Raw genomic sequence first — 111,586 nt, 5'->3', positions numbered from 1 at the left:
TGCCGCTGACCACCTGTTCGCCATGGGTCAGCGCCACGCGTGCGGCGTCCAGCGCCTGCTCGGCGCGCTCGGCCTGTTCGGCCAGGGCCTGGGCGGTGCCGGTGGGGATGTAGCCCTTGCGGCTTTTAACGAACAACGCGGTACCGAGCGCGGCCTCCATCCGCCGGATCGAGCGGAACACCGTGGAAACGTCGACCTTGAGCAGTTCTGCCGCCTTGGCCAGGGAGCGTCCGCGGACCAGGGCGAGAACCAGGGAGAGGTCGGCATGGCTGATCTGATATTGCATCGATGCACTCTTTGCTTGCCAAAATGCCAATGTCTGTTGCGTGGGGGCCATTCTATAGTGCGACGGTGGCCGTCTAGCAAGGCGTGATGCCGCAGAACCTGGAACGCTCGTCCGATAGATGACGCGCCAGCCGTTCCCCACGATGGAAATCCCGAGAATAAAAGCCAGCCATCGCCGCCCCGAATACGCGCATTACCCCCCTACATCGCTGCCCCAATAAAAACTCTAAAGGATGCCTAGCCATGACGTCGGTCTCTCCGTGCGCCATCCCCGTTGACGAAATGGCCGAATTTCTAAAGGCCCACCCTGAGGTGCAGTACGTCGATCTGCTGATCGCCGATATGAACGGAGTGGTGCGCGGCAAGCGCGTCGAGAGGGCGAGCCTGGTCAAAGTCTACGAAAAGGGCATCAACCTGCCCGCGTCGCTGTTCGCCCTGGACATCAATGGCTCAACGGTGGAAAGCACCGGCCTGGGCCTGGATATCGGCGACGCCGACCGCATCTGCTACCCGATCCCCGGCACCCTGAGCTTCGAGCCCTGGCAGAAGCGTCCTACCGCGCAGTTGCTGATGACCATGCACGAGATGGACGGCAAGCCGTTCTTCGCCGACCCGCGCGAAGTGCTGCGTGGCGTTATCGAGAAGTTCGACGCCCTGGGCCTGACCATCTGCGCCGCGTTCGAGCTGGAGTTCTACCTGATCGACCAGGACAACCTGAACGGTCGCCCGCAACCGCCGCGTTCGCCGATTTCCGGCAAGCGTCCGCAATCGACCCAGGTCTACCTGATCGACGACCTCGACGAATACGTCGATTGCCTGCAGGACATTCTCGAAGCCGCCAAGGAACAGGACATCCCGGCCGACGCGATCGTCAAGGAAAGCGCCCCGGCGCAGTTCGAAGTGAACCTGCACCACGTCGCCGATCCGCTGAAAGCTTGTGACTACGCGCTGCTGCTCAAGCGGGTGATCAAGAACGTCGCCTACGACCATGAAATGGACTCCACGTTCATGGCCAAGCCTTACCCGGGCCAGGCCGGTAATGGCCTGCACGTGCACATTTCGCTGCTGGACAAGGCCACCGGCAAGAACATCTTCACCAGCGAAGACCCCGAGCAGAACGACGCCCTGCGCCACGCCATCGGCGGCGTGCTGGAAACCATGCCGGCGTCGATGGCCTTCCTCTGCCCGAACATCAACTCCTACCGCCGTTTCGGCGCGCAGTTCTATGTGCCCAACGCGCCGAGCTGGGGCCTGGACAACCGCACCGTGGCCGTCCGTGTACCGACCGGCAGCGCCGACGCCGTACGCATCGAGCACCGCGTGGCCGGCGCCGACGCCAACCCTTACCTGATGATGTCGGCGATCCTCGCCGGTATTCACCACGGGCTGACCAACAAGATCGAACCGGGCGCGCCCATCGAAGGCAATTCCTACGAGCAACTGGAACAGAGCCTGCCGAACAACCTGCGCGATGCCCTGCGCGAACTGGACGATAGCGAAGTCCTGAACCAGTACATCAGCCCCGACTACATCGATATTTTCGTCGCCTGCAAGGAAAGCGAACTGGCGGAGTTCGAGGTGTCGATTTCCGACCTCGAATACAACTGGTACCTGCATACCGTGTGATGCCCGGAGAACAGAACAATGACAATTCCGACCCGCGAACAATGGGAAACCCTCTTCCAGCAACTGCGCATCGAGGGGCGCGCCTTCATCGACGGTGAATACCTCGAAAGCGCCTCTGGCGAGACCTTCGACTGCATCAGCCCGGTGGACGGTCGTGCCCTGGCTGCCATCGCCAGTTGCGATGCCGCCGACGCCGAGCTGGCAGTCGCTGCCGCGCGCCGCAGTTTCGACAGCGGCGTCTGGGCGCAGCAGGCGCCGGCCCAGCGCAAGCGCGTGCTGATCGCCTTCGCCGACCTGCTGCTGGCCAACGCCCGCGAGCTGGCGTTGCTGGAAACCCTGGACATGGGCAAGCCGATCGCCGACTCGCTGAGCATCGACATTCCCGCGGCGGCCAACGCCATCCGCTGGAACGCCGAGGCGATCGACAAGGTCTACGACGAAGTCGCGCCGACCGCGCCTGACCAGCTTGGCCTGGTGACCCGCGAGGCGGTGGGTGTGGTTGCCGCCATCGTGCCCTGGAACTTCCCGCTGATGATGGCCTGCTGGAAACTCGGCCCGGCCCTGGCCACCGGCAACTCGGTGATCCTCAAACCGTCGGAAAAATCTCCGCTGACCGCCATCCGCATCGCCCAACTGGCGGTGGAAGCCGGCCTTCCGGCCGGTGTGCTCAATGTGCTGCCAGGTTTTGGCCACACCGTCGGCAAGGCCCTGGCCTTGCACATGGACGTCGACACTCTCGTGTTCACCGGTTCGACCCGCATCGCCAAGCAACTGATGGTGTATGCCGGCGAATCGAACATGAAACGCGTCTGGCTGGAGGCCGGCGGCAAGAGCCCGAACATCGTCTTCGCCGACGCGCCGGACCTGCAGGCCGCGGCTGAAGCCGCCGCCAGCGCTATCGCGTTCAACCAGGGCGAGGTCTGCATCGCCGGTTCGCGCCTGCTGGTGGAGCGCTCGATCAAGGAGCAGTTCCTGCCGATGGTGGTGGAGGCGCTCAAGGCCTGGAAACCAGGCCATGCGCTGGAGCCGGAAACCCGCGTCGGTGCGCTGGTCGACACCACTCAACTGGACACCGTGCTTGGCTACGTCGAGGCCGGCAAGGCCGATGGCGCGACCCTGGTCACCGGTGGCCGCCGTGTGCTTGAAGACACCTGCGGCGTCTACGTCGAGCCGGCGATCTTCGATGGCGTGAACAACGCCATGCGCATCGCCCGCGAGGAAATCTTCGGCCCGGTGCTGTCGGTCATCACCTTCGACAGCGCCGAAGAAGCGATCGCCATCGCCAACGACTCGCCGTTCGGACTGGCCGCGGCGGTGTGGACCTCGGACCTTTCCAAGGCCCATCGCAGCGCTCGCGCCCTGCGCGCCGGCAGCGTCTGGATCAACCAGTACGACGGCGGCGACATGACCGCGCCGTTCGGTGGTTTCAAGCAGTCGGGCAACGGCCGCGACAAGTCGCTGCACGCGTTCGACAAATACACCGAACTCAAGGCGACCTGGATCAAGCTCTAAGGGAGGCTGGATCGATGAAGCAGGATTTGCGCAAGACGCCTTTGATCGGCGTCACTGCATGCCGTCAGATGCTGGGCAACACTGCCTCCCACACCGTGGGCGACAAATACGTCGAGGCCGCCGCGTTTGCCGGCGTGCCGCTGATCCTGCCGGCGCTCACCGAGGCGCTGGACCCGCAGCGCCTGCTGGAACGCCTCGACGGCATTCTTTTTACCGGCTCGCCTTCAAATGTCGAGCCGCATCATTACAATGGCGCCCCCAGCGTCGAAGGCACCCGGCACGACGTGTTTCGTGACCGGCTGACCCTGCCGTTGCTGCAGGCGGCGATTGCCGCCGGCGTGCCGGTGTTCTGCATTTGCCGTGGTTTCCAGGAGCTCAATGTGGCCCTGGGCGGAAGCTTGCACCAGCGTGTCCAGGAGCTGCCCGGCTATCTGGACCACCGCGAGCCGCAGGACGCCCCGCTCGAAGAACAGTACAGCCCGCGTCACCTGGTGACGGTCGAACCCGATGGGAAATTCGAGCGACTGGGGTTACCGCAGCAGTTCATGGTCAACTCGCTCCACAGCCAGGGCATCGACCGCCTGGCTGAGGGCTTGCGTGTCGAGGCATTGGCCCCGGACGGGTTGATCGAAGCAGTTTCCATGGAGGATGCGCCCGGCTTTGTGGTCGGAGTGCAGTGGCATCCGGAATGGCGTTATGCCGAAAACCCGGTTTCGTTGCGTCTTTTTCAGGCGTTCCGTGCAGCCTGTAATGCCTACGCCGGTGGTCAGCGCTACCGCGAGGCGAGCCTGTAACGCCTCGGGAGCGACGTTTGCGCCCAGGCCGATCCGGCAGATTCATTGAGTGCGGGCATCAATTGATGCCCTGAAAAACAATACCAATAGCGACGGCAACTACTCATGAGCGATTTCCAGGCAAGCCTGACCCCGAGTACGGCGGGGCAGGCTCGCGCAAGCGCCGGCACATCCGGAGCATCCAAGGGGCTGGCCAAGGGCCGGCTCGGACTGCTCGCCAGTATCGTGCTCGGCATTTCCACCATCGCCCCGGTGTACACCCTCACCGGCGCGCTGGGTCCAACGGTCCGCGAAGTCGGCGCGCACTTGCCGGCGGTGTTCATCGTCGGCTTCCTGCCGATGCTGCTGGTAGCCCTCGGCTATCGCGAGCTGAACGCGGCCGAACCGGACAGCGGCACCTCCTTTACCTGGTCGGCTCGCGCCTTTGGCCCGATGATCGGCTGGATCGGCGGCTGGGGCCTGGTTACGGCCACCACCATCGTCCTGTCCAACCTGGCCGGTGTGGCGGTGGACTTCTTCTATCTCTTCCTCGGGCAACTCACTGGCAGCCACGAGGTGGCTGCGCTCAGCGACAACCTGCTGATCAACGTCATCACCTGTTGCGTGTTCATCGCCATGGCGGTGTGGATCTGCTGTCGCGGCATCGGCACGACCATGGCGGTGCAGTACGGCCTGGTGGCGCTGCAACTGTTGGTGCTGATAGGTTTCGCCATCGCGGCGTTCGGCGGCTCGACCCCCGAGCAACCGCCGATGAACTTCCAGATGGACTGGTTCAACCCGTTCGGCGTCGAGTCCTTCTCGGCCTTTACCGCCGGCCTGTCGCTGTCGATCTTCATCTTCTGGGGTTGGGACGTGTGCCTGACCATGAGCGAAGAGTCGGTGGGCAGCGATGAAGTGCCTGGCCGCGCCGCGACCCTGACCGTACTGCTGATCCTCGGCCTGTACCTGGTCACCGCTATCGCCACGCTGCAATTCGCCGGTATCAGCGAAGTAGGGCTGGGCCTGGGCAATCCACGGATCCAGGAAAACGTCTTCGCTCACCTCGCAGGTCCAGTCATGGGCCCGCTGGCAATCCTGATGTCCATCGCCGTGCTGGCGAGTACCGCCGCGTCGCTGCAATCGACCTTCGTCTCCCCGGCCCGCACTCTGCTCGCCATGGGCTACTACGGCGCCGTGCCAGAGCGCTTCGCGCGCATCTGCCCGCGCTCGCAGACTCCGCGTTATGCCACCATCTGCGCCGGCATCGCCGCCGGTGTGTTCTACGTGACCATGCGCACCTTGAGCGAAAACGTGCTGGCGGACACCATCACAGCCTTGGGCATGATGATCTGCTTCTACTATTCGCTGACGGCGTTCGCCTGTGTCTGGTACTTCCGCCACAGCCTGATGGACAGCGCGCGGCACTTCATGATGAGAGGCGTGTGCCCGTTGCTGGGCGGCGGGATTCTTTCGGTGATCTTCGTTCAGACCGCAATCGACAGCGCCTCGCCTTCGTTCGGCAGCGGTTCGCATGTGGGCGGGTTGGGGCTGGTGTTCGTGATCGCGATGATCATCCTGCTGCTGGGCATCGTCCTGATGCTGCTCTCGCGTCTGCGCGCGCCGGCGTTCTTCCTTGGCATGACGCTGCGCCGTCACGCAACCATCCCGAGCCGCCGCTGAGGCGGCCGGGACGGCGAGGGCTCAAGCCAGCAGTTGCTTGAGCAGCTCGCCGTGGCGTTGTTGCTGGCTTTCGCGCTGCAGGCGATTGGCGCGGAACACCGCTTTCAAATCTTCCAGCGCCGTGGCGAAGTCGTCATTGATGATGACGTACTCGTATTCGTCGTAGTGCTTCATCTCGCTGACCGCTTCGCGCATCCGGCCTTCGATGATCTCGTCACTGTCCTGGCCACGGTTGGTCAGGCGCTGGCGCAAGGCCTGCTGGCTCGGCGGCAGGATGAAGATCGAGCGCGTGCCCGGCATCTGATCACGCACCTGCTGCGCGCCTTGCCAGTCGATTTCCAGGATCAGGTCATGGCCTTCATCGAGGGTCTGCTGCAGCGCGCTGCGCGAGGTGCCGTAGCAGTTGCCGAAGACTTCGGCCTGCTCGAGGAAGTCGCCCTGAGCGTTCAGGCGGTCGAACTCGGCGCGGTCGACGAAGTGGTAGTTCACCCCGTTGTGCTCGCCCGGACGCATGGCCCGCGTGGTGTGGGAAACCGACACGCGAATGTGGTTCAGGTCGTCGGTCAGGGCCTTGACCAGGCTGGTCTTGCCGGCGCCGGACGGGGCCGAAATGATGTACAGGGTGCCGCTGCTGTGTTTCATGATGGGGGTGGCCTTACTCGATGTTCTGTACTTGTTCACGCATCTGCTCGATCAGAACCTTGAGGTTGACCGCCGATTGGGTGCTGCGTGGGTCGAAGGCTTTGGAGCCCAAGGTGTTGGCTTCGCGATTGAGCTCCTGCATCAGGAAGTCCAGGCGCCGGCCCGCTGCACCGCCGGACTTGAGCACCCGACGCACTTCGGTGACGTGTGTGCTGAGACGGTCGAGCTCCTCGGCGACATCGCTCTTCTGCGCCAGCAGGACCATTTCCTGTTCCAGGCGTTGCGGATCGAGTTCGGCCTGCATGTCGCTGAAGCGGTCGAGGATCTTCTGCCGCTGGGCGGCGAGCATCTGCGGCACCAGCGCGCGCAGGGTGGTGACTTCCTGGCTCATGCTGTCCAGGCGCTCGTTGATCAGCCGCGCCAGCTCCGCGCCTTCGCGGTTGCGGCCATTTTTCAGCTCCTGGAGCGCCGCGTCGAACAGCTCGATGGCTTCGACGTTCAAGGCTTGCGGGTCGTTGGCATCGACGACCAGCACGCCGGGCCAGGCCAGCACTTCCAGGGGATTGAGCGGTGCCGGCTGCTTGATCAGGCTGGCCACGGTCTCGGCGGCGGCCACCAGTTGTGCGGCGCGCTCACGGTCCACCTGCAACGGCTTGCCGGCGTTTTCTTCGTTGAAGCGCAGGGTGCACTCGACCTTGCCGCGGGAAATCCCCTGGCGCAGCGACTCGCGTACGGCGCCTTCAAGATCGCGGAAGGCGTCCGGCAGACGCAGGTGCGGCTCAAGGTAGCGATGGTTGACCGAGCGCAGTTCCCATATCAGGGTGCCTTGGGTCCCGGCTCGTTCGACACGAGCAAAGGCGGTCATGCTGTGCACCATGGGAAGTACCTCGCAGATAGATGAAGGGAAAGCCGACAGGCTGCAAAGGCGCAGGATTGTAACGCAGTGCGCTGCCGGCTCCCATAAACGGATGTGACAAACACTGCGCTGAACGCCGACAAAAACCTGTCGAAGCCCGATGTGCGCGGGGTTTGAGCCGTGCGACGGGCGGCGGGCGGGCCTTTCGCGCTCAGGCATGTCCAGTCGCGGCCTGGCGCTCTATAATGCTCGGCAGATTCGAACCCAGTACAGGTATCCCCTATGAAACGTCCAAGTGGTCGCGCTGCCGATCAGCTCCGCTCGATCCGCATCACCCGCAACTACACCAAGCACGCCGAAGGGTCGGTACTGGTTGAGTTTGGCGACACCAAAGTCGTCTGCACGGTCAGCGTCGAAAATGGTGTTCCACGCTTCCTGAAAGGCCAGGGCCAAGGCTGGCTGACCGCCGAGTACGGCATGCTGCCGCGCTCCACCGGTGAGCGTAACCAGCGCGAAGCCAGCCGTGGCAAACAGGGTGGCCGCACCCTGGAAATCCAGCGCCTGATCGGCCGCTCGCTGCGCGCCGCGCTGGACATGAGCAAGCTGGGCGACATCACCCTGTACGTCGACTGCGACGTGATCCAGGCCGACGGCGGTACCCGCACCGCGTCCATCACCGGCGCCATGGTTGCCCTGGTCGATGCGCTGCGTGTGGTCAAGAAGCGTGGCGGCCTGAAAGGCGGCGACCCGCTCAAGCACATGATCGCTGCCGTTTCGGTGGGCATGTACCAGGGCGAGCCGGTCCTGGACCTGGATTACCTCGAAGACTCCGCTGCCGAAACCGACCTGAACGTGGTCATGACCAGCGCTGGCGGCTTCATCGAAGTCCAGGGCACTGCTGAAGGCGCGCCGTTCCAGCCGCAGGAACTCAACGCGATGCTGGAGCTGGCGCAGAAAGGCATGGCCGATCTGTTCGAGCTGCAAAAGGTGTCGCTGGCTGACTGAGCCATCGCCCAATAAAAAAGCCGACCCAAGGGTCGGCTTTTTTGTGGCTGACGATCAGATCGTCAGCGTCCAGTCGTAGTCCACGATCAGCGGCGCGTGTTGCGAGAAGCGCGGCTGGCGCGGCAGGCGTGCGCTTCGTACGAAGCGGCGCAGGCCGGGGGTCAGCAACTGGTAGTCGAAGCGATAGCCCAGGTTGAGCATCTCGGCTTGTTCGTTATCTGGCCACCAGCTGTACTGGTCGCCTTCGCGGCTGACTTCGCGCAGGGCATCGACATAGCCCATGTTGCCGACGATCTCGTCCATCCACGCGCGTTCCGGGGCGAGGAAGCCTGGCGACTGCTGGCTGTCGCGCCAGTTCTTGATGTCGAGCTTCTGCTGCGCCACGTACAGCGAGCCGCAATAGATGTATTCGCGGCGTTTACGACGTTGCTTGTCCAGGTACTTGGCGAAGTCGTCCATCAACTTGAACTTCTGGTTCAGGTCTTCATCGCCGTTCTGCCCGGAAGGCAGCAACAGGGTTGCAATACTGACTTTGTCGAAATCGGCCTGCAGGTAACGTCCGTAGCGGTCGGCTGTCTCGAAGCCCAGGCCGCTGATGACTGCCTTGGGCTGCAACCGCGAATAAAGTGCCACGCCGCCTTGGGCGGGTACTTCTGCGTCGCAGGCATAAAGGAAGTAGCCATCTAGCTGAAAAGCCGGGTCGTCGAGTTCAAAGGCCGAGGCGCGGGTATCCTGAAGGCAGATGACGTCGGCATTCTGAGCTTGCAGCCAGCTGAGCAAACCACGCTCGACCGCAGCCTGAATGCCATTAACGTTCACACTGATGATCCGCATAAATGGCCCCAAAAATCACGTGCGTGTATGATACCCGAGCTCTACTCAATTAGCTAAATCCGTGGTAATCCGGGACTCTTCATGCAGCCGTATCAGCGCGACTTCATTCGTTTTGCCATCGATCGCGGGGTTCTGCGCTTCGGTGAGTTCACTCTCAAGTCGGGTCGTACCAGCCCGTATTTCTTCAATGCCGGCTTGTTCAACAGTGGCTCGGCCCTGGCCCAGCTTGGACGTTTCTATGCGGCGGCGATCGTCGACAGCAAGATTCCGTTCGATGTCCTGTTCGGCCCGGCCTACAAGGGTATTCCCCTTGCCGCGGCGACCGCGGTGGCCCTGGCCGAGCAGCATCAGCTTGACGTGCCATGGTGCTTCAACCGCAAGGAAGCCAAGGACCACGGCGAAGGCGGCAGCCTGGTGGGCGCGGCGCTGACCGGCGAAGTGCTGATCATCGACGACGTGATCACCGCCGGCACCGCGATCCGCGAAGTCATGCAGATCATCCAGGGCCAGCAGGCCAAGGCCGCTGGCGTGCTGATCGCGTTGAACCGCCAGGAGCGCGGCAACGGCGAGCTGTCGGCGATCCAGGAAGTGGAGCGCGACTTCGGCATTCCGGTGGTCAGCATCGTTTCCCTGACCCAGGTCCTTGAGTTCCTCGCCGACGATCCGGCGCTCAAGCAGCACCTGCCGGCGGTGGAAGCCTACCGCGCCCAATTCGGCGTCTGAAATGAAAACGGGCCGCTTCAAGCGGCCCGTTTTCATTTGGCTCAGTCTTTTCCGTAGTGCGGCGAGCGGGGTCCGTAGAGGATGCCGCCGTTCTTGTACGGCGTCAGCAGACGGGCACCGGTGATCCCGGCAATCGGGTAGCCGGCATCGTCCTGCACGCTGCTGATGATCTGATTGACCGCAGCGGTGATCAGCAGGCCGATAATCCCGCCTCCGCTGTTGTTCTGATTCTCCTGGCTGGACGCCGTGGCCGCACCGGTCCACAGGGTCTTGCCGCTGCGCAGGTCGACCAGGCTGGCCTTGGCCGTCACAATGGTTGCGCTGCTGATGACCATGTAACGCGTGCCATAGTCACTCACGGTGACATACAGCGCCGCGTCCGCACCGAAGATGTCGTGCAGCTTGTTGGTGGGCAACTGGTGGATGTCGCTCGGCGTGGTCATGCCGTTCTGACGGAAGGTCTCATCAACCAGCGCCACCGGCAGCACGTAATACCCGGCTTCGGCCAGCGGATAGGTCACGTTCGACAGCATGCTGTAGGTCGCCTTCACATCCGGCGACTCGTTCAGCGGCGGCAGGATGAGAATCGAGCGCGGGTTGGCCTGCTTGTATTCCGAGTAATCGACGCTCTTTTGCTGGTGAGCGCAGCCGGCGAACAGCGCGAGGATGCAGGCGCTCGCCGCCAGTTTGAACAGACGCTGGATCATTGTTTGGCCACTCCCTGGCGTGCGTTTTTCAGCAGAAAGTCCATGTAGGCCGCCGATTCAGGGAACAGCGCTTTCTCGGTCTGGAACTGCTGGACCATCTGATCATCCTTGCCGAGGCTCGAATACAGCAGGCCAAGCTGGGCGTGGTAGCCCGGAGGAACGGCGCCGTTCTTGGCGCGAATTTTCTGCAGATCACCTTCCAGTGCTTCGACCTGCGCTTCTTTCGACTCGCCCTTGAAGTACTGATAGACCTGCGGTTGGTAGCCTTCCCACTGATACAGGGTTTTCGGCCCGGTGCAGCCGGACAGCAGGATGCTGCCCAGCAGAACGCCGGCGACTGCGCGCCAGCTCAGGGTTGCCGTACTCATTACGGTTCGTCCTTGTGCGTAGAGTCTTTAAGGGGTGACAGGTTTCCAGGCGCCGCTTTCCACGGCGTCGACCAGCTTGTTCACGGCTTCGCGCATGGCCAAGTCGAGCACCTTGCCATTGAGGGTCGAGTCGTAGCTGGCGGTGCCGCCGAAACCGATGATTTCGCGGTTGGACAGGGCGTACTCGCCCGCGCCCTGGCTGGAATAAACCACTTCGGAGGTGCTGATGTTGACGATGTTCAGCGCAACCTTGGCGTAGGCGATCTGGGTCTTGCCGCGACCGAGGATGCCGAAGAGCTGATGGTCGCCGACTTCCTTGCGACCGAATTCGGTCACATCACCGGTCACCACGTAATCCGCACCTTTCAGACGCTGGGCCTGGCCCTTGATGGCCGCTTCTTGCTGGATTTCGCCCATGTTGTCGCGGTCCAGCACGTTGAAGCGATTGGTCTGCTGCAGGTGGGTGATGAGGATGGTCTTCGCCTGACCGCCGAGACGGTCGATGCCGTCGGAGAAGATGCCGCGCATGTAGCTGGAGCGGTTGTCGAACTTGCCGACCGCGATAGGCGCACGCACACCGCTATAGGGGCGGCTGACGCTTTCGACCTGCTGCACGGCGACCGCTCTGGATGTTTCTGTTGCACAACCTGCCAACGACCCGAAAGCGATGGCGGCTGCCAGCACGAGTCCATGTGAAGCATATTTCACGCTGTTTCTCCCAAATAAACACAGAAAACGGTTCAAGCGATCATGAAAAAGCCCGCCTGGTAGCGGGCTTCTCATTGAAAGGTATTACTGACGCGGCTTGCGGTTGGTGATCAGGGTGCCCACGCCGCTGTCGGTGAAGATTTCCAGCAGAACGGCGTTCGGTACGCGGCCGTCAATGATGTGCGAGCTGTGCACGCCGCCCTGGACCGCTTCCAGTGCGCAACGGATCTTCGGCAGCATGCCGCCGTAGATGGTGCCGTCGGCGATCAGGCTATCGACCTGCTCGGTGCTCAGGCCGGTCAACACGGTGCCTTGCTTGTCCATCAGGCCGGCGATGTTGGTCAGCAACATCAGCTTCTCGGCTTTCAGGGCCTCGGCGACCTTGCCGGCAACCAGGTCGGCGTTGATGTTGTAGGACTCGCCGTTCGGGCCTACGCCGATCGGCGCGATGACCGGAATGAAGTCACCCTTGACCAGCATGTTCAGCAGGTCGGTGTTAACGCCAACGACTTCGCCGACGTGGCCGATGTCGATGATTTCCGGCGTGGTCATTTCCGGGGTCTGACGGGTGACGGTGAGCTTTTTCGCACGGATCAGCTCAGCGTCCTTGCCGGTCAGGCCGATGGCGCTGCCGCCGTGACGGTTGATCAGGTTGACGATGTCCTTGTTCACCTGGCCGCCGAGAACCATCTCCACCACGTCCATGGTCTGGGCGTCGGTGACGCGCATGCCATCGACGAAACGGCTTTCGATCGACAGGCGCTTGAGCAGGTCACCGATCTGCGGGCCACCACCGTGGACGACCACCGGGTTGATGCCGACGGCCTTCATCAGGACCACGTCGCGTGCGAAGCCGGTTTTCAGCTCCTCGCTTTCCATCGCGTTGCCGCCGTACTTGATCACCAGGGTCTTGCCGACAAAGCGTCGGATGTAAGGCAGCGCTTCGGACAGTACCTGGGCGACATGGGTAGCGGCATCGCGATCGAGGGTCATGCAGGGCTCCAGTTGGAACAAGTGGTTCGGTCAGAACGGTAGTTGCAGGTCAGGGGCAACGCGCTTGAGTTGCGCGTGGAAAACAGCCTTGATTCGCTGCAGTTCGGCTTCGTTGTCGGCCTCGAAACGCAGCACCAGTACCGGTGTGGTATTGGACGCGCGGACCAGGCCCCAGCCGTGGGGATAATCGACTCGCACACCGTCGATGGTGGTCAGGTCGGCTTTGCCCCAGTCGGCGTCGCGTTGCAGTGCATCAATGATGGCGAATTTACTCTCGTCGGTCACATCAATGTTGATTTCCGGTGTGGAAATATCATTCGGGAAGCCGGCGAACAGGGTTTCGGCGTCCAGCGCGGTCTTGCTGAGGATCTCCAGCAAACGCGCGGCACTGTAGATGCCGTCGTCGAAACCGAACCAGCGTTCCTTGATGAAGATGTGTCCGCTCATCTCACCGGCGAGCAGTGCGCCGGTTTCCTTCATTTTCTTCTTGATCAGCGAGTGGCCGGTCTTCCACATCCGCGAGCGGCCGCCGTATTCGGCGATCAGCGGGGTCAGGCGGCGGGTGCATTTGACGTCGAAGATGATTTCGGCGCCGGGGTTGCGGGCCAGCACGTCCTGGGCGAAGAGCATCAGCAGGCGGTCCGGATAGACGATGCTGCCGGTGTTGGTCACCACGCCGACGCGGTCCCCGTCGCCGTCGAAGGCCAGGCCGAGGTCGGCGCCGGTTTCCTTGACCTTGGCAATCAGGTCCACCAGGTTTTCCGGCTTGCCCGGGTCCGGGTGATGGTTGGGGAAGTTGCCGTCGACCTCGCAGAACAGCGGGATGACGTCGCAGCCAAGTGCTTCGATCAGTTGCGGGGCGTTGACGCCCGCGGCGCCGTTACCGCAGTCCACCACCACTTTCAGGCGCTTGGCGAGCTTGATGTCACCGACGATCTGCTGGTGGTAGCGAGGAAGGATGTCGACTTTTTCGAGTTTGCCTTCGCCGCGGCTCAGGTCGTTGGTTTTCAGCCGGGTCAGCAGCGCCTGGATCTGTTCGTTGGCCAGGGTGTCACCGGCGATGACGATCTTGAAACCGTTGTAGCTCGGCGGGTTGTGGCTGCCGGTGAGCATCACGCCGGATTTTCCGGCGAGCACGTTGGCGGCGTAGTACAGCGCAGGAGTCGGCACCAGGCCGACATCGCTGACCTGGCAACCGGCGTCGACCAGCCCCTGGATCAGCCGTTCCACCAGCATCGGTCCGGACAGGCGGCCGTCGCGGCCAACCGACACGTTCGGTTCCCCCTGGGCCAGGCTCTGTGCACCGATGGCGCGTCCAATCCAATAAGCCGTTTCGGCGTGCAGGGTATCTCCCACGACACCACGGATATCGTAGGCGCGGAAAATGCTGTCAGGCAGTGCGGGGATCAGTTGGGCCATATCGTTCATCACGGAACTCCAGTCTCGATGGCTTTCGGGCGTGTGGAACGCTTGGACGGCCATTTTGCCGGAGAGTTCGCCCCCGGCATGGATCCGGGGGCGATCAGGGGATCATTGGCTACCGGAGTGACCGAAGCCGCCAGCACCGCGTTGGCTCTCGTCGAAGGCCTCGACGATGTCGAAATGAGCCTGTACCACCGGCACCAGGACCAGTTGCGCAATGCGCTCGCCGACGGTGATGGTGAAGGCGTTCTGGCCGCGGTTCCAGCAGGAAACCATCAGCTCGCCCTGGTAGTCGGAATCGATCAGCCCGACCAGGTTACCCAGCACGATGCCGTGTTTGTGGCCGAGGCCCGAGCGCGGCAGGATCAGCGCCGCCAGGCCTGGGTCGCCGATGTAAATCGACAGGCCGGTGGGGATCAGCAGGGTCTGGCCCGGCTCCAGGACGGTGTCTTCCTTGAGCATGGCGCGCAGGTCGAGACCCGCCGAACCTGGGGTGGCGTACTGCGGCAGCGGGAATTCGCCGCCGATGCGTGGATCGAGAATCTTGGCTTGCAGAGCGTGCATTTGGGTCAAACCTGGTTGAGGCGTTCGGCGATGAAGGCGACCAGCTGGCGGGCGATCTTGCCCTTGCTGGTCTGCGCGAACAGGGTTTCATGGAGCTGCCGGTCGATCACGCTGCAGGCGTTTTCCTCGCTGTTGAAGCCAATGCTGGGGTTGGCCACGTCATTGGCGACGATCAGGTCGAGGTTCTTGTCCTTGAGCTTGCGTGCGGCGTAATCGAGCAGGTGTTCGGTCTCGGCGGCGAAGCCAACGCTGAACGGACGGTCCGGACGGGTGGCGATAGTGGCCAGGATGTCCGGGTTGCGCACCATCTGCAGCAGCAGGCCGTCACCGGTCGTAGGGTCTTTCTTGAGTTTTTGCGGGGCGACGACTTCCGGGCGGTAGTCGGCGACCGCCGCCGAAGCGATGAACAGGTCGCAGGGAATCGCCGCTTCGCACGCCGCGAGCATGTCGCGGGCGCTGACCACGTCGATCCGGGTGACCCGGTCAGGCGTCGGCAGGTGCACCGGGCCGGTGACCAGGGTCACCCGTGCGCCGGCTTCGGCCGCGGCTTCGGCGAGGGCGAAGCCCATCTTGCCGGAGCTGTGGTTGGTGATGTAGCGCACCGGGTCGATGTTTTCCTGGGTCGGGCCGGCGGTGATCAGCACATGCTTGCCGGTCAGCGACTGGCGCTGGAAGCACTCGGCGGCGGACCACGCCAGATCGCTGGCCTCAAGCATGCGGCCCAGGCCGACGTCGCCGCAGGCCTGGCTGCCCGAGGCCGGGCCGAAGACCTGGATCGAGCGGCTTTGCAGGGTTTCGAGGTTGGCCTGGGTGGCCGGGTCGCGCCACATGGCCTGGTTCATGGCCGGGGCCACGGCGACCGTGGCGTCGGTGGCCAGCACCAGGGTGGTCAGCAGATCGTCGGCCACGCCTTGGGCCAGGCGAGCGATGAGATCGGCGGTGGCGGGTGCAATCAGCACCAGATCGGCCCACTTGGCCAGTTCGATGTGGCCCATCGCCGCTTCGGCAGCGGGATCCAATAGGTCCATGTGCACGGGGTGCCCGGAGAGGGCTTGCATGGTCAGGGGGGTGATGAATTCAGCACCGCCACGGGTCATGACCACGCGCACCTGGGCGCCGTGTTCCAGAAGTCGGCGAACCAGCTCGGCGCTCTTGTAGGCGGCGATGCCGCCGCCGACGCCGAGAACGATGCGTTTCCGATACAGCCGCTGCATAGGCCTGCCTTTTTCCGATGAGGGTTTGCGCGCAACGCCAACGCCTCCCCAGGCCGGATCGCTGCGCAAAAAGTGGCCGCTAAGATAGCACAGGGCTGCTCCCTGCAAGAGCGCCGGGAGCAGTAACGGACAGACAGAGGGAAATTGTCATGAGTATCAGGGACTGGCCCGTGTTGGAACGACCACGGGAAAAGCTGTTGGGACAAGGCGCGGCTAGCCTCTCCGATGCGGAGTTGCTGGCTATTTTTCTGCGGACGGGAGTGCGGGGACGCAGTGCGGTGGACCTGGCCCGGGACCTGTTGAACCGCTTCGGCGGGCTGCGGGGTTTGCTGGAGGCGGACCAACCGTGCTTCAACAAGCAACTGGGGCTGGGGCCGGCCAAGTACGCTCAGTTACAGGCGGTGATGGAAATGGCGCGGCGCCATCTGGGCGAGCACCTCAGTCGCAGCTCGGCACTGGAAAACCCAGCGGGGGTTCGGGCCTATCTCCAGGCGCAATTGAGGCACGAGCAGCATGAGGTGTTCGGCTGCCTTTTTCTCGATACCAAGCACCGTCCGCTGGGGTTCGAGGCACTGTTTCAAGGCTCGATCGACAGCGCCAACGTCTATCCGCGGCAGGTGCTCAAGCGGGCTCTGGCACGCAACGCGGCGGCGTTGATCCTCCGCGGTTATGGTGTCAATGCAAGTGTTACAAGGTCGGCTAAAGGCTGAGGCAGAGCCTCAAACCGGGGTTTTGCCTCATTTTGATGTTTCATCATCATTGTTGCACGTGGGCTCTGCTCACATGACCGGGAGAATGTGTTGAAATGCGGTTGTCATAGCTGTCAGTCAGCGACCGATCTTCATTCCATCCCCACTTGGGATGCTTCCTCACGTTCTGTGATTTCATGACTTACTGCTGGCAACCGCTACGGGCTGGCAAAGACCACGGCTCTATAGCGCAACTGAGATGGTCATAAAATGGCCGCCATTCTGTGCCTCTGCGGAATGCGGTTTCACAAGGAGGATGTTGTATTGTCGGCCCCCTATCTAGAGTCCAAGTTCTCCTATTTCTCCTCGGATTCGCTCCAACAGTTCGTCAGCGCTCGCACTATCTGCTAAGGAGAGGTACCCAGCAAGAATGACGCTCGCGGGGTGCACTCCGATTGCATTGGACATCTGCTCGATCTTGTCGATCGACGGGCTCCATCTGCCCTGCTCAAGGTTGCTGATGTAGGCCTGGCTCGGCCCTAAGCTTTCCTGAGAGAGATTTCGTTTAAGCCGATACGACTTGAGCACTTTACCAAGCGCATGCTTGAGTTCCGATCGCATTGAAGCAACTCGCAAAGGGAACGATGAAGCCGCTTCGATGCGTTCTGCACTATACTGTGGATAGTATATTTAGAGATGCACTGATGTTTCTGACCTACCAACACGCAAAAATCGATCAATTTAGTCTTTTTGGCGAGGATCCCTCCTCATGGAGCTATGTGGAACACAATATCCATAGGCCCTGGTTTTACGTCGTCACCCATGAGCAGGAGGGAGATTTTGTGCAGCATCCCATGCTGATGTTGAGTAACGACCAGCTCCTCCAATCTCTCGTGAGCGACCAGGAAAGCGGGTTAAGAGTGGAAAGTGTGCAGCTCATTACTCCGGACCATGTCAATCACGCTGGTCGGTGGATGATGGAACCCTTGGAGTCGATTTTGCGTTTCAAATCTGAGGAAGGCATTGCGTACGTATACAGGGTTCTAGGTGACAAAACCTATATTTACGGGGACGCTGAGTTCCCATCCCTGGAAGGGGCAAGCTACGAGACAATCTTCAGCAGCTCGATGCTCTTTGATACCGCACAAGAGCCCGTAGCCATGGCGGATCGCGAGTGAGGCTCAGTAGCAGCAATGCGGTCGCTCTAGCCCTAAACCGGTGATCAGGGCCTTTCCGAGCTAGTGGAAAAAATGGAGAAGAATACTTCAGCCGGCCAGCCGTCCAGCTGGCTCGAAATCCGCGCCGTTTGAAAGAGCCGCGTTCAGAAAGCGACTGCGATTCAAGGTTCGCTTTGCTAGTACAGCTCTTGCTTCAGCTCGCAATCGCTCATCTTCGACAGCCTGCGTTTCCTGCTTTGTTTTTCTCACCTTGGATTCTCCGATTGCCACGAACTGCGGGAGCGAATGATGTTCCGCCTGTACCGAGCGCCTAACACCAACATCAATCCCGGGTCACGTTTGGAGATTCAGGATACCTCACATCGCCGAATCGACTGCCATATGTGCACAGATTACTTACACGACGGCCAATGCAACCAGCCCTATCCTAAAATTTCTCGCTCGTGTCCAAAGCAAATATGGGTCAGGTCCGCAGGAGGCTTTAGGAGTGCGGAAAATTCCATATCTGCGCTTTTTTGAGCGTGATTTCACATGTGAAAAACCAAGGAGAGATCCAAGGATGAACTCCATCGGTAATCCACTGATCGCTGCTGCAATGACATTCCTTGGTGGTTGCGCCATTTACGACAATGCCAGCAAGGCGTAAATCGAAGGTGTCGGGACGGCGCAGTCAGCGGCGATTCACTGGTCGGCAGTAAGGCGAGACACTGTTGTCTGAGCGTGTGCCGGCCTACAGCAGGACGGGTAAGAGAGCCACCGAGGGACAACGTGGAAAGGTGGCCAAATCAAACCGAAAGTGGGATGAGCCAGCTATGTGCAGCCGGTTGATCGGGGTGTAGGCTTTCGAAATAGATGCGAAATTTTCGATTTAAATGCGACTGGTCTTCGAGGCGAGTAATGACCTATTTTCCCCCGGTTTCATCTGCTCAATCTGAACCTCGCCCGTCGCTGCGCTTTCTCCCAAAGACAAGCACAACGCTGGGTCTGGAGGCGGCAATGAACAAACCATCCCAAGAGAAAATGCGTGGAGGACAAGCCACTTCCCATGGCGAGGAAGAGCGCGACAACGACGCACATCGCCCCAACGGATCTACCGGTACCGGACACGACTCCACCGCACAGAAAGCCGCTCGTGGCCAAGCCCGGAAGAAGTCCTGATTCAGACCGGGGCCGTTGAGGGCCCCGGCTCCCTCATCCTCAGAGAATCGGCTTGCCGCCCGTAACGGCGTACCGTGACCCCGAGATATAGCTGCTTTCATCGGCCCCCAGCAGCACGTAGATCGGCGCCACCTCGACCGGCTGGCCCGGACGACCGAGAGGCGTCTTCGACCCAAAGTTCCTCACCGCCTCGTCGGGCATGGTGGATGGGATCAGCGGCGTCCAGATCGGGCCGGGCGCCACGCTGTTGACCCTAATACCTTTCTTCCCAAGCAATTGGGCCAGGCCCGCTGTGAAGTTGGCGATAGCACCCTTGGTCGTGGCGTAGGCCAACAGTGTGGGCGATGGATCATCTGAGTTCACCGAACTGGTGTTGATGATCGAGCTTCCCTTGGGCATCGACGGCAGCGCCGCCTGGCAGATGCGGAAGATGGCGGTGATGTTGACGTCGAATGTCTTCACCCACTCGTCGTCCTCGATCTCTTCCAGTGTCTCGTGAGTCGCCTGGAACGCTGCATTATTGACCAGGATGTCGATCCGGCCGAACTGCTCGACCGTCTTGCTGACGATGTCTCGGCAGTGCTGCTTTTGTGCAAGGTCACCTGGCAGCAGCAGGCACTGGCGACCCGCAGCTGTGACCCAACGCTGTGTTTCCTGGGCATCTTCATGCTCACTCAGGTAGGCGATGGCGACATCTGCGCTTTCTCGCGCGTAAGCGATCGCAACGGCTCGGCCGATGCCGCTGTCGGCGCCGGTGATCAGCGCGATTTTGCCGGCCAGTCGGCCATTGCCGGTGTAGGACTCCTCGCCACAGTCAGGGTAAGGATCCATCTTGCGCTGTGAACCGGGCACGGTTTGGGGTTGCGAGGCGAAGGGTGGCGTCGGGTATTCGCGCATGGCGGCTGCTCCTAAGGTTTCAGAAGGGTGATACCTGTTCGAGACGGTCCAGAACCCAGTGTTAGGGCGAATGCCCGCTCGTGGCGACGGGCGGTCCAGAGCGCCTCCCGCAGTGACGCTATTCGCCATCCGTCCGGGTTTCTCGTTGGCCGCCTGAACACACGCTGCAGCGCCTGGCCCTTAGGTTACGGGCAGCAAAAATCGTTTGGCTCAGGCCTCGGTACTGCAAGCCCCGAATCCATGCCAAAAATGGAGAGTCCTGATGAACAACCGACCAGAAAACTCACCTTCAGTGGTACCGCTACGCTTCGAGCCATCCTTTGAGCAGATCCCGGACGATGAGGCCGAGACGAGTAAGGAATTGGCCCAAGCCCTCCACGACATCATGGAGACGACGTTCAACAACAATGGCCATGCCAACCGTAGTGTTCACGCCAAGGCACATGGTCTGTTGCGCGGCAGGGTGACGGTTCCAGATTTGCCGCCCAACCTGGCGCAAGGGGCGTTCGCGCAGCCAGGTGTGTTTTCCGCTTATCTGCGTTTTTCCACCAACCCTGGCGACATTCTGGATGACAAGGTCTCCACGCCACGAGGGCTTGCCTTGAAGATCGTCGGTATTGAGGGACCACGTCTGCCTGGCAGTGAGGGCGAGGTGACCCAGGACTTCGTGATGCAAAACGCCAAGGCGTTCACCGCCGCCACCCCCAAGGCCTTCCTGAAAACCCTGAAGCTGTTGGCCAAGACCACTGATAAAGCACCTGGAATGAAGAAGGTATTGTCGGCAGTGCTGCGTGGTGTCGAGTCCACGGTGGAGGCCTTGGGAGGTGAGAGTGGCACGCTGAAGAGCCTGGGCGGCCATCCGCAGACCCACATTCTGGGTGAGTCCTTCACCACCGTGGTTCCCGTTCTCTACGGCCCCTTTTACGCCAAAGTGGCCGTGGTGCCGGTGTCGCCGTCGCTGTGTGTCCTGACCGACCGTCCAATCGACCTGAGTGACGATCCTGACGGGCTGCGCACGGCGGTGGCGGAGTACCTTCGTGAGGAAGGTGGGAGCTGGGAGATTCGCATTCAGCTGGCGACAGACATCGAGAGGATGCCGATCGAGGATGCTTCGGTGCAGTGGCCAGAAGAGCTTAGTCCCTATGTCACGGTCGCTCGCCTTGACGTCGCGCCACAAGCGTCTTGGGATGAGGCAAAGGTGGATGAGATCGATGACGGCATGGCCTTCAGCCCGTGGCATGGTCTCGCTGCGCACAGGCCACTGGGAGGCGTGATGCGGGTACGCAAACCCTCCTACGAGATGTCAGCGGACTTTCGTGCCAGCCACAACGGTTGCCCTATCCACGAGCCTCGGTAAGGCAGCGGCGGCGAGGCGCGGGGGCACCCGTGCTTCGTTGCTGCCAGCGGTCCACCTTAACAGACTGCGCGCTCACCGCAGGTGATTACGAATCTACTCCTCCAGCCTGTCTGTAAATTCCATATTTCCTCCATCTTCCAAGTACAACGCGGACGTTCCTACGCGATGTCAGTAGACCTCGGGCTGATCAAAAATGCCTGTTCTACACACAGACCAGGGAAAGGTGGCTGATGCGAAGTACTGGCTCGTTTCTGCTTCTCTGGTGCCGATGGCTCATTTCGATAGAATTTTGCACAGCGCCAACCGAACCCGTTCCGCCGAGTAAGGCTTATGGACGAACTCAAACTGAATGTTCGCCGTTCCCCTAAGCTCCTCGCTATAGCCAGACGTCAGTAAGATGGGCAGTTCCACGCGGCGCCGACGCAACTCGTTGGCCAAGGCGATGCCGCTGTCCCCAGGCATCAAGACGTCCGAAAAAACCACATCGAAATTCCCAGCATCCTCTCCGACCAGTATCAACGCCTCGGCGGCATTTCTAGCGCGACGAACGGTTGAAAAGCCCATGGCCTCGAGCATCTTTACTGCGATTACGCCAATTTCATCGTTGTCCTCTACAACCAGGATGCGGTAGGAGGACAGTGACACGGGGAGCGTTGCGGCGGGTGTCTCGCGCAGTGATTCATCCTGAGGTTTATCCACCTTCGGCAAATACAAAGTGAACGTCGAGCCACGCCCTTCTTCGGTCTGGACATCGATGTCGCCACCTGATTGCTTGGCGAAGCCAAACACTTGCGACAGGCCCAGCCCAGTGCCCTTTCCGACGTCCTTGGTGGTGAAGAACGGTTCGAAGATCTTCTCCAGGATCCCCGCCGGGATACCTTTGCCGCTATCGGCCAGTGAGACCGCCACAAACTTCTGGTCAGTGCCGGCATGACCACGGATAGGCGGTAATCTATCGCAACTCCCAATGGTCAGACGCAGAGTACCTTCCCCGTCCATAGCGTCCCGGGCATTCAACGCCATGTTGACAATGGCGATCTCGAACTGGCTCATGTCAACCTGCACAAAGCACTCTTCGTCAAGCAGGGAGGTCTCAATATTGACCAAGGCACCGGTAGCGGTGCGCAGCATGTCGCCCAGAAGCTCCACGCAAGCGCCGGCGTCGAAAACTGTCGGGTTAAGCGCCTGCTGTCTTGAAAAAGCCAGTAGTTGGCTGGTCAGCTTCGAGGCCCGGTCCACCGTATCGGATATCGCCTGTACATAGCGGTTTCTGCGCTCTTCCGGCATGTGGGGCTGTTGTAGAAAGTCCACCGACGAGCGAATGACAGTGAGCAAGTTGTTGAAGTCATGGGCCACGCCTCCAGTCAGTTGACCGATGGCTTCTAACTTTTGCGACTGCCGCAATGCCGCTTCCGCCTGCGCCAGTTGAATTGTCCGGTCCTCAACTCTTTTTTCCAGAGTGGCGTTTAGGGTCGCCAGCGCCGCGATACCCTGACGTACCGAGGCATCGGAGCGTGCCCGCTCGATATGGGCCCAGCAGCGGTCGGCGATCTCCAGCAGTAGATTCACCTCATGGGAGGACCACTTGCGCGGCACGCAGTCATGAATGGCCATGAGCGCTGTCAGTTGACCATTCTTGATGAGGGGCACGCATACCGTTGCGGCGATACCGATAGCCTGGAACGTCGCGGATTCCTCTGCCGGCAAATCTCGCCGATTGTCTTCGAGTACGAGGGGGCGCCCAGCATTTAAGTCTTGCACAGCCTGGACACCAAAGTCCGCGAGCCGATAGTGGCCGCGGATTCGCGGCGCTGCCTTGGCGGCCCAGTCGCCCCTGATAGTGAAACCGTCTCCGTCCGGGTCCATGTCAGCATAAGCACAATTGGATAGGCTCATGTGCTCGACCATGCGCCGGCAGGTCAAGTCCATGATGGCAATGGGATCATCCACCCCAGCCACTGCCGTGCTGATGGCGTCTAGTAAATTGAGCTTCTGATTGGCAATGACCGTTGCGGTGGTTTCAACGACGGTATCCAGTAGACCAACCACTACACCAGCGCTGTCGCGAATGGGGCTATAGCAGAAGGTGAAATAGGCCTGCTCCATCTGATCGGAACGCTGGACCATCAGAGGGAAATCTTCGATGAAGGTTGGCTCTCCACGGAAAGCGGCTTCGGCATAAGGCTTGATGTGCTCCCAAGCCTCCTCCCAGACTTCGTCGAAAGGGCGTCCCAGGGCAGTGGGCTTGTTACCGAGGATAGGTGTGAAAGCGTCGTTGTGGAGGGTGATCAACTCAGGCCCCCAGACAATTGCCTGAGGGAATTCGGAGGAGAATGCCAAGGTAGTTGTAGTACGCAGTACATCCGGCCAGCCGTCCAACGGCCCGAGCGGCGTATTATCCCAGTTGAAACGGCGCAGACGGTCGAAGGCGACATTTTCGTCGGGTAGCCAATCAGACATTGGAATCACTTCCTATTCGAGTCGGGGCAAAGGATACGCAATGCGTTGGTGAGGACTCAGACCCGAACAGAATACTCGTGTTCCTCGATGCCGGTCAGGGGCGACAAGCACGTAAGCCAAGCCTCCCTTGATCATCCGACCCGCTCTATCACCGCTGGTGGTTGCGGATCTCGTTCTCTAGCTTCTCCGCAAGCTCAGCCGCTACTACAGGATTCACCTGAGGGCAGTTTTCAGCCAGCGCCCGGTACTCCTTGCGCAGCTCACGCAGCTTGGCGCTGTCCATGTCCTCCAGATCGAGGACCGATCGCTCGGCATGCTTGGTCGCCCGGATCAACTCGTCGAGCTTCACATGAATGATGTCGTTGTCGCGGTTCTGCGTGTTCTGAATCAGGAAGACCATCAGGAAAGTGATGATCGTAGTCGAGGTGTTGATGATGAGCTGCCAAGTGTCATTGTAGTGAAACCAAGGCCCCGTCACGGCCCAGAGCAAGATCAGAAGCATGGCCACCAGAAACGTCCGAGGGCTGCCTGCCCGGTTCGAAAGCCACTGGCAAAACATCGCGAATTTCATGATTTCCTTCCTTTTTTGTCCCTATATCCATGGGACCGCAGCAAGCGTCTGAAATCTTTTTTTACATTTGCTCGCGTAGTGATGCGAGCCGCTGCCGTGGTGGTCTTCGCCGCTGATTAAATCCGACTGAATTTCGTCATCTCTCCTCCGCTCCATAGGCTTGGTTAACAAGTGGAGAGAACCCCCATGGCAGGATCACAGCTATACGTTATCGAATACGAGCTGCACGGCAGCTATCGAACTTTCATTATCCGCCTGGAGAGGATGGACAACGCCGAAGCCTGGCATTGGGCGAGTTGCGACGCGGGTGTGGGACTGATTCCGAGGTTCGGCCAGCACTCGCTCAAGAAAGTGAGCAGGCCAATGGCCGAGCGTCATGGGATCACAAACGTCAAATGGCGGGTATCAGGCCAAGGGCCAGCTTTCGTGCCCCAGCCGGTGGATGTTGGAAAGTTTTCTACGACGTGAGAAAGGAGTACCAGGGCGTGAGCCGCCCTGGTACAGCACTGCTCGGATCAGCGACTGTTGCCGCTTGGACGACCGCCGCCATGGCTCTGCTGGCCACCGGTACGTCCGGCCTCGGAGGCTCGTTCGTGGTCATTGGCGAAATTGCCACCAGATGACTTCCCGCCCTTGCGTCCGGCTTCCGCCGCTTTCTCCCGATCGTTTGCGAAGTTGCCCGGATTGCTGTTTGCGCTACCGCCCTGATGGCCGCGATTGCTCTGGTTGTTTGCCATGATCTTTCACCTCATGTTCTGGTTTCACACAGGAAAGTCTGTGTTCCTCTAGGACGCCTGAAATGGCTTCGATCATTCACTCGAATCGCCCCGTGTCGGACGAGGTGCGTTAAAGGATGAGAGGGTTAGCCTGTCGCGCACGAACGCCTTGTTTCCCGGCGGTTTCCTGCATGGGTATTTGGGTCATCAATGTTTGAACGCTTCTGAACAGCCCCCGAGGCAGACGGTCTATCGCCCTGGGTGTACCGGAACGGAGCGATCATGAATCTCGAATGCCTGCTTGAAGAACTGCTGATCGCTAGGGGGCCTGGCGGCCAGGAGGATGAGGTTCGCACGGTTTGCCTGCGAGAGCTGGGGCGCTGGTGCGACACCGTGGAGACCGACAGGGCGGGCAATGTGCTCGGGTTGGTCCGGGCGCCGGGGAACGTCGACCCGCAGTCGGCGATCCGGGTCATGGCTCACCTCGATGAAATCGCGATGATCGTGAAGAGGGTCCGCGCCGACGGCCACCTTGAGGTGGTGGCGCTGGGTGGCGCCCAGCCCGTTTCCTTCGGCGTTTGTCCGGTCGATATCCTGGGGGATCAGGAGGTCCTCCCCGGCGTTCTGTCGTATGGCTCTATGCATAACAGTGGTAGCACGCCCAGTGGCCGGGATGTGCTTTCCGGTGACGTGCAATGGAAAGATGTCTACGTCGTTACCCGGAAGTCGAAGCAGGAACTGGAGCGGGTCGGTGTCCGTCCCGGTAGCCGGGTGGTGCTCAGCCAGCACTGGCGCAGGCCGTTCAGGGTGCAAGATTGCATCGCCGCCCATTTTCTGGACGATCGGGCTCCGCTGGTCGCGGTGATAGAGGCGGCAAGGCTGCTGCAGCAAAACCGCGAGCGACTGAAGCAGGACGTCTGGTTCGTTTGTACCACCCTGGAGGAAGAGTCCAATGCCGGCGCCCTGTACGCCGCATCCAGACTCCCTGGCGATACCACTATCGCCGTGGAGGTCGGGCCGGTTCTGGAGGAGTACGACACTTCGCTTTCTGCCCATCCGATCATCAATACCGGCGACCAGAAAGGCTATTACAGCCGTTCGGTCGTTCTGGCCTTGATGGCCGCTACCATTCGCGCAGGTTACGAGCCACAGTCAGCACTGCTGGTGGATTTCGCCTCTGACGCCAGCGCCGTGCTGAGTACGGGTGTTGACGCCCTGGCGGGGTGTATTGCCATCCCAACAGAAAACACTCATGGCTTTGAAATGGTTCTGTTAGAAGGTATTTCGGCCTGTGCTGCTACGCTGGTCGAATATTTGATACATCCATCGACCGATAAAGTCTGCACAACGGATCAGGAAGGAAAGCCGCGTGAACGTTGAGCGCTCAGGTATGGAATTAACCGGTTGCCGCATCGTCGTGATTGAGGACGATCTGGTCTTGCGGGATCTCCTCGTCAGCATCATTGATGGACGCGGCGCCGTCTCTGTGGGCTTCAACAATGCCGAAGACGCGCTTGTCTACTTGCTGGAGCAGCAAGGCCAATGCGATCTGGTTATCGCCGACCATGGCGTACCAGGCACCATAAAGGGCCTGGAGCTAGCGGAAATGATCAAGCAGAAGTGGGCGACCCTGCCTGTGCTACTGACGTCGGGCTACCCCCTGGATACGGAGCATTTGCCCGCGCCGATGAGTTTTCTCTTCAAGCCTTGGTCGATCGAGGAGCTTGATGTTGCCCTTGTGCAACTACTGCCTGAATGGGCTGGACGCGGCCAATCAAGCTCGGGCCTGACTCCATAGAAAACGGTCATTCCTCGGGAATGATCGATATTTTCCCGTTGCGCTCCACGATCGCGAATTTGATCTGCTCTACCTTCTCCACGCCTTGGCTGTTACGGGCCGACTCCAGAATATCGTTCTCGGTAAGCCTTGCCCGCCGCATCCGCTCATGAAGAAAACGCCCCCGTTCCACCACGAGGGTGGCGTGGCCATCGAGAAAGCGGGCAAGAGGCCGGGAGCTCAGCTTCGCCAGAGACAGGCCTACGTCCAGGACGATCAGCGTGGCGATCACCAGCATGGCGTTGGTAAAGGAGAAGTCCTCCCCCAGCAGGGCCTGTTGGGTCGCCTCGCCAATGATCAGTAGCAACACAAAGTCGAACGTGGTCAGGTCCGCCAATGAGCGTCTGCCGGCGATCCGGAACAGGATCATCAGGGCGATATACATGCCCGCGGCTCGGAGGATCGAGTCCATGAAACGCTCCTAGGGAAACAGGAAGGTTGAAAAACTGACGGAGGTGCCGGGACCCGCCTCTACCAGCCCCTGCAGCGTGCCGACGTACTCCGAACGAACGGTGAGGTACAGGGTGGCGACGCCGTCTTCACTCGTGCCCAACTGGAGAAGCAGAGCCTGGCCTCGCGACATCGAGGTTTGAGGTTCGGGTTGCATCGTCTCGATGCTGGCCTCACGCAGCAGTGTGCCGTCCAGCACCAATGTCACAGGTTTTCCCGCTGTGCCTCGCACCGTGATCCGCAGATCGTCCACCGTGCCGCTGCGGCTCAAACGCTGGTACTGCACGCGAAGGCTGCCGTCGGCGCTGACCGCTTCGGCATTGCTCAGCGGCCCGTTGCCGAATACGCCGGCGAGCGCCAGGAGCACGATAAGGACCAAGGCGTACCAGCCGATGCGTTCGAAGGTCCAGACACGGTGCTGCATCCGCATGTCTTCGCGGACCGGAAACCGCCGCGAGTGCAGCTCATCTTCCTTCATCATCAATGCCCTCAGGCCCGTTCACCCCGCAGCCAGCGCCGGTGGTAATGAGGAAGCTGAGTCAGGCCATAGAGCGCCGCTTCCCGCATCACCTCGCTGCGCTCCCCAAAAAAGCGCTGACAGCGGGTAAAGACCGCTGGAGGTTCCCCGGCAAAGGCCCAGGCAAAGCACAGTGTGCCTGGAGCAATGCCATCTTCAGGTTCAGGGCCAGCCACGCCAGTAGTGGCAATGGCAATATCTGCCTTGCTGTCCTTTAGCGCGCCAATTGCCATTTCCCAGGCAACGGCCTCACTGGTCAGACCGTATCGTTCGATCGTCTCGGGAGTGACACCAAGCAGTCGTTGTTTGGCTTGGGGGGAATAAACCACGTACCCGCTTTCCACCACCTCACCAGTGCCAGGCACCGTGGCCAGCAGCGAGATCATGTAGCCCGCCGTGCAGGACTCGGCGGTGGTCAGCAGCAGGTCATGTTGTTTGCAGTACGCCAGTACGTCCGCAACCGGATCCTCACGCATCGCTCTAGCCCGCTTCGTTGTTTCTGGGTTGACGGTTTTCCGAAACGATTGGTTCAGCGCAGGATTGAGGAACGTACCAGCCGCAATCACTTACTCTGGCCTGTCTCATGTCAAATTGGTTTATCGACAAGCTGGACAGTGGGATCAGTTACGCTACTTTGACGAAACGGCAGATCAAACTGGCATAGGGCTGGCTGAATGAAACAGCGGGGAAAGACATTCTGGGAGTGGGTAGATCCCGATCTACATCACCGTACTCATGACGAAAAACTGGATAACGGACGTACGATCGATGTGCAGGTACGCTTGGCGCGGACGGGAGAAACTCAACTCTTCGTAGGGGTCTACGATGAGCTCGGTAAGCCGCTCTCTGAAGAGGCTTTCGACAAGCGTCCCGGTGAGACAATGACCCGAGCACTACATTGGGGTGTTGCGCATGCCCGACAGCTTGGTCAGGCCGCCTCTGTATCCGTAGCGAAGCAACGCGGCATGTGAGGTGTGCCCCATCCCGCCGGGCGGTGGCGGGATGAAGGCGTGTGACCCTCAGCCCGCCATCTACTTGCCGAGCTTCTTCTGGACGGCGTCGGCGCCGGAGCCCACCGCCTTGACCGCGTCGCGAAGCTGCTGCTCGGTGACGCCGAACTTCTTGGTCCAGTACTGGACCTCCCACGATTCCGAAAGGTTGATGCGAGACCGGTCTTGCGGCCCCCGGTTGGTAAGATCGTCAGCCATATTCCCTTATCCTCGTTGACGCCTGACCCGCTCAGGCTCCAAAGAATATAGACCACCGATTCGTTGCCGCCGGGCCCTCGCATGCCGGTGGAACGGCCGAAACGCTGCCGCGTCTGACATTGAAGACCCGCAGCAATAGAGGCCGCCACTTCCATGAGTTTCATCATCTGGGTCGCCACCTTGGGAATGGTGCTGCTGGTATTGGCCCTGACGTCTTCCTATCTGCGCTGGACACCGGTCACCACAGCCGTCGTATGCCTGGGGCTGGGAATCGGCCTAGGCCCTGCCGGGCTCGGTCTGTTGCAGTTGCCGATTTCGTCGTCCAGGGGCTGGATGGAACACCTGACCGAAGCGGCAGTGCTGTTCTCGTTGTTCGTCAGCGGCCTCAAGCTGCGCCTGCCGCTCCACCACCAGCGCTGGAAGATTGCGTTCCTCCTGGCTGGCCCGGTGATGCTTCTGTGCATCGGCGGCGTGACCCTGCTCTTGCACTACGGTATGAATCTGGGCTGGGGTGTTTCCGTGCTGATCGGTGCAATCCTGGCTCCCACCGACCCGGTGCTCGCCACCTTGGTCCAGGTCAGCGATGCACAGGACTACGATGGCGTGCGTTTCGGCTTATCCGGCGAGGCCGGCCTTAACGATGGCGTGGCGTTTCCGTTCGTGCTGCTCGGCCTGCTGCTGATGCAGCACACCACAGGCATCGGCCAGAGTCTTGGCGGCTGGCTGACGGGCAGCGTGCTATGGGCGGTCCCGGCGGGCCTGCTCAGTGGTTACTGGATGGGCCGAGGCCTTGGCCAACTGACGCTGTACCTGCGCATCCGCAACGAAGACAGCACGATCTCGCCGAATGACTACTTGACCCTGGCTTTGATCGCGCTGGCGTATTTTTTTGCCGACCTCATCCATGCCTATGGCTTCCTCGCCGTTTTCGCGGCGGGCCTCGGCCTGCGCCAGGCGGAGGCTCACACCAGCACCGACCTGGCCGAGCCCGCCGAGCACTTGGTGCAGCCGGTAGTCGGTCACCAGCACCTGGCGCCTGAGCACGCAGTGAAAGGTGATGTGGAGTCGCTGGAGGAAGCACAGGTGGCCGCAGGCATCATGCTCGGCGACATGCTGGCCTTTGGCAGTCTCGTGGAGCGGGCCATGGAGGTGTTTCTGGTGACCTTGCTAGGGGTGGTCCTGATCGAGCACTGGGACTGGCGGGCGCTGATTGTGGCCGGCGCGTTGTTTCTGTTGATCCGCCCCTTGAGCGTCTTCCTGATGCCTTGGGGCAATCTGCTGGACTGTCAGCAGCGAGTGCTGATCGGCTGGTTCGGCATTCGCGGCATCGGCAGCCTGTACTACCTGTTCTATTGCCTCGGTCATGACCTATCGCTAGGTGCTGGTGAGCTGATCATCAATCTCACCGTCTCGGTGGTGGCGTTGAGCATCCTGCTGCACGGCGTGACGACACAGCCCATTCTGGCTCGCTACCGACGATAGACCGTTGGCGGACAAGATTATGTGCCGTCATTGGTTAGCACCTTTGGTCCTTCCTCTTCATGACGCGGGGGAACGCCGCTGCTTTTCCCGGTACCTGATCTGAACAGGGTGTGATTCGTTCGCCCTTTCAATCGGGAGTCCAAGATGAAAGCAATCGTGTACAACGGTCCGCGTGACGTCGCAGTGAAAGACGTACCAGACGCCAGAATCGAGAAGCCCACCGATGTCCTGGTCCGCATTACCACCACCAACATCTGTGGTTCGGACCTCCACATGTATGAAGGTCGTACCTCATTCGAGGCCGGTCGGGTCTTCGGGCACGAGAACCTGGGCGAGGTCATCGAGGTTGGGCTTGGAGTCGATCGGGTGAAGGTGGGCGATCGGGTCTGCCTGCCATTCAACATCGGCTGCGGCTTCTGCGAGAACTGCGAAAAAGGCCTGACGGGCTTCTGCCTGACCGCCAATCCCGGCTCGGCTGGTGCCGCATATGGGTTCGCCGAGATGGGGCCGTACCAAGGTGGCCAGGCGGAGCTGCTTCGGGTGCCCTATGCGGACTTCAACTGCCTGGTCCTGCCAGAGGATGCCCAGGAGCGCGAGGATGACTACGTCATGCTTTCGGACATCTTCCCGACCGGCTGGCACGCCACCGAACTGGCCGGCCTCCTACCGGGGGAAAGCATCGCCATCTACGGGGCTGGGCCCGTTGGCCTGATGGCTGCCCATTCCGCCATGATCAAGGGCGCCTCCCAGGTGTTCGTCATCGACAACCAGCCGGACCGGCTGAAGCTGGCAGCGCAGATGGGCGCCACGCCAATCAATTCCGTCGAGCAGCAGGCAGTGGAGCAGATCCTCAACCTCACTCATGGCAAGGGCACGGACCGAGGCTGCGAGTGTGTGGGCTATCAGTGCTGCGATCGCCATGGCCACGAGGCCAATTACCTCACCATGAACAACCTGGTGGCCTCGACGAAAGCGACCGGCGGCATCGGCGTGGTTGGCGTTTTTGTACCGCAGGATCCAGGTGCGAAGAACGAACTGGCCAAGGAAGGCAAGATGGCCTTCGACTTCGGCGCGTTCTGGTTCAAAGGGCAGCAGATCCGCACCGGTCAGGCCAACGTCAAAGCCTACAACCGCAGGCTCGCTGAACTAATCCACCATGGTCGTGCAACGCCCTCGCAGATCATTTCCCATCGCTTGAAGCTTGCCGAAGGGCCTGACGCTTACAAACACTTCGACGCGCGCGATGACGGATGGACGAAAGTCGTTCTCAAGCCTGCTGCGTAGGGGATTGCGCCCCTGCTACCTCAGCACAGTTGCATGCCTGGGAGGGGCTATGGAAGGCCCCAACCGCTGAGTTCAACGGGCCAAAAACTGGCCGGTTGGTGTTTTCATCCTTTAAGGCATTAGGCAATCCGGCATTTTCACTACCTAGTGTGGCCACGGCGTTGGCCACCGCATGCCATTGAAGCTCTTCAGTTTGCCAACATTCGTTCTCGATAATGCCGTGTAGGCGCTCAGTGGGTAATTGCACTGATTTGACCAGCTGTTTGCATTCGACTTGACCAGTCATTTGCATCGGATGTGACCAGCCACGGCTACGTCTTGACTGGCAGGAAACGACCCAAAGCTGCCCTTGGCGGAAGGCAGCCAATGACCCGAGCAGTCCTCCATAAAAGACAGCTTGTGTCGAGAGGGGCGAGAGAAACTGTAGACATTAACCTTTAATGAAGAGGTCTTGTTGGGCCTCCAAATACTTGAAGTTGGTACTCCGAAACGGCCTCAAGTAACGACTCCGCCAGTACTCTCAGGTGCTCGGTCTCATCGGATGGGCGCCCCGCAGCTTTGGCTTCGTGGTACCTTCGCAATGCCTCAATGGCCTGCTGCATCAGTGGCTCACCCGCCTCTATCTTTTCCCGTAAGTCGTCCATGCTGTCCTCCGGTTTTGCCCACAGGAGTATAGGACGCATAGCAGACCACTCCGTTAGGTACCCGTCATGAAGAACAGCTAACGACCTATAGTGGTCACATCTGCGTGGTCAGACTTGCATAATCAATGGGTGTGCCACGTAGCCGGATCGATGCTTGGGGCGCCCTTTACGGGCGGCAGTTTTGGGGCGAACCAGGATGAATTACTTCCTGTACTCGTGTAGAAAAAAGTACAACTTTTTTGACAATAGCCGGTGTGAAGTCGACCCGACACAATAGCGTCCAAGTCGTCCGGAAATGTCTTCTGGACAGTGCTCGGAGTTCAACATGTCTTTTTTCGATTCGGTTTTTGATTTTGTTGGCAGTGCGGTTGGTGCGGTAGGCGATCTGGTTGTCTCGGCAACGGATACGGTGATCGAGAACCCAGGCAAGACGGCCCTGATTTGCGTTGGTACTCTGGCCACAGGTGGCGCAGCCGCGGCCTTTGCGGGCCCGATCGCCGCCGCTGTTGGTTCGACGGGGTTGTTGGGGGCAACGGCTTCCGGTACGGCCATCAGTTCGCTCTCTGGGGTTGCACTGACCAACGCGTCGCTGGCGGCGCTGGGTGGTGGCGCTATCGCCGCAGGTGGCGGCGGCATGGCGGCGGGTGCAACGGTAGTGGCGACGACCGGCATGGCAGTGGGGGCTTCGGCAAGCGTCGGTGTGGTGGCAGGTGCCGCAACAGCAGAAAGGAAAGGGTAGGTGTAGATGGCTCGTATCACCAAGGCACAGAAGGCGGGCCTGGACTTCCTGGATCTAGTTTTATTTAGCGAACTGGTCGTTTACCGAGGCATGGACGCCGAGGAGCGCCGACAGCTTGATACGGTCGTTCAGCGGGTCACGCAGATGGCTGAAAGCCGACACGCGGGTCGTGAGGTCGAGATCATCAAGCATTTGGCATACTACTTCCTGGAGGTAAGTCTGGCCAACACCGCTGAGGAGTTGAGGCAGGCTATCCCCGTAGACGTGCCTCGGCCGGACTTGTCGAACGAGACGATAGAAGCTGTCGATCGCTTTACACGTGATTTCCAGATGGCATTCATGCTTGCGATGACAAGCACGTCGACGGGAGTTGAGGCCAGTTACGCACTGGAAATTGCTGAAACCTTGAGGGGGGAATTCGTTGGCTACTCGGCACTGGTCCGCCGTGACCTGCTCAAACGCTGCTTTGTTCGTGAGTTCGGGGATGTGTCGGTGGGCGTCTACTGCTGGCTGACCGTTACGGGGGTGCTGCCCGTGACGAAAAACGATCTGGGTCGATTCGATCTCGAATTTGATCAGAAGTTCATGACACGTCTTGCCTTGCTTGCCGACTACGAAATGATTACGCATGGCTTGAAAGTTTTGATAAGCAAGGACAACTCTATTTGTGTATATCTTGGCAAGCGTGAGTTTAACTTGAAGGATGAGACGGTCGATCGTCTTCTGGATATACAAAAGCACTTCAATGCGGCCACTACCAAATCGAGCTTGCGTGGCATCCCTCTGATCAATCTCCGGGATTTGAAAGACAGGGCTCGGGTGCAGGATTTCTTCGAGCAGTGGGGCTCTCGCACTGTGCGATTGCGTATGCACACGGGGACGCTGGCCAGTTGGCTGAGCATCCTGGGGGCGAACATGGTGGAGCTTCAACTGTTGCGCGAATATGAGCGTGCCGCCCGGGAAAAGTACCCCAATAGCGCCGGGCCCATTGAGATCGCTGACTTGAAAGTCGCGGCTATCTTCAATGCTTGTGACAATCAGCACACCATCACCGAATACGTGAAGGACAGGCTTCTGGAGTACGGTCTCAAAATCAACCCCGACACACTTTACCGCATGCACTCGACGATGAGAAAAACCGTGTTTCGTTTGCTGAGCCTGTACTGCAAGCTGACGCGTGACGCGGGGGTTGCCACGTCGCCCCTCTACGATGACACGTTCTACGGCTCGACTTTCATTCATGCGGACAAGCTGGTCCATTGAGAGCTTCAGCTTTGCCGAATGAATGGCGCGTGGCGATGTAAGCGCGGTAGTGGCTTCATGATGATACTGATCAGTCTGAAGCCATCCACAATTATCGAACAATTTTCATTAGTGCGCAGTATGGTTTGTGTCAAACCAAAATGTCAGGTTCAATAGACGCTGCAATCAAGTTGGAAATTTCCGTGTGAAGCCGTACATCCTCCCCCTCGGAAGAGATAGATATTACTAGACTATACCGAGCTTGAGAATTGTATTTTCCTAAGTGGTGACGATATCGCCACCAACCGGAAACTGGTGATATTGCAATTTTATCTCTTGCCGCCAAGTCAATCGCGGGACCTACCCAGACATCACTATGAACTGAGCCAGCAGCGATGTGCTTCGCTCCAAACGTCCAGTTATTATCGCTTTCTGTCTTTGGCGGTTTCTGCTCAAGTGATTCTAGCTTGTTTATTCGGTGGCGGAATGCGGGCTCAGTCTCTGACTTTCGTTTCAAGTCAAAACGCAGCCCAAACGACTGGTATCGAGCTGGGATAACTTGCGCTAACTCACTGGGGCTCGGCTCTATGAAGTAAGACAAGGTTATTTTCAACTGGACAATGCGGTTCTCAAGTCGCTCCAGCTCGGCTTTTGGCCAAGGAAGGTCATAATAGTGGACTTCATTGAAATGAGGCTCACCACTTTCTTTTCCCCGCTTGTCACGGTCCTTCATAAACGGCTGGATATGAGCCTCTGAAATGAGAGCCAAGTCTTGCTCGGCAGACGCGAGGGCACGTGCTAACTGCGGCACTCCATATCCAAAATGCCGAGCAAGCAAGATGCGCTCCTTCTTAGATTTGCCTCGCAGCTTATCTAGCATGGTGGGTGTCCATTGCGCGCTATGGATCATCAGCGCTCGAACTGTTTCTGGCCAAAAATCTGGGTGCTCAGCCATGATCGCTGCGGCCATCCCCGCGGCCTGGGCCGTAGCTGAGCTGGTAGCCCAAAACTCTTCAATCGGATTTCGTGTGAAGTTTTTGCCAGTTGTCAGGATCGACAGTGCAGGAACGCCTGAGTAAAACTGCTGGCCGTCTGGACTTAAGGCTTTGTTACCTGCTTCGAAGACAACTTCAGGTTTGATCGGGCAGCGGCTGTGCTCCCAATCAACCGATGATCGACTGTAGGGACTATGGTCGCCAGCCTCGGCAAATGTCCCCCATCCCTCATAGCCAGGCTGACCCTCCAAATCAGTCTTATTGGTGAATCCGCCTACCGCTATCGCATTCCAGGATTGCGCAGGATCTTCGATTGGGAATTCGTACAGGTCAGCCACGTCCTCAGGGTTTGTTGAGTCTGGGATGTTGCCTGCCGAAAGAATGAAAAGACGGCGTGGTCCGGTTTGCCCTTCCTCGTCAAAATCACCGATCATGGTGCCCGAACACAGTTGGTCGATTGCAGAGCTCCAAGTGGTGGGCCGTTCGCCGGAGACATGCTCATTCGACACAGCCATACAGAATACCCGGCTCCTATTTGGGGCCCTCGTCTCTGCTAAACTAGCGGCTGACTGAGTAATAATTCCATAGCTTGCTGGAGTGTTTCGCTCCCATCCTGGAGGGGGTAAGAATTTTACAGACTCCAGCTTATAGCTCAGTAATAAATCTCTCTGGTCAGCCATCGCATAGGTCATATCACCATATAAAGCTGCACCCGCCATATTTGTGCCATGCCCGTTATGGTCATCGCTCCCCCATTCCTGGTTTACTGCTTGGCAATCATCTGAATGCAGCGCTGGCTGCAGCAGTGGATGAGCGGAGCTCACACCGTTATCCAAAATGCAGACTGCGGGGCTATCTTCGCTGGGTGCGCGAATCCGCCCCAGCAAATCAGCACTCCAATCCTGTTGGTCTCGAGACGTTAATCTGGTAAAAAAGTATGGGCTATCGGACGCCCGGCGCAGCTCTTGGATTCCGCAGGAGTTATCCACCAACATCGATATTTCAACCGCGTTCGCGTATATCAGCAATACCTCAGCGTCAGGAAAAATAAGAGTGTTTTCATTAATTCTGAGTTTGATCTTGGCCGCTATGCGTCTAACAAGGTCTACTTGAGTAGCGTTGCACCAACACTCCCACCATAGCTGTTGCGTGCTGGTTGGGAAGGGGCGAGAGTCAGTCCAAAGGCTCTGCACGGAACCGAGAGAAAAGTAGTTGATGGAAGAGAATTTTGAATCGTTCTTTGGTTTTCCCCCTGGCGTTCTCTGCTCAGCATATTCAGCGAGTTTTTTATCAAAAAAAGACACCGAGTTTTCGGGCAGGTACAGTGCACCAATGGTGACTCCGTCCTCTAGAATCCGCAGGGCTGACAGCCGAATGTTTTGAGTTTTCCAATTCAAGTCCGGTGGAGGAGCCCCCGCCTCGATCTCAACATCAAGGTAGAGAGCACGTGGGCTTTCGCTGATTTCATTACTGAAGTAGCCATTCTGCCCGGAATGAGCCGTTATGGAGAGGTCGAGCCTCTCGCGAAGCCGGCTCCCATGTCCTGCCTCTCGCTCATTCGATGCAGAACTCATGTCCATCTGCCTTTTCTTATAAGGCTGGCCGGATTTAAATTTTTCAAATCTGAAGTGGGGGAGTTCGTACGACGCCATGTTGGAATTTTCCATAAATCCAAAGCCCAAGACGCTTAAGGTACTAGCTGGGGCTTAATCCTGAAAGAGTATCTTTAAGTGCATGCCTTTGCTGCAGGGCAGTAATTATTTGCTCTGCAGTTGCCTGCTTCGCATCATGGAGAATCAAGTCCTTAATGACTTCAGACACCGCTCTGCTAATCTCGGCTTGACTGAGGCCCGAGGCGACGGTGCCAATCTTGGCCCATGGCAATCGTTTCGGCAGATATGCATGCATGCACATCTCGATGACAGCTTTTACACCTTTCGCATCCGGCAGAGCATACTCAATCACTTCGTCAAAACGTCTGAAGAGTGCTTTATCAAGTAGCTCTGGATGATTCGTAGTCGCCACAACTAGACTATCCGTGCTGTTAGGCTCTTCCAAAAACTGAAGAAAAGAGTTTAGAACGCGGCGCATTTCGCCCACATCATTATCAGCGTTACGCCGTCCCCCGATCGCATCAAACTCATCGAAAAGGTAAACGGCTCGCACTGTGTTTAGATGATCAAAAATCAAACGAAGCTTGGACGCTGTCTCGCCCATGTAACGAGTGATCAATGTTTCTAGGCGAATGGTGAATAGAGGCAGTTGGAGCTCGCCAGCCAATACGGATGCAGTTAAAGTTTTACCGGCGCCAGGTGGTCCCACCAGCAAAAGGCGTGAGCTAGGGGGCATGCCATGGGCTCTCAGCTTATCCCTCTGGCGCTGTTGGTGGATCAGCCTTTTGAGGCGGTTACTCTTTGACTCATCCAGAATCAGATCGTTGAGCTGAGCTTTGGGGTAGGCAACCGATAGAAGATTCTCCAACTCGCCCCGCGGTTTAGAGATCGGAATCGCGATCTGGTCAGGGCGAAGCGTCTGGCTGGATTTGCCTTGTCCACGTTTACGCGCTGTATCAACCAGCGTTTTCAGCTCGGCCGCAACATCACTCCGACCGCGTCTAGCTTCAGCGGCGGCAACCTGCAAGGCGATCGAGAGGAATTGCTCCTCATCACCTTGGTTGTGGCTGCTCAGCAGAGCAATGATTTGTTGGGCCGTAGCCATTTGAGCGATTTCCCTGTCCTATCAGCGGGCCACTGCGTTTGGTGGCATTCTAGTCTAATCACCTTCATAGGCCTACCTACGGCCATCTGATTCATCTCTGACGAAGGCTGGCCTTCGTTGCTCAGGCCGGTCCCTAGAGCTTTCATTTCAGATGTGGACACAGCGGTGAACTATTGTCGAAAGCGCTTTGCAAAAGGCCGTGACAGCATTCCAGCGGATTGCAGAGGCGCTCCACGCAAAATTGCGCCGAGAACCAAGATTCGACGTAGCACATTTCAGAACCTTATGGAGTGGTTCGGCTCTTTGATTTGCCGCCATAGAGCATGGCTATGATAGGCACCTTACGGCTGTTCAGTTGGAGCGACTGACTACGGTTTTCCAGCAGCCTCACCTGCTAGCTAATACTCAGGGCGTTGCGGATAATGATTACATCAGGAAAACTGGCGCCACTCGGTTTAGGGCGGGGCAGCAATTAGTAATTAAACGCGAAGCTGCGTATCAAACGCTGGCTTTTGTCAAACAACTGACGCATGGCATCCGCGCTGACGCCAAGAGTCCTGGGTGATCCCGGCGACTGCCTTTGGCCGAGATCCGTCCGCTTTGGGTCGATTCCTGCCGTTCAAAAACGTACCCGTGCGCCGGTCACATCCGATGCAAATGGCTGGTCAAGTGAGATGCAAACACTTGGTCAAGTCATTTGCAATTTCCCACTCAGCTCAATGAGTTTGATGGCGCTACGTCCTTGCGTCTCCAGAACCAAAACCAGGGGTTACATTCATGGGTGCCGACCGAGCCCTTGCTCGGCATTGACATCGCTGGAGCAAAAAAAAATCGCTTGCAGGGGGCTATTCATATAGCCAAGCGCTTGCTCGCATAAACGGGCGGATCGGAAGGATCGCCGGCCCGTTCAACCATCTCTGAGCATTGAGTTACACCGCAGAACTGATGCGATTGTTTCTGTAGCGCCCCGGTGCGACGATAACGACCCCCACCAATGCTGTGGAATATCGTTCATGGAACACCCAACTCCTGATGAGACGATCCGGGCTGCACTGCGAAAAACCCATGCCCGCCTCAAGAGGCAGCATGAATTGGTTGTCGAGTTCGGTGTTCATTCGCTGAAATCGAACAGTCTTGATCCGTTAATTAATCAGGCATGTAGGGTAGTGGCAGAGGGGATGGAAACCCGCTTTGCCAAGGTCCTGACGCCTATCGAGGACTCCAATGATTTCCTCCTGGCTTATGGGGTCGGCTGGGATGAAGCCGACATCGGTAGCGCAATTGTAGGTGGGGATGTCGCGAGTCCCGCCGGCTACGCGATATCGACTTACCGTCCAGTGCTTTCCAATCATCTCGGTCAGGAAGAGCGGTTTCGGACCCCAGAGTTGCTGAAGAAATACGGGATAGAACGCGCGATCAATGTGCCAATCCGGGGTCTCTCGGTCCCTTTTGGCGTGCTGGAGGCCGACAGCAGCGATGGTGATGACTTCATCGAAAGCGACCTGGTCTTCCTGGAAGGTATATCCAACGTTATTTCGATGACCTTGGAAAGGCTGGCCGCCGGCGCTGACGTCCCTGCATCGAACCCCTATTCGGAAAGCATGCTCAACGCCAGTCCCGACTGTGTGAAGGTCCTTTCGATTCAGGGTGAAATCGAATTCATGAACGAGGCAGGCCTCTGTCTCATGCAGATTGGCGACCTGGCTCAGGTCAAGGGTAAGTCTTGGTGGCAACTTTGGCCTCAAGAGTCCGAGTCACTGGTCCTTGAAGCACTGGAAAAGGTCGTGAGTGGCGAATCGACGCGCTTCGAGGCCCTCTGTCCTACCGCACTCGCTGAGCCCAAGTGGTGGGATGTCACGGTTGCCCCTATCTTGGGGCCTCAGGGCGTAATGGAGAAAGTGATTGCGGTTTCCCGGGACATCACCGAGCGTCGGCATCACGAAGCCCAGTTGCTATCGCTTATCGAAGCGCAAAACACCCAACTCAGCAGAAGTAACCTGGACGTCGAGGAGGTCCATCACCGGGTCAAGAACAGCCTCCATCTGGTCAATACCCTGTTGCTCCTACAAGCCAACCTGACTCCCGATGAGGCTGTCAGGATTCAGCTTCAGACAGCGGCTGGCCGGGTCGTCACCATCGCCACCGTGCATGAGCGCCTTTACCAGGCCTCGCATGAACAAGCCATCCTGGCTTCCGACTACCTCAAGACGCTACTGGGCGATTTGGGACGAGCACTGGCTGACCGGAAAATCGACCTAGAAGCCGACCCACTGATACTTCCTCCAGAGCGCATGGCGCCGCTAGGTTTGGTAGTGTCTGAGCTAATCACCAATGCCCTGAAATATGGGAAAGGGACCATCGAGGTCGAAGTCAAGGATGCGGGAGACCACGCGCTGATCAGCGTTTCAGATGAAGGGGACGGTTTTCCGGATAACTATCCCAAGCCAACCGGTACCGGCCTAGGGATGCGCTTGGTCAAGAATTACTGCGGATATGGAGCTGCAGCCATTTCGGTCGATAGACAGTCTGGAAAAAGTACCATCCGCGTACGATTCAAGGTGTAGGGCTTGATCTCAAACCTCCGGCTCACTGGTCTAGGAGTTCATTGATCGCGCGGCTCAACGCGTCCAAGGTGCATGGCTTGGTAATGAATCGAGCATTGCCTGGGAGAAAACCTGGCTCAAGCACCGTATTGCCTGAAACGATGATGACCGGAAGCTCCGGGCGCAACGCCCAGACCACTTTGGCTAGATCCAGACCGTCATAGTGGCCGGGCATGCGCACATCAGTAATCAACAAGGCCAACGGTTGATCCTCTTGCAGCTTGTGCCTCGCGTCATCGGCGCTTGCGCACTCGATGACGTCAAGCCCCAAGTGCATTACGACTTCAGTCATCAACCATCGGAGGATGTCGTCATCCTCCACCAGCAACACCAGCCCACCCATAGATTCCTCCCACCATTTCCCTATTGGTGTCAGCACATTCACCATTGTTTCCAAGGACTGACAGAAAGAAGGACGGACGGCGCACGAGCGCAAGCGTGCCCATTTTGGAGGACATAGTGATGTCCGGCCGAACGTTACGGTTGGGCCAACCGGCTGAACCAGTGGGCGTAAGGCGTATGGCCTACTCGATGCCTGTTGAGATCAGGTGCACCATCCGTCCACCACACGGGACCTCGCTCTCCTAAAGCAACTTTTGCCTGCTCAACAGACGCCCGGGCCGCAGCCAACTCATCGGCATCATTTGCCGACTTTGCTGCTTTGACCCTACGGCGGGCGGCCATCAAGCTATTTACCCACTGCTGCCGCTCTGCCTCCGTTAGCGCCGGGTTCGAGCAACGCCAAAGCACACCATTCACAACGAAGTACCGGCCATCTGGCGTTTGGGGATGCATGACGGTCTCCCGCGATTCAGTCATCGGAATCCGAAGGAAGACTCAGCGGCTTGATCAACTGCGCTCCCTGATTGCGAACATTGCCAACCGCTTTTCCGACTTTGTACCAATGGAAGTCTTCCACTGGGCGGCAGTGCTCAACCGCGATCTGGTGAACGCGTTCTGGAGAGGTCTCCGGATCTACCCATTCGCGGGCATGCTCGGGCGCGAGCACCAACGGCTTGCGATCATGGATATCAACCATCCCGTCATCACTTGCAGCAGTGATGATGACAAAGCCATCGCGTTCATCCTGTTCTAACCCATGATGCACCTCGGCGAGGCCGGCGAAGAACATCGGCATCCCATCTTTCAAGGTGATGAAGTAAGGCTGTTTCCTTTTGGGGTTCAGCGGATCCTGGACCCATTCATACCAGCCATCGGCGGGGGCCAGGACCCGACCGTTGGGCCAAAGCTGTTTGAAAAACTTCCCGGTCATCACAGTTTCGACCCGTGCGTTGATGGGGTCTGGACGCTTGCCCTTGGCCCAGAAGGGTGACCACCCCCATCGAACCTTGTCGACGCTCAAGCCTTCGTCGGTTGGCCGGATGATTTCAACGCGGGTCGTAGGCGCCACGTTGTACCGCTCGATGGGCCAGAGGTCATAGCCGTTTATCACCAACTGCTCTGACGCAAGCTCCTTGAGGTAATGGTCCATCGGCTCATAGATTGAGTAACGGCCGCACATGGGTGTCACCTGTCGAAATCTTCTCCTATGAGATTGACCACAAGCAGCCAAGATCGTTAACTGTATATACATACAGTTTTGAATAATAAGGCCTGCGTCATGAGCTTCAGTATTCTTGGGCAGCTATCAAAAGGTGGCCATCGGCTGCCGCTTTACTCGTTCCAGGTGCCAGCGGGCTTCCCATCGCCTGCCGCTGATCACATTGAAAAGCACATCTCGCTGGATGAGCTGTTCGAGATTCGGGCTCCCCACGTCTACCTTGTGAAGATCGAGGGCGACAGCATGCAAGGTGCCGGTATCTACAGCGGAGACCTGGTGGTGGTCGACCGAAGCCTCTACGCAGAACATGGCGATATCGTGATCGCAGCGCTGAACACCGAGCCCGTATGCAAGCGCCTGCACATGCGTGACAACGTTGTGATCCTGATGTCCGAGAACCCGAAATTCCCACCACGTCATGTGCTGGAAGGTGATGAGTTGGTCATTTGGGGAGTGGTCAAATACAGCGTTCGCGATCATGACAAAGCCTGATCCCGTCTTTGCGCTGATCGACTGCAACAGCTTCTACGCAAGTTGTGAGCGCGTATTCCGGCCAGACCTCATGAGGACTCCAATTGTAGTCTTGAGCAACAACGATGGCTGCGTGATCGCCCGGTCTTACGATGCCAAACCCTTTGTGAAAATGGGTCAGCCATATTTCCAGATTAAGGACCATCTCCGGCGTCACGGCGTGGTGGCTTTCAGCAGCAACTACGCGCTGTATGGCGACATGAGCGAGCGCGTGATGGCGACTATTGAATCGATGGTGCCATCGCTTGAGGTCTACAGCATCGATGAAGCCTTCGCTGATCTGACCGGCATACAGGGTGACCTGACGGCCTTTGGCCGGAAATTACGCGCCACGATCTACAAGAATACTGGCCTGCCTGTTGGCGTCGGGATTGCCAGAACGAAAACGCTCGCCAAGTTGGCCAACCACACGGCCAAGCGCCTGCTCGACAAGACGGGTGGCGTAGTAGACCTGTGTGATGAGTTCAAGCGCGACTGGACGTTACGCAATACTGACGTGGCAGAAGTATGGGGTGTCGGCAAACGCATGAAGTCCCATCTGGAACTCATGGGCATCAAGACGGCCATGGATCTTGCGAGGGCTGACCCTTGGACTCTGCGCCAGAGGTTCAGTGTGGTGATTGAAAAGACTGCCCGTGAGCTCGCCGGCACTTCCTGTCTGGAACTGGAAGAGGCTGACCCTGTAAAGCAGGAAATCTGCTGCAGCCGCATGTTCGGTAACCGACTGACCGACATCGAACCGATCAAGGAGGCGGTGGCCACCTATACCCAGCGGGCGGCGGAGAAGCTCAGAACACAGAACTCATTCTGCAAAAGGATCCGTGTCAGCATCCGCACCGGCATGTTCAACCCAGAAGAAGCCAAGTATGCCAATGGAGCCTTGGTTGAACTGCCCTATCCCACCAACGACGTTCGGCTGATGACAAAAGCGGCGACGGAAGCGGTCAATCGACTTTATCGCTCCGGGTTCAAATATAGCAAAGCCGAAGTGCTGCTCATGGACCTACGCCAGCCTGGCGAATTCACCGATGACCTATTCGCGCAGTCGCAACCCGTTGCAGCGGAGAAAGTGATGACGGTGCTAGATGAAATCAACGGCAGGTGGGGCCGGGGGACCTTGCGGGTAGCCAGCGTGCCGACGGCTCCTGAATGGGCCATGAGGCGAGACCTGATGAGCCAGAGCTTTACCACGAGGCTTGATCAGCTTTGGATCGTGAGAGCTTGTTAACCCTAAACTCAAGACGCACAGTTTTTTGCGCAGTCGCGGCTCTCGGTCTTCGAACGGTCGGTCTATCAGCCATACTTCAGCAATCTCCCTTGGGAGAGGCAGGTATGCATTCAACTGAATCAGCCACTGTCGGAGCTGGACATCTATGAAGGAATCACTCAGCGAGGCTCTGGTTTCCTTAGAGCCTTTGACCAAGAAGGCGACAGAAGCCCTGCGTCGATACCACGAAGCCAAATCTAATGGATCTTCAGCCGAGAATATCGAACGCCTGCGGCTTGAGGCTGAAAGCCTTTTCCAAGCGATCTCAGCCTACCAGTCCGGCGTGCTTGGAGCAGCCCAAGCGACCAGGCACTGATGGAACGACATGCATTCGATCGAGTGCCCCGGATTCGAATCCGAATCGATTTCACAACCGGCGCGGAGCTAACCTTTACTGTGCTCCTTCGACGTCGGCCCGGTTCCACGCTTTATCCCGCGGGGACCCGCCACTCCCCAAATCGCGAGTCCAACAACGGGCAACACAACCAGTATTAAAGCCCACATCGCCTTGGTGGAATCTGTTTTGTCACTGCGGAACACACTGACGATCGCCCACAGGTCCACCAATAGGATAATTGCCGCCAGGGCAATCCAAAAGTACGTCACAGGCTCACTCATGGCTGTCTCTCCCTACACTTGAAATGGCCGCCTGGCTGAGCGATTGCGACCCTTATGCAGATGAACTCTCAGCGCCGGGTAAGTTCAGGCGAAGGCTGATGAAGGGGATGATCGGCGCAAATGCGATGAGTCAGGCCCGGCCATCGTCGCACTCAGCGGCGTGAAAAACCTTTGCGCAGTCCTGCCGCAACGCGCTTTGCTGCGATCACCTGCACGAATGCAACTCGTTTGCTCACCATCGGCAGTGCCAGCCATCAACGGAGTGGAACCCAGCTGACAAAGAGCAACTCAACCATAGGCTAAAACCTATGTTTAGCCCGTGATGAGGTGATTCAATGAATGCAATTGACCTACTGGTTCAAGACCACAAACTGGTGAAGAAGCTGCTCGAAGATCTCTCTAACACCACAGAGCGCGCGGTAAAGAAACGCGCTGATTTACTTCATCGCATCGAGCATGAGCTGCAGATCCATACCGCTCTTGAGGAAGAGATTTTGTACCCGGCCATCAAGCAAGCAGGTGGCAGAGAAGAAGCGAAAATGTACTACGAGGCAAAGGAGGAGCACCGAACCGTTGACTCCCTGGTGCTCCCTGATCTGCTGCATACCGAAACCGGAACCGTCGAGTTCGCAGGCCGTGTAAAGGTCATGAAAGAGTTGCTGGAGCACCATATCGAGGAGGAAGAAAGCGAGTTCTTCCCTACCGCCAAGAAGTTGTTGGGCAAAAAAGCACTTGAGGAACTGGGCCGAGCCATGGAGGCGCAGAAGAAGCTGCTCAAGGGGGAGCAACGAGCTGCCTGACACAGCATGGCCTGCTGGCCCGCACCGGGCCGGCAGGTATTTCTTGTTCAAACCGCAACAGCGATTAGGTAGGGCATGACTTACTGGATTGGGTTTCTTGAATGGCCAGCCATGGTGATGACGGTGCTGGCAGCGTGGTGCATAGGCTCACGTCGCCCAGGAAGGAGGAAGGTCGGCTTCTGCTGCTTTATTGTCAGCAACGTGCTTTGGAGTGTTTGGGGATGGCAGGCAGAAGCCTGGGCTCTGATCATCTTGCAGCTCTGTCTGTGCGCTATGAATCTGCGGGGATGGAGAAAAAACACCCAACTGCAAAACTGCGAATGACCTTCAAGTGTGGTCCACGACAGGGATCCCGACTCATGGCACCTCCTAACTGGGCCTTATTATGAGGCTTGGAGGTGTCTACAAAACCCGGGGCGATTCAGTCCATTGCGTTAGCCATCTGCACAGCTCACGGCAGTTCTTTAGCTGTTCGCAACCCCGCCCATGGAGGATTGGAGTTTGAACTGACGTTACCATGCACCTGATGGTCAGCCGCCGTCTGGCAGTAACTTGATGATCACATCATCTGAGCCATCACCAGGATCCTGTTTTTAGACCGTGCGAGGTGATTGGTGGGTAATTGCATTGACTTGACCAGCTGTTTGCATTCGACGTAACCACCCAATTGGATTCGATCTGACCAGTCATTCGCATCGCTCGAAACTAGGTGCTCTGTGCTGAAGTCGGGGGTTAGGAGTCGTAAATCCACTGCCAGACTATGATTGGTCGTAGCGTTTGCGTGTAGTCCGGTTATGGGCTCGATCGCACTCTCCATCCTGAGGTAGCCACGCTTGAGCATTGAAAAGACGACGAAGCTGATCAGCACGCGCAGTGAAGAAAACGCCAACCGACTCCTGCTCGCGGGGTGGGCGCTGTTACTCGTCGCTGATCGACATCAAGGTGATTATCAGTGGGTGCATTATCTCTTAGGGTGGCAACACGAAAGTGAGCCCCGGGAAATAACATTCACCGGTGTTGAAGAGGGGCCGGATCCATTTTGAGTTGTCTGGATGAGCCAATGGGCATCCAGTCAAACCTCAGCCCGGCCATATCTTGAACAACGATTTTCCCCGCAGATTCAGAACTGCGCGACCTAGTGCTGTGATCGGAAGGCATGGTTTGGTGTTCGTCAGAGCGTCACGGGGCAATGGGTGGCGTGTTCAGGTCGCAGATCGACTGGATCCCATTGACCATGGACGCAGGCGAGACGACGGCGGTGACACAGGTCTGCGGCGGCTCGCAGTCGTTCGACGTGGTCAACCAGTTGCGTGTCCTGCGCCGCTGGATGCGCATGTTCACCATCGCCAACCAATTGTCCGTGCCCAAGGCCTACTTGGAGTTCGACAAGGCGGGCCGCATGAAGCCCTCGGCGTATTACGACCGTGTCGTTGACGTAATGGAGGAGCTGGGGAGGTTCACTTAGTTACGTCGTGATCGCTCAGACTACCTGGCCAATCACTACTCCGAGGGGAAGGAGTCGGCTGAAGAGCTCTCACGCGCGTCAATCGACGATCTATTTAAGGCAAATTGAGGATGCAACAGCACCCGTAAAAACGACGATTGCACTTGGCGTTGTTTATTCAAAGAATTTTTCCTGCAGAAGTGGGGGGTTTATCAGTCGTGACATCTTCAAAATACCGTCTCGGGTCAATCGCGTTCTCTGTCATTAGTTGAGCGGCTTTGACGATCGTTTGTATCAACTGATTATTTTCCGTTCGCGCTTTTTCCAACTGTGCCTCGAGGGCAAAAATTCTGGCATTACTATTCTTCCGCCTGGAATTTTTTGCATCCTTCAAATGGGTCTGGGTGACCGCATATAATGACCGGATCTCCTCATCTCGCCATAGTGTTTGCCTACTTACAGCGACCTGCTGGGCAAGGCCAGTCTGCGTGAGTGGTCCTTGAATCCGTCCGTCTTTATACTGAGCGAGGATAGCAAATGCTTGCTCTTTCCATTTTTTCTCTTGTTTCATAACGGGGCCTTCTTAATTTTTAAGTAAACTTCTAAGGCAGCCTTGCAACTAGCAATCATGTCAGTAACAAACAAAACGTGTTGGTCAAATGCTTGAGTGTTGTCGAGTTCGGATCTGATGTTAGATGTGATATCGGCTACGTTGTTAAAGATTACCTTAAAGATTCTCTCGTATTCACTTAATAAGCTATCGATTGCGGCTTTTGCTTCTAAATCATCAGGATTAAGGTGGAATGATTTACATCCGGCGTCTGTACCAAAGCCTCTAATGCACATCAAGCCTTTGTCGCAAGGGCTTACATAAAGCTCACGTGAACATCCGCCCCAGGGCGTCAAATTCAGAATGCTTAGTTTCTCTATGATCATTTCTTCGATTAGGTCGTCAGCTATTGACTCTTCCCGCCATCGGATGACCAGTTTTCCCAAGAAGTCTGCTGGAGGATCATCGGTTAGGTATAAAGACCTCACGTATTCTGCCCGCTCCTTTGCGGTACGATAGTCGTATTGCCGACTCTGGCGCGGGGTGCGCCCCATCCAGAGGTCCACAGCTGTTTCAGAGGGGCCGGCGCGAAGAATTGCCGTGGTAACCCAGCGACGAATTTGGTGAGGGGAGATTGAAAATATCTCTCCGTCTTGGCGCCTCAAATCAAGCCTCTGAAAAACTGTACTCTTTGCAGAGTTTGCACTGAGATAGTTGTAGAGGTCGGCTCTGAAGAGTGGTCGCGGAATTATGCCTTGCTCAGATACCGAGTTAAATTGGTTTTCCCAAACAACAATCAGATTGTCACTAAGTTTGCTAGGGTAACCTTTGCTTGTGTACTTCGCATGGTAAGGTGCGTCTTCGCCATCGTCGGGCATTGTAAATTGCTCTTCGAAATGGCGCTGCAAGTGAAATCTGTATTTTTTTTCTAAAGCGCGCTTGAATAGTCGAATATCGATGACCAAGGATGGAACTCCGGCTCCGACTCCTCTTTTTGAAAGCATGACCTCTCTAATGCGCTTCCACTCTCTCTTGATGTCGAGTAGTTGAGTGTCTGAAGGTTTATTACCAGCTTTGAAGAGCCCACGTTGGACCATCCCTTTAAGGAAAATGCGGAGCTGGTCAATAAACCATTTGCTTTTGCTTATAGAAGCTTTCGAGGAATTTGTGTGTATTCCTATATCAAGAACTGAAACGCTGTAACAATTTTTCTTGAACTCGTTAAGATAGTTAGACCAGTCCCACTTAAGTATTCGCTCATCTATCCAAACCGAAAATCGTGCAGCCGTTACTCTGGGGAGTTCAACACTGCAGTTGTAAAATCGTCCTCCTCTACAAAGCTCCTTCTTGGATATAGGAAAGCACTCGGATATTTCTTCCAATAAATAATGTTGCTCCACAGGTAGGCCAAGCGATGAGATTTGATCCAAGGTGCCGGGGTCGAGAGGGTGAATGTTTCGGTGGATAGCTAAAGCTTTTTCTATAAAGGAAAAACCATTTGATTCAATATCAAGTGCGCGATCCCTAGCGCCCTGGCAGCATTCCAGCAAATATTCATAGGCTTCTTTGATCGGGGCGCTCCACAAGTCTGCAACTGGTACGGCGCTGGGTATGAGGTTTTTTTCAACAGGTACCCGGACAAATGTTGTATGAGTGTCACAGTCTTGGATAAGGCAGTTCGCTGGTAGATTTGCTATTTCACCAACCCTCAAACCAAGAGCCATGCCGAAGCATAACGATTCTAGGCGAATCCTATCAAACCCCTGATTTGGCTCAAGATTTGGAGAATTTTTGATGATCCACCTTGCTTGTGCGATCCCCTTGTGTAAGTCAGAAACGTAAAGGTTTTCTTCTCTTTTTTTAAAATCTTCTGATGTAAGTTCTAATGCGCTGTGAATGGGATTTGGAATCCCAGGTTCCCACTTGATGAACCGGTCTAGAAATCTGAGTTGAACTCCGTTGATCGTGATTTTTAGCTGGTTAAGAAAATTTAGAAACGCTTTGAGTGCATTCGATCTATTATAAGTGGTAGCTTTCGAAAAGTTTTTTTTGAAGGAATCTACGGTACTGTCAAAGACTTTCCGCGTTATGTTGCTCCATTCAACGTTCTGGCTATCCATTATAGAGGATAAGTGTCTGATCGATGCCATTCGCCCGATAATCAGAGTCGCTGAAGGCTGCATAAGTATCTCTTTAACTATAAAGCAGCGAGCGAGCTTGCCAATCACATTTGGAAGAGATGGTTGATCTTGGAACCATCTGTGGAGAGGGTCGAGTGAAGTGAAGGGGATGTTTTTTGAGTTATACTGCCATGCCTTTCCCTCGAACTCCCCTGACACTAATCCGCATGACTTAAGATCATTGAATTGTTTCTCTGCAAGGTCGTAACGGTTTTCCAGAACTACCATAGATACGCTCAATTCTATAGCTCCTTCACGGCGATTATCACTGACTTGGCGCCATGAATTGCTGCTTCGACCTGCTGAGCCATAGCGCCAGTAGAATTACTTCCGAGCATCTGTTGGAATCTGGTAATGTCAGCCAGAGCTGCTTCATGATTCGCATGACGGCTAGGTCGGAACTTTGAGCATGCATAGCACGTCACCGTAGGATGGAAAGGGCATGGCTCATTGGAGCTGCATGACCCTATTCCGCTTATCGCTGTTAGTATAGATCTGTCAGTTACTTCTTCCGAGAATTTTCCAGACCAAATTTGCACCGCGGCATTGATCTCCGGGCTTGCCATGTGAGTTGTATTTATGAATTCTTGGAGTTCAAGATTGTAGCGAAAATAGTGCTTGATCGATCCAAGGTTTGAATGGTCTAGCGCCTCCGCTACCTCTTCAGGGGATGCTCCGGACAGCACCATTGAAGTAGCTTTGGTTCGGCGCAGCCTGTACGCCGAGACCCGCATGAGGGGCGCAGTTTCTTGTGAGGGGCGGTGAGGGTCTAACAACCGAAGCGCCCACGTGAGCGATTTGAATTCGTAACTTATACGGCTGTTATCAAGGTGAAAAATGAATGGCGTAAGTTTGGGGTTGGTTAGAAATCGTAAGAAACGGCTTTCCGTTTTGTAGGTTGAGGGGAACAATGGGGTAGCTAAAGCGGGAGTGTTTATGCCATGTTTGGCACATAACGCATTAATGCTTTCGGATGCGGCATTGCATTTGTTCTCAGCTAAGGCGCACTGAAGCCTTACAGCCTCTGCAGTATCGTCGGAGATATAGCGCTTTACTAAATTGCTCGGATGCCTCCTCAGCCTTGAGCGACGAATACCTTTCACGCTTGGCACTCTGACAAATGGGCCATTTTCATCAATTCCGAAATCGGTAACTTGCATTAGAGCTAGCTGTATAGGGCGTATGCCCCAATCGCGGCAAAGAAGAAAAAGTGTGCGCTGAGTATGAGTCACGAACTGATTGCTGGAGAGATGCATCTCGATGTGCGTGAGTTGTACCCTAGTGAATGGGCCCAAGTCGTCGTCTCGCATTGTAACCAAGTGTCTGTTGTCAAATGCCTTTATTGAAAGTTGAGACAGTTCAAGGTGGTCGTGCTCGTTGAAGCCCGAGACGTCTTCATCCAAACACCATCGATAAAATACTCGAAGCGCTACTAATTCATCGTTACGGTTTAACGATTTTAGGCGAATGCATTCACGTAAAGCATATGAAGATATTTCATACCCAATTGTCTCTGCGTCACCTTCAGCGAATTTATGCGCGGCCAGAAGCCGCTGGGTAAGAATCAGTGGTCTAAGGTCGATGTGGGTTTGTATTCGATCTATGAACCATCCCCTGAGTAGCCATTCAACTAACAAATTGGTGTGTAGAGAGCCGCCCCATGCTATATTCATCGGAGCGCATCCGATCTTCTCTATCGTTAACTTATCAAGCCACTTAGTTTCGTTACGAATTGTTATGGCTTGACCAAATGTTGATTTAACCACGAGAGGGAAGGCGTCAGCCTCAATGCCGAATAGATCTTCAATTTCGGTAATCAACCCAGTCGGCGAGAAGCTAGCCATCGTTACTCTCCCACGAGTTTTTGTCGTCGGACTTTCTGATGATTTCCCCTAGGCGATCAGATATTGCTTGCCGAGAGTAAAGTTCAACGCTTTCGCTGCTTGTACTCCATCCTCCAAGGTACGCCAAGGAGTCCTTGACATTTATGCTCATGGCACCGCTATTTTCCATTTTTTTACGGGCTACATTTGCACCTGTCGCTCGCAATCCATGCGGATGAATTCGTGTATTGAAATTTGGCGCTCCGAGGCTGGCTGCGGTGACTCGAAGAATTGTATTTACGGTTCGTGCAGACAGCCGCCGTCCATCGCGGGAGCTCACGAAGAGTGCAGTACAGGGCCTTTTCGGTCTGATAAGCTTAAGCCGATGTTCAGAAATATATTCCTTCAGGAGCGCTGCTAGCGATTTGGTTATGGGGACGATTCGTCCTCGTGTCTTAAGGCTTGCACCGTCTTTTCTTCGCTCTCTGTTGATATCGCTGGGACGCTTTATACGGATTGTAGGGGAGGGTCCAAGATCAATATCATCAATCTCTATTAGAACTAGCTCTCCACGCCTGGCAAGCGTTTCAATCATCACCATGACCAAGCATTGATTACGGGTCTGTATTTGTGCGCTCTTGAACGGATTTCTAAAGCTATTCGGAATTAGTACGCGTCGAAGTAACGCTTGTGCCTCGGAATCTAGCGGAGTAGCAGGCAGCGGCGGTTCTGATTGTTGCGAGATTTTAGTAACTTTTTTTTGTAGGTTTCTGAGATTTTTGGCTTTGTTTTTTTCCGCTTGATACTGCTCAAGTAGGCTTAGTCGATTGAGTTCTGCGTAATGCTCAAAGGAGAAATCTATGAATGATTTAATCGCTTCGAACCGTCGTGCGCATGTCGATTGGCTCGCTCCCGCGCCTCGTTTGGTGGAGCAGAGGGATTCGGCTAGCGATGTCAGCTCCGTTGAACTGAAGACCATCAAACGCTCAAGTTTTCCCTCTAGGGGGGAGCCTCGGCTGAGAGCCCACTCATACGCAATACCAACGTCACGTAGGTAGTTCTCGACAGTATTGGGACGTGATTTGTGAAGCAAATCCTCTGCCCAGAGGTTTGCAAGGATCACTGGAATGCCCTCCACCAGGAGGTACGGCCGGAGGCCTGAGGCAGTCCGGATAATTCGAATTTCGCAGATAGGGACGTCTGGCATCAGTAGCTCCAGCTCTGCAACGTTTCTGAACATATAACATAAATGCCACAACCACCCCTCCGGAAATCCCGAGCCGAGTCAGGCCGACATTCGCCTGACCCAGCGGCTGAGGGACGCGCTCGAGATGATCGATGTGCGCGTGCTCGACCACTTCATCATCGGCGACGGCGAACCGCTGTCGATGCGCGAGCACGGCTGCTTCTTCAGCGATCCACCTTGACCCCGGAAAAGTCCTGACGACCGAACGGGCTGACCTTGTAGCCTTCCACGCCGCTACGCATCAGCACCGCGGCGGTGGGGTGCGCCAGCGGCAGCCACAGCGCCTGTTGCTGGATCTGCGCCTGGGCCTGCTGGTAAAGCCGGCTGCGCACGCTCTGGTCGCTGGTGGTCTTGCCGGCACTGATCAACTGATCCAGGCGCGGGTCGCAATAGCGGGCGAAGTTGGTCCCGGACGTGACTGCCGCACAGGAGAATTGCGGGCTGAGGAAGTTGTCCGGGTCGCCGTTGTCACCGGCCCAGCCCATGAACAGCAAATCATGTTCGCCGGCCTTGGCCCGACGAATCAGCTCGCCCCACTCGATCACGCGGATTTCGGCCTTGATACCGATCTTCGCCAGGTCCGCCTGCAGCAATTGCGCGCCCAGGCTCGGGTTGGGGTTGAGCAGGCTGCCCGACGGGCGGGTCCAGATGGTGGTGCTGAAGCCGTCGGGCAGGCCGGCTTTCTTCAACAGCTCCTGGGCTTTGGCGAGGTCGGTCGGGTAGCCGGGCAGCGTTTTATCGTAGCTCCAGGTATTGGGCGGGAAGGGCCCGTTGGCGGCCACGGCGGTGCCTTCGAACACGGCCTTGAGGTAGCTGTCCTTGTCGAAGGCGAGGTTGATTGCCTGGCGTACTTCGGGCTTGTCCAGCGGCGGATGCTGGCTGTTGATGGCGACGAAGGCGGTCATGAAGGCTTCGGTTTTTTCGACCTTCAGGGTCGCATCGCCAGCCGCCGCGGCGATGTCCAGCGGCTTGGGCGAGAGGGCGATCTGGCATTCGTTGCGCCGCAATTTTTGCAGGCGCACGTTGGCGTCCGGGGTGATAGCGAAGATCAGCGGGTCGACGGTGGGCTTGCCGGCGAAATAGTCCGGGTTGGCCTTGTAGCGGATGCTGGCGTCTTTCTGGAAACGGGTGAAGACGAAGGGCCCGGTGCCGATCGGCTGGCTGTTGAGCTTCTCCGGGGTACCGGCCTTGAGCAGCTGATCGGCGTATTCGGCCGGGTAGATCGAGGCGAAGCCCATGCTCAGGGTGGCGAGGAAGGTCGCGTCCGGGTGGCTCAGGGTGAAGCGCACGCTCAGCGGGTCCGGCGCCTCGACCTGCTTGATCAGGTCAGGCAGCTGCAGGGACTGGGCGTGAGGAAAACCACTCTGGGCGATCTTGTGCCACGAGTGCGCGGGGTAGAGCATGCGCTGGAAGCTGAACAGCACGTCGTCGGCGTTCAGGCTGCGGCTGGGCTTGAAGTACGCGGTGGTGTGGAATTTCACTTCCGGGCGCAGCTTGAACTCGTAGACCAGGCCATCGGGGGAGACGGTCCAGCTTTCGGCCAGGCTCGGTACGACCTTGCCGGCGGCCGCATCGAACTCCACCAGGCGGTTCATCAGCACGTCGGCGGAGGCGTTGGTGGTGGTCAGCGCGTTGTACTGGACCACATCGAATCCTTCCGGACTGGCCTCGGTGCACACGCTGAGGGCGGCGGCCTGTGCCGCGGCGGGGCCGAGCAGGGCGGCGAACAACAGGGGTAGAACGGCGGGACGCATAGGAATTCCTCAGGCTGAACGATGGCCCATCTGCCTGTGCAGTTTGGAAAAGTCCTACCCTAGTGCGCTGGATTACAAACGCCAACTGATTTTTCAGCAGTTTCGCGACGAGCGGTTGTCTGCCCCGCAGGCCTTGTACCTTGCAGGACGGGCCCGGGAGCGGGGAGGGCAATTCACATCTTGTGTTGTTGTGCTCTGGTGTTTCTGGTATAAAGCAGCGCTCTTTTCTAGGGGCCCGGTGTGTAGCATCCTCGGGTGTAGCCGGTAAGACCCCGAAGAATCACGGCGCCTGGCGCCAAAGACTGAGAGATTAAGCGGCCAACCCATGCCGGGTTGGGCATGTGGTTTTAGAGGGCTGAGGCATGTCGAGAGTCTGTCAAGTTACTGGTAAGGGTCCAGTAACCGGGAACAATATTTCCCACGCAAACAACAAAACCCGTCGTCGTTTCCTGCCGAACCTGCAGCATCATCGCTTCTGGGTCGAGTCCGAGAAGCGTTTCGTGCGTCTGCGCGTTTCCGCCAAGGGCATGCGTATCATCGACAAGCGCGGCATTGACGTCGTTCTGGTCGAAATTCGCCGTAACGGCATCAAGGTTTAAGGGAGAAAGTCATGCGTGAATTGATCCGTTTGGTGTCGAGCGCTGGTACTGGCCACTTCTACACCACCGACAAGAACAAACGCACTACTCCGGACAAGATCGAGATCAAGAAATACGATCCGGTCGTCCGTAAGCACGTGACGTACAAGGAAGCCAAGATCAAGTAATTGGTCTGGTTTTCAGAAAAAGCCCGTATCCCCGGATACGGGCTTTTTTTATGGTCAGCAAAAAAACGCCCGGCGCAGTGCCGGGCGTTTTTCATTTCAGGGCGCTCAACCGAAATTGAAACCTTCGATCAGGCCGTTGCCACCGGTGAGGATATGGATACGGCCGAGATCGTAGTCCAGGGTGGTCGCTTCTCCCGGGGCAACGATGCGAGTGCGGCCGGTCAGTTCGCCGATCTGTGCCTTGGTGCTCTTGGCGTAGGCGGTGCCGATCAGATCGTTGAGCACTACCAGAACTTCTTCATTGGTCATGACGCGTCTTCCTTGTAGGGTCGATGTCCGGGTGGACCGCGTCATGCTCCTCTCGCCTCAGGTGTGCCCGGCGGTAGTTATCTATTTCTGCTCGAACATCACGTAGATCTTGCGGCACGGCTCGAGCACTTCCCAGGTGCCTTTGAAGCCGGCGGGAATCACGAAGCGATCACCGGCCCGCAGCGTCTTGGCCTGGCCCTGTTCGTCGCGCAGGACCGAGACGCCATAAACGATTTCGCAGTATTCGTGTTCGGTGTAGTTGACGGTCCATTGCCCCTCCGCACCTTCCCACACGCCAGCAGCAAATTGGCCACACGGGCTGGCGTAATGGTTGTAGACCGCCTGCTCGGGGTCGCCCTTGAGCACCTTTTCGGCGGCGGGGCGGTAGCGTTCGACTTCGGTCAGGGCGTGGGAAAAATCGACAATCTGCTGGATATTCATGAAGCGGCTCGCCTTATTGTTAAATAAATTGAACATCACTAAGCATTTATCGGCAAAGTGTCAAATATATTGATAATTCGTGTGTCAGTAGTTTAGGGTGTCGAATGCTGTAGAGCGATGACCGCTCCAGCAGAATTTTCTGACAGCGTCGCCGACCTCACGTGCCGCGCTGCATCTCTACAACAGGAGGAGTTTGGTATGACCACCCTGACGCGTGCGGACTGGGAACAACGTGCCCAGCAACTGAAGATCGAAGGCCGTGCTTTCATCAATGGTGAATACACCGCCGCTGTCTCGAACGCGACGTTCGAGTGCTCCAGCCCGGTCGACGGACGCCTCCTGGCGCACATCGCCAGCTGCGATGAAGCCGATGCCCAGCGCGCCGTGGAAAACGCCCGCGCCACCTTCAACTCCGGTGCCTGGTCGCGCATGGCGCCGGCCAAGCGCAAGGCCACCCTGATCCGCTTCGCCAACCTGCTCAAGCAGAACGTGGAAGAGCTGGCGCTGCTGGAAACCCTGGACATGGGCAAGCCGATCGGCGATTCGTCGACCATCGACATCCCGGCCGCCGCCAACGCGCTGGCCTGGAACGGCGAAGCCATCGACAAGGTCTACGACGAAGTCGCGCCGACCGCGCATGACCAGCTTGGCCTGGTGACCCGTGAGCCCGTGGGCGTTGTCGCCGCCATCGTGCCGTGGAACTTCCCGCTACTGATGGCCTGCTGGAAACTCGGCCCGGCCCTGGCCACCGGTAACTCGGTGATCCTCAAGCCGTCCGAAAAATCCCCGCTGACTGCCATCCGCATCGCCCAACTGGCGGTAGATGCCGGTATCCCGGCTGGCGTGCTGAACGTGCTGCCAGGCTTCGGTCACACCGTCGGCAAGGCCCTGGCCCTGCACATGGACGTCGATACCCTGGTGTTCACCGGTTCGACCAAGATCGCCAAGCAACTGATGATTTACGCTGGCGAATCGAACATGAAGCGCGTCTGGATGGAAGCCGGCGGCAAGAGCCCGAACATCGTCTTCGCTGACGCCCCGGACCTGAAAGCTGCTGCTGAAGCTGCCGCCAGCGCCATCGCATTCAACCAGGGCGAAGTCTGCACCGCCGGCTCGCGCCTGCTGGTGGAGCGTTCGATCAAGGACCAGTTCCTGCCGATGGTGCTGGAAGCGCTGAAGGCCTGGAAACCGGGCAACCCACTGGACCCGGCGACTACCGTCGGCGCGCTGGTGGACACCCAGCAGATGAACACCGTGCTCGGCTACATCGAATCGGCCCACGCCGACGGCGCCAAGCTGGTGGCGGGCGGCAAGCGCATCCTTGAAGAAACCGGCGGCACTTATGTCGAGCCGACCATCTTCGATGGCGTGAACAACGCCATGCGTATCGCCAAGGAAGAGATCTTCGGCCCAGTGCTGTCGGTCATCACCTTCGACACCGTCGAGGAAGCCATCGCCATCGCCAACGACACCCAGTACGGCCTGGCCGCCGGTGTGTGGACCGCGAACATCACCAAGGCCCACCAGACCGCCAAGGCGCTGCGCGCCGGCAGCGTCTGGGTCAACCAGTACGACGGTGGCGACATGACCGCGCCGTTCGGTGGCTTCAAGCAGTCGGGCAACGGCCGCGACAAGTCGCTGCACGCGCTGGAAAAGTACACCGAGCTGAAAGCCACCTGGATCAAGCTGTAACAGCACAGGCGCGGCCTTGAGCCGCGCCCGTCCGATCCGGTCGCACAGCCGGGCCTGCCGCAAAGCAGGCCCGGCTGTGTCGTCTGTGCCGTCTGAAAATCTACGAGGAGGGTGAAATGCGTTGGGGGACTTACTTCGCCGTGTTGGCGGCGGTGCTCAGCGTCGGCCTGGCGCTGGGCGTCAGCATGCCGCTGGTGTCCTTGCGCCTGGAAAGCTGGGGCTACGGCAGCTTCGCCATCGGCGTGATGGCGGCGATGCCGGCCATTGGTGTGCTGCTGGGTGCCAGCCTGTCCAGCCGGTTGGCGGCCTACTTCGGCACGCCGGGGCTGATGCGCTTGTGTCTGTGGGCCGGCGCGCTGTCGATCGGTGCGCTGGGGCTGTTGCCCAGCTATCCGGTGTGGCTGGTGCTGCGCCTGCTGATCGGCGTGGTGCTGACCATCGTGTTCATTCTCGGCGAAAGCTGGATCAACCAGTTGGTGGTGGAGCAATGGCGCGGGCGGCTGGTGGCGCTGTACGGCAGCAGTTATGCCTTGAGTCAGCTCGCCGGGCCGCTGTTGCTCGGCGTGGTCGGTTCGGAGAATGACCTCGGCTTCTGGATCGGCGTCGGCTTGCTGTTGGTGTCGCCGCTGTTGCTGTTCGGACGCAGTGGCGCGCCGAGTACCGAGGCCGGTGCGGTGACGTTCCGCGACCTGTTCGGCTTCTGCCACAACCTGCCGGTGATCGCCTGGGCCATTGCTCTGTTCGCCGCGTTTGAGGCGATGATTCTGACGCTGTTGCCGGTGTACTGCCTACAACAGGGTTTCACCGCCGAGGTCGCGCTGTTCATGGTCAGCATCGTGGTGGTGGGCGACGCCGTGCTGCAACTGCCGATCGGCGCGCTGGCCGACCGCATCTCCCGGCGCACCTTGTTCAGTGGCTGCGCGTTGACCCTGGCGTTGTCCAGCATCGCCATTCCGCTGCTGTTGCAGACGCCGCTGATCTGGCCGGTTTGGGTGTTGTTCGGCGCCAGCGCCGGCGGCTTGTTCACCCTGTCGCTGATCCTGATCGGCGAGCGCTTCCGCGACGATGCGCTGGTGCGCGCCAACGCCCATGTGGCGCAGCTCTGGGGCATTGGTTGCCTGATCGGGCCGCTGGCCGCGGGGGCGGGCAGCCAGTGGGTCAGCGGTCATGCGTTGCCGTGGTTCATGGCGATTGGTGCGTTGGGTCTGGTGCTGTTGTCGCGTCGGCCCAATGCGTTCGAGCCGGCAGCCATCCCCGACTGACCCGCAACACAGCTCGCGCCTCCAAAGCGCAGCCATTTCATCCATTTAACAGGGAATTTTCCTATATACCCGCCGCTGACCAGCATTCAGGATCCTCGCGGAATTTCTTCCTCAAGGATCCCATGCCCAGCGGCCACCACCTGTGTGGTCCTGCTCATGGTGGAACCTGTCCACATGTGATCCGGCGCTGAATCTGGCGTTGGGCGCGTAGTTACAGGGAGCACTGCATGCCCGCCCAATCCGACCTGCGCTTCACCTTTACTGCCGGTCCCGACGACTTCGAGGTCGTCGAATTCCACCTCACCGAAGGTCTTTCCGAGACCTTCCGCCTCGACATAGACCTGAGCTGCGCCAACCCCGCCGTCGACTTCGGCCAGGTCCTCGACCGTCCGGCGCTGCTCACCCTCTGGCAAGGCGGCCAGCCCGTGCGCTATGTGCACGGATCGGTCAGCTCGTTCCAGCAAGGCGCGACAGGCTTTCGCCGCACCCGCTACCGCGCTGTCGTCGAGCCGCGCCTGGCCCGCCTGCGACTGGCCTCGGACTGGCGCATTTTCCAGACCCTCACCGTACCCGACATCGCCACCGCGATGCTGAAGAAACACGCCCTCGCTCTGGACTACGAACAACGCATCACCAACGCCCATGAAACGCGGGAATACTGCGTGCAGGCCGGCGACACCGACTACCACTTCGTCGAACGCATCATGCGCGAGGAAGGCTTTTTCTACGGTTTCCTGCACAGCGCCGAAGGCCACCGCCTGGTCCATTGCGACCGCCTGTGGATCTTCGGCAAGCAGCCCGGCCCGCCGGTCGAATACAACCCCAAACCCGGCGGCGATCGTCCGGGTCCGGCGCTGCACAACTTTACCTACACCGAAAACGTGCGCAGCGCCCGCCAGACCCAGCGCGACTACAGCTTCAAGAACCCGCTGTACAACCAGCAAACCCGGCGCGAAGCCACCGACCTGGCGCACCAGGCCAGGAGCTACGAGCGTTACGACTATCCCGGCCGCTACAAGGGCGAAGTGGGCGAGGCCTTCACCCGTGATCGCCTGCGCGGACTGCGCGGCGAGGCCTGTCAGGTCATCACCGAAGGTGACGACGCGCGGCTGGTGCCGGGCATCTATTTCGACCTCGTCGGCCACCCGCGCGAAGACCTGAATCGCGGCTGGCGCCCGATACGCCTGGAGCACCGCGGCAAGCAATACGTCAGCCAGGGCGAGGACAGCGCCGACGCTGCCCAGGGCACCCACTACAACTGCGTCGCCACTCTGGTGCCAGACGATGCCGAATGGCGCGCCGAGGCGTTGCCCAAACCACGTATTGACGGCCCGCAGCCGGCGAAAGTAGTTGGCCCGCCCGGAGAGGAAATCTACTGCGACGAATTCGGCCGGGTGAAGGTGCAGTTCCCGTGGGACCGCGAGGGTAACGAGGACGAACACAGCTCCTGCTGGATCCGCGTCTCGCAGAACATCGCCGGCGCGCTTTGGGGCCATATGGCGATTCCGCGTATTGGCCAGGAAGTGATCGTCAGCAACTTCGACGGTGACCCGGACCAACCGGTTATCACCGGCCGAGGCTTCAATGCCCTGCAGCGGCCGCCCTACGAACTGCCGAAGCACAAAACGCGGATGACCCTGAAGAGCCAGACCCACAAGGGAAATGGCTTCAACGAGCTGCGTTTCGAGGATGAGGCCGGGCAGGAAGAGGTATTCATCCATGCGCAGAAGGACCAGAACAATGTGGTCAGGAATGACGAGACCACCTTCGTCGGCCATGACCGCAGCGAGCAGGTCGAGAACGACGAAACCCTGACCATCGGCCACGACCGCAAGGACACCGTGGGCAATCACGAGCAGGTGGTCATCGGCGTGAACCGGCGGCATCAGATCGGCCAGGACGACGAGTTGAGCATTGGTCGCCATCACACCATCACCACGGCCCAGGACCGTACCGAACAGGTCGGCAATGACCGCCTGGACAAGACCGCGGCCAATCAGCGGGTGGAGATTGGCGGGCATCTGGACCAGCAGGTGCAAGGGGATGTCACGTTGAAGGCCGGCCAGAGCATTACGCAGCACACCAAGGTGTATGAAATCCACGCTGCCGACGCGTTTGTCATCAAGGGCCCCGGCGGCACGCTGCGTATCGATGGCGCGGGTATCACGCTGGATGGCATCGCGATCACGCTCAAGGGGCCGGCGACCAAGACAGGCGGAGGGGGCGGTAACAGCCTGACGCTGGCAAGCGAGGTCGCGCAAACACGGGGCACGCAGTGCGAGGAGCAAAGCTCATGACAGGCGAAACCGTCATGGGGGTTGTCGAGCAGCACCGTGCACCGGACGACCATGTCTATCTGCTGGTGAGCGGGCTGGCCGAATGCGCCTTCGATCATCCGCTCAGCGTGCCGTCCCTGATCCAGTCGCTGGGCGACGCTGCCGTTACACGCGTGCTGCGGCCGGACCTGGCCCATGCTCCGGATCGATGCCCCGCGCTGATTCAACTGGCGATGCCGGGCGAGGCGGTGCCAGAACTCTATCTGACGCTCAGTGCCGACTATGCCGCACGGGATCTTGCCTACAACGAGCGATATATCTGTGGCTGGTTGTTCAGCCCGCAGCCGCTTGATGTCATCGCCACCCACATCGCGGCCCGATGCAGTACCGCCTCCGCCAAGGACGGGAAAATCTCGCCCTGGTTCGAGCCGCTGAGGCTGGAGCTGTTGTTTGCCACGATGCGCACGCAGGCAGGTCAATTGCTGGGCCCGGTCCGGTTATGGCTTCTTCCGCTCAGTTGGGAGGGCTATACCATCGTGCGTGGCACCAGCAGTTCTGGCGCTCCCGGGCTTCCCCAGGATGCCAGGGAAAGCCAGCAACTGGCGCCTGTGATCAACCGGTTCCTGGCCGTTTGGCGCCAGGCCCTGCGACAACCTCCTCGCTTCGCCCCGTGGCGCTGGACGGGCTCTTCCGGCCTGCCGACCTATGCCGCCGCGCACGCTTTCCAGCTGATTCGTGATGCCCACAGGCTTGGGCTTCGCAACAGTCGCGACCTGATCGCCCTCAGCCTGTACCGCGTGCTCATGCACCCCCATCTGCCGCAGCACCCGGATATCAAGCACCTCATCGCCCAGGCGAGCGCCGGCAAGCTTGATTTGCAAAGTCATTTTTCAAGCAGCTACAGCGAAGCCCATTGGAGACGCATCGTTGCCGATTTGCCCCGCGCGAAGGACTACTCATGAATTCCGATAACCGTTTTGATTTCGGCCTCTGCATCGACATTGCCTGCAACGAAGCCAACCCGCTGGACCCTGGCATCTGTCGGGTCTGCCAGCGCAGCGGCCTGCCGATCCTGCCCCTGCGCGCTGCCTATGCTCCGGAGCCCTGGTACACCCAGGCGCTGCCGCTGAACCGCGGTTCTGAGGTCAAGGCCGTGCGCATGCGGCTGGAGCAGCCGCGCATTCTGCGCCAGGGCTTTCTCTACGTGATGCTCGACGGCAGGGAGTGGCAGGCCTACAAGATCACGCCCGAAGGCATGTTGCGCCAGTTCCCGCCGTACCAGATGCCCCGCGAAGAGCCTCGGCCCCTGCCCGAGTCCTGCATCACGGCGGACCATGATATTCCGGGGTCCTTCCTCAATATCGACACCAACAAGTACTCCACTGCCTGGCTCGCCATTGCCAACGATCCCTGGCCCGAGAGTGTGCTGAATGGCTACCTGCGCGGCGGCGTGGTCGATGGGATGGCGCTGGAGGACCGCTTCTACAAGCTTGACCTCAAGACCGCCCGCAACGACCCCGCCAGCGTCGGGATCGCCATGACCGAAGCCGACCTGCAGATGCATCAGGTGCTCGAATACGCCCAGCCCATGGCGGGTGATTTTCACAGCGTGCACGGTTTCTACCCACGCAACCACCGGCTGCGAGCCCTCGCCGGGCATGTACGCACGGTGACCCAGGAATACAAGTTGGCCAAGGGGGTGCTGGCCTTGGTCCTGCCCGACCCTGTCGGCGTGGTGCAGGAACTCAACGCCCAGCGCCTGTTCCGCTACCAGGCCATGCAGGAATGGTGCTCCGAATCGCAGCGGCGTTTCGAGCACTTCACCTCCCTGGCCCTGCTCGGCATCCGCCAGTTGAACGTCAGCAGGGCCGAGGCCAGGGCGATCAAGGAAGCCAGGGAGGCCGTTGAGGAGAACCTCGCCTATCACTCCCGGCCCCAGTTCTACATGGCGCCGCTGCCGGTTCTTGATCTGGAGAAGGAGAAAGCGCGCAGGACCGCCGAAGCAATGACCGATGCCCGCGAACGGCTCGACGAACGCTACGACGAAAAAGCCCGCCAGGACTTCGAGGACCGCTACAACAAGACACTGGCGGCCTGGCAAAGAATCGTCGACGACGTCGCCGAACCCTATGCGAGCCAGCACGGCGGTGCGGCGTTCCAGTTGGCGGCCCGTCACGACTACAGCATCACGAGCAGTGACTCGACCGAGGCCTTTATCCGCATGTTGGCAATGTGTCAGGCCGGCGGTCCCACCGAGCGCATTGCTGACGGAGTGTCAGGGGCCACCCAGAGCCTGTGGAAGCAACAACTGGAGAATCCAGGCAGCTTGCTTTACAGGGCCCTGCTGACCGAAGACAGGAAACCTTTGCAACAATTCGCCCACGACCTGGCCGGGGACGAGCAGACCCGGGTCTTCCATGGTGGCAAGACCTTGATTGGCGCCATGGAAGGCGACAAGGCCTTGGGCGTGTCGACGAAGGCCGCTGTCAGCCTACTGCTCGGGGCTGCCGCCACTGCCAGCAATGCCCTGGGGGAGCAGTTATCAGGGCAGGCCAGGGCGCTGTTGACGCATCTGCACCAGGAAGCCTGGTTGCACTACCACGGTGTCGAACTTACCCGGATCACCGTGTCCCTCAAGGTGGGCGAGTACCTGACGCTGCTCAACGAGGCGCTTTACGAAGGCACCGAGCGCTATATCGCGCAGCTCGACAAGCAATTTCGCAAACCGGCCGAGCGCAAGGTGCGCGCCATGCTGCTGAGCAACTACTTTGCACCGGCACTGGCCAGCAATCACGCCAAGCTGATCGATATCGTCGTATGGACGAAGGAAAACACCGAGGACCTCAAGGCCCGGCTGGAGAAGCTGCGGGTGGGTCTCGGCGATGGCGTTGACAATGCCCTGCGTAGCGTCAGCATCGATAGCTCCGCCCTGAAGGGCGGCATGCAGGACTTCGCCCGCCACCTGAGCGTCAATGCCGAGGCTGCCCGCCTGCTGGCCGGAGACGCCATGCGCAACATGCGCAACACCGTGACACTCGACGGGACCGGGGGCGTCAATCTGGGGCTTGCCCTGGGCAGCCTGTATTTCCAGCAGGATGCCCTGCGCAGAAGCTACGAGAACATGCTCAAGACGATAGGCGACGAGCATGACGAGGCGGTGGCTGCGGTCATGTCGGCGTCGGTTGGGGTGATGGGGGCGAGTGTCGAAATTGTCGGAGGAACTCTCCAGCTGTTGCGGCCTGATTTGGAGGTCTTGATTACCTCAGCTGGGCGGGTGCAGCCGGTTGGATTGGGATCGCGGATTCTGCAGTTCGGCGGGGCGATTGTGTCGGTGGCGAGTGTGATGGAGGGGTTGCAGTATGCGTTGGCGGCGGGGCGTGTAAGTAAGGTTGGTGATCAAGATGCAGCCACTGCCTATAGGATTGCTGCCGGAGCGGCGATTTTTTCAGCAGGCTTTGGTGCAGTGGGCTCCCTAGCCTTGGTAACAGCAGTACTTATTCCGCTTGGAGTCGCGGCATTACTAGGTTTGGCGGCGTATGGGCTTGCGGTGTGGGCGAAACAACTAGAATCTCTTCCCTTGGAGTTGTGGGCGCGACATTCGCTCTGGGGACTGCCGAAAGAACATCGTCGCTGGCAAGGCCCGCACGACATGGATACGGCAATCGGCGTCTTGAACGCGGCGCTGTTGGGCTTGATCGCAGACCTTGACGTGACCAACCGACTCCCGCGGCTTGGTGAAAAGATATCAGGGCGCGGCGGGTTCCTGGAGTTCAGGATGGTGCTGCCAGGGTACGACGCTGACACGTCGCGTTACGAATGGGCGCTGTGGGCGTACCGGGCACGTGAGGTACCAGGACAGATCATTGCAAGCGGGAGAACTGACAGGCCGAATTCTCCTTTTCCACCTCCGTCATCGTGGGAACGACCAGGCTACGAACCTGAAACGACGGCACCGATCATTCATCACGATGCTGAATCAAAAACGCTTGAGGTCAGTGGAGCTATTGCTTTCAGAGGCTTTCTTGACTTTCACGCCCTCGAGCTTGAGGTCTCTTATTGGCCTGACAAGAGTGACGAGTCGGGGGTGGCCCGGCTGATCGTGAGGGAGGACGAGATTCAAGGCACGCGGGGGCGAGGCTTCATATGAAACGTCCTGGCTTGGTTCCTCCTTGCTCGGGGTGGCAAGAGGATCTGCACTATCCTGACCACCCTCCGGTCGTGGTTCCGGCGCTCGGGTCCGACACGCCCAACTATCAGGATAATATTTATCTGGAATTACCGCGTTCGTCAGCTCTTGTCAGAGGATGGGTGATCTGGTTCGCACCACTATCGATAGCCTTTCTTGCCATGTTGTTGTGGGACTATCTGCCGGCTATGCAGGCAATTCGCTTTGAGTTGCATTTAATGGTTATCGCCACTTTGATAGTTGGAATCTGGTCTATCTGTATCTTCTGGAAATTCGATGTAGCACCTCCCCGCGATCAGCCCCTCCGCTTCAACCGAGCCCGCCAACGCCTCTACGCTTACAACTTCAACTACCGCTGGTGGAACCCCTTCGAACGCTGGCGGGTGGAGCCGGTGGCCTACGACTGGTCACAGGTCCGTGCCGAGCGCTGGCTGAAACGCGGTGCGACTTCGCACGGGGTCGTCATCAAGGGCGGCGTGGTGCTCTCCATAGTCAGGCCGGGCACCAATGAAGTCATTGACCGCTTTCCCCTCACCACCATGGGCGCCGACGCCCCCGCTTGGGCTTACATCTGCACCTACATGCAGCAAGGCCCCGACGCACTGCCGCCCCCAGGCGCGCCGAAAGACCACAACGATGTGGGATTAAACATCGCGTTGCTGCTGGCACCCAAGGTCAAGTGGCCTGCGGATATGGACCGGGAGTCGAGGACGGCGCCATGAGTGATGTGCCGATGGTGTTCGAGGTTCTCGATGCTCAAACTATTAAGCTCGAAGTGCCTTATTGGCCGTACAGAAACGATGAATCCGGCGCAGCCCGACTGATCGTGAAGGAAGATGAGATTTCTGGGGGGCCGAAGTGGTGAGTCGTATGAACAGACCACAACTCGTTCCTCCCTGCTCCGGGTGGCAACAAGATCTGCCTCATCCTGATGAAGTGCCGATCGTAATGCCGGCTCTTGGATTCGATACACCCAACCATCGGAATGATGTCTTTCTTGAGCTGCCGCGTGCGTCGGCACTTGTAAGGGGATGGTTTATTTGGCTCGCACCGTTTCAGGGATTTCTGACGGTCGACATATTGTGGAGCTTTTTTTTATCTGAACGCACATTCAAAGTCGAAGAGTGGTTCATGTTTCTCTCCAGTGTTTGCGTTGGAGTTTGGTCTTTCATGTTCTGCATAAAATTTGAATTGGCTCCACCTCGGGATTTACCATTACGCTTCAACCGCGCCCGCCAACGCCTCTACGCCTACAACTTCAACTACCGCTGGTGGAACCCGTTCGAACGCTGGCGGGTGGAGCCGGTGGCCTACGACTGGTCACAGGTCCGCGCCGAGCGCTGGCTGAAGCGCGGCGCGACTTCGCATGGGGTCGTCATCAAGGGCGGCGTGGTGCTCTCCATCGTCAGGCCGGGCACTAACGAGGTCATCGACCGCTTCCCCCTCACCACCATGGGCGCCGACGCCCACGCCTGGGCTTATATCTGCACCTACATGCAGCAAGGCCCCGACGCACTGCCGCCCTCAGGCCCGCCGAAAGACCACGACGATGTGGGCCTCAACATCGCGCTGCTGTTGGCGCCCAAGGTCAAGTGGCCCGCGGATATGGACCTGGAGTCGAGGACGGCGCCATGAGTGATGTGTCGATGGAGTTCGAGGTTCTCGATGCTCAAACTATCAAGCACGAAGTGTCTTATTGGCCCGACAAAAAAGATGAATCCGGCGTAGCCCAGCTGATCGTGAAGGAAGACAAGACTCAGGGAGCGCGGGGGCGGCGTTTCATATGAAAAGGCCTGGACTTGTTCCGCCTTGTTCGGGGTGGCAGGAGGACTTGCACCATCCTGACCACCCGCCGCTCGCAGTCCCGGCGCTCGGGTTCGACACGCCAAACTATCAGAGTGAAGTCTTCTTAGAGCTTCCACGTACATCGGCAACTCTAAGAGGTTTGCTTATTTGGCTCGCGCCGTTCCAAGGCATTCTCACCGGAGACCTATTGCTGAGCTATCTGACAACCGAACGTGTACTGAGAGCCGAGGATTGGATTGCATTCCTTTTTGGTGTTTCCGTCGGCCTTTGGTCATTTCTTTTTTGTATGAAAATTGAATTGGTCCCACCCAGGGATCAGCCCCTGCGCTTCAACCGCGCCCGCCAACGCCTCTACGCCTACAACTTCAACTACCGCTGGTGGAACCCGTTCGAACGCTGGCGAGTGGAACCGGTGGCCTACGACTGGTCACAGGTACGTGCCGAGCGCTGGCTGAAGCGCGGCGCGACTTCGCATGGAGTTGTCATCAAGGGCGGCGTGGTGCTCTCCATCGTCAAGCCGGGCACCAACGAGGTCATCGACCGCTTCCCCCTCACCACGATGGGCGCCGACGCCCACGCCTGGGCTTATATCTGCACCTACATGCAGCAAGGCCCCGACGCACTCCCCCCACCTGGCCTACCGAAAGACCACGACGATGTGGGTTTCAATATCGCGTTACTGCTGGCATCCAAGGTCAAGTGGCCCGTCGATATGGACCTGGAGTCGAGGACGGCGCCATGAGTGATATGTCGATGGAGTTCGAGGTTCTCGATGCTCAAACTATCAAGCTCGAAGTGCCTTATTGGCTGGACAGACACGATGAGTCCGGCGTAGCCCGGCTAATCGTGAAGGAAGATGAGATTTCTGGGGGAGCGAAGTGGTGAGTCGTATGAACAGACCGCAACTCGTTCCACCTTGCTCCGGATGGCAAGAAGATCTGCCTCATCCTGACGATGTGCCGATGGTAGTTCCGGCTCTTGGGTTCGATACGCCCAACCATCAGGATGATGTCTTTCTTGAACTGCCGCGTGGATTTGCGCTTATCAGAGGATTGATGGTTTGGTTCGCTCCTGTCCAAATCATCATGACTGGAGGGATGTTATGGCTTTTCTTGTCAGACTGGCGTGAGCTGAGTCCTGAAGAATGGATCATGTTTGTCTTCGGAGCTTTCGTCGGAGTTTGGTCATTCCTGCTCTGTGTTAAATTCGATGCAGTACCTCCCCGAGATCAACCTCTCCGCTTCAACCGCACCCGCCAACGCCTCTACGCCTACAACTTCAACTACCGCTGGTGGAACCCCTTCGAACGCTGGCGGGTCGAGCCGGTGGCCTACGACTGGTCGCAGGTACGGGCCGAACGCTGGCTGAAGCGCGGCGCGACTTCGCATGGGGTCGTCATCAAGGGCGGTGTGGTGCTCTCCATCGTCAGGCCGGTTACCAACGAGGTCATCGACCGCTTCCCCCTCACCACCATGGGCGCCGACGCCCACGCCTGGGCTTACATCTGCACCTACATGCAGCAAGGCCCCGACGCACTGCCACCCCCAGGCCCGCCGAAAGACCACAACGATGTGGGATTAAACATCGCGTTGCTGCTGGCACCCAAGGTCAAGTGGCCCGCCAAAATGGACCTGGAATCGAGAACAGCGCCATGATCGATAGGTCGATGGAACTCGAGGTTCTCGATACTCAAACTATCAAGTTCGAAGTGCCTTATTGGCCGGACAGACACGATGAGTCCGGCGTAGCCCGGCTAATCGTGAAGGAAGATGAGATTTCTGGGGGGCCGAAGTGGTGAGTCGTATGAACAGACCACAACTCGTTCCTCCCTGCTCCGGGTGGCAAGAAGATCTGCCTCATCCTGATGAAGTGCCGATCGTAATGCCGGCTCTTGGATTCGATACACCCAACCATCGGAATGATGTCTTTCTTGAGCTGCCGCGTGCGTCGGCACTTGTAAGGGGATGGTTTATTTGGCTCGCACCGTTTCAGGGATTTCTGACGGTCGACATATTGTGGAGCTTTTTTTTATCTGAACGCACATTCAAAGTCGAAGAGTGGTTCATGTTTCTCTCCAGTGTTTGCGTTGGAGTTTGGTCTTTCATGTTCTGCATAAAATTTGAATTGGCTCCACCTCGGGATTTACCATTACGCTTCAACCGCACCCGCCAACGCCTCTACGCCTACAACTTCAACTACCGCTGGTGGAACCCCTTCGAGCGCTGGCGGGTGCAGCCGGTAGCCTACGACTGGTCACAGGTCCGGGCCGAACGCTGGCTGAAGCGCGGCGCGACTGCGCATGGAGTCGTCATCAAGGGCGGCGTCGTGCTCTCCATCGTCAAGCCCGGTACCAATGAAGTCATCGACCGCTTCCCCCTGACTACCATGGGTGCCGACGAACACGCGTGGGCCTATATCTGCACCTACATGCAGCAAGGCCCCGACGCGCTACCGCCTCCCGACCCGCCGAAAGACCACAACGATGTGTCGTGGTGCAACATCGCCATGCTCCTGGCACCGAAGGTCAAATGGCCCGCCGATATGGACCTGGAATCAAGAACGGCACCATGACAACTGCAACGTCCTCCAGTCCTCACCAAGCCCGCGCCCAACCCCACCTCACAGCATCTTCTCCAACCCGACGGCCTTGGTGATCCAGGCATTGAAACGCCGCCACAGGCCGCCGGGTTCGGTGGTCAGCACGCGCCGCTGGCCGTTGTCCTCGGTGACCCACACCAGCTTCCCGTCCTGCAATTCCACCTGATACGCCACCGCTGGCGCCGTGCCCTGGATCGCCAGGTCGCGGGTGTATTGCGCCAGCTCCGGGCTGTCCACCAGCACCCCGACTTCGGTGTTCCATAGCACCGAGCGCGGGTCGAAATTGAATGAGCCAATGAACGTCTTCTGCCGGTCGAAGACGATCGCTTTGCTGTGCAGGCTCGAATCCGAGCCGCCACTGACGCTGTAGCGCGGCTGCCCAGGGTCACCGGGCTGGCGCCGCAATTCGAAGAGTTTCACGCCGTGTTCCAGCAACGCCTTGCGATAAGGCGCGTAGCCACCGTGCACGGCCGGTACGTCGGTGGCTTCCAGGGAGTTAGTCAGCAGGCTCACCGAGACGCCGGCGTCGGCGCGTCCGGTCAGGTACAGCAGGCCCGGTTCGCGGGGGACGAAGTACGCCGAGATGAGGATCAGTTCATGGCGCACGTTGTTGAGGTCCGGCGCCAGTTGCTGGCTCATCAGCAACTGCGGGTCCGGCTCGTCGTCGGCCAGCACTTTGCTCGGCGCATCCCACAGGGCCTGGCTATGAGCCCAGATCAGTTCGTTGCGCCAGATGTCGAGGCGCGGCTGGGTCTGGTAGGCCATCAGCCGGTCGTAGAGTTGTTTGTGCTGCAGCCGCGCCTCGGCCAGTGATTGTTCCAGGCGCTGGCGGCTGGCGCGCAGGTCGTCGGCGTCCGGCTGGCTGTAGAGGAAATCACCGATGGGCTGGCTCAGGGCGCTGTTCCAGTACTGGTCGAAGCTGTGCCCGAGTTGTTCGGCGACCGGGCCGACGCCCAGCAGGTCGATGTCGGTGAAGTTCAGGTTCGGCTCGGCGTCGAAATAGGCGTCGCCCAGGTTGCGCCCGCCGACGATGGCCATGCTGTTGTCCACCAGCCAGAGCTTGTTGTGCATCCGCCGGTGTTGGCGCGAGAGGTTGAACAGCCGGCCCATGGCGCGGGTGACGCCGGTGCTGCGGCCCAGTTGCAGCGGGTTGAAGACGCGGATCTGAATATTCGGATGGGCGGCCAGCACGCCCATCTCGGTGTCCTGGCCATCGCTGGTGGTGTCGTCGAGCAGGATGCGCACCCGCACCCCGCGGTCGGCGGCGGCCAGCAGTTCATGCACCAGTGCCCGGGTGCTGAGGCCGTCGTTGACGATGTAGTACTGCAGGTCGATGCTGCTTTGCGCGTTGCGGACCAGCTCGGCGCGGGCGCGGAAGGCTTCGTTGCTGTTGGGCAGCAGGCGAAAGCCGGAGCGCCCGTCATAGGCCGCGGCCTGACGTTGCACCGAGCGGCCGAAGGCCGATTCGTTGGCCGGCAGGGCCTGGCTGACATCGCGCGGGGCGCTGACGCTGGCACAGCCACTCAGGGCCAGCAGCAGGGTGAGCAGGAAGGGCAGCAGCCGATAACTGGTCAAATGAGGATTCCGTGGTCGCGGGGCAGTTGAACTGTAGACCGCGCGAAGCGGCGCAACGTTACCCGGCGATTACCTCCTCGGCCAGTAGACGAATGGCGGTTTCGCCGACGGTGCGCACTGCGGCCTCGATCGCCGGGCTCGGCCGGGCGGCGTAGTTCATGCGCAGGCAATTGCGGTACTTGCCCGAGGCGGAAAAGATGCTGCCCATGGCGATCTGTACGCCTTGGCCGAGCAGGGCGCGATTGAGGCGCAGGGTGTCGAAGTGTTCCGGCAATTCGACCCAGAGCAGGAAGCTGCCCTGTGGCCGGCTGACCCGGGTGCCTTGCGGGAAGTAGCGGGTAACCCAGTCGATCATCTGGTCGCGGCCGCGCTGGTATTGGCTGCGCATGCGCCGCAGGTGGGGCTGATAGTGGCCGGCCTCGATGAAGTCGGCGATCGCCAATTGCGGCTGGGGCGCGGTGCTGCCGGTGCTGATGTATTTCATGTGCAGCACCCGTTCGAAGTAGCGCCCCGGCGCGACCCAGCCGATGCGCAAACCGGGTGCGAGGGTCTTGGAGAAGGAACTGCACAGCAACACGCGTCCGTCATCGTCGAAGGACTTGATAGTCCGTGGTCGTGGGTAGGTGTAGGCCAGGTCGCCATACACATCGTCTTCGAGGATCGCCACGTCAAAGCGCTGGGCCAGGCTCAACAGCGCGCGTTTGCGGGCCTCGGGCATGATGTAGCCGAGCGGGTTGTTGCAGCTCGGCGTCACCTGAATCAGCTTGATCGGCCACTGTTCCAGCGCCAGTTCCAGGGCTTCGAGGCTGATGCCGGTGAGCGGGTCGGTGGGGATTTCCATGGCTTTCATGCCCAGGCCCTTGAGGGTCTGCATGGCGCCGTGGAAGCTCGGTGAATCCACCGCGACGATGTCCCCCGGTTCGCACACGGCGCGGATGCTCGCCGACAACGCTTCGTGGCAGCCGGTGGTGATCACCAGGTCGGCGGCGTTGACCGTGCAGCCGGAGTCGAGCATCAACCGCGCCACTTGTTCGCGCAGGGCCAGGTTGCCGCTGATGGTGTCGTAGTAGAGGCCCGGCATGTCCTGGCGGCGGCTGAGCTGGGCCAGGCTGCGCAGCAGCGGTTTCAGGGTCGGGCTGTCGACATCGGGCATGCCGCGGCCCAGTTGCACCACATCCTTGCGCGGCACGCTGCGCACCAGCTCCACCACGTGTTCCCACTGCGAGATATCCACAGGTCGCTGCGCCGGGCGACCTATCGCCGGCAGGGCCGGGAGGTTGCGGTGCTGCGGCACGAAGTAGCCGGACTTGGGTCGCGGTGCCACCAGGCCGTTGTCTTCCAGCAGTCGATAGGCCTGCTGCACGGTGCTCAGGCTGACCCCGTGTTCAAGGCTCAGGGCGCGTATCGACGGCAGGCGGTCACCCGGACGGTACAGGCCCTGTTCGATGCGGGCGCCCAGCAGTTCGGCGAGGTTGAGGTAGAGGGTCATGAGCGTACTCCAGACAGGCTTGTAGGACGCAACCAGTACAGATGTCGGAAAAATACAGCATTCAGAGCGAATTTGGCGAAATCTGTATGGAAATAATAGTCGCCGGTTGGATCTGTAATGCTTTTTCCCGCGCGCGCATCATTTCTTCACGGTTTCCCACCCTGAAAGGAGTGACGCGATGAACGGCCTGAGTGATGTGCGATTGAAGTTGTATGGCTGCGAACTGGAGCAAGGCCAGCGCAAATCACTGATCGACACGCCGACCGGCATGGGCCGCCTGGGCCTGATGCTGCATCGCTGGCGCACCCGCCGGGCGCTGCTCGAGCTGACGCCCGATCAGTTGAATGACATCGGTCTGAGCCGCGAGGCCGCCGAGGAAGAAGGGCTCAAGCCGTTCTGGCGCTCGTGATACGGGTCAGGTCAGTTCCTTGAGCCGATGCCAGAGCATGCCCAGCGCCAGCAATGGCGAGCGCAGGTGTTTGCCGCCGGGGAAGGTGATGTGCGGGACCTTGGCGAACAGGTCGAAACGCCCGCTCTGCTGGCCGCTGATGGCTTCGCCGAGCAGGCGGCCGGCCAGGTGCGTGGCATTCAGTCCATGCCCGGCATACGCCTGGGCGTAATACACATTGGCCTGGTCGCGTAGCCGACCGATCTGCGGCAGGCGGTTGGCGCCGATGCCGATCATGCCGCCCCACTGGAAATCGATGCGCACGTCCGCCAGTTGCGGGAACACCTTGAGCATCTTCGGCTGCATGTAGGCGCCGATGTCTTTTGGGTCACGGCCGGAATAATGGCAGGCCCCGCCAAACAGCAGCCGGTGGTCGGCGGACAGGCGGAAGTAATCCACGGTGACGCGCTGGTCGCACACGGCCATGTTCTGCGGCAGCAGTTGCCGCGCGCGTTCCTCGCCCAGCGGCTCGGTGGCGATGATGTAGCTGCCAGCGGGAAGAACCTTGCCGCCCAACTCGCGGTTGAGGTCGTTCAGGTAGGCGTTGCAGCACAGCACCAGGGTGCTGGCGCGGACGCTGCCTTGCTCAGTGTGCACCGTCACCTGCGGGCCGTAGTCGATGCGAGTGACGGCGGACTGTTCGAAAATCTGCACGCCCAGTTGCGTCGCCGCTGCCGCCTCGCCGAGGGCCAGGTTCAGCGGGTGCAGGTGGCCGGAACCCATGTCGATCAGGCCGCCGGCGTAGCGGTCCGAGCCGATCACGCTATGCATTTGTCCGGGCTCGACCAGGCGCAGTTCGTGACGATAGCCGAGGTCGCGCAGGGCCTGGGCTTCTTCGGCGAAATCGTCGAATTCGCCGGGTTTGTTCGCCAGGTCGCAGTAGCCCCAGGTCAGGTCGCAGGGGATGTCGTGGCGTTCGACCCGCTGGCGGACGATTTCCACCGCTTCGAGGCCCATCAGCTTCATCTGGCGCACGCCGTCTTCGCCGATCACCGGGCGGAATTGCTCAAGGCCGTGGCCGACGCCGCGGATCAGTTGCCCGCCATTGCGTCCGCTGGCGCCCCAGCCGACCTTGCGCGCTTCCAGCAGGATCACGTTGAAACCGCGGTCGGCCAGCTCGATGGCGGTGTTCAGCCCCGAGTAACCGCCGCCGACCACACAGACGTCACAGCGCAGTTCTCCGGTCAGGCGCGGGTAGTCCGGCTGCGGGACGCTGCTGGCGGCGTAATAGGAAGCGGTGTGCGAGGTTGACTGCTGAGCGCGGGGCGGCATCGGGTAGTGGTCCTGAGGCGGGCTATGCGGCGCAGGATATGTCTTGCATCAGGTCGGAACAATATCGGACTGAACGCGTCATGCGACTTAGGGCTCAGTCGTTGCCGGGATGATGCTCGGCGGCTCACCGGAGCCGCCGAGGCTAGCGGTGCGCAATCATTTGATTACTTTCATGGGCGACACATTGACGGCCGGCAGTCCGAGACTGGAAAGATCAATGACGCTGACATTTTCCGCGGGCTCTTCCGGATCGACCGCGGGATCGACCGCTTCAAACTTTATATCGGTTATCAATATATTGGCTTTGTCCGTATCTCCCAAGCCCCAGTTGACGATCGCAAGTTTCCCATGGGTAGTGGGGGGAAGGTGATTTATTGTGAAGCGGTGAGTATAAGTTTGTTCCTTGACGGAAACGCGTATAGACCCCGCTTGGTTCGGTGTGTCAGGGAGTAGAGGATATAAAAAAGGATAAGCGATCACTTCCCCGATCAGACGATTTGCATCGTTGTCGGACTGGACGCCACTTTGCATTGTCCCCCCGGTGGGAACAGCTTTTGCCGTGATCGTTAGCCGAAAGTGAATGCCCGATAATTCATCGGAATTAGGGATTATTTGTTGGAGATTTCCGTTTTGCGGACCGTCAAGTCCATTTGTAAGTAACCATTTTTTATTGTTCCATGAAATAATTTCAAACGTTAAAGGATGTCCTTCCATCGTTGTCCATGGTTCAGTTCCTAATTCAAAATTTCCATTTTTAATGAGGTTCATGATCGCGCGTCCAAGTTGTTAAGTGCCGTTTTGGCACTTCAAACAATAGGCGCTTGCCGGGAGGGCGAAAACTGACATTTTTAACAGTAGTGCACCTGGATATTCGGTGCGAAGGTGGATGATTTACTCATCGGACCGTGGATTAATAATTTTGCGGTGGTTGGGCTTCATGTTTGACGAGCCCTTCGGCAAAATACCGAGCCGTCCCTGTCAGTGTCCTCTCATGTCCTGTAACAGCCATAAGATTCGCTTCCTGCGCGAACAGATTCCGTCGTTCGACTGCGTGCCCGGCTGCCACGACTGCTGCGGGCCGGTGACCACTTCCAGCGAGGAGATGGCACGCCTGCCGCGCAAGAGCGCCGAGGAGCAGGAGGCCGCGCTGGCCGAATTCAACTGCGTGCACCTCGGGCCCCAGGGCTGCACGGTGTACGAGGAACGGCCGCTGATCTGCCGGCTGTTCGGCACCACGCCGCGCTTGCCGTGCCCGCGTGGGCGCGGCCCGCAAGAGATGATCGATGCGGGCGCTGAGCAATTGGTTCATCAGTTCATCGCCAGCACCCGTCAGGTGCTGGTGTAGAAATCAGTCGGGAATCGGCAGGTTCAGGCTTTCCTTCACTTCTTCCATGACGATGTAGCTCTTCGATTCGCGCACGTGCGGCAGCTTCAGCAGGATGTCGCCGAGCAGCTTGCGGTACGAGGCCATTTCGGAAATCCGCGCTTTCACCAGGTAGTCGAAGTCACCCGAGACCAGATGGCATTCCAGCACGTGCGGCAGCTTGAGCACGGCGCGGCGGAATTCCTCGAAGGTGTCGCCGGACTTGTAGTCCAGGCTGATCTCCACGAACACCAGCAGGCTGCCTTTAAGGTGCTGCGGATTGAGGCGGGCGTTGTAGCCCATGATGATGCCTTCGCGCTCCAGGCGGCGGACCCGCTCGGTGCACGGTGTGGTCGAAAGCCCGACCTTTTCGCCCAGCTCGGTGAAGGAAATACGCCCGTCGGTCTGCAGGATGCGCAGGATATTCCGGTCGATCTTGTCCAGTTCACGCTTGCTTTGGTGCTGGGTTCTCATAGTGGATGCCCCTTTGTAAAAGCCAACTTTGCCGAGAATTCTCGCCAAATATAGGTTTTTATATAGTGAAATGCACTGCCTCGAGTTTTTTACACTGCGCGCATTCATGCCTTTCACAATAAATGTCGGCGGTGCGCCGCTTCGAGGGATACAACATGCGCGTTCTGGTACTTGGTAGCGGTGTGATCGGAACCGCCAGTGCCTACTATCTGGCCCGGCAAGGTTTCGAAGTCGTGGTGGTCGATCGCCAGCCGGCGGTGGCCATGGAAACCAGTTTCGCCAACGCCGGCCAGGTCTCGCCAGGTTATGCCTCGCCGTGGGCCGCACCGGGCGTTCCGCTGAAAGCCATCAAGTGGCTGCTGCAGCGCCACGCACCGCTGGCGATCAAGGCCACGGGCGACGTCGACCAGTACCTGTGGATGGCCCAGATGCTGCGCAACTGCACCGCGAACCGCTACGCGGTGAACAAGGAGCGCATGGTGCGTCTGTCCGAGTACAGCCGCGACTGCCTCGACGAACTGCGCGCTGAAACCGGCATCGCCTACGAAGGCCGCTCCCTCGGCACCACCCAACTGTTCCGCACCCAGGCGCAACTGGACAACGCCGCCAAGGACATCGCCGTCCTCGAGCAGGCCGGCGTGCCTTACGAGCTGCTGGACCGCGAAGGCATCGCCCGCGTCGAGCCGGCCCTGGCCAACGTTTCCGACATCCTCGCCGGTGCGCTGCGCCTGCCGAATGACCAGACCGGCGACTGCCAACTGTTCACCACCCGCCTCGCGGACATGGCGATCAAGCTGGGCGTCGAGTTCCGCTTCGGCCAGAACATCCAGCGCCTGGACTTCGCCGGCGACCGCATCAACGGCGTATGGATCGACGGCAAGCTGGAAACCGCCGACCGCTACGTGCTGGCGCTCGGCAGCTACTCGCCGCAACTGCTCAAGCCGCTGGGCATCAAGGCGCCGGTCTACCCGCTCAAGGGCTACTCGCTGACCGTGCCGATCACCAACCCGGACATGGCACCGACCTCGACCATTCTCGACGAGACCTACAAGGTCGCCATCACCCGTTTCGACAACCGCATCCGCGTGGGCGGCATGGCTGAAATCGCTGGTTTTGACCTGTCGCTCAACCCGCGTCGGCGCGAAACGCTGGAGATGATCGTCAACGATCTCTATCCTCTGGGCGGCAACCTGAGCGAGGCCGAATTCTGGACCGGCCTGCGCCCGACCACCCCGGACGGTACGCCGATCGTGGGTGCCACACCGTTCCGCAACCTGTTCCTCAACACCGGTCACGGCACGCTCGGCTGGACCATGGCATGCGGCTCCGGCCGTCTGCTGGCTGACCTGATCGCCCGGAAAAAGCCGCAGATCAGTGCCGAAGGCCTCGATATTTCACGCTACGGACAACACCAGGAGACCGCCAAGCATGGCAATCCAGCGCCAGCTCACCAATGAGCGCATGAGTCAGATCGTCACCCACAACGGCACCCTGTATCTGGCGGGCCAGGTGGGCAACGACATGAACGCCGGGATCGAGCAACAAACCCGTGAAACGCTGGGCAATATCGAACGCCTGCTGGACCTGGCAGGCACCGACAAGAACCGCCTGCTTTCGGTGACCATTTACCTGAAAGACATCGATGCCGATTTCCAGGGCATGAACGCGGTGTGGGACAAGTGGCTGCCCAAAGGCGTCGCACCGGCCCGCGCCACGGTCGAAGCCAAGCTCTGCGAACCGGAAATCCTGGTTGAAATGTCGGTGGTTGCCGCGCTTCCGTAACGCTCTCTCGTCTTCACCCGGTGCCGTTCAGGCGCCGGGTCTTTTTTCCTCAAACAGACTGCCAGAAGGCTGCCGTCATGCGTCCCGCCCGTGCCCTGATCGACCTGCAAGCACTCCGCCACAACTTCCAGATTGCCCGTCAACTCTCCGGGGCCCGTGCCCTGGCGGTGATCAAGGCCGATGCCTACGGGCATGGCGCGGTGCGCTGCGCCCAGGCGCTGGAAGCCGAGGCCGATGGTTTTGCCGTGGCCTGCATCGAAGAGGCGCTGGCGCTGCGCGAGGCGGGGATCAAGGCACCGGTGCTGTTGTTGGAAGGCTTCTTCGAGGCCGACGAACTGCCGCTGATCGTCCAGCACGACTTCTGGTGCGTGGTCCATTCGCTGTGGCAACTGGAGGCGATCGAGAAGGCCGCGCTGGCCAAGCCGATCCAGGTCTGGCTCAAGCTCGACTCAGGCATGCACCGGGTGGGCCTGCATCCGAAGGACTATCAACCCGCGTACCAGCGCCTGCAGGCCAGCGGCAAAGTGTCGAAGATCGTGCTGATGAGCCACTTCGCCCGCGCCGACGAACTGGACAGCCAGGCCAGCAACGACCAAGTGGCGGTGTTCCAGGCCGCGCGCCAGGGCCTCGACGCCGAAGTCAGCCTGCGCAACTCGCCGGCCGTGCTTGGCTGGCCACAGATTCCGAGTGATTGGGTGCGTCCGGGCATCATGCTCTATGGCGCTACCCCGTTCGAAACCTCGCACGCCGAGGCGGACCGTTTGCAGCCGGTGATGACCCTCAAATCCCGCGTCATCAGCGTGCGTGCATTGCCCGCCGGTGAGCCGGTGGGCTACGGCGCGCGCTTTGTCAGCCCGCGTCCGACCCGGGTCGGCGTGGTCGCCATGGGGTATGCCGATGGCTATCCGCGTCACGCGCCAACCGGCACGCCGGTGGTGGTCGCCGGCCAGCGCAGTCAACTGATTGGGCGGGTTTCCATGGACATGCTGTGCATCGACCTCACCGACGTGCCACAAGCCGGTCTCGGCAGTCCGGTGGAGTTGTGGGGCAAGCGGGTACTGGCCAGCGAGGTGGCGGCGAAGGCCGATACCATCCCGTATCAAATCTTTTGCAACCTGCGCCGGGTGCCGCTGATCTATACCGGAGAGTGACGCGCCATCACTGACGAGCTGCGGGTCGAAGTGTTGTAAATACTGAACGCTGTTGCGATGATGGCGCACATTTCGACCCCATACGTTCGTCAGGAGGGCTCCAGCATTGGACGTCGGTGAACGACTACAAGCCATTCGCAAGCTCAAGGGCCTGTCTCAGCGGGAACTCGCCAAGCGCGCGGGCGTGACCAACAGCACCATCTCGATGATCGAGAAAAACAGCGTGAGCCCGTCCATCAGCTCGCTGCGCAAGGTGCTGGGCGGTATTCCGATGTCGATGATGGAGTTTTTTGCCGAAGACCTGCTGCCGGAAAATCCGAAGCAGATCGTCTACAAGGCCCACGAACTGATCGACATTTCGGACGGCGCCGTGACCATGAAGCTGGTCGGCAACGGGCACCCGAGCCGTGCCATCGCCTTTCTCAACGAGATCTACCCGCCAGGCGCCGATACCGGCGAAGAAATGCTCACCCATGACGGCGAAGAGACCGGCATTCTGCTCGAAGGTCGGCTGGAACTGGTGGTGGGCATGGAAACCTTCATCCTCGAGGCGGGCGACAGCTACTATTTCGAAAGCACCAAGCCGCACCGCTTCCGCAATCCCTACGATGAGCCGGCACGGTTGATCAGCGCAGCCACCCCGGCGAACTTCTGAACAGAGGCTTGCGAACAGAGCGTGGCGCGGCTGATTGTCGCGGCTAAACCCCTTTAGTCTGTAGGGCTGTTTCGGTGCGGCGGGGTTCCCGCTATACTTGCGCCGCCTGCGAATCCGTGGCCGCGGGCGTGACTAGCCACCATGAGGGTGTACGTGTGAACCTAATCAAGAAAATGCTGGCCGTACCAGCTACCGTAGTGGCCCTTTGGGCAGTCAGTGCTCAGGCTACGACCAACGACGAGATCGCCAAGCGACTGGAACCCGTCGGCCAGGTCTGCGTCCAGGGTCAGGAATGCAAGGGAATGGAAGTGGCTGCCTCCGCAGGCGGCGGCGGTGCCAAGACCCCGGATGAAATCATTGCCAAGCACTGCAATGCCTGCCATGGCACCGGTCTGCTGGGCGCGCCGAAAGTTGGCGATACCGCAGCCTGGAAAGAGCGTGCCGACCACCAGGGTGGCCTCGATGGCATCCTCGCCAAGGCCATCACCGGCATCAACGCCATGCCGCCGAAAGGCACCTGCGCCGACTGCTCGGATGACGACCTGAAAGGCGCCATCAAGAAAATGTCCGGCCTGTAAGCCTCGCGAACCTCGCAACGAAGCCCGCCTTGTGCGGGCTTCGTCGTTTCTGGCTACCGTGGAGTAATTCGGACACCCGCCCGGTCCAAGCTGTACTCACGGGCGCCACGGGGAGAGGGCACAGTGCACAGGTATTCGATCGAGGACGCGGTGGAGCAGGTGTTGGCGCAATTGCCGGCGCATATTCACATGGGGCTGCCGTTGGGGCTGGGCAAGCCCAACCGCTTCGTCAACGCGCTGTATGCGCGGGTGCGGGCGCTGCCGGAGCGGCGTTTGACCATCTACACCGCGCTGACCCTCGGCCGCCCCGATCTCGGCGATGGCCTGCAGCGGCGCTTTCTCGAACCCTTCGTCGAGCGGGTGTTCGCCGATTACCAGGAGCTGGATTACCTCGCCGACCTGCGTGCCAGCAGGTTGCCGGCGAACATCCGCGTCGAGCAGTTCTTCCTCCAGCCCGGCAGCCTGCTGCACAGCCCGCAGGCGCAGCAGGACTACGTCAGCAGCAACTACAGCCATGCCGCCCGCGATATCAACGCCAAGGGCCTGAACCTCATCGCGCAACTGGTGGCCGAGGACGACACCCGCCCCGACCACCTGAGCCTGAGCTGCAACCCCGACATCACCCTCGACCTGCTGCCGATGATCGCCCGCCGCCGCGCCGCCGGCGAAACCATCCTGCTGCTCGGGCAGGTGCACACCGAGCTGCCGTACATGCCTGGCACGGCGGAGCTGGCGCGGGATGATTTCGACTTGCTGATCGACGCCCCGGAGCAGTGCCGGTTGTTTTCCACGCCGAACATGCCGGTCAGCACCCAGGACCATCTGATCGGCGTGCACGCCAGCACCCTGGTGCGCGACGGCGGCACACTGCAGATCGGCATTGGCGCCATGGGCGATGCGCTGACCGCCGCACTGCTGGCGCGGCAGGCGGATACGCCGGGGTATCAGGCGCTGCTGGGCGAGCTGGACCTGTCGCCGTGGCAAGGGCTGATCGAGCGGGAAGGCGGGGTCATGCCGTTTGTGCACGGGCTCTACGGTTGCAGCGAAATGCTCGTCAACGGCCTGCTGGCGTTGCTCGAAGCGGGCATCGTCCGGCGCCCGGTGTATGCCGACGAAGCACGCCAGCAGGCGGCCAATGCCGGTGCGGCGGCGGACAGCGACGGTGTGCTGGTGCACGGCGGCTTTTTCCTCGGGCCGCGGGCGTTCTACCAGCGCTTGCGCGAGTTGCCGATGGAGAGCCGCGCGCGGATCGCCATGGGCGCCATCAGCTTCATCAACGAGTTGTACGGCCAGGAAGCGCTCAAGCGTTTGCAGCGCCGCGATGCCCGCTTTATCAACACGGTGTTCACCATGACCCTGATGGGCGCCGGGGTGGCCGACCAACTGGAAGACGGCCGCGTGCTCAGCGGCGTGGGCGGGCAATACAACTTCGTGGTCCAGGGCCATGCGCTGGAGGGCGCGCGCTCGATCCTGCTGCTGCGCTCCTGGCGCGAGGCGGGCGGCGAGGTGAGTTCGAATATCGTCTGGGAGTACGGGCACTGCACCATTCCCCGGCATCTGCGGGACATTGTGATTACCGAATACGGCATCGCCGACCTGCGCGGGCAGACCGACGCTGAAGTCATCGCCCGCCTGCTGGCGATCAGTGATTCGCGCTTCCAGCCGCAGTTGCAGGCCCAGGCGCAGAAGGCCGGCAAGCTGGCGGAGGATTTCATCCTTGATGCGCGCTTTACCGACAACACGCCGCAACGTCTGGAAGCGCTGCGTGCGCGGCATGGGCGGTTGTTCCCGGAGTATCCGCTGGGCTGTGATTTCACCGCCGAGGAGCGGGATCTGTTGCGGGCGCTGAACTGGCTGAAGAGCAAGTTCAAGCTGAGCGAGGCGCTGGAGCTGGGCAAGGCGGCGCTGGATGCACCGGCGCCGGAGGCGTATCCGGCACAGTTGGCGCGGATGGGGCTGGAGACGCCCGAGGGGTTGAAGGAGGAGGTGTATCAGCGGTTGTTGCTGGCGGGGTTGCAGGCGACGGCCGGGAGTTTTGCCGGGTGAGAGCGGGCCCGTTTGGGGTTCATCGCGAGCAAGCTCGCTCCTACAGAGCCCGTAGGTGAGGGCCCCAAAACCCGAATATTCTTATTTCCTAAAGGTATTTAAATAATTTTTCTTATGCCTTTATAGTCATTCCCCTGCGTACCCGCCGACCAATCGGCGCGCCGCACGAACACGAACCAACACGGCAAACCCCGTGAGTTTCTTGATCGATGCGCGCACCTGTTGGGCGCGCTCTGGGTGGGAGTGAATCATGTCAGCGGTCTCTAACGTCTTGTCGTCCATCGACGGCGCGCAGCAACAAGCCTTTGAAATACGGCCTTTCAACGGCGCAGTCGGCGCCGAGATCATCGGCCTCGACCTGGCCCTTCCGGTCAACGGCGAAGACTTCGCCCGCATCCACCGGGCTCACCTCGACCACCATGTCCTGGTCTTTCGCGACCAGCGCATAACCCCCGAACAACAGATCGCCTTCAGCCGCCGTTTCGGTGTGCTGCAGATTCATGTGCTCAAGCAGTTCCTGCTGGCCAATCACCCGGAAATCCTCATCGTCTCCAACATCGTCGAGAACGGCCAGAACGTTGGCCTGGGCGATGCCGGCAAGTTCTGGCACTCGGACCTGTCGTACAAGGAGCTGCCGAGCCTGGGTTCGATGCTGCATGCCCAGGAACTGCCCAGCGAAGGCGGCGACACCCTGTTCGCCGACATGCACAAAGCCTGGGAAAACCTGCCGGAACACCTGCGCAAGGCGGTCGAAGGCCGCAGCGCGGCGCATTCCTATACCGCGCGCTACAGCGAAACCAAATTCGAAGGCAACTGGCGTCCGACCCTGACCGCCGAGCAACTGGCGCAGGTTCAGGAAGTCATTCACCCGGTGGTCCGCACCCACCCGGAAAACGGTCGCAAGGCGCTGTTCGTCAGCGAAGGCTTCACCACCCGCATCGTCGGCCTGCCCGAAGACGAAAGCCGGCAGATCCTCGCCGAGCTGTACGCCCACAGCGTGCTGGAGCAGAACATCTACCGCCATCAATGGCGCCCCCACGACCTGGTGTTCTGGGACAACCGCTCGTTGATCCATCTGGCCGCCGGCTGCCCGGCGCACCTGCGTCGCAAGCTGTACCGCACCACCATCCAGGGCGACGCCCCGTTCTGACCTGTCGAGGAATTCCCCATGCGTAAATCATTCAGCCGCCTCGCGGCCAGTATCGGCCTGGGCGCCAGCCTGATCGCCGGCAGCCTTGTCGCCCCGAGCGTGGCCCAGGCCGAAGGCGAAATCCGCATCGCCGAACAGTTCGGCATCGTCTACCTGCTGCTCAATGTCGTCCGCGACCAGGGCCTTATCGAGAAGCACGGCAAGGCGCAGGGCCTCGACATCAAGGTCGACTGGACCCAACTCTCCGGCGGCGCCGCGACCAACGACGCGCTGTTGTCCGGTTCGGTGGATATCGTCGGCGCCGGCGTCGGTCCGCTGCTGACCATCTGGGACCGCACCTACGGCCGGCAGAACGTCAAGGCCGTGGCGTCGCTCGGCAACTTCCCGTACTACCTGCTGAGCAGCAACCCGAACGTGAAGACCATCGCCGACTTCACCGAAAAAGACCGCATCGCCCTGCCGGCGGTGGGTGTCTCGGTGCAGTCGCGCTTCCTGCAATACGCCGCTGCCAAGCAGTGGGGCGACAAGGAATACAACCGTCTCGACAAGTACAGCCTGGCCGTCCCGCACCCGGACGCCACCGCGGCGCTGCTGGCCGGCGGCACCGAGCTGAACGCGCACTTTTCCAACCCGCCGTTCCAGGACCAGGCGCTGGCGAACAAGGACGTTCACGTGGTGCTCGACACCTACGAGCTGCTCGGCCCGAACTCGCCGACGGTGCTGTTCACCACCGAGAAATTCCGTGCGGACAACCCCAAGACCTACAAGGCCTTCGTTGACGCGCTCGCCGAAGCAGCGGACTTCGCCCAACACGACAAGGCTGCGGCGGCAGACACCTATATCCGCGTGACCAAGGCCAAGATCAGCCGCGACGAGTTGCTGAAGATCATCGACAACCCGAAGTACGAATTCAGCATCACGCCGAAGAACACCTATCCGCTGGCCGAGTTCCTGTACCGGGTCGGCGCCATCAAGCACAAGCCGGAATCGTGGAAGGACTACTTCTTCCAGGACGACAAGCCGTTGCAGGGGAGCTGAGTTCATGACCGCCCCATTGCAAGGCCACACGGTCAGCAAGCTCAGCCCCATAGACACCCCACCGTTGTTGCAGGTGGATTCTCTCAGCCTGGAATACCGCACCGCGCAGCGCGTGGTGCGGGCCACCCACCAGGTCAGTTTCGATGTGGACAAGGGCGACCGTTTCGTCCTGCTCGGGCCGTCCGGCTGCGGCAAGTCGACCTTGCTCAAGGCCGTCGCCGGCTTCATCGAACCGAGCGAAGGCAGCATCCGCCTGCAAGGTCAGGCGGTGCATGGCCCCGGCCCCGACCGCATCGTGGTGTTCCAGGAGTTCGACCAGTTGCCGCCCTGGAAAACCGTGAAGCAGAACGTCATGTTCCCGCTGCTGGTGTCCGGCACCCTCAAGCGCGCCGAAGCCGAGGCGCGAGCGTTGCACTACCTGGAAAAAGTCGGCCTGGCGGCGTTCGCCGACGCCTATCCGCACACCTTGTCCGGCGGCATGAAAGCGCGGGTTTCGATTGCCCGGGCACTGGCCATGCAGCCGAAGATCCTGCTCATGGACGAACCCTTCGCCGCCCTCGATGCCCTGACCCGGCGCAAGATGCAGGAAGAGCTGCTGGCGTTGTGGGAAGAGGTGCGTTTCACCCTGCTGTTCGTCACCCACTCGATCGAGGAAGCGTTGGTGGTGGGCAACCGCATTTTGCTGTTGTCGCCGCATCCGGGGCGGGTCCGCGCCGAGATCCACAGCCATCAGTACGACCTGCACAGCCTCGGCGGCACTGACTTCCAGGCCAGCGCCCGGCGTATCCACAACCTGTTGTTCGAAGACGGCCAGGCGCCGGCCGATGAGGCTGACCTGGACTTCAACGACATTCGCATCGCCTACTGACCGGGAGCTTTCTCATGACCACTTCATCTTCCCCGCGTCAGGAATACGAAATCGCCCTGCAACCCTGGGACGGCATCGCCCTGGAGCGCGAACTGCCGCTGGCCCAGCGCCTGTGGCAGCAACGTTGGCTGCGCAAGAGCGTGATCCTGATCGTGCTGGCAATCCTCTGGGAGGCCGCGGCCCGCTATCAGGGCAACGACCTGCTGCTGCCGACCTTCCTGCAAACCGCCCAGGCGCTGTACGACGGCCTGATCAGCGGCGAGCTGCTGGAGAAAGTCGGCGTGTCGCTGGTGGTGCTGCTCAAGGGCTACGTGCTGGGCATCGTCCTGGCGTTCGGCCTGACCAGCCTGGCGGTATCCACGCAGATCGGCCGCGACTTGCTCGACACCCTGACGTCGATGTTCAACCCGCTGCCGGCCATCGCCTTGTTGCCGTTGGCGCTGCTGTGGTTCGGCCTGGGCGAGAACAGCCTGATTTTCGTGCTGGTGCACTCGGTGCTCTGGGCCCTGGCGCTGAACACCTACGCGGGTTTTCTCGGCGTCAACGAAACCCTGCGCATGGCCGGGCGCAACTACGGCCTGCGCGGACTGCGGCTGGTGGTGCACATTCTGGTGCCGGCGGCGCTGCCGTCGATCCTTTCGGGCCTGAAGATTGGCTGGGCCTTCGCCTGGCGCACGCTGATCGCCGCCGAGTTGGTGTTCGGCGCCACCAGCGGCAAAGGCGGGCTGGGCTGGTACATCTTCCAGAACCGCAACGAGCTGTACACCGACAAGGTGTTCGCTGGCCTTGCGGTGGTGATCCTGATCGGTCTGCTGGTGGAGAGTCTGGTGTTCAACGTGCTGGAGCGGGTGACGGTGCGGCGCTGGGGGATGCAGCGCTGAATTACTCGTCCTGATACTGCGCTGCGGCGCTGGTCAGGGTCTTGGCGATCAACTGGCGCAGCGCCGTTGGCTGTTCGACGATCAGTTCATCGCCCTGGCTGAGCAGCCACCAGCGCAGGCTCCAACTGTTGCTGACCGTGGCCTGGAGCCTGTGGCCGTGTTCCAGGTCGGTCAGGGTCATGTCCGCTGACAGCGGCGTCTCGCGCACCAGCCGTGCGAGGTTGCTGCTGACCCAGGCGTGCAATTCGATTTTCTCGGCACTGCCGAATTGCAGGGCGTCGCTGCGCAGGTAGCTTTGCAGGTCAAAGGCGTCCAGGCCCTGGGCCGGGCTGGCCAGCACGCTCACCTGGCGGAAGCGGTGCACCGCGAACTGGCGGGGGTCGGTGAACGGCTGGGCGGTGGCGATCAGGTAGGCGACCTGGCCGCGCTGGATCAGCGCCAGCGGGTTGAGGGTCAGTTCGACGGTGCGGTCGGTGTGCGCCGAGTAGTACTGGCACTGCAACTGATATTCCTCAAGCAGGGCCTTTTGCACCGTTTCCAGTATGGCGTCGGAGACTTCCGGGGCCTGCATGTTCATGTCCGGACGCACGCTGGCGACCTTGTCGAGCCAGCGCGCCGCCTTGTTCTCCGACGAAAGGTGTTCGAGCTTTTGCCGGGCATGGCTGAAGCGCGCATCCAGCCCTTTGAGCATGCTGCCGGGGAGCAGGGGCCGCACCGCGTCTTCCACCAGCGCCAGGCTCAACGCCTCGCCCACGCTGAGGCCGCGCAAGTCCACGTAGGCGTTCGCCGCCCAGTACCAACCGTAGGGAATACTGCGGTCGTTGCGCTCCAGCGGGAAGATCAGCGACAGCTCGTTGAGGTCGCGTTCGATGCTGCGCTTGCTGATGCTGAAGCCGGCGTCCTTGAGGCGCAGGACCAGCTCCGCGCTGGTGATGCCGGGAGAGCGGCTGGGGAGCTGGCGCAGCAATTCCCATTGACGGCTGAGGGTGGCGCGGGTGGTGGCGGAGGGCAAAACGGTCAGTCCTTGTCTAGGCTTGCGGCGAAAGCATGATGTCCAGCAGAAGGCATGGCAGTTTGCCATTAATTTACCCATTCAGGGATGAACCGTTGAATTGCCCCGACCAACGTGTCCGCGACAGGTTTTGTCGTGACGCCCAGCAGAATCACGCCTCAACGCCCGCGCAGAAACCAGGGAGGGCGGTTCAGTGAGGATGAACATGTCTGCTGCCAGCAATATCTACTCTCTGCTCGGGCGCCTCTTGCCCGAGCGTGTCGTGCCCGCGCCTGGCCGTCTGCGCGTGCGGCGGCTGTACACCGGCGTCGGCCTGCCGGCGCAGCGAGCGGCGCTTGGGGAGCGCTTCAGCCTGGTCAGCCTGCTGGATGAGGCTCCGGACTTGCTGGCGGTCTATGGCGATCTACGCCGGCAGGCGCTGGAAGGCAGTGTCACGGCGCTCAACGACTTGGGCTGGATCTGGCTCAACGGCCGCTACTGGCGCGCCGATCCGACGCTCGCCGGACACCTGCTGCGCATGGCGGCGTTGCAGGGCAGTGCGGTGGCCTGGTTCAACCTTGGTCAGCAGCACTACTTCGGCAAGGGCGTGGAAATTTCCTATCTCAACGCCGCCGAGTATTACCGGCACGCCTTCGAGGCCGGGCTGGCCGAGGCGGCAGCGGCGCTGGGCGATCTGTATGAAGAAGAGGTCTGCGACGGCGGCGGCAATCTCTGGTCGGTGGACCTGCAAAAAGCCTACGAATGGTTTTTCCGTGGCGCCCAGCGTGGCGATGCGCGCTGCCGTTTCGAGGTGGGCTATCGTTTGCTGCATGGTCAGCAGGTCGCCGCCGACAGCCGTGCCGGGGTGTATTGGCTGGAGCTGGCGGCGGTGGCGGGGGTTGCGCAGGCGGCGGAAGAGCTGGCGCTGCACTTCAATACCAGCGGCAACGATCTGCGTTATCTGTTCTGGCGCGATCAGGCCATCAGCCTCGGCAGCCCGTTGGCGCTGGCGATGAAACTGGAAGCCCAGTTGCGTATCTGATGTGAGTCCGTGGCCCTTGATCCGGGCCACGCCGAAAGGCTATTGACGCTCGGGGGCGTGATCGAAGAACATTGATAGTTAGCAAACTATGAATATGGTCACTACCGTTCCCATGAAACTCGACGCACTGCAAATGAACACCAGCAGCGGCATGGTCGCGGCCAGCCGCAACTGGCGGCGCATCTGCCAGACCACGCTGGCGCGCTTCGGCATTTCCGAAGCCTGTGCGGTGCCGCTGCTGATGATCCTGCGCCTGGGCGACGGGGTGCATCAGGTCGCGGTGGCGCAGGCGGTGGGGGTGGAAAGCCCGTCGCTGGTGCGCCTGCTGGATCAGTTGTGCGGTGCCGGCTACGTCTGCCGCAGCGAAGACCCAGGCGACCGCCGCGCCAAGGCCCTGAGCCTGACCGACAAGGGCCGGGAACTGGCCGAAGCCATCGAGGGCGAACTGGTGCGCCTGCGCCGCGACGTGCTCAAGGACATTCCCGCCGCCGACCTGGAAGCCGCGCTGCGCGTGGTCAAGGCCTTCGAAGAGGCGGCCCAGCGCTCGCCGGGCCTGCCCTTGTGAAAGACTTCTTCAGCTCCATGCCACCGGCGCGGGACTGGTTCTACGGCGTGCGCACCTTCGCCGCGTCGATGATCGCGCTCTACATTGCTCTGCTGTTGCAATTGCCGCGGCCTTACTGGGCGATGGCCACGGTGTACATCGTCTCCAGCCCGTTCGTCGGGCCCACCAGTTCCAAGGCGTTGTACCGCGCGGTCGGCACGCTGATCGGCGCGGCCGGCGCCGTATTCCTGGTGCCGATGCTGGTGCAGGCGCCGGTGCTGCTGACCATCGCCGTCGCGCTGTGGACGGCCACGTTGCTGTTCCTTTCGCTGCACCTGCGCACTGCCAACAGCTACACGCTGATGCTGGCCGGCTACACCTTGCCGATGATCGCCTTGCCGGTGGTCGACAACCCGCTGGCGGTGTTCGATATCGCCTCCTCGCGGGCCCAGGAAATCTGCCTCGGCATCGTCTGCGCGGCGGTGGTCGGCGCGGTGTTCTGGCCACGCCGGCTGACCCCGGTGTTCGTCGGCGCTACTGGCAACTGGTTCGCCGAGGCGATCCGCTACAGCGACACCTTCCTCGCCCGCGACACCGCCGCCGACACCGTCGGCAGCCTGCGCGCCTCGATGGTCACCACCTTCAACTCGCTGGAAATGATGATCGGCCAGCTTTCCCATGAAGGCGCCCGTCCGCAGACGGTAAAGAACGCCCGCGAACTGCGCGGGCGGATGATTCACCTGCTGCCGGTGATCGATGCGCTGGACGACGCCTTGCTCGCCGTCGAAGCCCGCGCGCCGCAGCAGGCTCAAGCGTTGCAGCCGCTGCTGGCGAGCACCCGCGAATGGCTGCGCGCCAGCGCTGATGACGCCTCGGTGGCGCGCTGGTCGGCGCTGCGCGAACAGCTCGAACGTCTGCAACCCAGCGTTGCCGAGCTGGATGAACGCCCCGGCCTGCTGCTGTCCAACGCGCTGTACCGGCTCGGCGAGTGGATCGACCTGTGGCAGGACTGCTGCAGCCTGAAACACGCCATCGCCCGCGAAGACCTCTCGCCCTGGCGCGCCGTGTACCGGCACTGGCGCCTCGGCCGGCTGACGCCGTTTCTCGACCGCGGCCTGATGCTCTATTCGGTGTTCTCCACCTTCACCGCGATCCTCGCCGCCACCGCCCTGTGGGTCCTGACGGGCTGGGCCGATGGCGCCAGCGCGGTGATCCTCGCGGCGGTGGCGTGCAGCTTCTTCGCGGCAATGGACGACCCGGCGCCGCAGATCTACCGGTTCTTCTTCTGGACCACGCTGTCAGTGGTGTTCGCCAGCCTCTACCTGTTCCTGGTGCTGCCGAACCTGCATGACTTCCCGATGCTGGTGCTGGCCTTCGCCATCCCGTTCATCTGCGTCGGCACCCTGACCGTGCAGCCGCGGTTCTACCTCGGCACGCTGCTGACCATCGTCAACACCGCGTCGTTCATCAGCATCCAGGGCGCCTACGACGCCGACTTCCTGGCCTTCGTCAACGCCAACATCGCCGGGCCCGTCGGGCTGCTGTTCGCCTTCCTCTGGACGTTGGTGATGCGCCCGTTCGGCGTCGAGCTGGCGGCGAAACGCCTGACCCGTTTCAGTTGGCGCGACATCGTCGGCATGACCCGGCCGGCGACGCTTGCCGAACATCGCCGCCTCGGCGTGCAGATGCTCGACCGCCTGATGCAGCACCTGCCGCGCCTGAGCCAGACCGGCCAGGACAGCGGCAGCGCTCTGCGTGATCTGCGCGTCGGCTTGAACCTGCTCGACCTGCTGGCGTACCTGCCGCGGGCGTCGGCGCAGCCTCGGGCGGCGCTGGAAAAAGTCATCGCGGAAGTTGGCGCGCACTTCCAGGCCTGCCTCGATGCCCGCGAGCGCCTGCACGCGCCGCCCGCGCTGCTGGGCAGTATGGAACTGGCGCGCCGCGCCCTGAATATCGACGCCATGGACGGCCACGGCGATGCCCGCCTGCACCTGCTGCACGCACTTAGTGGCCTGCGCCTGGCGCTGCTGCCGGGTGTGGAAGTGGTGCTCGAGCCCGCCGACCGTCAACCGCAACTGCCTTATGGCATCGATGGAGCGCCCCTGTGATCGGTGAACTGGATATCAGCGGGGTGTTCCTGCCCACGCTGCTGGTGATGATGCTGCTGACCTATGTGCTGTTCCTCGCACTGCATGCCGTACTCAACCGCGTGCATTTCTATCGCCTGGTCTGGCACCGGGCACTCTTCAACGTTGCGCTCTACGCCGTGCTGCTCGGCACGGTGGACCACTTTTGCCGAAGCCTGATGCTGCCATGAAAAAACCTTTGTTGACCTTGGGCCGTGTGGTCCTGACGCTGCTGGTAGTGACCCTGGCGACCGTGCTGGTCTGGCAGATGGTCCTGTATTACATGTTCGCCCCCTGGACCCGCGACGGGCATATCCGCGCCGACGTGATCCAGATCGCCCCGGACGTCTCCGGCCTGATCCAGCAGGTCGAGGTCCGCGACAACCAACTGATCAAGCGCGGCGACGTGCTCTTCACCATCGACCAGGACCGGTTCCACCTGGCCTTGCGCCAGGCCCAGGCGACCCTCGCCGAACGCAAGGAAACCCTGGCCCAGGCGCAGCGCGAGACCAAGCGCAACAAGGGCCTCGGCAACCTGGTGGCGGCCGAGCAACTGGAGGAGAGCCAGTCGCGTCAGGTCCGTGCCCAGTCCGCGCTGGATGAAGCCCAGGTGGCGGTGGACGCGGCGCAGCTCAACCTCGACCGTTCGGTGGTGCGCAGCCCGGTCAACGGCTACCTCAACGACCGCGCGCCGCGCGCTCACGAGTTTGTCAGCGCCGGCCGTCCGGTGCTGTCGGTGGTGGACAGCGAGTCGTACCACGTCGATGGCTATTTCGAGGAAACCAAGTTGTCCGGCATCCACATCGGCCAGTCCGTGGACATCCGCGTGATGGGCGACAGCACCCGCCTGCGCGGCCATGTGCAGAGCATCGCCGCCGGCATCGAAGACCGCGACCGCAGCAGCGGCGCCAACCTGCTGCCCAACGTCAACCCGGCGTTCAGTTGGGTGCGCTTGGCGCAGCGGATTCCGGTGCGGATCGCCTTCGATGACGTGCCCGCGGATTTCCGCCTGATCGCCGGGCGGACCGCCACGGTGTCGATCATCGAGGACGCGCATCAATGAAAAAGCTGCCGCTGCTGGGCGTCAGCCTGATGCTCTCGGCCTGCCAGATGGTCGGGCCGGATTACCACTTGCCGGAGAAGGCGGCGCTCAACCGTGGCGACCTGCAAGGTGCGTTGCGCGCCGATGCCGACAGCGTGGTGTCGGCGCCGGTGCCCGGCGACTGGTGGCGGCTGTACCGGGACGGGCGGCTGGATACGCTGGTCAATCAGGCGCTGGCGGCCAACAGCGAGTTGCGCGTGGCGGCGGCCAACATTGCCCGCGCGCGTGCGCAAGTCGAGGAAGCCGAGGCCCAAGGTGGTTTCAGCGGCGGCGTGAAGTTGGGGGCGCAGCGCTTGCAGGAGTCGGGCGAGGCGTTCCTGCAGCCTGACAAAGTGCCGGTGGCGAACATCGGCGAGGCGATCCTCAGCGCCTCCTATCAGTTCGACCTCTGGGGCACCCTCAAGCGTGGTGTCGAGGCGGCCCAGGCCAATGCCGACGCGGCCCAGGCTGCGGCGGACACGGCGCGGATCACCGTGGTCGCCGACGTGGTTCGCGCCTACACCCAGGTGTGCGCAGCCAACGAGGAATTGCACATCGCCCGCGAGTCGCTGGACCTGCAGGAGCAGGGCGTCAGCCTGACCCAGCGCCTGCGCGATGCCGGGCGTGGCGACGAAACCCAGGTGACCCGCTCGGAAACCCGCTTCAAATCCCTGCGCGCCGAGCTGCCGCGTTACCAGGCGGCCCGCGAGTCCGGCCTGTACACCTTGTCGATGCTGCTGGCCAAGCCGGTGGACCAGTTGCCCGCCGGCACCGCCGACTGCGCCGAACTGCCGCATATCGCCCAACTGATTCCGGTGGGCGACGGTGCCGCGCTGCTCAAGCGGCGTCCTGATGTGCGGCGCGCCGAGCGCCAGTTGGCGGCGGCGACCGCGACCATCGGCGTGGCCACCGGTCAGTTGTACCCGGACATCAGCATCGGCGCCCAAGTGGGCACCATCGGCATTCTGGAAAACCTCGGCAAGCCGGCGACCAACCGTTGGGGCTTTGGCCCGCTGCTGACCTGGACCGTGCCGACCAACGGCTCGCGCGCGCGGATTCGCGAAGCCGAGGCCAGCACCCAGGCCGCGCTGGCCAACTTTGACGGCGTGGTGCTCAACGCCATCCGCGAAACCCAGACCAGCCTGGCCCAGTACAGCGCCTTGCTGGACCGTCGCGACGCGTTGCAAGACGCCGAGCGCTCGGCGCGGCTGGCGGCGGATCAGACTCACCGTTTCTACCAGGCTGGCCGGGCGTCGTTCCTCGCCGACCTGGAAGCGACCCGCACCTACACCGACATGCGCGCGCAGTTGGCGACGGCCAATACCCAGGTGGCGATGGGGCAGATCGGGTTGTTCCTGGCACTCGGCGGGGGCTGGTAGTCCGCAATCGCTAGCAGGCTCGTTGCAGGTGTAGGAGCGGATTCATCCGCGATCGGCGGCGCAGCGCCTGACTACCTTGAACGCTCATCTTTTCAAGGACTGCCTCATGCCCTACCCAGCCTCCGAGCTTTTACGTATTGGCCGTTTTTCCGAACGCGGGCGGCTGTATTTACTGACCTGCGTAGCGGAGGGGCGCAAAGCCGTGTTTCAGGACTTGAGGCCGGCCCGTCTAATGGTTGAGCAATTCCGTCTGGCACAAACGGAGGGTGCAGCCAACTCGCTGGCTTGGATAGTAATGCCTGACATATGCGGGCCGGGTTGGTCAGAAGGGTAAGAGATTACTCTCACTGGGATGCAGTCTGGCTTTAAGCCAGGATCCCGGCGCTACCTCACCGCTTGTTCAACCGCTGCGCCAATCGGTCCCCGCTTACCTGAATCAACGCCACCAGCACCACCAGCATGACGATCACGGTCAGCATGATCTGGGTGTCGAAGCGCTGGTAGCCGTACCGGTAGGCGATGTCGCCCAGCCCGCCCGCGCCGATGGCGCCGGCCATGGCCGAGGAGTTGATCATGGTCACCAGGGTGATGGTGAAGCCGCCCACTATTCCTGGCAGCGCCTCGGGCAACAGCACATGCCAGACGATATGCCAGCGCCGGCAGCCCATGGCCTGCGCCGCTTCGATCAGGCCGTGGTCGACTTCGCGCAGGCTGACTTCGGCAATCCGCGCGAAGAACGGGGTCGCGGCGATGGTCAGCGGGACGACCGCCGCCCAGACGCCGTAGGTGGTGCCGACGATCAGCCGGGTGAAGGGGATCAGCGCGACCATCAGGATCAGGAACGGTATCGAGCGGAACAGGTTGACGAAGACGCCGAGCACGCGGTTCACGTTCGGCGCTTCGAAGATCCCGCCCTTGCCGCTGGTGACCAGGATCACCGCCAGCGGAATCCCCGCCAGCAGTGCGATCAGCGAGGACACGCCGACCATCAGCAGGGTGTCGACGACGCCCTGCAACAAGCGATCAAACCACATAGCCAAGTACCTCCACCTGCGCGGCCCAGTCCCGGGCCCGTTCGATGATGCTGTCATGGGTGTGCGGCGACTGCGCGACCGAGATCACCAGTTGGCCAAGGGCACGGTCCTGGATCGGTTCAATGCCGCCCTGCAGCAGGCTGACTTTGCCGCCAAGGGCAATGAACAGCGCCGACAGGTCCGGCGCTTCGCGGTCCTGGCCGCTGACCCGCAAACGCAAAACCAACGTCGCTCGCGCCTCCGGCGCGGTGGGCAGCAGGCGCTCCAGCAGCGAGGACGGCAAGGCCGGCTGCAACGGTGCCAGCAGGGTTTTGCTGACGTCGTGCTGTGGGTCGCCGAACACTTGCCAGACCTCGCCCTGTTCGACCACGCGCCCGCGTTCCAGGACCACCACGCGGTGGCAGATATCGCGGATCACCGCCATCTCGTGGGTGATGAGGACGATGGTCAGGCCGAGGCGCTGGTTGATGTCGCGCAGCAGGCCGAGGATCGACTCGGTGGTTTCCGGGTCGAGCGCCGAAGTGGCTTCGTCGCAGAGCAGGATGGCCGGGTCATGCACCAGCGCGCGGGCGATGCCGACGCGCTGTTTCTGTCCGCCGGAAAGCTGCGCCGGATAGACATGATGCTTCTCCTGCAAGCCCACCAACTCCAGCAGTTCGGTGACCTTGCGCTGGCGCTCGGCCTTGGGCACGCCAGCCACTTTCAGCGGCAGCTCGACGTTCTGCCACACGGTCTTGGCCGACATCAGGTTGAAGTGCTGGAAGATCATGCCGATGCGTCGGCGCAGGGTGACCAGTTTGTCTTCGTCGTATTCGGCGATGTCCACCTGGTCGATCAGCACGCGGCCGCTGCTGGGGTGTTCCAGGCGGTTGATGGTGCGGATCAGCGACGACTTGCCGGCGCCGCTGCGGCCGATGATGCCGAAGATTTCACCGTGCTGGATGTTCAGGTCGATGTCGGCCAGGGCCGGGGCTTCCTGCCCCGGGTAGGTCTTGTTCAGGCTGACGAAGCGCACGTGGGCGCTGTTCACTTCAGGATGCAGCGCCCGCTGCCGGGTCTGCCGGGGTTCCGGCAGGCTCGGCGAGTCCAGCGCCACGCGGGCGTTGGCGGTGCTCATCTCAGCTCTCCCAGCCCGGCTGGTACAGCTTGCCGTGGGCCTTGTCGAGAGCGGCGCGAACCACCGGCGAGTGTTGGTAGATGTCGATGAATTTAGCCAGGCGCGGGTCGTCCTTGTTCTGCGGCTTGATGACGAACTGGATCACGTATTCCTTGTGGTCGATGCCGTCGAACAGCAGCGCGGAACCGGCATCGAAGGTGTTGGCCAGGCGGATGTAGTGCGGGTAGCCCTGGACCAGATCGGCGTCTTCATAGGCGCGGACCAGTTGCACCGCCTCGACCTGAAGGATCTTGATCTTCTTCGGGTTGCCGACGATGTCGTCCTCGGTGGCCTTGTAGCCGACACCCGGCTTGAGGGTGATCAGGCCGGCCTTGGCCAGCAGTTGCAGGCCGCGACCGCCGTTGATCGGGTCGTTGGCGATGGCCACGGTGGCGCCTTCCGGCAGTTCCGCGAAGCTCTTGTGCTTCTTCGAGTAGAGGCCGACGTTGTTGATGATGCCGGGAGCGTAGGGCACCAAGTCGAAGCCGGCGGCGGACTTGGCGTTTTCCAGGAACGGGATGTGCTGGAAGTAGTTCACGTCGATGTCGCCGGCGGCGAGGCTGACGTTGGGCGCGATCCAGTCGCTGAACTCGATCAGTTCGACGTTCAGTCCTTGTTTTTTCGCTTCACCGACCGCGGCTTCCAGCGGGATGGCGAAGGCGGCGGTGGTGCCGACTTTCAGCGGGGCATCGGCGGCGTGGCCGGTGCCGATCAGGCCGAGGGTGAGGGCGAGTGCCGCGACGGGGCGGCCGAAAAGGGTCTTAAGCATGCTATAGCGCTCCGGTCGGTTGGGCGGTCGTGGTCGGTTGGGCGTTGTGGCGGTAGCCGGCGCCGGGGTGGTCGGCGGGCAGGTGGGCAGTGCCCTGCGGAAACAGCTTCTGTCGCAGGGGGCCGTTGTCGTAGGCGGTCTTGTACGAGCCACGTTGTTGCAGCTCGGGGATCACCAGGTCGATGAAGTCTTCGTAGCTTTCCGGGGTGACGGTGCGGGCCAGGTTGAAGCCGTCCAGACCGGTTTCGGCGATCCAGCTTTCCAGCTCGTCGGCGACCTGCTCGGGCGAGCCGATCAGGGTGATGTAGCGCCCGCCGAGGGCGTGCTGGTCGAGCAGGCGGCGGCGGGTCCAGTCGTTGTTTTGCAGGTGCTTGGTCGCGGACTGGATGGCGTTGCTCTTCACGTACTGGATCGGTTCGTCCAGTTCGTAGGCCGAGAAGTCGATGCCGGTGGAGCTGGAGAAATGCGCGACGCCGGCTTCGGCGCTGGCATGGCGCAGGTAGTCGGCGTGCTTGGCGCGGGCCAGTTCTTCGGTCGCGGCGACGATCACGGTGATGCCCATGAACACTTTTATCGCGTGCGGATCACGCCCGGCGGCGACGGCGGCGGCGCGCACTTTGTCGACCTGGGCGCGGGTCGCGGCCTTGGTCTGGCCACTGATGAACACGCACTCGGCGTGGTTGCCGGCGAAGGTCAGGCCACGCTCCGAGGCACCGGCTTGGAACAGCACCGGCGTGCGTTGCGGCGACGGCTCGCTGAGGTGATAGCCCTCGACCTTGTAGAACTCGCCGTGGTGGCGAACCTTGTGCACTTTGTCCGGCTGGGCGTAGATGCGCCGTTCGCGGTCGTTGAGCACCGCGTCGTTTTCCCAACTGCCTTCGAGCAGTTTGTACAGCACTTCCAGGTACTCGTCGGCCTGGTCGTAGCGGCGGTCGTGTTCGGGTTGTGCGTCGAGGCCCATGGCCTTGGCTGCGCTGTCCAGGTAGCCGGTGACGATGTTCCAGCCGACCCGGCCACGGCTCAGGTGATCGAGGGTGGAAAGGCGCCGGGCGAACAGGTACGGCGGCTCATAGGTGAGGTTGGCGGTCAGGCCGAAACCGAGGTTGCGGGTGACCGCGGCCATGGCCGAGACCAGCAGCAACGGGTCGTTGACCGGCAACTGGATCGACTCTTTCAGCGGCACGTCCACCGACTGCTGGTAGACGTCGTAGACGCCGACGATATCGGCGAGGAACAGGCCGTCGAACAGGCCGCGTTCCAGCAGCTTCGCCAGTTCGGTCCAGTATTCGAGGGTCTTGTACTCGCTGGAGGTATCCCGCGGATGGGTCCACAGGCCGTGGTTGATGTGCCCGACGCAGTTCATGTTGAAGGCGTTGAGCAGGATCTTTTTCTTGGCCATCAGATGGTCCCCCGCAACGGTGGGTTCTGATCGTTGAGGTAGTAGTTGCCGATGGCGTGGTATTTCCAGCGCACCGGGTCGTGCAGGGTGTGGGTGCGGGCGTTGCGCCAGTGGCGGTCGAGGCCGTGCTCGGCGAGGGTGGCCTGGCTGCCGGCCAGTTCGAACAGGGTGCTGCCGGCGGCCAGGGAAATCTCGGTGCTGATGGCGCGGGCTTCGGCCACGGCGATGGAGGCTGCTGCAACGGTATCGGCGTGGGTGTCGGCCTGGGCGCGGTCGAGGAATTCGCCGGCGCGCTCCAGCAGGGCCTCGGTGGCGTGCAGACGGATCGCCAGGTGGCCGAAGGTCTTCAGGCTCAGCGGGTCTTCGGTGGCTTTGTCGCTGTTGGCGTCGATCCACGGCCGGGTGCGGGTGCGCACGAAGTGCAGGGCATCTTCATAGGCGGCGCGGGCGATGCCGGTGTCGATGGCGGCGTGGAGGATCTGCGCCAGCGGGCCGACCGGCGTCGGCCGCTCGAACGCGCTCTGGAACGGCAGCACATCCGCGACCTCGACCCGGACGTTGTCGAACACCACCGAACCGCTGCCGGTGGTGCGCTGGCCGAAGCCGCTCCAATCATCGATGACTTTCAGCCCGGCGCTGTCGGCGGGGACGAAGGCCAGTTGCTGCACACCGTGTTCATCGACCACCGAGGTGGGGATGCGCTGAGCGTAGATCGCGCCGGTGGCGTAGAACTTGCGGCCGTTGATGCGGTAGCCGTCACCGTCGCGGGTCAGCGCGGTGGTGCGCTCGTTGGCGGTCTTGGTGCCCAGCTCGGCCAGGGCGTTGCCGAAGCGTTTGCCGGCCAGCACTTCGGCGTACAGGCGCTGCTGCTGCTCGGGCGTGCCGTTCACGCGCAGCACTTCGAGGGCGTAGAAATGGTTCTGCGGAATCTGTCCCAGCGACGAGTCGGCCTGGGCGATGCGGGCGACGACCTTGGCCAGGGTGACGTTGGACACGCCAGCGCCGCCGAAGGCTTTCGGCACGCTGATGCCCCACAGGCCGGAGCGGGTGAACAGCTCCAGTTCCGGGTGCGGCAGGCGCCGTTCACGGTCGCGCAGGGCGCTGTCGTGTTGCAGTTGGCCGGCGATCTGCTCGGCGATGGCCAGGGCCTGGGCGTCGTCGGTGATGACCGCCACGGCGTCGTGCGGTTGCGAATGAAGGCTCATAAGGGGCTCCAGTGGTCTGGTCAAATCCAGGAGTGCCGGGCGGGCAGGGTTCCGTTGAGGTGGTAGGCGCCGACGGCGTGGTATTTCCAGCGCACCGGGTCGTGCAGGGTGTGCACCCGCGCATTGCGCCAGTGCCGGTCGAGGTTGAACTCGGCGAGGGTGGCGCGGCTGCCGGACAGTTCCAGGAGCTTCTCGCTGGCCAGCAGGGAGATTTCGGTGGTCAGCACCTTGGCCTCGGCCACGGCGATGGACGCGCGGGCGGCGGAGGCGGCGTCGACCGGCGCGGCGTTGACTTCATCCAGCACCCGCGCGGCTTTCGTCAGCAGCGCCTGGGCGGCGTGCAGTTCGAGTTTCAGGCGGCCGATATCGGCGATCACGTAGGGGTCGTCGCTGGCGCGCTCGACACCGGCATCGACCCAGGGGCGGGCCTTTTCGCGGACGAAGGCGATGGCGTCTTCCACGGCGGCTTCGGCGATGCCGGCGTCGATGGCGGCCTGGATCAGTTGCGAGACCGAGCCCTGGATATTCGGGGTGTCAGCGAGGCGCCAGCTCTCGACGACCAGTTCGGCGTCCACCGGCACTTCGTTGAGCAGCACGGTACCGCTGGCGGTGGTGCGCTGGCCGAAGCCGGACCAGTCGTCGACGATGCGCAGGCCCGGGGTGCCACGGCGAACGAACGCCAGCACCGTGCGGCCTTCGTCGTTCAGCGCCTTGACCGCCACCCAGTGGGCGAACAGCGCGCCGGTGGAATAGAACTTCTGGCCGCTGATGACATAGCCATCGCCCTGACGGGTGATCCGGGCCTTGAGTTCGAGGGTGTTCTTGGTGCCGCGTTCGGGGCCGGCATTGCCGATCCGCCAGCCGTCGACTACCGAGCCGAACAGCACTTCTTTCTGCCGGTCGTTGGCGGCGCCGCGCAGCAGTTGCAGCAGGCCGAACTGGTTCTGCGGGATTTGCCCCAGCGCCGGGTCGGCCGCACTGATGATGCGGAACACCTCGGCGAGGGTGACGAAGGAAAGCTGTGGACCGCCGTATTCACGCGGGATGCTGATACTGCCCAGGCCGCTGCGGGTGAACTGCTCGACTTCGGCCCAGGGCAGCTTGCGCTGCTGGTCGCGTTTGCCGGCTTGTGGGCGGGCGACGGCGGCCAGTTCGTGGGCGGCCTGCAGGGCCTCGGCATCGTTGCGCAGAACCTTGGCGGGGAGCAGCAACGGCGCGTGATCCAGATCGCTGTGAACGGCGTTATTGGCAAGATTGGACATGACCTGACCTCATCTATGGAAAACGTCGCGTGCGCACAGCGACTGAAGATACGTGGGGTCCGGTGGTCCGGTGCATATACCGTAATCGTTTATAAAAATTTACTGAACTAACGATTGGGAATATGGATAGACAGAGGGGTGTTGCTGTTGCAACAGGGGATCAACAGTTTGTTGGTGGGGGATTTAGGGCCTCATCGCTGCAGGCTATTTACACATCTTTCGGTCATGTGGTGGCTGGAGGGCGTTTGTCCAGAGAACGAGTAATGGCCACCAGGCGCATGCCGGAAGTTTTCTAGCGCTTTCAAGATCGAGCGCCGCACAAGCGGCGCTCGATCTCAAGGGCGCTGAAGATATGTCGGCTGACACATGGCAGCCACTGCATTCCCGGATCAAGCCTTCTCCGGCTCCCGAATCTTGTACCAGGCCACATACAGCGCCGGCAGGAACAGCAGCGTCAGCAAGGTCGCGACAATGATCCCGCCAATCATCGCGTAGGCCATCGGCCCCCAGAACACTTCCCGGGCAATCGGGATCATGCCCAGGCTCGCCGCCGCGGCGGTGAGCAGGATCGGGCGGCGGCGGTGGTTGGTGGCTTCCAGCACGGCATCCCACGGCGTGTAACCCTGGGCCTCGTATTCGTGGATCTGGGTCACGAGGATCACCGAGTTGCGGATGATGATGCCGATCAGCGCGAGGATCCCGAGAATCGCCACGAAGCCCATCGGCGTACCCGTCGGCACCAGCGCCAGCACCACGCCGATCAACCCCAGCGGCGCCACGCTCGCCACCAGGAAGAGCTTCTGCACGCTGTGCAACTGGATCATCAGGAAGGTCGCCATGAGGAACAGCATCAGCGGGATCACTTTGGCGATCGGGCCCTGGGCCTTGCCGCTCTCTTCCACCGTGCCGCCGGTCGCCACTTCGTAACCCACCGGCAGCTTGCTGGCGAATTCGTCGATCTTTGGCTTGAGCTGGGCCACCAGGTCGGTCGGCTGGATCTCGTCGCGCACCGAGGCCTTGATGGTGATGGTCGGTTTGCGGTCACGCCGCCACACCAGCGGCTGCTCCAGTTCGTAGCGCACGGTGGCGAACGCCAGCAGCGGAATCGAGGTGCCGTTGGGGGTGACGATCTGCAGGTTCTGCAAGGTCTGCGGCGAACCGCGTTCGCTGTCTTCGGCGCGGGCCACCACGTCGATCAGGTAGATGTTGTCGTGCACCTCGGTCACCGGCGCGCCGCTGACGATGCTGTTCATCACGTTGGCCACGTCTTCCGACGACAAGCCGAGCTGCCGCGCCTTGTCCTGGGCGATGTCGATCCGCAGCACTTTGCCCGGCTCGTTCCAGTCGTAAATCATGTCGCCGATGTGCGGGTTGCTGTCGAGCAGGGTCGCCAGCTCGATGGCGTGCTTGCGCACCAGATCGATGTCCTTGCCGCTGACCCGGTACTGGATCGGCCGGCCCACCGGCGGGCCCATTTCCAGCGACTGGACGTTGCTGCCGATGCCGACGAAGTCGTCACGCAGGCGCTTCTGCAAGCGCGCCTTGAGCACCTCGCGGGACTCCAGGCCTTTGCTCACCACCACCAGTTGCGCGTAGTAGGGGTTTTGCAGTTGCTGGTCCAGCGGCAGGTAGAAACGCACCGCGCCCTGGCCGATGTAAGTGCTCCAGTGAACGATGTCCGGGTCGTCCTTGAAGGTGGATTCGAGGCGATCGACCACCTTGCGGGTTTCCTCGATCGAGGCGTTCTGCGGCAGGTTGATGTCCACCAGCAGTTCCGGGCGGTCCGAGGACGGGAAGAACTGGTTCTGCACGAAGCGCATGCAAAAGATCGCCAGGGCGAACAGCACGATGGTGCCGACGATGGTCAGCCAGCGGTTGCGCATGCACCACAGCAGGCCGCCGGCGAATGCCCGGCCGACCCGGCCCGGCTCTTCTTCGTGGACCTTGGGTTTGATGTTGAGCAGGTGCACGCCCAGCACCGGGGCGAACAGCACCGCGACGATCCACGACACCAGCAGCGCCACGGCGATCACCGCGAACAGGGTGAAGGTGTACTCCCCCGCCGAACTGGCATTGAGGCCGATGGGCACGAAACCGGCGACGGTCACCAGGGTGCCGGTGAGCATCGGGAAGGCGGTCGAGGTGTAGGCGAACGTCGCCGCCTGCTCCTTGCTCTCGCCCATTTCCAGGCGCGTGACCATCACTTCGACGGTGATCATCGCGTCGTCCACCAGCAGGCCCAGGGCGATAATCAGCGCGCCGAGGGAAATCCGCTGCATGGTGATGCCGCTGTACTCCATGAACACGAAGACCATTGCCAGCACCAGCGGGATCGAGCAGGCCACCACCAGCCCGGCGCGCAGGCCGAGGCTGACGAAGCTCACCAGCAGCACGATCACCACCGCTTCGAACAGCGCGCTGGTGAAGCCGCCAACCGCCTCCTTCACCACCACTGCCTGGTCGGACACGGTGAACACCCCGACCCCCACTGGCAGCTCGGTAATGACGCTGTCCATCTTCTTGTGCAGGTCCTGGCCGAACACCTGCATGTTGCCGCCGGACTTCATGCCGATGGCCAGCCCGATCGCATCATGGCCGTTGTAGCGGAACTGCACCGTCGGCGGGTCGGCGTAACCACGGCGTATCTCGGCAATATCGGCCAGCCGGTAGAAACGATCGTCGAGGCGCAGGTTGACTTCGGCGAGGTCTTTTTCCGAGGCGAACTGGCCGCTGGTACGCACCGAAATCCGCTCCGGCCCGGCCTCGATCACCCCCGCTGGCGTCACCGCGTTCTGCGCCTGCAGGGCCTGCACCACCTGGCGCTGATCGATGCCGAGCGCCGCCAGCTTGCGGGTGGAGAAGTTCAGGTAAATCACCTCGTCCTGGGTGCCGATCATCTCCACCTTGCCCAGGTTCGGCACCTCGCGGATCTCCGCGCGCACCCGCTCCACGTAGTCGCGCAGCTCGCGCATGCTCAGGCCGTCGGCGGTGAAGGCGTAGATCGAGCCGAACACATCGCCGAATTCGTCGTTGAAACCGGGGCCCTGGATGCCTTGGGGAAACTCGCCGCGGATGTCCTGGATCTTCTTGCGCACCTGATACCAGATCTGCGGGATATCGCTGGCCTTGGTGGTGTCGCGCAAGTTGACGTAAACCGTCGATTCGCCGGGCCGGGTGTAGCTTTTCACGTAGTCGAGGGAGTCCAGTTCCTCGAGCTTTTTCTCGATGCGGTCGGTGACCTGCAACAGGGTTTCGTCCTGCGTCGCGCCCGGCCAGCGGGTCTGGATCACCATGGTCTTGATGGTGAACGACGGGTCTTCCTCACGGCCCAGATTGAGGTAGGAAAACACCCCCATGAGCAAGGCGACGAACATCAGGTACCAGACGAAGGATTGGTGACGGATTGCCCATTCGGACAGATTGAAGCTTCCTTTCATCGGGACTCGTCCTCATCGACCATGACCTTCTGCCCCGGCTTGAGGCTGTTGACGCCGGCGGTGACCACCCGCTCGCCGGGCTGCACCCCCGAGGCGAGCAGCACTGCATCCGGCCCTCGTTCGAGCACTTTCACGTCTCGCGGATTGACCACTTTCTGCTGGGTATCGACGATCCACACGCGGGTTTGCCCGTCCACCTCCTGGATGGCGCTGGCCGGCACTTCGCTGCGCGGCTTCACCGCCGAGCTGAGGGTGACGCTGATGGACGTGCCGAGGCGGAAACCGTCCGGCGTGTCTTTCAGGGTCAGCCGGGCGCGCCGGGTGCGGGTGCTGGCGTCGGCCTGCGGCTCGATTTCGCGCAAGGTGGCGGTGGTGTTCAAGCTGTTGTCCAGTTGCGCGGCGACGCGGAATTCCACCCCTTCGGAGAGTTCTTCGGCGAGGCGGGTCGGCAGGTCGATCACCGCTTCTTTCACGTCCGGCCGCGCCAGGGTCACCACCGCCTGGCCGGCGCTGACGGTTTGCCCGGCCTCGGCTTTCCATTCGGTGACCACCGCGCCGTGATCAGTGCGCAGCTCGCTGTAGCCGAGTTGATCGCGGGCCTGCTGCAAGGAGGCCTTGGCCTGTTCAAGGGTGGCACCGGTGGTTTTCAGGTCGGTCTGGGCAATGTCCAGTTGCGCCTGGGCGCCGACGCCGCGGTCATACAACTGCTGCTGACGACGCGCATTGGCCTGGGCATTGATCCACTGCGCCTGGACCCGCGCCAGCTCGCCTTCGGCGGCACGCACCTGATTGCGCTGGTCGGTGGGATCGAGGCTGGCGAGCACATCGCCCGGCTTGACCGTGCTGCCGACGTCCACCGCGCGGCGAGCGATGCGGCCACCGACCCGAAAACCGAGGGTACTTTCATAGCGGGCCTGGATGGTCCCGGCGAAACGCCCGAGGTTGAGCTGGTCCTGGGTCTGCACCCGCATCGACAGCACCGGGCGGATCGGCTCCGGGGTTTCTTTCTTATCACTACAGGCCACCAGTGACAGGCAGCCCAACAGCAGGATCGCGGGCTTCATGGCAGCTCCCCGGCTTTGCCGTTATCGGCGATTTCCACCAGCATGCCCGGGTGCAGCAACTGCCCGCCGAGCACCACCACCGACTCGCCACTTTCCAGCCCGTCGCTGACCACCACCTTGCCGGTGAGGTAGCGGCCGACGGTGACCTTTTGCAGGCGCACCTTGTTGTCTTGGTCCACCAGCCACACGGCCGGCTCATTCAGGTCCTTGGTCAGCGCCGACCACGGCAGTTCCACACCCGGCCGGCCCTGCGGATTGCCGGTGGCGCTGACCGCCGAACCCAGTTCCATCCCGGCCGGCACCTCGTCCAGGGCGATCTTTACCTGCACCGTGCCGCTCTGCGCCGACACCGTTGGCGTGACCTCGCGAACATGCCCCTTGGCCTGGATTTTCGGATTATCGAGTAGGCTGACCGTGATCGACTCGGCGCTGGCCGGCGCCAGCAGCAGCGACTCGTAGACGTTGAACACCGCATCGCGGCCGCCATCGCGGGCCAGGCTGAAAATCGGCACCGTCGCCTGCACCACCTGGCCGACCTCGGCCTGGCGCTCGGTAATCACCCCGGCCGCGTCGGCCACCAGCGCGGTGTAGCTGAGTTGTTCCTTGGCATTGGCCAATTGCGCCTCGGCGGCCTTCAGCGCGCTCTGGCTACTGCGCAGCGCCGCTTCGGCGGAATCGTATTCGCTCTGGCTGGTGTAGCCCTTGGGCAGCAATTTCTGCTGGCGCACGAAGGCGGCGGAACTCTGCGTCACCCGCGCCCGCGCCGCGAGGACTTCGGCGTTGGCCGAGTCGACGTTGGTCTGCAGGTCTTTCGGATCGAGACGCGCCAGCACCTGATTGGCGGTGACGTGGTCGCCGACATCGACGCTGCGGGAAATGATCTTGCCGCCAACGCGGAACGACAGGTCACTGTGTACCCGCGCCTGAACGTCGCCGGTCAGCGTCACCGAGGCGGCGAAATCGCCGGGCTCGACCTTCTGCACCCCGACCCGCGGGCGTTGCGGCTCCTCGGCGGGCTTCTCGCCACAGCCCGCCAACACGAGCATCAGGCCCATGCAAACGAGCGAATAAGAACACGACCACTTCATGCTGGCTCCTTGCAAGCGCCGGTTCGACATGGTGAATGCGACTGTTAGCGTAGATCAGGGGTTCCATAGCTGCTCACACAACAATCGGAACTGGCCTACATAATTCGTAGGCAACGTCCTCAAGCCGTGGAGTAGACAATACTTCCCGCCTTCTCCCACGGAACCTCTGTGATGCTGACCACCCTCGCCGTCGCCAACTACCGCTCGATCAACCGGCTGGTGCTGCCCCTCGGCCGCCTGAACCTGATCACCGGGCCCAACGGCAGCGGCAAGTCCAACCTGTACAAGGCGCTGCGCCTGCTGGCGGAAACCGCTCGCGGCGGCGTGGTCAATGCGCTGGCGGCGGAAGGCGGGCTGGAGTCGACGTTCTGGGCCGGGCCCGAGCAGATCAGCCGGCGCATGAGCCGTGGCGAAGTGGCAATCGAAGGTGGGCCGCGCAAGGGGGTGAAACGGCTGCGCCTGGGCTTTGCCAGCGAGGACTTCGGTTATGCCATCGGCCTCGGCCTGCCGGAGCCGGACAGCCGCACGCAGTTCTTCCTCGACCCGCAAATCAAGCGCGAAAGCCTCTGGGCCGGCGAAAGCTACCGGCCCGCCAGCCTGCTGGTGGATCGTCAGGGCCCGATGATCAAAGCCCGCGAGGGGCGCCAGTGGGATGTGCTGGCGCAGCATGTGTCCAGCGCCGACAGCCTGTTCGACCAGGTCGGCAACCTGCGTTCCTCGCCCGAAGTGCTGCACCTGCGCGAGCAGATCCGGGGCTGGCGCTTTTACGATCACCTGCGCACCGACGCTGGCGCCCCGGCCCGACGCCCGCAACTGGGCACGCGCACGCCGGTGCTGCATCACGACGGCCGTGACCTCGCGGCCGCGTTGCAGACCATCCTCGAAGTGGGCGACCCGCAAGCGCTACAGGACACCATCGCCGACGCCTTCCCCGGCGCACGGCTGAAGATCGACGCGGTGCCGGGTGGCTTGTTCGCCGTGCAGTTTTATCAGGAGGGATTGTTGCGGCCGCTGTCGGCGGCGGAACTGTCGGACGGTACCTTGCGTTACCTGCTGCTGGTCGCGGCGCTGCTGACGCCACGGCCGCCGACCATGATGGTCCTCAACGAGCCGGAAACCAGCCTGCACCCGGACCTGATTCCCGCGCTCGCGCGCTTGATCATCCGTGCGTCGCAGCATTGCCAGGTGTGGGTGGTGTCGCACTCGCGGGGGTTGATGGAAGCGCTGGAAGGCGATGCGACCTGCAATTCCATCGTGCTGGAAAAACAACTGGGTCAGACCCGAGTGGTGGGGCAGGGGATGCTGGATGAGCCGGTGTGGCATTGGCCAGATTAGAGAGTGAACTCGGGGGCAATCACCGGACATCAGGTCACCGTCAACCTGTGGGAGCGGATGAATCCGCTCCCACAGGGCCCCTGAGCCCACTGAATCAAATCAACCCTGCCACTTGCCGCCTTCCACAATCACGCTTTCCGGTTTGGTGTCATCGCTCAGCTCTTTGCGCACGTATTGGTCATACAGCTTGAGCAGGAATTTCTCTTCGCCCAGGCGCGCCAGCTCGGCGTTGACCCAGTCGCGCAGTTCGATATTGCCCTTCTTCACCGCCGGTGCGATCGGCGCTTCTTCGCCGAGTTTTTCCGGTAGTACGCGGTAGCCCGGGTTCTGCTTGGACCAGCTGAACAGAATCAGGTTGTCTTGCGCATAAGCATCACCACGACCATTGGCCAGGGCCTGCAGCGACTCGCTGTTTTTCTCGAACTTGAGCAGTTTCCAGTCCGGGTGGTTCTTGGTCAGCCAGATGTCGGCGGTGGTGCCGGTGGTGACGATGGTGGTCTTGTCGGCCAGGTCATCGAGTTTCTGCACCGAGCTGCCATCCGCGACCAGGGCCTGCACGGCAACGCGCAGGTTGGGGTTGGTGAATTCCACCGCTTCCTTGCGCTCCGGGGTCACGGTCATGTTGGCCAGGATCAGGTCGACCTTGTCGCTCTGCAGGAATGGAATGCGGCTGGCCGGCTCGACGGCGACGAACTCGACTTTGTTCTCATCACCCAGCAGCGACTTGGCAAACGCCCGGCCGATATCGGTATCGAAGCCAACGTAGCGCCCGCTTTCATCGACGAAGCCGAACGGCGGTTTGTCGGTGAAGACGCCGACGATCAGCTTGTCGCGGGCCTTGATGGTTTCCAGGTAGCTGGTGGTGGCCGGCGCGGGCGTGGCGGCGGCGGGTTTCGGCGGCTCTTCGGCCTTGTTGCAGCCGGCCAGCAGCGCCAGGCCGAGCAGTGACAGCAGCAGTTTCGAAGTTTTGGCAGTTTTCATGACAGTTCCTTTTGAGGTGTCTCTGGCAGGCGTTCTACGAAGGAAAATTTCTCTAGGAACTGCTGCGCGCGTGCGGTCCGCGGGTTCGTAAAGAAGCTCTCGGGTGGGCTCTGTTCAAGGATCCTGCCGGCCTCCATGAACACGATTCGGTCGGCCACCGCGCGGGCGAAGGCCATTTCGTGGGTAACGATGAGCAGGGTCATGCCGTCGCGGGCCAGGCCCTGGATCACTTGCAGCACTTCCTTGACCATTTCCGGGTCGAGGGCGGCGGTGACTTCGTCGAACAGCATCACCCGCGGGTTCATGCACAGCGAACGGACGATGGCGATGCGTTGCTGCTGCCCACCGGAAAGCTGGCGCGGATACGCGTCGCGCTTGTCCAGCAGGCCAACCCGCGCCAGCAGCGCCTCGGCCTGGGCCAGGGCTTCGCGGCGTTCGCGTTTCTGCACCTTGAGCGGGCCGAGCAGCAGGTTGTCGATCACGCTCATGTGACCGAACAGGTGATAACTCTGGAACACCATGCCGACCTGCTGGCGGATGTCGCGCCAGTCGGTCTTCGGGCTCAGGAGTTCGCGGCCTTCAAGCCGCAAGCTGCCGCTGTGGGCGCTTTCCAGGCCGTTGAGGCAGCGCAGCAACGTGCTCTTGCCGCAGCCGCTGGGGCCAAGAATCACCACCACTTCGCCCGTCTCCACCGACAGGTCGACGTCCTTGAGCACCTGCTGTTCGCCGAAAAATTTGTTGAAGCCCTGAAACTCGATCAATGCGCTCATGCGTGTGTCCAGCGTCGCTCCAGGGCCCGGGAGGCCGCCGAAAGCGGATAGCAGATGAAGAAGAAAAACAGGAACAGCGCGCCGTAGATCAGTACCGATTCATAGGTGCGCTCGATGATCTGCTGGCCGACCTTGATTACGTCCACCACGCCGATCAGCACCGCCAGCGAGCTGGTCTTGATGATCCGCGTGTAGATGTTGATGGTCGGCGGGGTCATGCGCTTCAGCGCCTGGGGCAGCAGCACGTAGCCGTACAACTGCCAGCCGGAAAGGCCGATCGACAGCCCCGCCTCGCGCTGACCGCGAGGCAGCGATTGCAGCGCGCCGCGCACCACCTCGCCGACCTCGCTGGCGCCCCACAGCGCCAGCACCAGCACCGCGCACCAGAAGCTCGGCAGGCTGATGCCGAGGAAAATCGGCAGGCCGAAGAACAACAGGTACAACCAGACCAGCACCGGAATGGCGCGGAACAGCTCCAGGTAAATGCGCAGCAGCACGTTCACGCTGCGCTTGCCGAGGGTCGCCAGCACGCCGTAAAGCACGCCGCCCAGCGTCGCGAAAACAATCCCCAATGCCGAGATCGACAGGGTTTGCGCGGCGCCCTTGCTCAGTTGCGGCAAGGACACCAGCAACAGCTCAAGACCCGAACTGGCCATGTTGTAGCCTCCGTTCCAGGCGGCTGAGCAGCAGCGACAGTGGCAGGAACAGCAGGACGCAAATCAGCGTCATCACCGCGAGCATTTCGTAGGTCTTGTAGTACAGGGCGATGTAGCTCTTGGTGGTGTAGAGAATCTCCGGCACCGCCACCGCCGAAACCACGGTGGTTTCCTTGAGCAGGAAAATGAAATTGGCGAACAGCGACGGCAGGCTGAGGATGCCGGCCTGCGGCAGGATCACATGGCGCAGCAACTGGCCTTCGGACAGGCCGATGGAGCGCCCCGATTCCAGTTGCGCCACCGGCACCGCTTCGACACCGGCGCGCAGCACCTCGGTGAGGTAGGCGCCGCCGAGGAAGGTCATGGTGATGATCGCCGCGGCGAAGCCGGAGATTTTCACACCGAGCGCCGGCAGGGCGAAGTAGACGAAGAACAACTGGATCAGCAGCGGCGTGTTGCGGGCCAGTTCGACGTAGAGCGAAACCAGGCGGTGCAGGACCGGCGTGCGGAACAGCAGGATCGCCGCGTTGACCACCGCGACCACCAGCGAGGTGGCAATAGCAATCAGGCCAACCTGCAGGGTCACGCCGACGGCTTTGAGAAACGCCGGCAAGGTGCTGAGGATGAACGGGATATCGAAGGTCATGAACGCGGGGTCTTTTCCGAACCGGCCCGAGGGTAGACGGGCGGATGCTGACGAGAAGTGCGAGGCGGGTAAGCCTCATTCGGGAAAGACTCTAAAGGTATAAAAATAATTATTTAAATACTTTTATCGAATATGAATATCACTGAAATCGCTGACGCTTCTGGGGCGAGTTTTCAGTTACATGTCACCTACATAGGTATGGATAGCCGGGACACTCGGACGGATATTTTTACAGCCCTCCGTTCTGAACAGGCTGTCCCCATGTATGAAATCGACTGTGATACCTACCGCTCGACAGCCTTCAACCGGCGCGTGCGTTTTCTGGTGATTCACTACACCGCTCTTGATTTCCAGGCATCCGTCACCGCGCTTACGGGCCCCGTAAGCGCCCACTATCTCGTTCCCGATCCATCGGACCAGAGCTATCAGCAGGCGGGTTTCACCGGGATGCGTGTGTTCAATCTGGTCGATGAGCAAGAGCGCGCCTGGCATGCCGGGCTCAGCCAATGGGCAGGTCGCACCAACCTCAACGACACCTCGATCGGCATCGAACTGGTCAACCAGGCCACCGACCATGAGGGAACTCTGACCTTTGTGCCGTATCACCCGCAGCAGATCGAAGTGCTCAAGGAACTGGTCACGGATATTCTTCGGTGCTACCCGGATATCACGCCGACGCAGGTCGTCGGGCACAGCGATATTGCCCCCGGCCGGAAGAATGATCCGGGGGCGATGTTCCCTTGGCAGGCACTTTACAAAGCCGGTATCGGGGCCTGGTATGACATCGCGACCCTACAGCGGTATTTCGAGCAATTCCTCAATGCACTGCCAACCCCAGAGGATGTCATCGCCAAGCTGGGCCAATACGGCTACGACACCGGTCAGGCCAGCACGGAGAGCGAATACCGCGCCTTGATTCGCGCCTTCCAATTGCATTTTCGCCAGCGCAATTACGATGGCCTGCTGGATGCTGAAACGGCGGCCATCCTGTACGCGCTGGTCGAGAAGTATTTTCCTTCCGAATGAGCATTATCGCCGGCAATGAAAAAACCGCCGTTGGGGTAATGCCTGTCAGTTGAACCGA

The 111,586-nt window shown here is 60.5% G+C and carries 108 protein-coding genes and 6 pseudogenes (1 of these 114 cut by a window edge); 61 read left to right on the top strand and 53 right to left on the bottom strand.

The genetic code is table 11. The features are described 5' to 3' along the window. Positions 1-286: the 5' portion of a LysR family transcriptional regulator gene (locus tag NTD82_RS24970; RefSeq protein WP_262130704.1), read on the bottom strand. Its footprint begins 587 nt before the window's first position; 286 of the gene's 873 nt are visible here — the first part of the coding sequence; it begins with the start codon at positions 284-286; its stop codon lies beyond the left edge, outside the window. A 242-nt stretch (positions 287-528) separates the two neighbouring features. On the opposite strand from NTD82_RS24970, the gene NTD82_RS24965 reads away from it, so the two are divergent. The 4 genes from NTD82_RS24965 to NTD82_RS24950 all read left to right on the top strand — a co-directional run bounded on the left by NTD82_RS24965 (position 529) and on the right by NTD82_RS24950 (position 5,876). Continuing rightward, complete coding sequence (locus NTD82_RS24965; protein ID WP_095158952.1) at positions 529-1,911, top strand: glutamine synthetase family protein; 1,383 nt, start codon at positions 529-531, stop codon at positions 1,909-1,911. An 18-nt stretch (positions 1,912-1,929) separates the two neighbouring features. Further along, positions 1,930-3,423: an aldehyde dehydrogenase gene (locus NTD82_RS24960; RefSeq protein ID WP_262130703.1), complete on the top strand. Its 1,494-nt coding sequence runs from the start codon at positions 1,930-1,932 to the stop codon at positions 3,421-3,423. 14 nt (positions 3,424-3,437) lie between these two features. Further along, on the top strand, positions 3,438-4,217 hold the full coding sequence (locus NTD82_RS24955) for a gamma-glutamyl-gamma-aminobutyrate hydrolase family protein (RefSeq protein WP_095158954.1): 780 nt from the start codon (positions 3,438-3,440) through the stop codon (positions 4,215-4,217). A 105-nt stretch (positions 4,218-4,322) separates the two neighbouring features. Continuing rightward, positions 4,323-5,876 (top strand): APC family permease, encoded by a 1,554-nt coding sequence (locus NTD82_RS24950; protein WP_095158955.1) that lies wholly within the window; start codon positions 4,323-4,325, stop codon positions 5,874-5,876. A gap of 21 nt (positions 5,877-5,897) precedes the next feature. Here the strand turns inward: NTD82_RS24950 and gmk are convergent, their stop codons facing one another. Further along, complete coding sequence (gene gmk / locus NTD82_RS24945) at positions 5,898-6,518, bottom strand: guanylate kinase (protein ID WP_262130702.1); 621 nt, start codon at positions 6,516-6,518, stop codon at positions 5,898-5,900. 13 nt (positions 6,519-6,531) lie between these two features. Beyond that, positions 6,532-7,395 (bottom strand): YicC/YloC family endoribonuclease, encoded by an 864-nt coding sequence (locus tag NTD82_RS24940; protein WP_262130701.1) that lies wholly within the window; start codon positions 7,393-7,395, stop codon positions 6,532-6,534. 261 nt (positions 7,396-7,656) lie between these two features. Between NTD82_RS24940 and rph the strand changes: the two genes are divergently transcribed. Continuing rightward, positions 7,657-8,379: a ribonuclease PH gene (rph, locus tag NTD82_RS24935; RefSeq protein ID WP_262130700.1), complete on the top strand. Its 723-nt coding sequence runs from the start codon at positions 7,657-7,659 to the stop codon at positions 8,377-8,379. Positions 8,380-8,433: 54 nt separating this feature from the next. Here the strand turns inward: rph and NTD82_RS24930 are convergent, their stop codons facing one another. Next, positions 8,434-9,213 carry an exodeoxyribonuclease III gene (locus tag NTD82_RS24930; RefSeq protein WP_095158959.1) on the bottom strand — a complete coding sequence of 260 codons (780 nt, stop codon included), beginning with the start codon at positions 9,211-9,213 and terminating at the stop codon, positions 8,434-8,436. Between the two features lie 81 nt (positions 9,214-9,294). Here NTD82_RS24930 and pyrE point away from each other — a divergent pair, with 81 nt between their 5' ends. Beyond that, positions 9,295-9,936: an orotate phosphoribosyltransferase gene (pyrE, locus tag NTD82_RS24925; RefSeq protein WP_095158960.1), complete on the top strand. Its 642-nt coding sequence runs from the start codon at positions 9,295-9,297 to the stop codon at positions 9,934-9,936. A gap of 41 nt (positions 9,937-9,977) precedes the next feature. Here pyrE and NTD82_RS24920 read toward each other — a convergent pair whose 3' ends face one another. The 7 genes and pseudogenes from NTD82_RS24920 to coaBC all read right to left on the bottom strand — a co-directional run bounded on the left by NTD82_RS24920 (position 9,978) and on the right by coaBC (position 15,912). Further along, positions 9,978-10,643: a DUF799 domain-containing protein gene (locus NTD82_RS24920; RefSeq protein ID WP_262130699.1), complete on the bottom strand. Its 666-nt coding sequence runs from the start codon at positions 10,641-10,643 to the stop codon at positions 9,978-9,980. After that, entirely contained in the window at positions 10,640-11,011 is a 372-nt protein-coding gene (locus NTD82_RS24915; protein ID WP_095158962.1) for a DUF4810 domain-containing protein, read from the bottom strand. The genes NTD82_RS24920 and NTD82_RS24915 overlap by 4 nt, the downstream gene beginning before the upstream one ends. A gap of 27 nt (positions 11,012-11,038) precedes the next feature. Continuing rightward, the gene (locus tag NTD82_RS24910) at positions 11,039-11,719 is read right to left on the bottom strand and encodes a CsgG/HfaB family protein (RefSeq protein ID WP_110969771.1); all 681 of its coding nucleotides are present in this window, start codon (positions 11,717-11,719) and stop codon (positions 11,039-11,041) included. An 84-nt stretch (positions 11,720-11,803) separates the two neighbouring features. After that, on the bottom strand, positions 11,804-12,712 hold the full coding sequence (argB, locus tag NTD82_RS24905) for an acetylglutamate kinase (protein ID WP_095158964.1): 909 nt from the start codon (positions 12,710-12,712) through the stop codon (positions 11,804-11,806). Between the two features lie 30 nt (positions 12,713-12,742). Then, positions 12,743-14,116: pseudogene (locus NTD82_RS24900) on the bottom strand (phosphomannomutase/phosphoglucomutase); the annotation flags it as partial. 126 nt (positions 14,117-14,242) lie between these two features. Then, positions 14,243-14,698, bottom strand: a complete 456-nt coding sequence (dut, locus tag NTD82_RS24895) for a dUTP diphosphatase (protein WP_095158966.1) — start codon at positions 14,696-14,698, stop codon at positions 14,243-14,245. A gap of 5 nt (positions 14,699-14,703) precedes the next feature. After that, the gene (coaBC, locus tag NTD82_RS24890; protein WP_095158967.1) at positions 14,704-15,912 is read right to left on the bottom strand and encodes a bifunctional phosphopantothenoylcysteine decarboxylase/phosphopantothenate--cysteine ligase CoaBC; all 1,209 of its coding nucleotides are present in this window, start codon (positions 15,910-15,912) and stop codon (positions 14,704-14,706) included. 149 nt (positions 15,913-16,061) lie between these two features. On the opposite strand from coaBC, the pseudogene radC reads away from it, so the two are divergent. Continuing rightward, a pseudogene (radC, locus tag NTD82_RS24885) lies at positions 16,062-16,574 on the top strand (RadC family protein); the annotation flags it as partial. A gap of 366 nt (positions 16,575-16,940) precedes the next feature. Here the strand turns inward: radC and NTD82_RS29495 are convergent. Next, a complete protein-coding gene (locus tag NTD82_RS29495; RefSeq protein ID WP_410017089.1) occupies positions 16,941-17,222 on the bottom strand; it encodes a helix-turn-helix domain-containing protein in 282 nt (93 codons plus the stop codon). A gap of 83 nt (positions 17,223-17,305) precedes the next feature. On the opposite strand from NTD82_RS29495, the gene NTD82_RS24880 reads away from it, so the two are divergent. Next, positions 17,306-17,779 carry a hypothetical protein gene (locus NTD82_RS24880; protein WP_262130698.1) on the top strand — a complete coding sequence of 158 codons (474 nt, stop codon included), beginning with the start codon at positions 17,306-17,308 and terminating at the stop codon, positions 17,777-17,779. Positions 17,780-18,976: 1,197 nt separating this feature from the next. Here the strand turns inward: NTD82_RS24880 and NTD82_RS24875 are convergent. Next, entirely contained in the window at positions 18,977-19,834 is an 858-nt protein-coding gene (locus NTD82_RS24875; RefSeq protein WP_262130697.1) for an SDR family oxidoreductase, read from the bottom strand. Between the two features lie 262 nt (positions 19,835-20,096). Here NTD82_RS24875 and NTD82_RS24870 point away from each other — a divergent pair, with 262 nt between their 5' ends. Further along, entirely contained in the window at positions 20,097-21,191 is a 1,095-nt protein-coding gene (locus tag NTD82_RS24870) for a catalase family protein (RefSeq protein ID WP_262130696.1), read from the top strand. Positions 21,192-21,464: 273 nt separating this feature from the next. Here the strand turns inward: NTD82_RS24870 and NTD82_RS24865 are convergent, their stop codons facing one another. Together NTD82_RS24865 and NTD82_RS24860 are read right to left on the bottom strand one after the other, a co-directional pair. Then, complete coding sequence (locus tag NTD82_RS24865) at positions 21,465-23,651, bottom strand: ATP-binding protein (RefSeq protein ID WP_262130695.1); 2,187 nt, start codon at positions 23,649-23,651, stop codon at positions 21,465-21,467. A gap of 148 nt (positions 23,652-23,799) precedes the next feature. After that, the gene (locus NTD82_RS24860; protein WP_262130694.1) at positions 23,800-24,222 is read right to left on the bottom strand and encodes a low affinity iron permease family protein; all 423 of its coding nucleotides are present in this window, start codon (positions 24,220-24,222) and stop codon (positions 23,800-23,802) included. 186 nt (positions 24,223-24,408) lie between these two features. On the opposite strand from NTD82_RS24860, the gene NTD82_RS24855 reads away from it, so the two are divergent. Then, on the top strand, positions 24,409-24,690 hold the full coding sequence (locus NTD82_RS24855; RefSeq protein WP_262130693.1) for a DUF6555 family protein: 282 nt from the start codon (positions 24,409-24,411) through the stop codon (positions 24,688-24,690). Positions 24,691-24,737: 47 nt separating this feature from the next. Here the strand turns inward: NTD82_RS24855 and NTD82_RS24850 are convergent. Then, positions 24,738-24,902, bottom strand: a pseudogene (locus tag NTD82_RS24850) (general stress protein); the annotation flags it as partial. A gap of 318 nt (positions 24,903-25,220) precedes the next feature. On the opposite strand from NTD82_RS24850, the gene NTD82_RS24845 reads away from it, so the two are divergent. Both NTD82_RS24845 and NTD82_RS24840 read left to right on the top strand, forming a co-directional pair. Continuing rightward, on the top strand, positions 25,221-26,318 hold the full coding sequence (locus tag NTD82_RS24845) for a M28 family peptidase (protein WP_262130691.1): 1,098 nt from the start codon (positions 25,221-25,223) through the stop codon (positions 26,316-26,318). Further along, complete coding sequence (locus NTD82_RS24840) at positions 26,308-26,736, top strand: response regulator (RefSeq protein WP_262130690.1); 429 nt, start codon at positions 26,308-26,310, stop codon at positions 26,734-26,736. The genes NTD82_RS24845 and NTD82_RS24840 overlap by 11 nt, the downstream gene beginning before the upstream one ends. Positions 26,737-26,743: 7 nt before the next feature. On the opposite strand, the gene NTD82_RS24835 is transcribed toward NTD82_RS24840, so the two are convergent. Genes NTD82_RS24835 through NTD82_RS24825 form a run of 3 tightly spaced genes read right to left on the bottom strand, consistent with a single transcriptional unit; the run spans position 26,744 to position 28,218 of the window. Continuing rightward, the gene (locus NTD82_RS24835; protein ID WP_262130689.1) at positions 26,744-27,187 is read right to left on the bottom strand and encodes a DUF421 domain-containing protein; all 444 of its coding nucleotides are present in this window, start codon (positions 27,185-27,187) and stop codon (positions 26,744-26,746) included. Positions 27,188-27,196: 9 nt separating this feature from the next. Further along, on the bottom strand, positions 27,197-27,703 hold the full coding sequence (locus NTD82_RS24830; protein ID WP_262130801.1) for a hypothetical protein: 507 nt from the start codon (positions 27,701-27,703) through the stop codon (positions 27,197-27,199). Positions 27,704-27,714: 11 nt separating this feature from the next. After that, a complete protein-coding gene (locus NTD82_RS24825; protein ID WP_262130800.1) occupies positions 27,715-28,218 on the bottom strand; it encodes a CinA family protein in 504 nt (167 codons plus the stop codon). A gap of 198 nt (positions 28,219-28,416) precedes the next feature. Here NTD82_RS24825 and NTD82_RS24820 point away from each other — a divergent pair, with 198 nt between their 5' ends. After that, a complete protein-coding gene (locus tag NTD82_RS24820) occupies positions 28,417-28,713 on the top strand; it encodes a hypothetical protein (RefSeq protein ID WP_262130688.1) in 297 nt (98 codons plus the stop codon). A 60-nt stretch (positions 28,714-28,773) separates the two neighbouring features. On the opposite strand, the gene NTD82_RS24815 is transcribed toward NTD82_RS24820, so the two are convergent. Then, the gene (locus tag NTD82_RS24815; protein WP_262130687.1) at positions 28,774-28,950 is read right to left on the bottom strand and encodes a DUF3606 domain-containing protein; all 177 of its coding nucleotides are present in this window, start codon (positions 28,948-28,950) and stop codon (positions 28,774-28,776) included. Positions 28,951-29,103: 153 nt separating this feature from the next. Between NTD82_RS24815 and NTD82_RS24810 the strand changes: the two genes are divergently transcribed. After that, positions 29,104-30,432, top strand: a complete 1,329-nt coding sequence (locus NTD82_RS24810) for a cation:proton antiporter (RefSeq protein ID WP_262130686.1) — start codon at positions 29,104-29,106, stop codon at positions 30,430-30,432. A 144-nt stretch (positions 30,433-30,576) separates the two neighbouring features. Further along, positions 30,577-31,716, top strand: a complete 1,140-nt coding sequence (locus tag NTD82_RS24805) for a glutathione-independent formaldehyde dehydrogenase (protein ID WP_110968422.1) — start codon at positions 30,577-30,579, stop codon at positions 31,714-31,716. Positions 31,717-32,153: 437 nt separating this feature from the next. Here the strand turns inward: NTD82_RS24805 and NTD82_RS24800 are convergent, their stop codons facing one another. After that, a complete protein-coding gene (locus NTD82_RS24800) occupies positions 32,154-32,360 on the bottom strand; it encodes a hypothetical protein (RefSeq protein ID WP_262130685.1) in 207 nt (68 codons plus the stop codon). Positions 32,361-32,685: 325 nt separating this feature from the next. On the opposite strand from NTD82_RS24800, the gene NTD82_RS24795 reads away from it, so the two are divergent. After that, positions 32,686-33,099, top strand: a complete 414-nt coding sequence (locus NTD82_RS24795; RefSeq protein ID WP_262130684.1) for a hypothetical protein — start codon at positions 32,686-32,688, stop codon at positions 33,097-33,099. 6 nt (positions 33,100-33,105) lie between these two features. Beyond that, positions 33,106-34,362, top strand: coding sequence for a hypothetical protein (locus NTD82_RS24790; RefSeq protein ID WP_262130683.1), 1,257 nt, complete (start codon positions 33,106-33,108; stop codon positions 34,360-34,362). A 130-nt stretch (positions 34,363-34,492) separates the two neighbouring features. Here NTD82_RS24790 and NTD82_RS24785 read toward each other — a convergent pair whose 3' ends face one another. Further along, positions 34,493-36,988 (bottom strand): S8 family peptidase, encoded by a 2,496-nt coding sequence (locus tag NTD82_RS24785; protein ID WP_262130682.1) that lies wholly within the window; start codon positions 36,986-36,988, stop codon positions 34,493-34,495. A gap of 43 nt (positions 36,989-37,031) precedes the next feature. Then, a complete protein-coding gene (locus NTD82_RS24780; RefSeq protein WP_262130681.1) occupies positions 37,032-38,054 on the bottom strand; it encodes an AAA family ATPase in 1,023 nt (340 codons plus the stop codon). A 1,013-nt stretch (positions 38,055-39,067) separates the two neighbouring features. On the opposite strand from NTD82_RS24780, the gene NTD82_RS24775 reads away from it, so the two are divergent. Next, positions 39,068-40,618 (top strand): sensor histidine kinase, encoded by a 1,551-nt coding sequence (locus tag NTD82_RS24775; RefSeq protein WP_262130680.1) that lies wholly within the window; start codon positions 39,068-39,070, stop codon positions 40,616-40,618. Between the two features lie 22 nt (positions 40,619-40,640). On the opposite strand, the gene NTD82_RS24770 is transcribed toward NTD82_RS24775, so the two are convergent. The 3 genes from NTD82_RS24770 to NTD82_RS24760 form a co-directional block, all read right to left on the bottom strand. Next, the gene (locus tag NTD82_RS24770) at positions 40,641-41,000 is read right to left on the bottom strand and encodes a response regulator (RefSeq protein ID WP_262130679.1); all 360 of its coding nucleotides are present in this window, start codon (positions 40,998-41,000) and stop codon (positions 40,641-40,643) included. 134 nt (positions 41,001-41,134) lie between these two features. Next, on the bottom strand, positions 41,135-41,452 hold the full coding sequence (locus NTD82_RS24765; RefSeq protein WP_262130678.1) for a hypothetical protein: 318 nt from the start codon (positions 41,450-41,452) through the stop codon (positions 41,135-41,137). 16 nt (positions 41,453-41,468) lie between these two features. Continuing rightward, entirely contained in the window at positions 41,469-42,179 is a 711-nt protein-coding gene (locus tag NTD82_RS24760) for an SOS response-associated peptidase (protein ID WP_262130677.1), read from the bottom strand. A 99-nt stretch (positions 42,180-42,278) separates the two neighbouring features. Between NTD82_RS24760 and NTD82_RS24755 the strand changes: the two genes are divergently transcribed. From NTD82_RS24755 to NTD82_RS24745, 3 genes are all read left to right on the top strand, one after another. Further along, positions 42,279-42,710 (top strand): LexA family protein, encoded by a 432-nt coding sequence (locus tag NTD82_RS24755; protein WP_262130676.1) that lies wholly within the window; start codon positions 42,279-42,281, stop codon positions 42,708-42,710. Next, on the top strand, positions 42,697-43,977 hold the full coding sequence (gene umuC / locus NTD82_RS24750) for a translesion error-prone DNA polymerase V subunit UmuC (RefSeq protein WP_262130675.1): 1,281 nt from the start codon (positions 42,697-42,699) through the stop codon (positions 43,975-43,977). The genes NTD82_RS24755 and umuC overlap by 14 nt, the downstream gene beginning before the upstream one ends. A 145-nt stretch (positions 43,978-44,122) precedes the next feature. Next, positions 44,123-44,332 carry a hypothetical protein gene (locus tag NTD82_RS24745; RefSeq protein ID WP_262130674.1) on the top strand — a complete coding sequence of 70 codons (210 nt, stop codon included), beginning with the start codon at positions 44,123-44,125 and terminating at the stop codon, positions 44,330-44,332. Between the two features lie 68 nt (positions 44,333-44,400). Here the strand turns inward: NTD82_RS24745 and NTD82_RS24740 are convergent, their stop codons facing one another. Continuing rightward, complete coding sequence (locus NTD82_RS24740) at positions 44,401-44,634, bottom strand: PLD nuclease N-terminal domain-containing protein (RefSeq protein ID WP_095158376.1); 234 nt, start codon at positions 44,632-44,634, stop codon at positions 44,401-44,403. A gap of 335 nt (positions 44,635-44,969) precedes the next feature. On the opposite strand from NTD82_RS24740, the gene NTD82_RS24735 reads away from it, so the two are divergent. From NTD82_RS24735 to NTD82_RS24720, 4 genes and pseudogenes are all read left to right on the top strand, one after another. Further along, positions 44,970-45,434 (top strand): hemerythrin domain-containing protein, encoded by a 465-nt coding sequence (locus tag NTD82_RS24735; RefSeq protein ID WP_262130673.1) that lies wholly within the window; start codon positions 44,970-44,972, stop codon positions 45,432-45,434. A gap of 75 nt (positions 45,435-45,509) precedes the next feature. Continuing rightward, positions 45,510-45,758: a hypothetical protein gene (locus NTD82_RS24730; protein WP_262130672.1), complete on the top strand. Its 249-nt coding sequence runs from the start codon at positions 45,510-45,512 to the stop codon at positions 45,756-45,758. Positions 45,759-46,267: 509 nt separating this feature from the next. Further along, entirely contained in the window at positions 46,268-46,477 is a 210-nt protein-coding gene (locus NTD82_RS24725; RefSeq protein ID WP_262130671.1) for a hypothetical protein, read from the top strand. Positions 46,478-46,545: 68 nt separating this feature from the next. Then, a pseudogene (locus NTD82_RS24720) lies at positions 46,546-46,997 on the top strand (NAD(P)H-dependent oxidoreductase); the annotation flags it as partial. A 59-nt stretch (positions 46,998-47,056) separates the two neighbouring features. Here the strand turns inward: NTD82_RS24720 and NTD82_RS24715 are convergent. From NTD82_RS24715 to NTD82_RS24700, 4 genes are read right to left on the bottom strand one after another with little or no spacing between them, the layout of a single operon-like run. Beyond that, positions 47,057-47,449 carry a hypothetical protein gene (locus NTD82_RS24715; protein ID WP_262130670.1) on the bottom strand — a complete coding sequence of 131 codons (393 nt, stop codon included), beginning with the start codon at positions 47,447-47,449 and terminating at the stop codon, positions 47,057-47,059. Continuing rightward, entirely contained in the window at positions 47,446-49,848 is a 2,403-nt protein-coding gene (locus NTD82_RS24710; protein ID WP_262130669.1) for a hypothetical protein, read from the bottom strand. Before NTD82_RS24710 ends, NTD82_RS24715 begins: the two co-directional genes overlap by 4 nt. A gap of 2 nt (positions 49,849-49,850) precedes the next feature. Further along, positions 49,851-51,452: a site-specific integrase gene (locus tag NTD82_RS24705; protein ID WP_262130668.1), complete on the bottom strand. Its 1,602-nt coding sequence runs from the start codon at positions 51,450-51,452 to the stop codon at positions 49,851-49,853. Beyond that, positions 51,445-52,638 (bottom strand): tyrosine-type recombinase/integrase, encoded by a 1,194-nt coding sequence (locus NTD82_RS24700; RefSeq protein WP_262130667.1) that lies wholly within the window; start codon positions 52,636-52,638, stop codon positions 51,445-51,447. Before NTD82_RS24700 ends, NTD82_RS24705 begins: the two co-directional genes overlap by 8 nt. A gap of 43 nt (positions 52,639-52,681) precedes the next feature. Here NTD82_RS24700 and NTD82_RS24695 point away from each other — a divergent pair. Then, positions 52,682-52,858: pseudogene (locus tag NTD82_RS24695) on the top strand (JAB domain-containing protein); the annotation flags it as partial. Here the strand turns inward: NTD82_RS24695 and NTD82_RS24690 are convergent. Next, complete coding sequence (locus tag NTD82_RS24690; RefSeq protein ID WP_095158969.1) at positions 52,842-54,431, bottom strand: ABC transporter substrate-binding protein; 1,590 nt, start codon at positions 54,429-54,431, stop codon at positions 52,842-52,844. The pseudogene NTD82_RS24695 and the gene NTD82_RS24690 overlap by 17 nt on opposite strands. A 362-nt stretch (positions 54,432-54,793) precedes the next feature. Here NTD82_RS24690 and rpmB point away from each other — a divergent pair, with 362 nt between their 5' ends. Both rpmB and rpmG read left to right on the top strand, forming a co-directional pair. Then, positions 54,794-55,030, top strand: coding sequence for a 50S ribosomal protein L28 (gene rpmB, locus NTD82_RS24685; protein ID WP_095158970.1), 237 nt, complete (start codon positions 54,794-54,796; stop codon positions 55,028-55,030). An 11-nt stretch (positions 55,031-55,041) separates the two neighbouring features. Next, complete coding sequence (rpmG, locus tag NTD82_RS24680) at positions 55,042-55,197, top strand: 50S ribosomal protein L33 (protein WP_021702025.1); 156 nt, start codon at positions 55,042-55,044, stop codon at positions 55,195-55,197. 105 nt (positions 55,198-55,302) lie between these two features. Here the strand turns inward: rpmG and NTD82_RS24675 are convergent, their stop codons facing one another. Both NTD82_RS24675 and NTD82_RS24670 read right to left on the bottom strand, forming a co-directional pair. After that, positions 55,303-55,506 carry an I78 family peptidase inhibitor gene (locus NTD82_RS24675; RefSeq protein WP_262130666.1) on the bottom strand — a complete coding sequence of 68 codons (204 nt, stop codon included), beginning with the start codon at positions 55,504-55,506 and terminating at the stop codon, positions 55,303-55,305. Between the two features lie 81 nt (positions 55,507-55,587). Next, positions 55,588-55,947, bottom strand: a complete 360-nt coding sequence (locus tag NTD82_RS24670; protein ID WP_095158972.1) for a cupin domain-containing protein — start codon at positions 55,945-55,947, stop codon at positions 55,588-55,590. Positions 55,948-56,145: 198 nt separating this feature from the next. Between NTD82_RS24670 and NTD82_RS24665 the strand changes: the two genes are divergently transcribed. The 13 genes from NTD82_RS24665 (at position 56,146) to NTD82_RS24605 (ending at position 69,740) form a co-directional block, all read left to right on the top strand. Continuing rightward, positions 56,146-57,639: an aldehyde dehydrogenase gene (locus NTD82_RS24665; protein WP_262130665.1), complete on the top strand. Its 1,494-nt coding sequence runs from the start codon at positions 56,146-56,148 to the stop codon at positions 57,637-57,639. A 116-nt stretch (positions 57,640-57,755) separates the two neighbouring features. Further along, positions 57,756-58,901, top strand: a complete 1,146-nt coding sequence (locus NTD82_RS24660; RefSeq protein ID WP_262130664.1) for an MFS transporter — start codon at positions 57,756-57,758, stop codon at positions 58,899-58,901. Positions 58,902-59,128: 227 nt separating this feature from the next. Then, the gene (locus tag NTD82_RS24655) at positions 59,129-61,198 is read left to right on the top strand and encodes a type VI secretion system Vgr family protein (protein WP_262130663.1); all 2,070 of its coding nucleotides are present in this window, start codon (positions 59,129-59,131) and stop codon (positions 61,196-61,198) included. Continuing rightward, positions 61,195-62,139 (top strand): hypothetical protein, encoded by a 945-nt coding sequence (locus NTD82_RS24650; RefSeq protein WP_262130662.1) that lies wholly within the window; start codon positions 61,195-61,197, stop codon positions 62,137-62,139. The genes NTD82_RS24655 and NTD82_RS24650 overlap by 4 nt, the downstream gene beginning before the upstream one ends. Further along, positions 62,136-65,324 carry a T6SS effector BTH_I2691 family protein gene (locus tag NTD82_RS24645; RefSeq protein WP_262130661.1) on the top strand — a complete coding sequence of 1,063 codons (3,189 nt, stop codon included), beginning with the start codon at positions 62,136-62,138 and terminating at the stop codon, positions 65,322-65,324. Before NTD82_RS24650 ends, NTD82_RS24645 begins: the two co-directional genes overlap by 4 nt. Further along, the gene (locus NTD82_RS24640) at positions 65,321-66,085 is read left to right on the top strand and encodes a DUF6708 domain-containing protein (RefSeq protein ID WP_262130660.1); all 765 of its coding nucleotides are present in this window, start codon (positions 65,321-65,323) and stop codon (positions 66,083-66,085) included. The genes NTD82_RS24645 and NTD82_RS24640 overlap by 4 nt, the downstream gene beginning before the upstream one ends. Continuing rightward, on the top strand, positions 66,082-66,228 hold the full coding sequence (locus NTD82_RS24635; protein ID WP_262130659.1) for a hypothetical protein: 147 nt from the start codon (positions 66,082-66,084) through the stop codon (positions 66,226-66,228). The genes NTD82_RS24640 and NTD82_RS24635 overlap by 4 nt, the downstream gene beginning before the upstream one ends. A 5-nt stretch (positions 66,229-66,233) precedes the next feature. Then, positions 66,234-66,998, top strand: a complete 765-nt coding sequence (locus NTD82_RS24630) for a DUF6708 domain-containing protein (RefSeq protein ID WP_262130657.1) — start codon at positions 66,234-66,236, stop codon at positions 66,996-66,998. Further along, positions 66,995-67,150: a hypothetical protein gene (locus NTD82_RS24625; RefSeq protein ID WP_262130656.1), complete on the top strand. Its 156-nt coding sequence runs from the start codon at positions 66,995-66,997 to the stop codon at positions 67,148-67,150. Before NTD82_RS24630 ends, NTD82_RS24625 begins: the two co-directional genes overlap by 4 nt. Positions 67,151-67,194: 44 nt before the next feature. After that, positions 67,195-67,911 (top strand): DUF6708 domain-containing protein, encoded by a 717-nt coding sequence (locus NTD82_RS24620; RefSeq protein ID WP_262130655.1) that lies wholly within the window; start codon positions 67,195-67,197, stop codon positions 67,909-67,911. Then, the gene (locus NTD82_RS24615; RefSeq protein ID WP_262130654.1) at positions 67,908-68,054 is read left to right on the top strand and encodes a hypothetical protein; all 147 of its coding nucleotides are present in this window, start codon (positions 67,908-67,910) and stop codon (positions 68,052-68,054) included. Before NTD82_RS24620 ends, NTD82_RS24615 begins: the two co-directional genes overlap by 4 nt. 5 nt (positions 68,055-68,059) lie before the next feature. Beyond that, positions 68,060-68,824, top strand: a complete 765-nt coding sequence (locus NTD82_RS24610; protein ID WP_262130653.1) for a DUF6708 domain-containing protein — start codon at positions 68,060-68,062, stop codon at positions 68,822-68,824. Between the two features lie 148 nt (positions 68,825-68,972). Beyond that, a complete protein-coding gene (locus NTD82_RS24605; protein ID WP_262130652.1) occupies positions 68,973-69,740 on the top strand; it encodes a DUF6708 domain-containing protein in 768 nt (255 codons plus the stop codon). Between the two features lie 48 nt (positions 69,741-69,788). On the opposite strand, the gene NTD82_RS24600 is transcribed toward NTD82_RS24605, so the two are convergent. Continuing rightward, positions 69,789-71,342 (bottom strand): phospholipase D family protein, encoded by a 1,554-nt coding sequence (locus NTD82_RS24600; RefSeq protein ID WP_262130651.1) that lies wholly within the window; start codon positions 71,340-71,342, stop codon positions 69,789-69,791. A 58-nt stretch (positions 71,343-71,400) separates the two neighbouring features. Beyond that, positions 71,401-72,831 (bottom strand): PLP-dependent aminotransferase family protein, encoded by a 1,431-nt coding sequence (locus tag NTD82_RS24595; protein ID WP_262130650.1) that lies wholly within the window; start codon positions 72,829-72,831, stop codon positions 71,401-71,403. 178 nt (positions 72,832-73,009) lie between these two features. Here NTD82_RS24595 and NTD82_RS24590 point away from each other — a divergent pair, with 178 nt between their 5' ends. Then, positions 73,010-73,240, top strand: a complete 231-nt coding sequence (locus NTD82_RS24590) for a DUF1127 domain-containing protein (protein ID WP_095158981.1) — start codon at positions 73,010-73,012, stop codon at positions 73,238-73,240. Between the two features lie 6 nt (positions 73,241-73,246). Here the strand turns inward: NTD82_RS24590 and NTD82_RS24585 are convergent, their stop codons facing one another. Together NTD82_RS24585 and NTD82_RS24580 are read right to left on the bottom strand one after the other, a co-directional pair. Then, positions 73,247-74,551 (bottom strand): NAD(P)/FAD-dependent oxidoreductase, encoded by a 1,305-nt coding sequence (locus NTD82_RS24585; RefSeq protein ID WP_262130649.1) that lies wholly within the window; start codon positions 74,549-74,551, stop codon positions 73,247-73,249. A 156-nt stretch (positions 74,552-74,707) separates the two neighbouring features. Further along, positions 74,708-75,319: a hypothetical protein gene (locus NTD82_RS24580; protein WP_262130648.1), complete on the bottom strand. Its 612-nt coding sequence runs from the start codon at positions 75,317-75,319 to the stop codon at positions 74,708-74,710. Between the two features lie 223 nt (positions 75,320-75,542). Here NTD82_RS24580 and NTD82_RS24575 point away from each other — a divergent pair, with 223 nt between their 5' ends. Further along, on the top strand, positions 75,543-75,896 hold the full coding sequence (locus tag NTD82_RS24575) for a YkgJ family cysteine cluster protein (RefSeq protein ID WP_262130647.1): 354 nt from the start codon (positions 75,543-75,545) through the stop codon (positions 75,894-75,896). 3 nt (positions 75,897-75,899) lie between these two features. Here the strand turns inward: NTD82_RS24575 and dadR are convergent, their stop codons facing one another. Next, positions 75,900-76,388 (bottom strand): transcriptional regulator DadR, encoded by a 489-nt coding sequence (gene dadR / locus NTD82_RS24570; protein ID WP_042121505.1) that lies wholly within the window; start codon positions 76,386-76,388, stop codon positions 75,900-75,902. Positions 76,389-76,543: 155 nt separating this feature from the next. Between dadR and dadA the strand changes: the two genes are divergently transcribed. The 10 genes and pseudogenes from dadA (at position 76,544) to NTD82_RS24520 (ending at position 86,537) form a co-directional block, all read left to right on the top strand. After that, positions 76,544-77,845, top strand: a complete 1,302-nt coding sequence (gene dadA, locus NTD82_RS24565; protein WP_095158985.1) for a D-amino acid dehydrogenase — start codon at positions 76,544-76,546, stop codon at positions 77,843-77,845. After that, complete coding sequence (locus NTD82_RS24560) at positions 77,817-78,170, top strand: RidA family protein (protein WP_095158986.1); 354 nt, start codon at positions 77,817-77,819, stop codon at positions 78,168-78,170. The genes dadA and NTD82_RS24560 overlap by 29 nt, the downstream gene beginning before the upstream one ends. Positions 78,171-78,247: 77 nt before the next feature. Then, positions 78,248-79,321, top strand: a complete 1,074-nt coding sequence (gene alr, locus NTD82_RS24555) for an alanine racemase (RefSeq protein ID WP_262130646.1) — start codon at positions 78,248-78,250, stop codon at positions 79,319-79,321. A 106-nt stretch (positions 79,322-79,427) separates the two neighbouring features. Then, entirely contained in the window at positions 79,428-79,976 is a 549-nt protein-coding gene (locus tag NTD82_RS24550; protein WP_262130645.1) for a cupin domain-containing protein, read from the top strand. Between the two features lie 173 nt (positions 79,977-80,149). Beyond that, positions 80,150-80,554, top strand: coding sequence for a c-type cytochrome (locus NTD82_RS24545; protein WP_095159010.1), 405 nt, complete (start codon positions 80,150-80,152; stop codon positions 80,552-80,554). Between the two features lie 123 nt (positions 80,555-80,677). Continuing rightward, on the top strand, positions 80,678-82,600 hold the full coding sequence (locus NTD82_RS24540) for an acetyl-CoA hydrolase/transferase C-terminal domain-containing protein (RefSeq protein WP_262130644.1): 1,923 nt from the start codon (positions 80,678-80,680) through the stop codon (positions 82,598-82,600). Between the two features lie 233 nt (positions 82,601-82,833). Next, positions 82,834-83,750, top strand: a pseudogene (locus tag NTD82_RS24535) (TauD/TfdA dioxygenase family protein). 18 nt (positions 83,751-83,768) lie between these two features. Further along, a complete protein-coding gene (locus tag NTD82_RS24530) occupies positions 83,769-84,788 on the top strand; it encodes an ABC transporter substrate-binding protein (RefSeq protein ID WP_095158991.1) in 1,020 nt (339 codons plus the stop codon). 4 nt (positions 84,789-84,792) lie between these two features. Beyond that, complete coding sequence (locus NTD82_RS24525) at positions 84,793-85,656, top strand: ABC transporter ATP-binding protein (RefSeq protein ID WP_262130643.1); 864 nt, start codon at positions 84,793-84,795, stop codon at positions 85,654-85,656. Positions 85,657-85,670: 14 nt separating this feature from the next. Next, positions 85,671-86,537, top strand: coding sequence for an ABC transporter permease (locus NTD82_RS24520; RefSeq protein ID WP_095158993.1), 867 nt, complete (start codon positions 85,671-85,673; stop codon positions 86,535-86,537). 1 nt (position 86,538) lies between these two features. On the opposite strand, the gene NTD82_RS24515 is transcribed toward NTD82_RS24520, so the two are convergent. Continuing rightward, positions 86,539-87,549 (bottom strand): helix-turn-helix transcriptional regulator, encoded by a 1,011-nt coding sequence (locus NTD82_RS24515; protein WP_262130642.1) that lies wholly within the window; start codon positions 87,547-87,549, stop codon positions 86,539-86,541. A 205-nt stretch (positions 87,550-87,754) separates the two neighbouring features. Between NTD82_RS24515 and NTD82_RS24510 the strand changes: the two genes are divergently transcribed. The 6 genes from NTD82_RS24510 to NTD82_RS24485 all read left to right on the top strand — a co-directional run bounded on the left by NTD82_RS24510 (position 87,755) and on the right by NTD82_RS24485 (position 93,700). Then, the gene (locus NTD82_RS24510; protein ID WP_175653020.1) at positions 87,755-88,570 is read left to right on the top strand and encodes a tetratricopeptide repeat protein; all 816 of its coding nucleotides are present in this window, start codon (positions 87,755-87,757) and stop codon (positions 88,568-88,570) included. A gap of 112 nt (positions 88,571-88,682) precedes the next feature. After that, a complete protein-coding gene (locus NTD82_RS24505; protein WP_262130641.1) occupies positions 88,683-89,135 on the top strand; it encodes a MarR family winged helix-turn-helix transcriptional regulator in 453 nt (150 codons plus the stop codon). Continuing rightward, positions 89,132-91,222 carry an FUSC family protein gene (locus tag NTD82_RS24500; RefSeq protein ID WP_262130640.1) on the top strand — a complete coding sequence of 697 codons (2,091 nt, stop codon included), beginning with the start codon at positions 89,132-89,134 and terminating at the stop codon, positions 91,220-91,222. Before NTD82_RS24505 ends, NTD82_RS24500 begins: the two co-directional genes overlap by 4 nt. Continuing rightward, positions 91,219-91,431 (top strand): DUF1656 domain-containing protein, encoded by a 213-nt coding sequence (locus NTD82_RS24495; RefSeq protein WP_095158997.1) that lies wholly within the window; start codon positions 91,219-91,221, stop codon positions 91,429-91,431. Before NTD82_RS24500 ends, NTD82_RS24495 begins: the two co-directional genes overlap by 4 nt. After that, positions 91,428-92,303: an HlyD family secretion protein gene (locus NTD82_RS24490; protein ID WP_262130639.1), complete on the top strand. Its 876-nt coding sequence runs from the start codon at positions 91,428-91,430 to the stop codon at positions 92,301-92,303. The genes NTD82_RS24495 and NTD82_RS24490 overlap by 4 nt, the downstream gene beginning before the upstream one ends. Further along, positions 92,300-93,700 carry an efflux transporter outer membrane subunit gene (locus NTD82_RS24485; RefSeq protein ID WP_262130638.1) on the top strand — a complete coding sequence of 467 codons (1,401 nt, stop codon included), beginning with the start codon at positions 92,300-92,302 and terminating at the stop codon, positions 93,698-93,700. Before NTD82_RS24490 ends, NTD82_RS24485 begins: the two co-directional genes overlap by 4 nt. A 389-nt stretch (positions 93,701-94,089) precedes the next feature. Here NTD82_RS24485 and NTD82_RS24475 read toward each other — a convergent pair whose 3' ends face one another. From NTD82_RS24475 to NTD82_RS24435, 9 genes are all read right to left on the bottom strand, one after another. Beyond that, the gene (locus NTD82_RS24475) at positions 94,090-94,734 is read right to left on the bottom strand and encodes a methionine ABC transporter permease (RefSeq protein WP_095159000.1); all 645 of its coding nucleotides are present in this window, start codon (positions 94,732-94,734) and stop codon (positions 94,090-94,092) included. Further along, positions 94,724-95,851 carry a methionine ABC transporter ATP-binding protein gene (locus NTD82_RS24470; protein WP_262130637.1) on the bottom strand — a complete coding sequence of 376 codons (1,128 nt, stop codon included), beginning with the start codon at positions 95,849-95,851 and terminating at the stop codon, positions 94,724-94,726. The genes NTD82_RS24475 and NTD82_RS24470 overlap by 11 nt, the downstream gene beginning before the upstream one ends. Before the next feature lies 1 nt (position 95,852). After that, on the bottom strand, positions 95,853-96,659 hold the full coding sequence (locus NTD82_RS24465; protein WP_262130636.1) for a MetQ/NlpA family ABC transporter substrate-binding protein: 807 nt from the start codon (positions 96,657-96,659) through the stop codon (positions 95,853-95,855). 1 nt (position 96,660) lies between these two features. Next, complete coding sequence (locus NTD82_RS24460) at positions 96,661-98,058, bottom strand: LLM class flavin-dependent oxidoreductase (RefSeq protein ID WP_262130635.1); 1,398 nt, start codon at positions 98,056-98,058, stop codon at positions 96,661-96,663. Further along, entirely contained in the window at positions 98,058-99,263 is a 1,206-nt protein-coding gene (locus tag NTD82_RS24455; protein WP_262130634.1) for an SfnB family sulfur acquisition oxidoreductase, read from the bottom strand. The genes NTD82_RS24460 and NTD82_RS24455 overlap by 1 nt, the downstream gene beginning before the upstream one ends. Positions 99,264-99,283: 20 nt before the next feature. Beyond that, a complete protein-coding gene (locus NTD82_RS24450; RefSeq protein ID WP_262130633.1) occupies positions 99,284-100,525 on the bottom strand; it encodes an SfnB family sulfur acquisition oxidoreductase in 1,242 nt (413 codons plus the stop codon). A 389-nt stretch (positions 100,526-100,914) separates the two neighbouring features. Beyond that, positions 100,915-103,962, bottom strand: a complete 3,048-nt coding sequence (locus NTD82_RS24445; RefSeq protein ID WP_262130632.1) for an efflux RND transporter permease subunit — start codon at positions 103,960-103,962, stop codon at positions 100,915-100,917. Beyond that, positions 103,959-105,026: an efflux RND transporter periplasmic adaptor subunit gene (locus tag NTD82_RS24440; RefSeq protein ID WP_262130630.1), complete on the bottom strand. Its 1,068-nt coding sequence runs from the start codon at positions 105,024-105,026 to the stop codon at positions 103,959-103,961. The genes NTD82_RS24445 and NTD82_RS24440 overlap by 4 nt, the downstream gene beginning before the upstream one ends. Then, entirely contained in the window at positions 105,023-106,114 is a 1,092-nt protein-coding gene (locus NTD82_RS24435; RefSeq protein WP_262130629.1) for an efflux RND transporter periplasmic adaptor subunit, read from the bottom strand. Before NTD82_RS24435 ends, NTD82_RS24440 begins: the two co-directional genes overlap by 4 nt. 171 nt (positions 106,115-106,285) lie before the next feature. Here NTD82_RS24435 and NTD82_RS24430 point away from each other — a divergent pair, with 171 nt between their 5' ends. Continuing rightward, complete coding sequence (locus NTD82_RS24430) at positions 106,286-107,449, top strand: AAA family ATPase (protein ID WP_095160053.1); 1,164 nt, start codon at positions 106,286-106,288, stop codon at positions 107,447-107,449. Between the two features lie 99 nt (positions 107,450-107,548). Here the strand turns inward: NTD82_RS24430 and NTD82_RS24425 are convergent, their stop codons facing one another. Genes NTD82_RS24425 through NTD82_RS24410 form a run of 4 tightly spaced genes read right to left on the bottom strand, consistent with a single transcriptional unit; the run spans position 107,549 to position 110,502 of the window. After that, positions 107,549-108,430 carry a transporter substrate-binding domain-containing protein gene (locus NTD82_RS24425; RefSeq protein ID WP_095160054.1) on the bottom strand — a complete coding sequence of 294 codons (882 nt, stop codon included), beginning with the start codon at positions 108,428-108,430 and terminating at the stop codon, positions 107,549-107,551. Continuing rightward, on the bottom strand, positions 108,427-109,200 hold the full coding sequence (locus tag NTD82_RS24420) for an amino acid ABC transporter ATP-binding protein (protein ID WP_262130628.1): 774 nt from the start codon (positions 109,198-109,200) through the stop codon (positions 108,427-108,429). The genes NTD82_RS24425 and NTD82_RS24420 overlap by 4 nt, the downstream gene beginning before the upstream one ends. Beyond that, positions 109,197-109,856: an amino acid ABC transporter permease gene (locus NTD82_RS24415; RefSeq protein WP_095160056.1), complete on the bottom strand. Its 660-nt coding sequence runs from the start codon at positions 109,854-109,856 to the stop codon at positions 109,197-109,199. Before NTD82_RS24415 ends, NTD82_RS24420 begins: the two co-directional genes overlap by 4 nt. Further along, positions 109,837-110,502 (bottom strand): amino acid ABC transporter permease, encoded by a 666-nt coding sequence (locus NTD82_RS24410; RefSeq protein WP_095160057.1) that lies wholly within the window; start codon positions 110,500-110,502, stop codon positions 109,837-109,839. Before NTD82_RS24410 ends, NTD82_RS24415 begins: the two co-directional genes overlap by 20 nt. Before the next feature lie 261 nt (positions 110,503-110,763). Between NTD82_RS24410 and NTD82_RS24405 the strand changes: the two genes are divergently transcribed. Next, positions 110,764-111,528 carry an N-acetylmuramoyl-L-alanine amidase gene (locus tag NTD82_RS24405; protein WP_262130627.1) on the top strand — a complete coding sequence of 255 codons (765 nt, stop codon included), beginning with the start codon at positions 110,764-110,766 and terminating at the stop codon, positions 111,526-111,528. Positions 111,529-111,586: the final 58 nt, after the last annotated feature.

Origin of the sequence: Pseudomonas sp. 5P_5.1_Bac1 (assembly GCF_025466015.1) — a bacterium.
Classification (GTDB): Bacteria; Pseudomonadota; Gammaproteobacteria; order Pseudomonadales; family Pseudomonadaceae; genus Aquipseudomonas.
The sequence above is the reverse complement of the archived record's forward strand: the minus strand, read 5'-3'. Positions and strand labels throughout refer to the sequence as shown.

Bases quoted from the DNA above. Each gene is read 5' to 3' on its own strand.
- NTD82_RS24660 (WP_262130664.1), top strand. From the start codon at position 57,756: ATGCGTTGGGGGACTTACTTCGCCGTGTTGGCGGCGGTGCTCAGCGTC.
- NTD82_RS24800 (WP_262130685.1), bottom strand. From the start codon at position 32,360: ATGGACGACTTACGGGAAAAGATAGAGGCGGGTGAGCCACTGATGCAG.
- NTD82_RS24445 (WP_262130632.1), bottom strand. From the start codon at position 103,962: ATGAAAGGAAGCTTCAATCTGTCCGAATGGGCAATCCGTCACCAATCC.
- NTD82_RS24455 (WP_262130634.1), bottom strand. From the start codon at position 99,263: ATGAGCCTTCATTCGCAACCGCACGACGCCGTGGCGGTCATCACCGAC.
- NTD82_RS24930 (WP_095158959.1), bottom strand. From the start codon at position 9,213: ATGCGGATCATCAGTGTGAACGTTAATGGCATTCAGGCTGCGGTCGAG.
- NTD82_RS24705 (WP_262130668.1), bottom strand. From the start codon at position 51,452: ATGGCTAGCTTCTCGCCGACTGGGTTGATTACCGAAATTGAAGATCTA.
- NTD82_RS24475 (WP_095159000.1), bottom strand. From the start codon at position 94,734: ATGTGGTTTGATCGCTTGTTGCAGGGCGTCGTCGACACCCTGCTGATG.
- NTD82_RS24590 (WP_095158981.1), top strand. From the start codon at position 73,010: ATGAACGGCCTGAGTGATGTGCGATTGAAGTTGTATGGCTGCGAACTG.
- dut (WP_095158966.1), bottom strand. From the start codon at position 14,698: ATGCACGCTCTGCAAGCCAAGATTCTCGATCCACGCATCGGCGGCGAA.
- NTD82_RS24640 (WP_262130660.1), top strand. From the start codon at position 65,321: ATGAAACGTCCTGGCTTGGTTCCTCCTTGCTCGGGGTGGCAAGAGGAT.
- NTD82_RS24490 (WP_262130639.1), top strand. From the start codon at position 91,428: ATGAAAAAACCTTTGTTGACCTTGGGCCGTGTGGTCCTGACGCTGCTG.
- NTD82_RS24740 (WP_095158376.1), bottom strand. From the start codon at position 44,634: ATGAGTGAGCCTGTGACGTACTTTTGGATTGCCCTGGCGGCAATTATC.
- NTD82_RS24830 (WP_262130801.1), bottom strand. From the start codon at position 27,703: ATGAAGGAAGATGAGCTGCACTCGCGGCGGTTTCCGGTCCGCGAAGAC.
- NTD82_RS24955 (WP_095158954.1), top strand. From the start codon at position 3,438: ATGAAGCAGGATTTGCGCAAGACGCCTTTGATCGGCGTCACTGCATGC.
- NTD82_RS24835 (WP_262130689.1), bottom strand. From the start codon at position 27,187: ATGGACTCGATCCTCCGAGCCGCGGGCATGTATATCGCCCTGATGATC.
- NTD82_RS24420 (WP_262130628.1), bottom strand. From the start codon at position 109,200: ATGAGCGCATTGATCGAGTTTCAGGGCTTCAACAAATTTTTCGGCGAA.
- NTD82_RS24860 (WP_262130694.1), bottom strand. From the start codon at position 24,222: ATGAAATTCGCGATGTTTTGCCAGTGGCTTTCGAACCGGGCAGGCAGC.
- NTD82_RS24915 (WP_095158962.1), bottom strand. From the start codon at position 11,011: ATGAGTACGGCAACCCTGAGCTGGCGCGCAGTCGCCGGCGTTCTGCTG.
- gmk (WP_262130702.1), bottom strand. From the start codon at position 6,518: ATGAAACACAGCAGCGGCACCCTGTACATCATTTCGGCCCCGTCCGGC.
- NTD82_RS24520 (WP_095158993.1), top strand. From the start codon at position 85,671: ATGACCACTTCATCTTCCCCGCGTCAGGAATACGAAATCGCCCTGCAA.
- NTD82_RS24820 (WP_262130688.1), top strand. From the start codon at position 28,417: ATGAAACAGCGGGGAAAGACATTCTGGGAGTGGGTAGATCCCGATCTA.
- NTD82_RS24415 (WP_095160056.1), bottom strand. From the start codon at position 109,856: ATGGCCAGTTCGGGTCTTGAGCTGTTGCTGGTGTCCTTGCCGCAACTG.
- NTD82_RS24845 (WP_262130691.1), top strand. From the start codon at position 25,221: ATGAATCTCGAATGCCTGCTTGAAGAACTGCTGATCGCTAGGGGGCCT.
- NTD82_RS29495 (WP_410017089.1), bottom strand. From the start codon at position 17,222: ATGCGATCGGAACTCAAGCATGCGCTTGGTAAAGTGCTCAAGTCGTAT.
- NTD82_RS24815 (WP_262130687.1), bottom strand. From the start codon at position 28,950: ATGGCTGACGATCTTACCAACCGGGGGCCGCAAGACCGGTCTCGCATC.
- NTD82_RS24700 (WP_262130667.1), bottom strand. From the start codon at position 52,638: ATGCCAGACGTCCCTATCTGCGAAATTCGAATTATCCGGACTGCCTCA.
- NTD82_RS24460 (WP_262130635.1), bottom strand. From the start codon at position 98,058: ATGGCCAAGAAAAAGATCCTGCTCAACGCCTTCAACATGAACTGCGTC.
- NTD82_RS24630 (WP_262130657.1), top strand. From the start codon at position 66,234: ATGAACAGACCACAACTCGTTCCTCCCTGCTCCGGGTGGCAACAAGAT.
- NTD82_RS24560 (WP_095158986.1), top strand. From the start codon at position 77,817: ATGGCAATCCAGCGCCAGCTCACCAATGAGCGCATGAGTCAGATCGTC.
- NTD82_RS24730 (WP_262130672.1), top strand. From the start codon at position 45,510: ATGACTTACTGGATTGGGTTTCTTGAATGGCCAGCCATGGTGATGACG.
- NTD82_RS24690 (WP_095158969.1), bottom strand. From the start codon at position 54,431: ATGCGTCCCGCCGTTCTACCCCTGTTGTTCGCCGCCCTGCTCGGCCCC.
- NTD82_RS24625 (WP_262130656.1), top strand. From the start codon at position 66,995: ATGAGTGATGTGTCGATGGAGTTCGAGGTTCTCGATGCTCAAACTATC.
- NTD82_RS24585 (WP_262130649.1), bottom strand. From the start codon at position 74,551: ATGCCGCCCCGCGCTCAGCAGTCAACCTCGCACACCGCTTCCTATTAC.
- NTD82_RS24770 (WP_262130679.1), bottom strand. From the start codon at position 41,000: ATGGGTGGGCTGGTGTTGCTGGTGGAGGATGACGACATCCTCCGATGG.
- NTD82_RS24760 (WP_262130677.1), bottom strand. From the start codon at position 42,179: ATGTGCGGCCGTTACTCAATCTATGAGCCGATGGACCATTACCTCAAG.
- NTD82_RS24485 (WP_262130638.1), top strand. From the start codon at position 92,300: ATGAAAAAGCTGCCGCTGCTGGGCGTCAGCCTGATGCTCTCGGCCTGC.
- NTD82_RS24575 (WP_262130647.1), top strand. From the start codon at position 75,543: ATGTCCTGTAACAGCCATAAGATTCGCTTCCTGCGCGAACAGATTCCG.
- NTD82_RS24960 (WP_262130703.1), top strand. From the start codon at position 1,930: ATGACAATTCCGACCCGCGAACAATGGGAAACCCTCTTCCAGCAACTG.
- NTD82_RS24425 (WP_095160054.1), bottom strand. From the start codon at position 108,430: ATGAAAACTGCCAAAACTTCGAAACTGCTGCTGTCACTGCTCGGCCTG.
- NTD82_RS24435 (WP_262130629.1), bottom strand. From the start codon at position 106,114: ATGAAGTGGTCGTGTTCTTATTCGCTCGTTTGCATGGGCCTGATGCTC.
- NTD82_RS24805 (WP_110968422.1), top strand. From the start codon at position 30,577: ATGAAAGCAATCGTGTACAACGGTCCGCGTGACGTCGCAGTGAAAGAC.
- NTD82_RS24545 (WP_095159010.1), top strand. From the start codon at position 80,150: ATGCTGGCCGTACCAGCTACCGTAGTGGCCCTTTGGGCAGTCAGTGCT.
- NTD82_RS24715 (WP_262130670.1), bottom strand. From the start codon at position 47,449: ATGAAACAAGAGAAAAAATGGAAAGAGCAAGCATTTGCTATCCTCGCT.
- NTD82_RS24870 (WP_262130696.1), top strand. From the start codon at position 20,097: ATGAACAACCGACCAGAAAACTCACCTTCAGTGGTACCGCTACGCTTC.
- rpmB (WP_095158970.1), top strand. From the start codon at position 54,794: ATGTCGAGAGTCTGTCAAGTTACTGGTAAGGGTCCAGTAACCGGGAAC.
- umuC (WP_262130675.1), top strand. From the start codon at position 42,697: ATGACAAAGCCTGATCCCGTCTTTGCGCTGATCGACTGCAACAGCTTC.
- NTD82_RS24735 (WP_262130673.1), top strand. From the start codon at position 44,970: ATGAATGCAATTGACCTACTGGTTCAAGACCACAAACTGGTGAAGAAG.
- dadA (WP_095158985.1), top strand. From the start codon at position 76,544: ATGCGCGTTCTGGTACTTGGTAGCGGTGTGATCGGAACCGCCAGTGCC.
- NTD82_RS24410 (WP_095160057.1), bottom strand. From the start codon at position 110,502: ATGACCTTCGATATCCCGTTCATCCTCAGCACCTTGCCGGCGTTTCTC.
- NTD82_RS24880 (WP_262130698.1), top strand. From the start codon at position 17,306: ATGTTTCTGACCTACCAACACGCAAAAATCGATCAATTTAGTCTTTTT.
- rph (WP_262130700.1), top strand. From the start codon at position 7,657: ATGAAACGTCCAAGTGGTCGCGCTGCCGATCAGCTCCGCTCGATCCGC.
- NTD82_RS24525 (WP_262130643.1), top strand. From the start codon at position 84,793: ATGACCGCCCCATTGCAAGGCCACACGGTCAGCAAGCTCAGCCCCATA.
- NTD82_RS24670 (WP_095158972.1), bottom strand. From the start codon at position 55,947: ATGAATATCCAGCAGATTGTCGATTTTTCCCACGCCCTGACCGAAGTC.
- alr (WP_262130646.1), top strand. From the start codon at position 78,248: ATGCGTCCCGCCCGTGCCCTGATCGACCTGCAAGCACTCCGCCACAAC.
- NTD82_RS24795 (WP_262130684.1), top strand. From the start codon at position 32,686: ATGTCTTTTTTCGATTCGGTTTTTGATTTTGTTGGCAGTGCGGTTGGT.
- NTD82_RS24605 (WP_262130652.1), top strand. From the start codon at position 68,973: ATGAACAGACCACAACTCGTTCCTCCCTGCTCCGGGTGGCAAGAAGAT.
- NTD82_RS24780 (WP_262130681.1), bottom strand. From the start codon at position 38,054: ATGGCTACGGCCCAACAAATCATTGCTCTGCTGAGCAGCCACAACCAA.
- NTD82_RS24855 (WP_262130693.1), top strand. From the start codon at position 24,409: ATGGCAGGATCACAGCTATACGTTATCGAATACGAGCTGCACGGCAGC.
- NTD82_RS24405 (WP_262130627.1), top strand. From the start codon at position 110,764: ATGTATGAAATCGACTGTGATACCTACCGCTCGACAGCCTTCAACCGG.
- NTD82_RS24765 (WP_262130678.1), bottom strand. From the start codon at position 41,452: ATGCATCCCCAAACGCCAGATGGCCGGTACTTCGTTGTGAATGGTGTG.
- NTD82_RS24650 (WP_262130662.1), top strand. From the start codon at position 61,195: ATGACAGGCGAAACCGTCATGGGGGTTGTCGAGCAGCACCGTGCACCG.
- NTD82_RS24950 (WP_095158955.1), top strand. From the start codon at position 4,323: ATGAGCGATTTCCAGGCAAGCCTGACCCCGAGTACGGCGGGGCAGGCT.
- NTD82_RS24825 (WP_262130800.1), bottom strand. From the start codon at position 28,218: ATGCGTGAGGATCCGGTTGCGGACGTACTGGCGTACTGCAAACAACAT.
- NTD82_RS24775 (WP_262130680.1), top strand. From the start codon at position 39,068: ATGGAACACCCAACTCCTGATGAGACGATCCGGGCTGCACTGCGAAAA.
- dadR (WP_042121505.1), bottom strand. From the start codon at position 76,388: ATGAGAACCCAGCACCAAAGCAAGCGTGAACTGGACAAGATCGACCGG.
- NTD82_RS24665 (WP_262130665.1), top strand. From the start codon at position 56,146: ATGACCACCCTGACGCGTGCGGACTGGGAACAACGTGCCCAGCAACTG.
- coaBC (WP_095158967.1), bottom strand. From the start codon at position 15,912: ATGCAGCGGCTGTATCGGAAACGCATCGTTCTCGGCGTCGGCGGCGGC.
- NTD82_RS24940 (WP_262130701.1), bottom strand. From the start codon at position 7,395: ATGGTGCACAGCATGACCGCCTTTGCTCGTGTCGAACGAGCCGGGACC.
- NTD82_RS24675 (WP_262130666.1), bottom strand. From the start codon at position 55,506: ATGACCAATGAAGAAGTTCTGGTAGTGCTCAACGATCTGATCGGCACC.
- NTD82_RS24595 (WP_262130650.1), bottom strand. From the start codon at position 72,831: ATGACCCTCTACCTCAACCTCGCCGAACTGCTGGGCGCCCGCATCGAA.
- NTD82_RS24530 (WP_095158991.1), top strand. From the start codon at position 83,769: ATGCGTAAATCATTCAGCCGCCTCGCGGCCAGTATCGGCCTGGGCGCC.
- NTD82_RS24865 (WP_262130695.1), bottom strand. From the start codon at position 23,651: ATGTCTGATTGGCTACCCGACGAAAATGTCGCCTTCGACCGTCTGCGC.
- NTD82_RS24755 (WP_262130676.1), top strand. From the start codon at position 42,279: ATGAGCTTCAGTATTCTTGGGCAGCTATCAAAAGGTGGCCATCGGCTG.
- NTD82_RS24635 (WP_262130659.1), top strand. From the start codon at position 66,082: ATGAGTGATGTGCCGATGGTGTTCGAGGTTCTCGATGCTCAAACTATT.
- NTD82_RS24510 (WP_175653020.1), top strand. From the start codon at position 87,755: ATGTCTGCTGCCAGCAATATCTACTCTCTGCTCGGGCGCCTCTTGCCC.
- NTD82_RS24610 (WP_262130653.1), top strand. From the start codon at position 68,060: ATGAACAGACCGCAACTCGTTCCACCTTGCTCCGGATGGCAAGAAGAT.
- NTD82_RS24440 (WP_262130630.1), bottom strand. From the start codon at position 105,026: ATGAAGCCCGCGATCCTGCTGTTGGGCTGCCTGTCACTGGTGGCCTGT.
- NTD82_RS24785 (WP_262130682.1), bottom strand. From the start codon at position 36,988: ATGGCGTCGTACGAACTCCCCCACTTCAGATTTGAAAAATTTAAATCC.
- NTD82_RS24790 (WP_262130683.1), top strand. From the start codon at position 33,106: ATGGCTCGTATCACCAAGGCACAGAAGGCGGGCCTGGACTTCCTGGAT.
- NTD82_RS24615 (WP_262130654.1), top strand. From the start codon at position 67,908: ATGAGTGATATGTCGATGGAGTTCGAGGTTCTCGATGCTCAAACTATC.
- NTD82_RS24920 (WP_262130699.1), bottom strand. From the start codon at position 10,643: ATGATCCAGCGTCTGTTCAAACTGGCGGCGAGCGCCTGCATCCTCGCG.
- NTD82_RS24810 (WP_262130686.1), top strand. From the start codon at position 29,104: ATGAGTTTCATCATCTGGGTCGCCACCTTGGGAATGGTGCTGCTGGTA.
- NTD82_RS24745 (WP_262130674.1), top strand. From the start codon at position 44,123: ATGAAGGAATCACTCAGCGAGGCTCTGGTTTCCTTAGAGCCTTTGACC.
- NTD82_RS24655 (WP_262130663.1), top strand. From the start codon at position 59,129: ATGCCCGCCCAATCCGACCTGCGCTTCACCTTTACTGCCGGTCCCGAC.
- NTD82_RS24875 (WP_262130697.1), bottom strand. From the start codon at position 19,834: ATGCGCGAATACCCGACGCCACCCTTCGCCTCGCAACCCCAAACCGTG.
- NTD82_RS24505 (WP_262130641.1), top strand. From the start codon at position 88,683: ATGAAACTCGACGCACTGCAAATGAACACCAGCAGCGGCATGGTCGCG.
- NTD82_RS24580 (WP_262130648.1), bottom strand. From the start codon at position 75,319: ATGAACCTCATTAAAAATGGAAATTTTGAATTAGGAACTGAACCATGG.
- NTD82_RS24645 (WP_262130661.1), top strand. From the start codon at position 62,136: ATGAATTCCGATAACCGTTTTGATTTCGGCCTCTGCATCGACATTGCC.
- NTD82_RS24465 (WP_262130636.1), bottom strand. From the start codon at position 96,659: ATGCTTAAGACCCTTTTCGGCCGCCCCGTCGCGGCACTCGCCCTCACC.
- argB (WP_095158964.1), bottom strand. From the start codon at position 12,712: ATGACCCTCGATCGCGATGCCGCTACCCATGTCGCCCAGGTACTGTCC.
- NTD82_RS24470 (WP_262130637.1), bottom strand. From the start codon at position 95,851: ATGAGCACCGCCAACGCCCGCGTGGCGCTGGACTCGCCGAGCCTGCCG.
- rpmG (WP_021702025.1), top strand. From the start codon at position 55,042: ATGCGTGAATTGATCCGTTTGGTGTCGAGCGCTGGTACTGGCCACTTC.
- NTD82_RS24450 (WP_262130633.1), bottom strand. From the start codon at position 100,525: ATGTCCAATCTTGCCAATAACGCCGTTCACAGCGATCTGGATCACGCG.
- NTD82_RS24965 (WP_095158952.1), top strand. From the start codon at position 529: ATGACGTCGGTCTCTCCGTGCGCCATCCCCGTTGACGAAATGGCCGAA.
- pyrE (WP_095158960.1), top strand. From the start codon at position 9,295: ATGCAGCCGTATCAGCGCGACTTCATTCGTTTTGCCATCGATCGCGGG.
- NTD82_RS24430 (WP_095160053.1), top strand. From the start codon at position 106,286: ATGCTGACCACCCTCGCCGTCGCCAACTACCGCTCGATCAACCGGCTG.